Source organism: Limnohabitans sp. Hippo3 (genome assembly GCF_003063665.1).
Taxonomy (GTDB): domain Bacteria; phylum Pseudomonadota; class Gammaproteobacteria; order Burkholderiales; family Burkholderiaceae_C; genus Limnohabitans_A.
Genome location: NZ_NESF01000005.1, coordinates 53,985 through 142,938, shown reverse-complemented (window position 1 = coordinate 142,938; position 88,954 = coordinate 53,985). Strand labels below are relative to the sequence as shown.

Below are 88,954 nucleotides of genomic sequence, written 5' to 3'. Positions count from 1 at the left end.
AGCTGCCAGTCCTCATCGAGGCGAACAAATTCCGACGGCTGCACCGAGCACTCCATGGCCTTCTCCTTCCATACGCAATGGAGAAGAGCATATCTCAAATTGATATTTTAAGTTAGCGCATATGCGCATTCGCGGGTATGACAAAGTTAGGCGCGGGTATGACAAAGTTAGGGGTATGACAGAGGTGGGCGCGGGTATGACAGTTACGGCTCAGGCGAAGCCGTTTGCTGCGTAGCCAAAACTCTGTCAATGCGGCGGCCTTCGAGGTCGACGACTTGGAAGCGCCAGCCGGCCAACTCGATCACCTGGCCTTGGGCGGGCAGTTGACCGAGGGCGTACATGAGCAAACCTGCCAGGGTGTTGTAGCGGTTTTTGTCTTCGGCGGGCAGTTCTTTGATGTCCAGCCGGGCCTTGAGTTCGTTGACGGGCATGATGCCGTCGAGTAGCCAGCTGCCGTCGTCATTTTGCGTGGCCCAGGCATCGGCGTTGGTGTCGGGCTTGAGCTCTCCGGTGATGGCTTCGAGCAGGTCGAGTGGGGTGAGCAGGCCCTGCACTTCGCCGTATTCGTCCACCACAAAAAGCATGCGGCTCGATTGGTCGCGCATTTGCTCGAGCAGCTCCATGCCGGTCAGTGTTTCGGGCACGAAGTGGGCGGTTTGGGCATGATCTTCGAGTGGGCGTTCGTCGCCCTGCGGCAGCGCCAGCAAATGCGACAGGCTGATGACGCCAATGATGTGGCCCAGTCCGTCGCGACACACGGGGTACCAGGAGTGGTTGCCTTCGCCACGCATCTGGTTGATGCGGTCCATGGCCTGTTGAGGCGTGAGGCTACCCTCGAGCCACTGGATGTCGCTGCGCGGCGTCATCATCGAGGTGAGTGCGCGGTCGTCGAGGTGGAACACGTTGCGCACCATTTGGTGTTCGTGCTCCTCGATCAAGCCAGCATCCACGCCTTCGACCAGGCTGGCCGTGATTTCTTCTTCGGTCACAGCGCGGTTGCCTTTGCTGTCGATGCGCATGAGCTTGAGCACGCCTTGGGTGGACAACGAGAGCAGCTTGACAAAAGGCCCTGCCGCTTTGGCCAGCCAGGCCATGGGGCGTGCCACGAGGCGGGCCACGGCCTCGGGGTAGAGCTGACCGATGCGCTTAGGCACCAACTCGCCAAAGATGATGGTGGTGAAGGTGATGATGGTGACCACGATGGCGGTGGCGGTGATGGCAGCGACCGGCTCGGTCAGACCCCACTGCATCAACTGCAAAGCCAACCCACCACTGAACGCCGCCTCACCCACGATGCCATTGAGCACCCCGATGGAGGTGATGCCCACTTGCACGGTGGACAGGAACTGGGTGGGTTCCTCGAGCAGTTTGAGCGCAGCGTGCGCGCCTTTGTCACCCGCCTCCTCCATGGCGGCCAGCCGGGCCTTGCGGCTGGAGGCCAGCGCCAGCTCCGACATGGCGAACACCCCATTGAGCAGGGTGAGGAAAGCAATCAGTAAAAAATCCATAACCACCATTGTGCCAAGAGTGGATACCCGCATGCGCGGGTATGACATGGATTTGTCACCCCCGACGCGATTGGGGGGCCATGGCTTCTGTATTCGTCACCCTCGACGCGAACGGAGGTCCTTGGCTTCGGCTGCGATGGATACCCGCGTGCGCGGGTATGACAAATGGTGGTGGGCATGACAGTCCTCATTTGTCACCACCGATTCGATCGGAGGTCCATGGCTTTTTGGGTGCACGACGAATGATTTGGGACAATTCGGCAAAAAGGTGTTTATGTCTGTTTATTGGGTCGGTGACGTACAGGGTTGCGATGCGCCTTTGGGGCGATTGCTGGATGAGGTGGATTTCTCGCCGAGCCGGGACGCTTTGTATGTGTTGGGCGACTTGGTGAATCGGGGGCCGGACTCAGCACAGGTGCTGCGGCGCTTGATGGCCATGGGCAGCGCTGTGCAGTGCGTGTTGGGCAACCACGATTTGCATTTGCTGGCCGTGGCCGCCGGGGCTGGGCGGCTCAAGCCGATGGACACGCTGGACGGCATCTTGCACGCCGTCGACCGCCCTGCCCTGCTGGACTGGCTGCGGCACCAACGCATGGCCATTTGGGAGCACCGCGTGCTGATGGTGCATGCGGGCGTGTTGCCGTCGTGGACGGTGGCGCAGACCTTGGCGTTGGCGGGCGAGGTGGAGTCGGTTTTGCGTGGACCTGATTTGAGTGATTTTTTGCACCAGATGTATGGCAACGAGCCTGCAGCTTGGCGCGAGGATTTGACGGGTGTGGACCGTCTGCGGGTCATCGTGAATGCGCTGACACGGCTGCGCTTTTGCTCTGCTGCCGGAAAGATGGAGTTCGCAAGCAAAGAAGGCGCCGATGCCGCCCCTGCGGGTTTCATGCCCTGGTTTGACGTGCCGGGCAGGCAGACGGCCGACGTGACAGTGGCCTTTGGCCATTGGTCGGCTTTGGGTTTGCTCAAGCGCCGTGACGTGTGGGCGCTGGACACGGGTTGCGTGTGGGGCGGCTGCCTGAGCGCGATGCGGCTGGATGCTGACGGGCAGCGCGAATTGATTCAGGTGAAGTGCGAGCAGGCACAGCGGCCGGGGTGAATGTGTGGGAGGCTGCCTCTGCAGCCAAAGGTGTGAACGGGCTCAGCGCTCGCCAGACCAGCTCTTTTTGTGGCACGATCAGCGGGTGAAAATCAATGCCCTGCAAGACCTCAAGAAGGTCCAGAAACAACTCGCCGAGGCCCATGAAAAAGCCAAGGCCGAAGAGGCCGCTCGACTTGCCGCTGAACGCCAGCGCGAAGCCGAGGCCAATTTGTTTGTGCGTGCGATCGGCGTTGTCCAGCGACTGCCCTCGCACGACCAAGCCCGCATCAGCCCACCCGCCCCAGCGCCTGTAGCCTTGCAGCGCAAAAAAGACGAAGAAGCGGTGTTGCGCGATGCCTTGAGCGATGGTTTTGATGTGAGTACTTTGCTCGACACGGATGACGCCCTGAGTTTTCGGCGTCCCGGCATCGGCATCGACGTGACGCAAAAGCTGCGCAAAGGCGGCTGGTCCATTCAGCGCGAGATCGATCTGCACGGCCTGCGCAGCGACGAGGCCCGTGTGGCACTGGCCGAATTCATCCGCATCGCCCACCGACAAGGCCTGCGGTGCCTGCGCGTGGTGCATGGCAAAGGGCTGGGTTCGCCGGGCAAAACCTCGGTGCTCAAACCCAAAGTCCACAGCTGGCTGATCCAAAAAAACCAGGTCATGGCTTTCGTTCAGGCCAAACCCGCAGAGGGCGGTGCTGGGGCTTTGCTGGTGTTGCTCAAACCAGCAAGTTGAGCTGATTGCGTCTTATCGTGCTCAGTTGGAGCACGGTCTTGTCATTCCGTCTACTCATTCCTGCGAAGGCGGGAATTCATATGATTCTTGTTGACCCAGTTGCACCAGCAAATCCCCTTTTGTCATACCCGCGAAGGCGGGTATCCATGCCATCAACACCATAGATTCCCGCCTTCGCGGGAATGACAAAAAAATGATGAATTGACAAAAAGTTGCGCGGGAACGGCAGAAAAATTCGGTCACGAGATCAGCAGTGGCGAAAGATCAAACGCCGCGGTTGCGCATCCAGTCGGCGGTTTTGAAGAAGCTGGCGTTCAGGCGTTCGCGCAGCACCGGATCCACCTGGGTTTCCTGCATGGCTTGGTCCATGCAGGCGAGCCATTGGTCACGCTCCAACACACCAATTGAAAACGGCATATGGCGCATGCGCAGGCGCGGGTGGCCAAAGCGCTCGGTGTAATGCTCCGGCCCGCCCAGCCAGCCGCACAAGAACCAGAACAGTTTGTCGCGTGCGTCTTGCAAGGTGCTGCCATGGGCGGCTCGCAGTTCTTTGTAGCCGGGCTCAATGTCCATGAGGTCATAAAAGCGCTCGGCCAGGGCCTTGACGCGGGCTTCCCCTCCGATCCACTCGAACGGGGTATCAAACGGGGGTTTGTCTTCGATTTGCATGGTGGGTATTTTGCAGGAAGCGCTGATTACGATTTGTGTGGGAGAGAGAGATCTATTGCGGACGCGAGAGATCTTTTGTGGAGCGAGCCCCCGCTCGCGAATATCTGCCTGGCCACAGCACGCATTCGGCCGCAGGGGCGGCCTCCCACTTTACCCACAGCAGCATTGACGCCTTTTTTGTCATACCCGCGCAGGCGGGTATCCATCGCAGCCGAAGGCATGGACCCCCGATCAAGTCGGGGGTGACGAAAAAGGGCAGTCGGGGTGACGAGATAGGGCGTCGGGGTGACGAGATAGGGCGTCGGAGGTGACAAGACTTACTCTGCCGCTTGTCTTAAGGTTTGCATGACAGGTTGGCGCAGCACGCCGGACAGGCTGAGGCTGCCGGCTGTCCAGGCCAACAAGGCCCCCAAAGCGCCGCCCGCCAAAGGTGCCCACAGGGGCGGCTGCCACGCAAACTCGAACGCGAAGCGGGCCAGCGCCCAACCCACCACCAAAGCCATGCTGCTGGCCATGAAGCCAGCCAGCCAACCCAGGCCCAGCAACTCGGTGCGTTGCACTTGGGCCAGCAAAGTGCGCCCTGCGCCGAGCGACCGCATGATGGCGTATTCGCGCTCACGCGCCTGGCGGCTGGCGCCCACGGCGGCCAACAGCACCATCAGGCCTGCGGCCAGTGTGAAGGCGAAGAGGTACTCCACCGCACGGATCACCTGGTCCATGACGCGTTGCACCTGGGCCAGGGTGCTGCGCATGTCGACGCTGGTGATGTTGGGGAACTGGTTGACCAGCGCATTGTCAAAACCAGCCGGGCCTGGTGGCGAGCGAAAGGCCGCCATGTACGTCATGGGCAGATCGGGCATTTGCGAGACGGGGAACATCATGAAGAAGTTGGCACGCATGGAGGTCCAGTCCACTTTGCGCAGGCTGGTGATGCGGGCTTCGCGGGTCTGGCCTGCGATGTCGAAGCGCAGTTGATCGCCCAGCTTCAAACCCAATGTGTCGGCAATGCCTTGCTCCACGCTCACACCATCGGCTTCTTCGGGCACCCAGCGGCCTGCCGTGAGGGGGTTGTGTGCGGGCAAGGTGGCCGAATGGGACAGGTTGATTTCGCGGTCGATCAGGCGTTTGGCGCGATCCGCTTCAAAGTCGGAGGGGCCGACTTCGCGGCCGTTGATGGCCACCAATCGGCCCCGGATCATGGGGAACCAGTCGGGCGATGGCACCCCGGCTTTGTTCAAACTGGCCAAGAAGTCGGTGGCTTGCTCGGGCTGCACATTGATGACAAATCGGTCAGGCGCATTGGCTGGCGTGGCCTGCCGCCAGCTGGCAATCAGGTCGGTGCGCAGCAGCACCAACAGGGCCAAGGCCAACAAACCCACCGACAAGGCGCTGACCTGCACCACCGCAAACACGGGGCGCGCCGCCACTTGGCGCGTGGCCAGGCGCAACCAGCGCGGAGCTTGCTCGCCCGGCACAGCGCGGCGCAGCAACCACAACGCAGCAGCGGCCAAACCGGCAAACACCAGCAAGGCCACGGCGAACCCACCCACGGTGATCAAGCCCAGAGTCAGGTTGCGGCTGACCATGAGCAGCGTCAAAGCAAAGCCCACCAGGCCCATGGCCAGCACCAGACCCGAACGCACTTGCAGGCTGCCCAGGTCGCGCCGGATGACACGCAAAGGTGGCACCTGCGCCAACTGCAACACGGGGGGCAAGCCAAAAGCCACCAGCAAGGTCAGGCCCATGACCATGCCCATCAAAGCGGGTTGCACGGTGGCGTTGGGCAGTTGTGCATCGACCAGCCCCACCAGCAAAACCACAAAGCCCAGGTGCACGGCGTAGCCTGCCAGCACGCCCACGGCACTGGCCAAAAGGCCTGCGCCCAAAAACTCCAGGCCATAGCTCAAGGTGAGTGTGCGCTGGCTTTGACCCAAAACGCGCAGCAAGGCACAAGCATCGAGCTGCCTCTCGGCGAAACTGCGGGCGGCCAAGGCCACAGCCACGGCACAGAGCAAGGCGGCCAGCAAGGCCACCAGGTTCAGAAACTGGGAGGCGCGGTCCAGCGTCTGGCGCATTTCGGGGCGCCCGCTGTCGAGCGACTCGATCTGCACGCCGCGCACATGGGGCTTGTCCACCTCAGGCCGTGCCCACTGCACAAAGCGTTCGGCCGCCGCGGCATCGCCCGCCACCGCCATGCGCCAAGTGACGCGGCTGGCGGGCTGCACCAGACCGGTCGATGCCAAATCGGCCGCGTTCATCATGACGCGGGGGGCAAAGGTCATGAAGCCTGCGCCCCGATCGGGTTCGCGTTCGATGACGGCCGTGATACGGAAACTGCGCTCACCCAAGCCCAGCATGTGCCCGGTTTTCAGGCCCAGGTTGTCGAGCAGCGCGGGGTCCACCCACACTTCGCCCACGGGGGGGATGGCGGGTTTGAAGTCTGAAGCGCTTGGTTGGCCCACATCGGGCAAGACGAGCAACTTGCCGCGCAAGGGGTACCCGGGCTCCACCGCCTTGAGGGCGACCAGTCGACTGGCACCGCCTTGCTCGGCCAAGGCACGGGCCATGGTGGGAAAGCTCACATTGGTGTTGGTCTGCAAGCCCAGGCTTTGGGCCCGTTGCACAAAGGCAGCGGGGGTACTTTGGTCGCTGACCACCACCGCATCGCCACCGAGCAGCTGGCGCGCATCACGCCAAAGGCCTGACTGCATGCGGTCGGCCAAAAAGCCCACCGCCGTGAGCGCGGCCACCGCCAGTGCAACCGACAACATCAGCAACCGCAACTCGCCCGCACGCAAATCGCGCCACAAATTGCGCCCCCCCAGCCGCAGGCCGTGCATCCATCCTTGTTGATTCATCCCGCCACCTTACCGCACAAGCCATTCACGGCGCGGAGCAAGGCATTTTTTTGTGCCCACTCCACCATTCAGCCGCAGGGGCAACCTCCCAGCACCTGAGCCTTCGTGGGAGCGAGCCCCCGCTCGCGAATGACCGCCGAAGCCACTGCAAACATTCGGCTGCAGGGGCAGCCTCCTACAGAGACGCGGCATCAGGGTCTTTGTGGGAGCGAGCCCCTGCTCGCGAAAGGGTGGTCAAACAGCCTTGCCAGCCCTAGGCGCGGTGACTAGCATCTCCACAGGGAGCACAACATGGCACAAAAAGCCGAGTCACACCGCTTGCGCATTGGCCGTCATTCACAAGCGGGCCAAGTGTATTTGCTGACAATGGTCACGCTCAACCGCCAAGCTGTTTTTGCGGAGTTTCAAGCTGCACGCTGTCTGATCCGTACTTTGCACGCCGAAGACCGTTTGGGCAGAGCCCGCACGTGGGCTTATGTGCTGATGCCCGACCACCTGCACTGGTTGATGCAACTGGGCGAACACGTGAATTTGTCCACGTGTGTGCAGGGCGTGAAATCGCTGGTTTCGCGTCAATTAGGCCAGACGGTTTGGCAGCCTGGGTTTCATGACCGAGCCATGCGGCAAGAAGAGGACTTGCAGGCCTTGGCCAGGTACATCGTGGCCAATCCTTTGCGGGCAGGATTGGTCAAGCGCGTGGGCGATTACCCGCACTGGGATGCGATGTGGCTTTGATATGAAACCTTCGGCGGCAGGGATGGCCTCGCACTGGGACAGAGCCTCTGGCTTTTTGTGGGAGCGAGCCCCTGCTCGCGAATCTTTGCCAGTGCCAACCCACGCATTCGGCCGCAGGGGCGACCTCCCACAAGGTTTGAGCTCCTGATCAACCATTGGCTGCGAGGACAGCCTCCCACAGGGACAGGGGGCCGGGTATCTGTGGGAGCGAGCCCCTGCTCGCGAAGGGTTATCGGGCCAGCTCGGGCTGCCACACCAGGCGCTCGGGGGCGCTGAAGCACAGGAAGCGCTTGTTGGTGGCGCGGCCGATGGCGCACAGGCCCAGGCGCTTGGCGACGTCCAGGCCCATTTGCGTGATCCCGCTGCGTGACACCACCACGGGCACGCCCATTTGCGCGGACTTGATGACCATCTCGCTGGTCAAGCGGCCGGTGGTGTAGAACACTTTGTCCTGGCCACTGATATCGTTCATCCACATCCAGCCCGCGATGGTGTCCACCGCGTTGTGGCGTCCCACGTCTTCGACGAACATGAGCATTTCGTCGCCCTGAAACAAGGCGCAGCCGTGCACCGAACCGGACGATTTGTAGGTGGTTTCCTGCAAGCGGATGGCGTTCACCAAGCCATAGATCTGGCCTTGTGTGATCTGGGCGGGTGGCAACACGATCTCGTCAATGTGAGCCATCAAGTCGCCAAACACGCTGCCTTGACCACAGCCGGTGGTGACCACACGGTCGGCGCTGCGCTCGATCACCACCTGCGCGTTGGCGCGGGTTTTGACAGCGGCCACCCCGGGTTCGCCCACTTCGCCTTCGCCAATGGTCCAGTCCACCGTGATCGAGTCGATCTGGTCCACCGAATCAATGAGGCGCTGATTGCGCAAGAAGCCCAGCACCAGCCACTCAGGCTCAGCACCCAGGGTCATCAGCGTGACCAGTTCTTTTTTGTCGAGGTAAATGGTGAGCGCCCGCTCGGCCGGGATTTGCGTCTCGGACACCTCACCGAATTCGTTGCGCACGGTCACGCTGCGCGTGAGGGGCGCACGCGCTCGGGTGATGTGGGGCTTGGGCAGGGACGGTGCGGCCACGGGGGCGTTCAGTACAACAGACATGGCATGAGCCTAACGTAAAAATCCCCCGCCGTTGCCGACGGGGGATTTTGCGGTGACGCAGAAAAAAGGATCAGCCTTTTTTGGCAGGTGCTGCCGCGGGCTTGGCAGCCGCTGGCGCGGCGGCAGGGGCTGCAGCCGTGGTGTCGGCAGGCTTGTAAGCACCGGGGTCCACACAGGGGGGTGTGGTAGTGGGTGCGGCTTTGCCTTTGCCATTGGTTTTGTAATAGTGCGCTGCCACTTTTTCACGGGACTTGCACAGCTGGAAGTCAGCCACTTTGTTGCCATGCGCAGTTTTGGCAGCGGCTTCGGCCGCTTTGGCCTTGGCTTCCTCGCTGGGGGCAGGCAGTTTGGCCGCAGCGCTGAAGCTGATGGCCATGGCAGACAAAACAAGCAGGTATTTTTTCATGGTGTTCTCCTGACTCAAACCGAAGCCGTGGATGCCGTAGGGGAAGAGGCGGCAGGCGCCGAGCGCTGGGCCGGGATCTTGCCTGCCTTGATGTCGTCGTACCAGAGCTCATGGTGCTCTTTGGCCCAGGTCTCATCGACGTAGCCTTCGCGCATGGCCTTGTAGGCACCGCGCATGCCGATGGTGCCCATGTAGATGTGGCCGATGAACATGGCCATCATGAACAAGGTGGCGACACCGTGGACCATGTTAGCGATCTGCATGGTGCTGCGCTCATAAATCAGGCCGGGGATCAGCATGTCGAGCACCAGGCCCGACGCGACCACAATGAAGCCCAGGAACAGCACACCGCCCCAGAACACCACCTTCTCACCCGCATTGAAGCGGTGCGAAGGCACTTCGGTGCCCGAGAACAGGCCGCCCCCTTTGAGGATCCAGACCAGATCGTCTTTGCTGGGCATGTTGTCCTTGAGGAAGGTGACGAACACCACTACCAGCGACACCGCAAACAAGGGGCCTGCAAAGTTGTGTACGTTTTTCAGGACATAGCTCAACCAGCCAAACAGCGTGGGGCCGATGATGGGCAGCAAAAAGTATTTGCCGTAGGCCATGACGATGCCCGAAACGGCCAAGGTCACGAAGGCAATCGCATTGGCCCAGTGGGCCGAGCGCTCGAAGGGCGTGAAGCGTTCGATTTTGCGACCGGTTTCCTGACCATGCAATTCGATCGTGCCCTTGCTGAAATAAAACAGGGCCATGGCACCCACCGCGATCAGCAACAAAGCAGCACCATAAGGAATGATGATGTTGTTGCGCACCTGACGCCAGGACTCACCGGCCGAAGCCAGGCGCGAACCAGGGTACTGCACAAAGGGCTGAATCAGGTTGCCGGCTTCGGGGGCCTGGCTTTTGGGCAGACTGGTGTAACCCGTCACGCCCTGCCCCACGGCACGCCACATGGGCGCGTTGTTGCCGGGCTGGACTTGGGCACGTTCGGCGTTGGTCTGGTCTTTGTACTTCGGATCGGCGTCCGCACCGGGCGCGATCTGGAAGATGTTGGCGCTTTTCACGCCCAGGCTGTTGTCAGCCGGGGTGGCAGCGGCAGTGGGTGCGGTGGTTGCAGTCGGTGCCGTGCTGGGGGCCTGCGTCTGGGCGGCAACGCCCCACGCGGCCACAGCGAGCCCGATGGTCAATAAGAAGCGGCGCATGAACTTCTCCTTGGCGCTCACTTGGGTGCGCGCACGTGGTCGTTTTGGCCGTAAGCGGCACGGGCCTTGAGGTGGTTAGCCCACCCGTCTTTGTCACCGGCTTTCCAGCCAGGTTCGGTGAACGGGGCCACGCCCGTGCCGCTGTAGGCTGGCTTGTCGGTGCGCACGCCCTTGACCTCTTGCGGCTTTTCGCCACAAGCCACCAAGAAGGCAGCGCTGCAAAGGATGAAAGCTGCTTTCATGTTCAGGCTCCTTGTTTGGCTTGGTTGCCGTAGGCGGTGCCCCAACCCCAGACTTCGGCGCCCTTGCCGCGTTGGATGACGCGGCCGCGCAGGATGTCGGTGATGACGTCGCCGTCACCGGCCAGCAGCGCCTTGGTCGAGCACATCTCGGCGCAAGCGGGCAGCTTGCCTTCGGCCAGGCGGTTGCGACCGTATTTCTCGAACTCGGACTGGCTGCCGTGCTCTTCGGGGCCACCCGCGCAGAAGGTGCATTTGTCCATCTTGCCGCGCACACCGAAGGTGCCGCTGGATGGGAACTGGGGCGCACCAAACGGGCAAGCGTAGGAGCAGTAGCCGCAGCCAATGCAGATGTCCTTGTCGTGCAGGACCACGCCTTCTTCGGTCTTGTAGAAGCAGTTGACCGGGCAAACGGCCATGCAAGGCGCATCAGAGCAGTGCATGCAGGCGACCGAGATCGACTTTTCACCAGGAACGCCATCGTTCAAGGTGACCACGCGGCGGCGGTTGACGCCCCATGGAACTTCGTGTTCGTTTTTGCAAGCGGTGACGCAACCGTTGCATTCGATGCAGCGCTCTGCATCGCAGATGAATTTCATTCGTGCCATCGTGTTCTCCTGGGGCGCTTAGGCTTTTTCGATGTTGCAGATGGTGGTCTTTGTCTCTTGCATCATGGTGACGCTGTCATAACCGTAGGTGGTGGCGGTGTTGACCGCCTCGCCGCGCACCACGGGCGCAGCCCCCTTGGGGTAATACGCCAGCATGTCGACGCCTTGCCAGCGACCCGAGAAGTGGAAAGGCATCCAGACCGTGCCGGTGTCGACACGCTCAGTCACCAAAGCCTGCACATCGAGCTTGGCACCCGTTGGGCTCTTGAGCCAGACGCGGTCGCCGTTGCGAATGCCGCGATCGGCCGCCGTCTTGGGGTTGATCTCGACATAGGCTTCCTGCTGCAACTCGGCCAGCCAGGGGTTGGAGCGGGTTTCCTCGCCACCACCTTCGTACTCGACCAGACGGCCGGAGGTGAGGATGAGCGGGAACTTCTCGTGCACCTTGTCGGCGATGTTCTTGTCCTGCACGGTCTTGTACAGGGTGGGCAGACGCCAGAAGGCTTTCTTGTCGTCGTGCGTGGGGTACTTGGCCATGAGGTCTGGACGTGTGCCGTACAGCGGCTCGCGGTGTTGGGGGATCGGGTCGGGGAAGTTCCAGACCACGGCACGCGCCTTGGCATTGCCAAACGGGTGGCAGCCATGGTTCTTCATGAACACGCGGATCATGCCGCCCGACGAGTCGGTCTTCCAGTTCTTGCCTTCGGCCTTGGCTTTTTCAGCCTCGGTCAATTCGTCCCACCAGCCCAGCTTCTTGAGCAGGATGTGGTCCAGCTCGGGGTAGCCGGTGGTGATGTCGGCACCCAACGAGTGCGAACCGTCTTCGGCCAGCAGGCTCTTGCCTTCGCGCTCCACACCAAAGTTGGCGCGGAAGTTACCGCCGCCGTCCATGACGTGTTTGGAGGTGTCATAGAGGTTGGACGTGCCAGGGTGCTTCATCTCGGGCGTGCCGTAGCAAGGCCATGGCAGACCGAAATAGTCACCCGTGAAGTCGTAACCGGTTTCCTTGTCTTTACCGCCCTTGGCCTTCAAGGTCTTCACGTCGAACACGTTCATGTTCTTCATGTGGGCCTTCAGGCGCTCTGGGCTTTGACCGGTGTAGCCAATGGTCCAGACACACTTGTTGATTTCACGCAGGATGTCTTCGGGCATGGGCTCGTCCATGCCCTTGACCTTTTGCATCTTGTAGTTCTTGGACAGCTCTTTGGCAAAGCCGAGTTTTTCGGCCAGCTGGTGCATGATCATGTGGTCTGAGCGGCTCTCCCACAAAGGATCGATCACCTTCTCGCGCCACTGCAAAGAGCGGTTGGAAGCAGTGCAGGAACCACTGGTTTCAAACTGTGTCGCAGCGGGCAACAGGTAGACCGCGCGGTTGGGGTTCAGGTCTTCGGCCTTGCCAGGCATCGCGGCCATGGCAGCCGTGGCCGATGGGTAGGGGTCCACCACCACCAACAGGTCCAGCTTGTCCATGGCGCGCTTCATGTCCAGACCTCGGGTCTGCGAGTTGGGGGCATGGCCCCAATAGAACACGCCGCGCAGGTTGCTATCCTGGTCGATCAGCTCGTTGTTCTCCAGCACGCCGTCGATCCAGCGGGACACGGTGATGCCGTTCTTGCCCATCATGGCAGGCGTTGCAAACTGCTTTTTGATCCACTCGAAGTCCACACCCCAGGTGTTGGCGAAGTGCTTCCACGAACCTTCGGCCAGGCCGTAGTAGCCGGGCAGCGAGTCAGGGTTGGGGCCGACGTCGGTGGCGCCCTGCACGTTGTCGTGGCCACGGAAGATGTTGGTGCCGCCGCCGGACTTGCCGACGTTGCCCAAGGCCAGCTGCAAGATGCAGGAGGCACGCACCATGGCGTTGCCGATGGTGTGCTGGGTCTGGCCCATGCACCAGACGATGGTGCCGGGGTTGTTGTCGTGCAGCATCTTGGCGACCTTGAACATCTGGTCTTCCTTGACGCCGCAGGCCTCTTCCACCTTGTCGGGTGTCCATTTGGCCATGATTTCGGCTTTGACAGCCTCCATGCCATAGACGCGGTCGCTGATGTACTTTTTGTCTTCCCAGCCGTTCTTGAAGATGTGATAAACCAGACCGAACAGGAAAGGAATGTCAGTGCCCGAGCGGATGCGCACGTACTCGTCGGCCTTGGCGGCGGTACGGGTGAACCGTGGGTCGACCACGATCATCTTGCAGCCGTTTTCCTTGGCATGCAGCATGTGCAGCATGGACACGGGGTGGGCTTCGGCCGCGTTGGAGCCAATGTACAAAGCGACCTTGCTGTTTTGCATGTCGTTGTACGAGTTGGTCATGGCGCCATAACCCCAGGTGTTGGCCACACCGGCCACGGTGGTGGAGTGGCAAATACGGGCCTGGTGGTCACAGTTGTTGGTGCCCCAGAAGCTCACGAACTTGCGCAGCAAATAGGCTTGTTCGTTGTTGTGCTTGGACGAGCCGATGAAATACACGCTGTCCGGGCCACTGGCTTTTTTCAGCTCCAGCATCTTGGCGCTGATTTCGTTGAGCGCCACATCCCAGCTGATGCGCTCGTATTTGCCGTTGACCAGCTTCATGGGGTAGCGCAGGCGGTATTCGCCGTGGCCATGCTCGCGCAGCGCTGCACCTTTGGCGCAATGCGCGCCGAGGTTGATGGGCGAATCGAAGACGGCTTCCTGGCGCACCCAAACGCCGTTTTCAACGACGGCATCGACCGCGCAGCCTACCGAGCAGTGGGTGCAGACAGTACGTTTGACTTCGACCTTGCCTGCGCCCACGATGGACGCGCCCGTGGCGGCCTGGGCTTTTTGCACCAGGCTCAGCTGCGATGCAGCCAGGCCCACACCGACACCCAGACCCGAGCGGCGCAGGAAACTGCGGCGGTCCATGGTGGGCAAAGCCTGCGACAAACCACGGCGCAAGCTGTGGATGAAGGGGGACGAGACAGCACCGGAAGTGCTGGTTTGTTTTTTGGTCAGCAACATGGAGGGCTCCAGTTGGGGATGAACAGGAAAGAAAACGGAATGTGAATCAGACGCGCGTGGTCTTGTAGTACTGCTGAACGTGCTCGCTCAGTGTGTAACCACCACCGCGCGTGGGCTTGGGCAAAGCCACGGCAGCGGGTGCGGTCTGCTTGACCACACCGGGCAAAACGGCGGTGGCTGCAGCCACTGCGCCCACCGTGGCAGCGCCCGAAAACAGGCTGCGACGTGAAAGAGAGGAAGTTTTGGAAGACATCAAAGACTCCTGAAAGAAGAACAAGGCAACTGCTCACCAGAAGAATCGACTGAGGCGATGTTTGGCACAGGCGATCTTAGCGATTCAATGGCGCTTTTGTCATGTAAAAACCCTTACTTCGATTGGCTGCGCGTCAAACCGGTGACAGCGGAGGCAAGCAAAGGCACACAAAGTGCGCCAGCGCACACCAAGCTACGGCTTGGTGTGTGCGGACGACTTCATTTTTTACTTGTAAAGCACCTCAGGCAACCACATGCCGATGGCCGGGAACATGTAGAGCAGCACGATCGCAAACACCTGGATGGCCATGAAGGGCAGCATGCCTGCAAAGATCTGGTTGAGCGTAACGTGTGGAGGGCTCACACCTTTGAGGTAGAACGCCGCCATCGCCACAGGCGGGCTGAGGAACGCGGTTTGCAGATTCAAGGCCACCAACAAGCCGAAGAACAGAGGATCGATGCCAAAGTGAGGCAGCAAGGGGACGAAGATCGGCATGAAAATCACGATGATCTCGGTCCACTCCAGGGGCCAGCCCAGCAAAAAGATGACCACCTGCGCCAGAATCATGAACTGCACCGGGGTCAGGTCCATGCCCAGCACCCAGTCATTGATGATCTCCTGACCGCCCAGCAACGCGAACGCGGCCGAGAAAATGCTGGAGCCCACAAACAGCCAGCACACCATGGCACTGGTCTTGGCCGTGAGGTACACCGACTCGCGCAGCACCACATAGTTCAGGCGGCGGTATGCCGCCGCCAGCAACAAGCCACCCAGTGAACCCATCGCCGCCGCTTCGGTCGGTGTGGCCAGGCCAAACACGATGGTGCCCAGCACCGCCAAAATCATCAGGGCCAAGGGGAAGAAGGAGCCCAGCAGCATCTTGAAAATCTCAAGGCGCGTGAAGCTGAAGTAAGCGTAGAAGATGGCCAAGGCCACCACGCAGCTGGCCAGACCAATCCAGAAAGCCAAGGGCGCGGGCACACGCTCAGCCGCGGCAACTGGCGCTGCTTCTGTGGCGGCACTGGCGGCCACAGGAGCCTGTTCCTTGACAGCGTCTGCAGCAGGTGCGGCATCGGCTTTGGCCACTTCGGAAGAGCCTGGCGGTGTTTGCAAGTCATCAGATTCGGGTTCGGCCAAACCGCTGACGCTGGATGCTTCTTCAGTATCTGCCGAGTCGGCCAGTTCGCCACCCATGGCCACGACGCCCTCAACCACTTCGGAAGGCAAAGGCGCTGTGATCTTGAGGTAAATGGTGCCCATGATCAAGGCAACCGCCAAAGCGGGCAGTAAGGCAATGCCCAAGTGGTTGAGTAACTCGCGCATGGGCACAGCCGCATTGCGCTTGCCTTTGATCGCACCGATCAGACCCGGCAAAACGGTGCTGCTGACATCTGTGGACACCGCCTGCGCAAAAGCCGGCAAAGGCACGATCCGGTCTTCAGCCGACATGGGAGGCGCCATGCTGGGCTTGACTTTGGCCAGCATCACCACATACAACACGTACAAGGTCGCCAGCATCACACCCGGGAAAAACGCACCGGCATACAGTTTGACCACCGACACGCCAGCGGTCGCGCCATACACGATCAGCATGACCGAGGGCGGAATCAAAATACCCAGGCAACCGCCTGCGGTGATGGCACCCGCCGACAGCTGCACGCTGTAACCAGCACGCAACATGGCGGGCAGCGCCAGCAAGCCCATGAGGGTCACCACCGCACCCACAATGCCGGTGGCCGTGGCAAAAATGGCGCAAGTCACGATGGTCGCGACGGCCAGGGAACCTGGCAAGCGGGCCATGGCCAGGTGCATGCTTTTGAACAGTTTTTCGATCAGGTTGGCGCGTTCAATGAGGTAGCCCATGAACACGAACAAGGGGATCGAGATCAGCACATCGTTGGACATGACCGAATAGGCACGCTGAACCATCAGGTCCAATGTTTGGTTCACAGCAATATCGGGGTTCTGACTGCGGTAGGCGATCCACGCGAAGATCATGCCCATGCCCATCAGCGTGAAGGCCGTCGGGAAGCCCAACATGATCGCCACCACCACCAGCGCCAGCATCAACAAGCCCAAATGACCGTTGGTCATCTCCGAGGGCGCAGGCAACAAAACAAAGGCCGACACCACGACCAAGGCCATGATCGTCAGGCCGAACCAGACTTCTTTTTTCATTTGTGGGTTCCCTTGCCAGTCGTCACCAGCGCATCGAGTTTCGCGATGTCTTCGTCCTTGACGTTGACCATTTCCTTGAGTTTTTCAACGTCGACCTCGTCCACGTCATCGCCGCGCTTGGGCCATTCACCCTGCTTGATGCAAACGATGCAACGCACGATTTCAACCAGGCCTTGCGCCAACAAAAAGGCCCCTGCAATGGGCAAAATCGTTTTAAAGGGGTATACCGGTGGCCCATTGGCCGTGATGTTCGAGTGCTCATTGATGGCCCAGGATTCGGCGGCAAAACCGTAACCCGCCCAGGCCAGCGCAACCACGCCGGGAATGAAAAAGAGGATGTAAAGGATCAGGTCCAGCCAGGCCTGCAGGCGGGGCGGGAAAAAACCATAAAGGACATCGCCACGCACATGGCCATTTTTGGACAAGGTGTAAGCACCGGCCATCATGAACAGTGAGCCGTACATCATGCTCATGACGTCAAAAGCCCATGGGTGGGGGTCATCCAGTGCGTAACGGGAGAACACTTCCCAGGAAATCATGAAGGTCAACGCGACGATCAGCCAGGAAAAAAATTGGCCAATCCAGGTGCTGACTTTGTCAATAAAGAGCAACAGGTTTTGCATATGGGGGATCACATAAGTAAATCAGCCATCCGGTGGTGCCGGATGGCTGATGAAATGGCTCAATTCGAAGAATCAGGCCTTTTTGGCACCGAAGAAGTGGTTCACCGCCATGCGACGGCTGATGTTGGTGTCCTGATCCCACTTCACAGCACGGGCTGCGAAAGCTTTTTGTGAAGCCACGATTTCCTTGAACAGTGGGTTCTCGGCAGATTTCTTTTCCAGAATTTCGGTCCAGATCTTGAGTTGCTCTTGCAGGATCGCGTCAGGCGTCTTGTAGAACTTGACCTTGTCCTTGGTCTGCAGCTCAACATAATCCTTGGAGTAACGGTCGATGGCTTTCCAGGACATGTCGGCCGAGGCAGCTTCTGTGGCACCGGCAATCACGGCCTTCAACTTGGCTGGCAACGCGTCGTACTTGGTCTTGTTGAACATGATCTCGAAAGTCTCGGCGCTCTGGTGGTAACTTTGCAGCATGCAGACCTTGGAAACATCGGGGAAGCCCAAGATGCGGTCGGATGTGGCGTTGTTGAACTCGGCACCATCGAGCAGACCACGGTCCATCGCAGGCACGATCTCACCGCCTGGCAAGGCGTTCACGGCAGCGCCCATGGCAGTGAAGAGGTCAATGGCCAAACCGTTGGTACGGAACTTCAGGCCTTTGAAGTCTGACGACTTGGTGATGGGTTTCTTGAACCAGCCCAGTGGTTGCGTGGCCATGGGGCCGTACAGGAAGGACTGCACGTTGCCACCAATGGAGGCATACAGCTTGGCCAGCAGCTCAGCGCCGCCACCGTACTTGTGCCAGGCCAGAATCATGTTGGCGTCCATGCCGAAAGCAGGGCCGGAGTTCCACAGGGCCAGAGCGTTTTGCTTGCCGTAGTGGTAACCCAACACGCCGTGACCGCCGTCCAGGGTGCCCTTGGACACGGCTTCGAGCAAGCCGAAAGCTGGCACCACAGCGCCTGCTGGCAGCACTTCGATCTTCAGATCGCCACCGGTCATGTCGTTGACTTTTTTGGCGTAGTCGAGGGCGTACTCGTGGAAGATGTCTTTGGCAGGCCATGTGCTCTGCCAACGCATGGAGATCGGGCCGGTCTGGGCCTTGGCGATCATGGGGGCAGAAATAGCACCTGCTGCCAGGGCTGCGCCTTTGAGAAGGTTACGACGGCGTGGGGTTTTGTTGTCTGACAAAGTGGATCTCCAATCGTTGTTGAACTTACAAGCGTAAAAAATTACCGCTTGGTCAATCATTATGCGATCAGCCCCAACGATACCCCTCAGTAGAAACCCGCAGCTTTGCCGTCAATATTTTCAATTCAGAACACAAAAATTTTCAATCACGCCACCAGATCAAAACCCTGCGACTCCACGCTAACGAAGGCTTCGGTGAAAGCCGCCAACCGCGCGTAGAACACCGCACGGGGATGGGCTTGCAAGGTCTGGCACAAAGCGGGCAGCCAGGGTTGCACATGCTGCGTAAAAAAGGCTTGTTGGCGGGTCAGGTTGGACACCGCCACATCGTCGCCCGCGATCAGGAAGCGCATGACCTCCAAGACATAGGCCACATGGTCTTCGGTTTCCGGCATGGCTTCGCTGCGGACCAGGCCCAGCTCGGCCAAATCGTCGCGCAAGCGCACCAAAGGCTTTTCGTTCAGGAAACCGCTGAGGTAATGCGAGCCGAACACATACACCTCGGGTTTGCCCACACCGCCAAAGAGAGCGGTGTATTCGGCCGCGATTTGCGCCTGGCTCAAGCTGCGGGCGCAGGCCACCAGCTCGCGCCAAGGCTCTTCCAGAAAGCCACCGGCATCGGGGGCTTCGGTCACCGCGACCTGCAACTGGCCGAGCAGTTCATCGCCCGGGGCTTGGTAGTACAGCTGTGACAACAAGCCATAGACTTCAGCACGGGCGGTTTCTTCATCCAGCGCATGGCTGCTGGCGGACAGGTTCAGTTCTTGGCTCATGGCAACAGATTAATGGGGTTTGGAAGGGGTGCCGGCACCCGGAACGCGCACCTGGTTCTCGTCGGTGAACATGTCTACCACGCGGCAGTCGCCGCACATTTTGAGCCGCTCCAGGGCCGCACCCTGGAACATGCTGTGCCCGGCCAGGCGGCCCAGCATGGCTTCGATGCCTTTGAGCGTACCAAAAGGTTTGCTGCAGCGGATGCAGGCATAAGGCGGGCTGCCATGCAGCACCCGGGGCTGCGTGCGCTCGGGCACCAGCGACAGGCGTGAATGCAAGGCGATCGCATCCTCCGGGCAGGTCTTGGCACACAGGCCACATTGCACGCAGTTTTTCTCGATGAAACGGATTTCGGGCTGCAACGGGTTGTCCTGAAGGGCCGACGAGGGGCAAGCGCCCACACAGCTCATGCACAAGGTGCATTTGTTGCCATCGACCACGATCGCACCCAGGGGCGAGCCGGCAGCGGGCAAATCGAGCGCCTTGGGGCGAGTGGCTTCATCCATGGCCATGACGGGGGACTGGGCCATGAGGTGGTCGATGACCAGCTCCAGGTTGCTGCGCTTTTCGGCCTGCACCGCGTGGCGAGCGGCGGTGGCGGGGCCAGTGGGCAGGCTAGTGGCCTTGAGGCTGCGGGCGCACAGGCGCTGCAAATCGGCGTCCAGTGAGGTCGCGGTCTTGGCTTCAATGAACTGGAAATGCACGCCGGTATAACCCAGGCCATTGAGCAGGCTTTGGGCCACGGCCATTTGTTCCATGAGCGCGGTGCGGTATTGCGGCGCTTCTTCGTGGGTGAGCAGCACCATGACCTGGCGAGCACCATAGGCCACGGCCGAGAGCCACAACTCCATGCCGACACTGGCGGTGTGCCACAGGGCCACAGGCATCACGCGGGCGGGCACGCCTTGCATGACACCCAGCTGTGCACCCCGGCCCAACTCGTCGATCAGGGACTGGCCTTTTTCCTGGCTGTGCAGCAGCAGCGCAGCATCACGCCCGCCTGCGGCCTGGTAGGCCGACAGCAGTGCGCGGATCTTGGCGCCCTGCTCTGCCGGGCGCGGGTAGGCGTAGGTCAGTGCGCCCGTGGGGCAAGCCGTGGTGCACGCGCCACAACCCACGCACAGGTTGGGATTGACCACGATTTGCTGGCGGCTTTTGTCCGAACGCACGGCCTCGGCCGAGCAAATGTCGATGCAGGCGCTGCAGCCGACTTGCTCGTTGCGGCTATGGGCGCAGAGCTTTTGCTTGTAGGCAAAAAAGCGCGGCTTTTCAAACTCGCCCACCAGTTCGCGCACCTTGAGCAGCGTTTGCAGGTCTTGGCCGTCCCAGCGGAAATAGCCTTGGGGCAAGGCGTGCGAGGTGAACGTGGGCGAGGCTTGGTTACCGCGCAGGTCCAGCACCACATCGAAGCGCTCGGTTTGCGGGCGGGCGACGCGCGAGAAGTCGATGGCGCCCGCGGCTTCGCAGACCTTGACGCAGTCGCGGTGCGAAGTGCAACGCGACAGGTCCACCTGGTAATCGAGGCCAATGGCCTGCTCTGGGCAAGCGGCCACGCAGGCGTTGCATCGGGTGCACAGGTCCAGATCAATCGGGTTGCTGGCGTCCCACGACACCTCGAATGCACCCAACCAGCCCTTGAGACCTTGCAAGCGACCGGCCACCACCGGGAAACGGCGCTCCTGGCTGCCCCCGGCGTTGCCGGGACCTTGCGCAAAAATCGTGACCTGCATCGCGTCGGCCAGGAAGCTGGCCGCGCGTTCGGCGGCATCGATGGCCCCGATGATGAGCACATGGCCTTCGCTTTTGTAGGTCACGGTGGCCACTGGCTCCGGCTCGGGCAGGCGAGCAGCCGCCAGCAAGGCGGCCATTTTGGGCGTGGCGTGCGCGGCTTCCTGGCCCCAGCCACCGGTTTCACGGATGTTGACGAAACGGATCGATGAAATCGCGCCTTCGGTTTGCTCAGCCAGTTCACTGAACAGGCGTTTTTCTTGCGTGCAGGCCACCACCACCGTCTCGCCGGTTTTCACGGCTTTCTGGAAATGCCCGGCCTCGCGCCGGCACAAGGTGGTGTGCAGCGTCAGGTCTTCACCCAGTGCTTGCCCCAGAGCTTGGGCTTGCAGGGGCATGGTTTGGTTGCAGTTGCAAATCAGGGTGGTCATGTTCAGTCGGTTCGGGTGCCTGCTGCACTGGTGTGGGCTGCAGTGTCGGTGTCGTTGAGGAGGGCGACTGTGCCACAAGTGGCGAGCCTTGCTGCGCGTCGGGACTTTTCGCGAACTTGTCCTGCCCCTCGCTTTCCGCAGTCTGCGGTGTGTCGGCTGGGTCTTTTTGAGGGAACAGGTTCAGCAACTCGGCCCCAACCATTTTTTCGAGCATACCCGCTGGCAATGGGTCGGGGGTGTTGTAGTCGCCGATGTAAATGTCCAAACCGTCCATCACATTGAAGTGCGGGTCGGTGAAGAGCTTCTTCATGGCGGCATTGCGCACCTCGCCGGGCACGCCTTGGCGCATGAAGGCCTGGAAATCAGACGACGGCGTGAGGCCCTGCACATCGGCCATGGTCGGCAGTGCGGGCTCTGGCTCACCGCCTGGGGGGGTAGCGGCGCCCGGGGTAACAGGGCCTGCGGCATGGGGCTGCACCCCACCATCGACCCGGGTAGGCGAAGAAACAGCGGCCGAAGCCTCCCTGCTTGCAGTGTCGGTCTGGGTCTTCGGGGGGTCGCTCGGGTCAAGGCCTTGCTTGCGGCGCGACCAACGGCTGAAAAAGTTGTCGCTCATGGCCCCGGCCTTGCGCCTTTGCGCTTGCTGTCGGTGCTGACCGAAACGGGTTGACCAAAACGGTCGGTCAAGCGCTGAAAACTCTGAGGGCGTTGGCGCTTTTTCTCTTCGGGCACGTAATGCTGCTCGGCAAACCCTTGTATCCATGCCACCACGTCGGCAGGCGCGGGCACGGTTTCCACGGTTTCCTGTGCGTCCAGCCAGCGGCCTGCGTCGTGGTAACTCAGGCTCACGGTTTGCGGCACGGCCAGCGGCTCGCTGCCGTCTTCGGCGTCGATCAAACGCCACATCACAAAGTAGCAAGGCGTGGGCGAAGTGGCATTGAGCCAATAGCCTTCCGCGTCGTCGGTGAACAGTGCCACGGGCCAGCCGGGGTAAAGCCAGAGCGACTCGGTCTCGGTCTGGCGCAGGCTGCGGGGGGCTGTGCCAAAACCCGCTTCGTTGGGCACCACATCGGCCAACACCCAGCGCCAAGCTTGCCAACGCGCCATCGGCCCTTGCACGGCCTCTTTGCGCATCAGAACAGCCACATCAATTTGTGGACGCGTAGACATGGACACAGTTTCCCCTGGAGAGATGGAACATCAGCTGCCCAGCACGTACTCGTGCGCGGGCAAAGCCAGCAAGAATACCGTACCTTGGCCGGCCTCGCTCTCGAAGCTCAATCGCCCCCCGTGCGAAGCCACAATGGACTGGCTGAGCCACAAGCCCACCCCCATGCCTTTGAATTTGGAGGTTTTGAAAAGCGTAAACACATCGTCTTTTGCATCATCGGCGATGCCGCAGCCGTTGTCGGCGATGCGCAGCTCGACCCAGTCAGATTGGACTTGCCCGGAAATGGCAATGCGGGCGGCATGGCCTGACTTTTCGACCAGCGCATCGATCGCGTTGTTCAACAAATTGAGCACGACCTGCTGCAACTGGGTGGGATCCCCCGTCAACATCAAAGGCACTTTCAGGTCCACATCGAATTCAATGGCACTGCGCTGGGCATGGGCACCCACGATGTTGAGCACATCCCGAACCAGTTGGGCCAGATCCAGGCGGGCGTATTCACCCTTGCCGGTGGCAAACATGGTGCGCAAGGTGCGGATGATGGCTGCGGCATGGCGAGTGTCCTCCCGGATCAGATCGGCCAGCTTGTGGGCCTCGGCCAGGGCCGCTTGGGGGTCCCGATTGCGCTGCAGGTGCGACTCGATCAACTCGGTCTTGAGCACGATGGTGGTCAGTGGCTGGTTCAACTCATGGGCGATGCTGGCCACCAAGGCCCCCATACCCGCCGACTTGTTGGACAGGGTCAATTGCCGGATGATTTCCTCACGCTCACTGAGCAGCGTGGATAAATCTTGGGAGTGTTGACGAAGAAGGGTCGAACGCTCCTGCTCACGCGCCAAACCTTGCTCGGCACGAATTTGCGCTTTGTGCATCTGGTCCACAAAAATTTGCATGAAGCCCACACTGAGCATGGTGACCGCAACAAACTGCCCCGCAAACACCACCGCCTGGTCCCAGGACATGTCGTACAAATCCGCCGCACCCCAACCGCCCAGTATGGCAATGGTCTTGATGCCCAACGTGACCACCAGCAACCACCCGGCTGACTGAACAGCACGGGAGCCAAAAGGGTCGTGCGTGGTAGCAATGCGCCGACCCGACAACACATACTCTAGACAGTTCAGGGTGTAAAACCCGTAAAAAAGTAGGATCACTCCAGCCTCGGAACCGCCCGAAAAATAATAGCCATAGGTGACCAGCAGGTACACGATATTGAACGCCGCCATGCCCCACAACCAAAGGCGATCAGCAGGACCATCCAGGGAGCGCAATGCAACTTGGCGCCCGAAATTGCCCAGCGCCATGAGCAACACACCCCAAAAGACCACCGCAGCGGTGGGCAAGATGCCGCGACTGCCCAGAACCAAGACCCCTACAGCGCTGGAGAGGCCCGAAACACTCCACAAGGTGACCAGACCACTGCGGTAGCGCGCCATGCCGTACCAGATGGCCGAGTGCAGCATCAGGTACAGAAAAGCATCCATCCAGAAGATGGCTTGGACGTCGATGTTCAAGTGAAATTCCCCGACCTGAATCTGTGGAGGGCTCGGGCGCCCCACGAACTGTGCAGAACCCAAGAATGACAGCGCAGGATTATGAAGGCTGCAACGCAGAGACTTGTACAGCGCAGTATTTGAATTCCGGGATCTTGCCAAACGGGTCCAGCGCCGCATTGGTCAGCAAATTGGCCGCTGCTTCCTGGTAGGCGAAGGGGATGAACACCGCGCCTGCGGGCGTGCCATCGTCCTGGCGCAGTTGCAGCAGCACCTCGCCCCTGCGCGAAGCGATCCGCACCGTCTGCCCGGCCTGCAAACCCAGCCGCCGCAGATCGGCCCCGCACATCGACGCCGTGGCTGCAGGCTCCAGGGCGTCGAGCACGGTGGCGCGGCGCGTCATGCTGCCGGTATGCCAGTGCTCCAGCTGCCGCCCGGTGATGAGCACCAGCGGGTAATCCGCATCGGGTTGCTCATTGGCCGGGATCAGGCTGGCAGGCACCAGCCAGACACGGCCGTCCTTGGTGGGGAAGTGGTCGTGGAAGACGATGGGCTGACCCGGGTCGTCGGCGCTCACGCAAGGGTAAGTGACCGAGCCCGCGTTCAGGCGCGCCCAGTCGATGCCGCCAATGGCTGGGGCCATGGCCTGGCGCATTTCTTCGTACACGGCGGCCACGCCATCGTGTTCGCCTGTGTAGGCCCAGTTCAGACCCAGGCGCTGCGCGATCTGCTGGATGATCCACAAGTCGGGCTTGGCATCGCCCGGCGGCAACACCGCCTGGCGGCCCATTTGCACGGTGCGGTCGGTGTTGCTGACAGTGCCGGTTTTTTCGGGCCAGGCGCTCGCAGGCAACACCACATCGGCCAGCCAGGCGGTCTCGGTCAAAAAGATGTCTTGCACCACCAGGTGCTGCAAGCTGGCCAGCGCATGGCGGGCGTGGTTCAGGTCGGGGTCGCTCATGGCCGGGTTTTCGCCCATGATGTACATGCCGCGCACCTTGTGCGGGTCGCTGTCCGGGGCCAGCGCCTTGTGCATGATCTCGACCACGGTGTAGCCGGGCTGGTCGTCCAGCTTGGTGCCCCAGAATTTCTCAAACCAGTTGTGCGCGGACTTGTCGGTGACCCGCTGGTAGTTGGGGTACATCATCGGGATCAAGCCCGCGTCACTAGCGCCCTGCACGTTGTTCTGGCCGCGCAGCGGATGCAAGCCCGTACCGGGGCGGCCAATCTGGCCGGTGATGCTGGCCAGCGCGATCAGGCAGCGCACGTTGTCGGTGCCGTGCACATGCTGGCTCACGCCCATGCCCCACAAGATCATGGCGGCCTTGGCGCTGGCGTAGGCACGGGCCACTTCACGGATGGTCTCGGCCGGGATGCCGCAGATCGCACTCATGGCTTCGGGCGTGTAATCCTGCACATGGGCCTTGAGTTCGGCCACGTTGTCTGCGCGTTCTTTTAAAAATGCTTCGTTGCACAGCCCTTCGTTGACGATGACGTGCAGCATCGCGTTGAGCAGCGCCACATCGGTGTCGGCCTTGAATTGCAAGGTGCGCCAGGCGTGACGACCCATGTCGGTGATGCGCGGGTCGGCCAGCACAATGCGGGTGCCACGCTGGGCGGCGTTCTTCATCCAGGTGGCGGCCACCGGGTGGTTGGCTGTGGGGTTGGAGCCGATGACGAGGATCAGGTCGGAGTGCTCGACATCGCGCACCGGGTTGCTCACCGCGCCCGAGCCCACGCCCTCCAAAAGTGCCGCGACGCTGGACGCATGACACAGGCGGGTGCAGTGGTCCACGTTGTTGCTGCCAAAGCCGGTGCGCACCAGCTTCTGGAACAGGTAGGCTTCTTCGTTGCTGCCCTTGGCCGAGCCAAAACCGGCGAGCGATTTGGGCCCGTGTTGTTGGCGCAAAGCATTGAGCGGCTGGGTGGCCAGCGCGAGTGCTTCCTCCCAAGTGGCTTCGCGGAAGACCTCGCGCCAGTCGGTGTGGCCATCGATCAGGCTCAGGTCTTTGGCCACACCCGGCTTGCGGATCAGGGGTTTCGTGATGCGGTCCGGGCTGTGGATGTAATCCATGCCAAAGCGGCCCTTCACGCACAAACGCCCTTCATTGGCCGGGCCTTCGCGGCCCTTCACGCTGATGATTTTTTCGTCACGCACCTGGTAGGTGACCAGGCAACCCACGCCGCAAAACGGACAGACGGAGTCGACTTCGCGATCCACTTTTTGTGGCCCCATGTGGCTCTTGGGCATGAGCGCCCCCGTAGGGCAGGCCTGCACACATTCGCCACAACCCACGCAGCTGCTGCCACCCATCGGGTCGGCCAGGTCAAACACCACCTGGGTGTGCGCACCGCGAAAGGCCAGGCCGATCACATCGTTGACCTGCAGGTCGCGGCAAGCGCGTTCGCAGCGGTTGCACTGGATGCAGGCATCCAGATTCACGGCCATGGCCGGGTGCGAGAGGTCGGCGGGCACCGCCTCGCGCTGGAGTGCGGCCAGTTGCGGGCGCACCTGCACGCCATGGTGTTCGGCCCATTGGCTCAGCTCGCCATGCGGGGCCTCGGCGCGGTCATCGAGCCACTTGTGGCCCTGCTCGGGCAGGTCGGCCAGCAGCATCTCCAGCACCATCTTCTGGCTTTTGACGGCGCGTTCGCTGTTCGTCTGCACCTGCATGCCGGGCGTAGCGCTGCGGCAGCAGCTGGGGGCGAGCGTGCGCTCACCGGCCACCTCGACCACGCAAGCGCGGCAGTTGCCATCGGGCGCGAGGCCTTCCTTGTGGCACAGGTGCGGGATGGCGATGCCCAATTCCTTGGCGATGTTGAAAATGCTTTGGCCCGCAGGGGCCTCGACGCTTTGGCCGTTGAGGGTGAATTGAACGGTGCTCATGCGCAGCCCCCAAGACTGTCATGACCGACCACGTCAAAGCTGTCATGCCCGACTTGATCGGGCATCCATGGTTTGCGTGCATGGATACCCGCGTGCGCGGGTATGACAGAGACATGGATATCCGCCTTCTCGGGTACAACAGAGACATGGATACCCGCCTTCGCGGGTATGACAGAAAGATAGGCACGCCCGACCACTGCGAAACTATCATGCCCGACTTGATCGGGCATCCATGTCTTCAGAACGCTGGATCCTCGGGTCAAGCCCGAGGATGACAAATCACACGCATTCATGTTTTCACCTCCACAGCCACTTCGTGCGGAAAGTAATCGAGCACACACCGGATCGGGTTGGGTGCGGCCTGGCCCAGGCCACAAATCGACGCGTCGCCCATGACCTGCGCCAGGTCTTGCAGGGTATCGGCATCCCACACGGGGGCGGCCATGAGTTGTGCGGCCTTGTCGGTGCCCACACGGCAAGGCGTGCATTGGCCGCAGCTTTCGTGTGCAAAAAAGCGCATCACGTTCAGGGCCGCTTCGCGGGCGCTGTCGTGTTGGCTGAGCACCATCACGGCGGCCGAGCCGATGAAACAACCATGCGGCTGCAGCGTGTCAAAGTCCAGCGGCACATCGGCCAGGCGCGCGGGCAAAATGCCGCCGCTGGCCCCACCGGGCAAATAGGCGTAGAGCGTGTGCCCCTCGGCCATGCCGCCGCAGTGTTCATCCACCAGTTCGCGCAGGGTGATGCCCGCAGGCGCGAGCTTGACACCCGGCTGCTTCACGCGCCCGCTCACGCTAAAGCGCCTCAGGCCTTTGCGGCCATGACGCCCATATGATGCAAAGCTGTCCGCGCCTTGTTCGATCAGCTCGCGAATCCAGTACAGCGTCTCAAAGTTGTGCTCCAGGGTCGGGCGACCAAACAGGCCCACCTCGGCGATGTAGGGCGGGCGCAGGCGCGGCTCGCCGCGTTTTCCCTCGATGCTCTCGATCATGGCCGACTCTTCGCCGCAGATATAGGCCCCCGCGCCGCGGCGCAACTCAATGTGCGGCAGTACGCATGGCGGGTTCAATTTCAGCGCCGCGAGTTCTTCCGTGAGCAAGACACGGGCCTCGTGGTATTCGTCGCGCAGGTAGATGTAGACCGCTTCGCAGCCGACCACGCTGGCCGCGATCAGCACGCCTTCCAGAAAGCGGTGCGGATCGGCCTCCAGACAGGTGCGGTCCTTGAAGGTGCCGGGCTCGCCTTCGTCGATGTTCACCGCCATCAGGCGCGGGCCGGGCTGGCTGCGCACGATGCGCCATTTGCGCCCGGCCGGGAAACCCGCGCCGCCCAAACCGCGCAAGCCCGATGACTCCAGGCACTGGATGACCGATTCGTGATCCTTCAAGCCCGCCGCGACCTGCAGCGCCAGCTGGTAGCCGCCCGCCTGCCGGTAAGCCGCCAAGCGCGTGGCTTCGGGCAGTGGGTTCGGTGCGGTCTGCTGCGCCGCCACGCGCTCGGTCACGACCTGCAGCGTGGCCTGCGCCACGGCCTGCTGGCCCACCTGAGCGGCCGGTGCCTGCTCGCAGCGACCCAGGCACGGCACGGGCACCACTTTCACATCCAGCAGCTCGCGTTGCAACTGGCGCAGCAAACCGTCGCTGCCGGCCAAGCTGCAGCTCAGGCTGTCGCACACCCGCACGGTGATGCGCGGGGCGGTGGCGTCGTCTTTCAGGATCTCGAAGTGGTGGTAGAACGACGCCACCTCGAACACCTCGACCACGGGCAAGCGCATCTCGGCCGCCAGCGCCACGATGTGGCGCTCGAACAGACCATAGAAATGGTCGTTGAGCACATGCAGGTGCTCGATCAGCAGATCCCGGCGGTGACCGTCTGCGGGCGGTGCGCCGATCAGGGCGCGCACCTGGGCGCGCGCTTCATCGCTGGCCTGACGGCCTTTGAGCTGCGAACGCGGTTGGCGCAGTTGCTGGCGAACCTGTTCCAGGCCAATGTGGGTAGCGTTCGCCATGCGGGATCAGTAGGTTTCGAGATGCAAACGGCCTTCTATTTTGAGCGCCGCGCCCACGGTATCCCAATCGAGTCCGGCGTTCTGTGCGATGTCACGCAAGGCCATGACCACGCCCTCTTCCATGCTCTTCAAGCCACACACATAGAAACAGGTGTTCGGGTCCTTGAGCTGGGCCGCGAGGTCGGCCGCGCGTTCGCGCATGGCGTCCTGCACATAGCGCTTGGGCTTGCCGACTTCACGCGAGAAGGCGAATTCGATGTCGATGAAGTCTTTGGGCAGGTTGTTAAGCGGACCAAAGTACGGCAGCTCAGCAGGCGTGCGGGCACCAAAGAACAGCATCAGTTTGCCACCCTCGAACTTGCCGCTGGCGCGCAGGCGACGACGCCATTCGGTCATGGCGCGCATGGGGGCCGAGCCCGTGCCAGTGCAGATCATGACAATGTTGCTCTTGGGGTGGTTGGGCATCAGGAAGCTCGCGCCAAACGGCCCGATCACCTGCACCTTGTCACCGACCTTCAAGTCGCACATGTAGTTGGAGCCGACGCCGCGCACAGGTTTTCCGTCGTGGTCTTCGAGCACGCGCTTGATGGTCAGCGACAGGTTGTTGTGGCCGGGACGCTCGCCATTACGGGGGCTGGCGATCGAGTACTGGCGCGCATGGTGGGGCTTGCCTTTGGCATCCACACCGGGCGGGATGATGCCGATCGACTGGCCTTCGAGCACCGGGAAAGGCATGCTGCCAAAGTCGAGCACGATGTGGTGGGTGTCGTAGTCTTGCTGGCCGTCTTGTTGACCGACTTCGGTCACGCGCAGGTTGCCGGTGACAGTGGCGGTGATGGTTTTCTCGGCGGCCTTGGGGCCATACAGGTTGGTGTAGGCATGGGCGGCCGACCAAGGGGGGATGGTCGCGCCGAACTGGGCCGAGTTAAAACCCGTGGCTGCGGCGGTTGTGGCCGCCGATGCCGATGAGGAGGCTGCAGCTTGAACAGCGGCTTGGGCTTCTTCCTGAGCAGCACCCGCATCGCCGCCACCAGCTGCAGCGAGTTCTTCAGCGCTCAGCTCCGCAGGCAGCACGTCCCACTTGAGTTGTTCTTCAATGCTGTAGGCCTTGGCCTTAGGCATCATGCGCCAGTTGTCGATAGAGCCGGTGGGGCATGGCGAGATGCAGTCCATGCAGAGGTTGCAGATGTCGGCCTTGACCACGTAGTTGAGCGAGTCGTGGGTGATGGCGCCGACCGGGCAGATCGCTTCGCAGGTGTTGCAGCGGATGCAGATTTCCGGGTCGATGAGGTGTTGTTTGATCAAGGTCGCTTCTGTGCTCATGTCTTGGCTCTCTTGTTGTGTCTTCGGCTTTTGTTTTGGGTCTGCTGGGTCCGCGACGCTATGGCTTGGGGCCGGGCACCTCATACGGGGTACCGAAAAATCGGTGCCCGGCCCCAAGCCATACCGCCGCTCATCGCCTTTGCAGACAAGGCAGTCTAACGGCATCAGGTGTGCTTTGCGCACACCATGCAGTTGACAGAGGAAGGGGCGGGTGACGATTTTCCGGTACCCCGTATGAGGAACCCGCCCCTTTCTCTGTCAACTGCCACCCCCGCAACAAAGCAGGGGCAGCAGTCAAATCAGAACATCAGTTGAAGCGAACGTAATCAAAGTCCACGGGCTGACGGTTGATGCCCATGACAGGTGGCGCGATCCAGTTGGCGAACTTGCCGGGCTCGACGACACGGCCCATCAGGCTGGCCACATAGGCGCGGTCTTCGTTGGTCGGCAGCCACTCGCCCACTTTGGCCATCCACTCGGCATCGGTCACCACACGGCCGTCGGGCGTGATCTTGGCGCCAGACAAAGAGCCGATGTTGCGGTGGAACGCTTTGTGCGGAGCGGTCAACTTGTACTGGATACCAGCCTTCTCGATCACACGGTTCCAGCGCTCGATACCGCCTTTGGAATCGGTGATGTAGTCGTCGCGCAGCACTTCGTTCAAAGCGTTGAGCATCGGCACTTCTTTCTCGACCAGCTTGCCGTCTTCGACCGACAGGATCTTGTAGCTGTTGCCCTTCAAGACGTGGTCGTCGGTGCGCTTGCCTTCTTCGTATCGGCCTTTCAGGCCCGAGCTGTAGAAGGTGGCGGCGTTGGACGACTGGTCGGCACCGAACAGGTCGATGGTCACCGAGAAGTGGAAGTTGATGTAACGCTGGATCGTCGGCAGGTCGATCACACCAGCGGCGCGCAGCTTGGCCACGTCGTCGGTCTTGAGCTGATTCATCACGTCCACGGTGCGCTGGATGGTGCGGCTCACGCCGGACTCGCCCACGAACATGTGGTGGGCTTCTTCAGTCAGCATGAACTTGGTGGTGCGGGCCAATGGGTCGAATGCCGACTCGGCCAGGGCGCACAGCTGGAACTTGCCGTCACGGTCGGTGAAGTAAGTGAACATGAAGAAGGACAACCAGTCAGGGGTCTTCTCGTTGAAGGCCTGCAGGATGCGGGGGTTGTCTTCGTTGCCGCTGTTGCGCTGCAGCAGGGCGTCGGCTTCTTCACGGCCGTCCTTGCCGAAGTATTTGTGCAGCAGGTACACCATGGCCCACAGGTGGCGGCCTTCTTCGACGTTGATCTGGAACAGGTTGCGCAGGTCGTACATGCTGGGCGCAGTCAGGCCCAGGTGACGCTGCTGCTCGACCGATGCGGGCTCGGTGTCGCCTTGGGTCACAATGATGCGACGCAGGTTGGCGCGGTGTTCGCCAGGCACGTCTTGCCAGGCTTTCTCGCCGATGTGGTCACCGAAGTGGATCTTGCGGTCTTGCTCGCCGGGGTTGAGGAACACGCCCCAACGGTAGTCGCGCATCTTGACGTGGCCAAACTGGGCCCAGCCTTGCGGGTCCACGCTCACGGCCGTGCGCAGGTACACGTCCATGTCGGTCGAGCCCTCGGGGCCCATGTCGTCCCACCAGTTGATGAAGTTGGGCTGCCACTGCTCCAAGGCGCGTTGCAGCGTGCGGTCTTCCGACAGGTTGACGTTGTTGGGGATTTTTTCGCTGTAGTTGATACCGGACATGAGAGTCTCCAGAAAATTAAAGCAACGGTGGGGTCAAATTTCGGTTGCAGCGCGGACCACCGGGAACCACGCTGCACAACGTCAAAACATCAAACGCGGTTCAGGTCGAAGCTGACTTTTTCGCCTTTGCCGTAGACCTTCAGGGCACCTTTTTCGCCAACGGCGTTGGGGCGCTGGAAGATCCAGTTCTGCCAGGCGGTCAAGCGGCCGAAGATGCGGGTCAGCATGTTCTCTTGCTGAGCGAAACGCAGGTTGGCTTCCAGACCGGTCAAGGCGTCAGGCGACATGGACGAACGCTCTTCCAGGGCCAGACGGATCTCGTCGGCCCAGTCGATGTCGTCAGGCGCGGCAGTCACCAAGCCCAGGGCCAGTGCAGCATCAGCGTCCAAGGCCTTGCCGATGGCGCCGCGTGCGGCTTCCATGGCGGGCGCTTCTTCGTAGAAGCGGCGCTGCAGGCGGGTCTGGTCGTTGACCATGGGGAAGAAACCGAAGTTCATTTCGTTCAGCTGGATCTTGGGGGCCTTGGCGGCATCGTCGGGCAATGCCAGCATGTAGGCGCGGTCGGCGCAGAAAGCCAGCTCAGCCAGTGTGCCGACAAAACATGTCCCCTCTTCGATCAGGGCGAACAGGCTGCGGGAGGTCACGTCCATGCGGGCCAGGGTGCGGCGCAGGTGGCCGATGGTTTCACGCACAAACCAGTGGTCTTTGTTCGCCAGCATGGTGGCGTCGGAGGCCAGCACCGCGGCAGCGTCGCCTGAAGTCTTGATGACCCAGGTGCCAATGTCGAGTTCGTTGGTGCGCATGTGCAGGATGGCGTCGTCGAGTTCACGCACCATCTGCAGTGGCCACCAGTTCACGCCTGCGGCTTCGATGCCGGCGATGTCGGTAGGCTGGGCCGTGGCGGGCGCCTTGACGGTGAAGGTGGCGATGCGCTTGGCGCGGTCGATGTCCACCGACACATTGGTGTAGCTCAGGCTGTCAGCCGCGATGGTGCGGTTGATCGGTGTGAGGGTCACACCTTTGGCGCCCACGGGGCGGATGCTGCCAGCGGCCAGCTTGGTGGCGCGCTCTTTGACCACTTCCTTGAAGGCAGCGGGCTTGGCAATCGCATCGACCAAGCGCCAGTCCACGGCCTTCTGGCCGCGCACACCTTCGACACTGGTGCAGAAGATGTCGGCCAGGTCGTGGCGCACATGGCGCTTGTCGGTCACGCGGGTCAGACCGCCGGTACCGGGCAGCACGCCCAGCAGGGGCACTTCGGGCAAAGACACGGCAGACGAGCGGTCGTCCACCAACACAATGTCGTCGCAAGCCAGGGCCAGCTCGTAGCCACCACCTGCGCAAGCGCCGTTCAGGGCGGCAACGAATTTCAGGCCGTCGTGCTTGCTGGAGTCTTCGATGCCGTTGCGGGTTTCGTTGGTGAACTTGCAGAAGTTCACTTTCCAGCCGTGGGTCGAGACACCCAACATGAAGATGTTGGCGCCAGAGCAGAACACGCGGTCTTTCAGGCTGGTCACCACCACGGTGCGCACTTCAGGGTGCTCAAAGCGGATGCGCTGCAGCGCGTCGTGCAGCTCGATGTCCACACCCAGGTCGTAGCTGTTGAGCTTGAGTTTGTAGCCAGGGCGGATGCCGGCGTCTTCGTTGATGTTGATCGACAAGGTCGCGATCTCGCCCTCAAAGGCCAATTGGATGTGCTTGTACTCGGCTGGGCTGGTCTGGTAATTGACCTGAAGGGAAGTGCTCATGGCTGTCTCCGTCGGTGTAGAAGGGTTGATGGACGTCAAAAAATGCATTTCAGTGCATGTTGTATGGCAGTTTAATGCATGTTTATCCGACTGGCAACATGCACTTTAATTCATTTCATCAGTGTTTACCCTAGGAAATGAAGTTTTCTGCATCCCCTCAAGACACCAAGGTCAAATGCTGGCGAACCGAAGTACGCAAAGCCTGGAAGGCCTGGTCTTCGGTGCGCCCACTGGTGTTGATGGCCAGATCGGCTTTGGAATAGAAGGCCGAGCGCCCCTCCAGAATGCGCTTGAGGTCTTCCATCGCCTCGCGGCTGGCCGCCATCGGGCGCATGTCGCCTTGTGCGGCCACGCGCCCCATGTGGTCGGCCGCATCGGCCTGCAGCCACACGGTCGTGCAATGCGACAACAGCAGGTTGAAATTGGCCGAGTCCGACACCAAACCACCGGGCGTGGCGATCACCACTTCGGGATAGATCTGGATAGCTTCCTCGAGAGCGCGGCGCTCGTAGCGGCGGTAGGCGTTGGCGCCATACAGGTTGTGGATTTCGCTGATCTGGCAACCGGCAAACTGCTCGATCTCGCGGCTCAGTTCAATGAAGGGAAAGCCCAGGTCATCGGCCAGGCGCTGGCCCAACGAGGTCTTGCCCGCGCCGCGCAAGCCAATGAGGGCGATGCGGTTCTTGCGCTCTTGCGCGTTGCCACCCTCGCCAAACATGTCGCTCAGCTGCACACGCGCACGGCGCAAATCGGCCTCACTGCGTTTGGAGAGCAACTCGCGGATCAGCAGCCACTCGGGCGAGGTGGTGGTCACATCGCCCAGCAGCTCGGCCAGCGAGCATTGCAGGGCCTGCGCCACCTGCAGGAGCACCAGCACCGACACATTGCCCGTGCCGTATTCGAGGTTGGCCAGATGCCGCTCGGACACATCGGCCGCCACCGCCACGGCGCGGCGCGTCATGCCTTTGCGCGAGCGCAAAGTGCGCACGCGCTCGCCCAGCGCTTCCAGAAAAGGACTGCGCCGGGTTTCGGGCTCGGACGGCTCCATCAAGGTGGACTCTTGAGATGTCATGCTCAACCTTTGATCACAGACAAGGGAAAACCCTTAAATTTCAACAAACCCAAAACATGCACTTTAATGCATACTAACGGGCAAGCACAATAGTGCATCAACCGCTGTTTATACCGCCAACCGGGCTGCAAGAACAGTTTTTTTCCGATATGCCCCTGTCGGCGCATGCGAATCCACCGCCTGACCACGAATTTTTGAAAGCCACACACATGAACACATTGCTTCCCAACTTCTTCGCAGGCCGCTGGCAAACCGGCACCGGCGCAGGCACGCCCCTGTTTGACCCGGTGCTGGGCACCGAACTGGCCCGCGTGTCCAGCAGCGGCATCGACCTGGCCGAAGGCTTTGCCTTTGCCCGCGAACAAGGCGGCTCGGCACTGCGCGCCCTGAGCTACGGCCAGCGCGCCGCATTGCTCACCCAAATCGTGGAAGTGCTGCAGGCCAACCGCGACGCCTACTACGAGATTGCCACCGCCAACAGCGGCACCGTGGCCAAGGACTCGGGTGTGGACATCGACGGTGCCCTCTTCACCCTGGGCTACTTCGCCAAGCAGGGCGCAGCCCTGGGGGATGCCAAGCTGCTGCTGGACGGCCAGCGCATCCGCATGGCCAAGGACCCCGCCTTCCAGACCCAGCACATCCAGGTGCCCACACAGGGTGTGGCGCTGTTCATCAACGCCTTCAACTTCCCCAGCTGGGGCCTGTGGGAAAAAGCCGCGCCCGCCCTGCTCTCAGGCGTGCCGGTCATCATCAAGCCCGCCACGGCCACCGCCTGGCTGACCCAGCGCATGGTCAAGGACGTGGTCGACGCGGGCGTGCTGCCCGTGGGCGCGCTGTCGGTCATCTGCGGCTCGTCGGCTGGCCTCATGGACCAGCTGCAGGCCTTTGACGTGGTCAGCTTCACCGGCTCGGCCGAGACGGGCAAGATCATCCGCAGCCACCGCGCCGTGAGTGAGCTGTCGGTGCGCTGCAACATCGAAGCCGACAGCCTGAATTCCGCCCTGCTCTCGCCCGCCGCCACAGCCGAAAGCGAAGCCTTCAAGCTGCTGGTGGCCGAAGTGGCCCGCGAGATGACCGTCAAATCGGGCCAGAAGTGCACGGCGATCCGCCGCATTTTTGTGCCGCGTGCGCTGTACAAGGCGGCGGCCGAAGCGATCGGCGCACGCCTGGCCAAAACCACCGTGGGCAACCCGCGCAATGAAACCGTCCGCATGGGCGCCCTGGTCAGCCAGGAACAGAAAGCCAGCGTGCTGGCGGGTCTGGCCCAACTCAAGACCGAAGCCACCGTGCTGTACGACGGCAACAGCACCACCCTGGTCGATGCAGATGCATCGAGCGCCTGCGTGGCCCCGGTGTTGCTGGGCACCGAATCGCCCATGACGGCCAAGGTATTGCACGCGGTCGAGGTGTTCGGCCCCGTGTCCACCCTGATGCCTTACGACAGCATCGACGAGGCCTACGCCATGATCCGCCGCGGCGAAGGCTCGCTGGTGTGCTCGGTCTACAGCGAAGACCCGGCCTTCACCGCGCAAGCCTCGGTCGAGCTGGCCAGCAGCCACGGCCGAGTGCACGCGATTTCGCCCGATGTGGCGGCCCTGCATAGCGGCCACGGCAACGTGATGCCCATGAGTCTGCACGGCGGCCCCGGTCGCGCAGGCGGTGGCGAAGAGCTCGGCGGGCTGCGGGCCCTGAACTTCTACCACCGCCGCAGCGCCGTGCAAGGCAGCGCGCTGGCGCTGGACCAGCTGGCCGCACAAGGCGTGGCCCTGCCCCTATGAACCTGCAGGAGGCCGCAGGAGCGGCCTCCTACAAAACCCCTATGGCCAGAACCGAAAAACTGGACAACATCACAGACATCCCGAGGAGACAAACATGACACGCACCGTGAATGCACCATCCGCCGACTTCAACTTTGCTCAGCACCTGATCGCCACCAACGTCGGTCGTGCTGGCAAAACCGCGCTGATTGACGACGTCGGCTCATTGACTTATGGCGAGTTGACCGAGCAGATCCGCCGCTTTGCCGCAGGCCTGCAGGCCATGGGGATCAAGCGCGAAGAGCGTGTGCTCTTGCTCATGCAAGACAGCAGCGACTGGGTCGTGGCCTTTTTGGGCTCACTCTATGCGGGCGTGGTGCCGGTCGCGGTGAACACCTTGCTCACAGCCGAAGACTACGCCTTCATGCTCAGCAACAGCCGGGCCCAGGCTGCCCTGGTTTCGGGCGCCGTGCTGCCCACTTTGCAAAACGCCTTGGGCCTGGTCAAAACCGAGGTGCGCCAGGTGGTCGTCTCGCGCCCCACAGGCCCCTTGGCACAGGGTCAATTCGACATGGCCGACTTTGTCGCCCAAAACCAACCGGTGTTGCCGGCCCAGACTCTGGCCGATGAACCCGCTTTCTGGCTGTACTCGTCCGGCTCCACGGGCAAGCCCAAGGGCACAGTGCACAGCCAGGGCAACCTGTACTGGACCGCCCAGCTGTATGGCCAAGGCGTGCTGAACCTGCAGGAAAGCGACACCGTGTTCTCGGCCGCCAAGCTGTTCTTTGCCTACGGCTTGGGCAACGCGCTCACCTTCCCGCTGAGCGTGGGGGCCACGGTGGTGCTGATGGCCGAGCGCCCCACCCCACAAGCCACCTTCAAGCGCCTGGTCGACCACCAGCCCACCGTGTTTTATGGCGCACCCACCGGCTACGGCGGCATGCTCGCCAGCCCGGACCTGCCCGCCAAAAGCCAGGTCGCACTGCGCCTGTGCTCGTCGGCGGGTGAAGCGCTGCCGCGCGACATCGGCGAGCGCTGGACGCAGCACTTCGGCTGCGAAATCATCGACGGCATCGGCTCCACCGAGATGCTGCACGTCTTCCTGTCCAACCGCCCCGGCGATGTGCGCTATGGCACCACCGGCAAGCCCGTACCCGGCTACGAAGTGCAGCTGCGCAACGAAGACGGCACCGTCGTCACGGGCCACAACGAAATCGGTGACCTCTACATTCAGGGCCCCAGCAGCGCCCTCATGTACTGGAACAACCGCGAAAAATCGCGTGACACCTTCCAGGGCGTGTGGACCAAGAGCGGCGACAAGTACACCCGCGACCCCGACGGCTACTACACCTACGCGGGCCGCAACGACGACATGCTCAAAGTTAGCGGCATTTACGTCTCGCCCTTTGAGGTCGAGGCCACGTTGGTGCAACACCCCGCCATTCTGGAAGCGGCCGTGATCGGCAAGGAAGACACCGACGGCCTGACCAAGACCAAGGCCTTCATCGTGCTGAAACAGGGCCAGAGCCTGAGCGAAGCCGAAGTCAAAGCCTTTGTGAAGGAGCGCCTGGCCCCTTACAAATACCCGCGCTTCATTGACTTTGTGGCCGAGTTGCCCAAGACCGCCACGGGCAAGATCCAGCGCTTTCGCCTTCGCGAACTGGAAAAAACGGGCGCTTGAACCTGCGCGCACCCGGCCAGCCTAAAGGCAGGCAGCCGGGTGTCTGGCTCAGGGCTTGAGCACGCGCAAGATCTCTTTTTGCAAAGCCGCTTGCGACATGGGCTTGGACACGTAGCCGTCGGCCCCCGCCGCGATGAACCGCTCCTTGTCCCCGGTCATGGCATGGGCCGTGACCATCAGCACCGGGGTGCGCAAGCCGCTCACAGCCTCACGTGAACGCAAGGCTCGCAGGGCGGTCAGGCCGTCCATCACAGGCATCATCACATCCATCAAAACCACATCGAAGTGCTCTTGTGCCAGCAGGTCCAGCGCCTGCTGGCCGTCTGCGGCCACCGCGTAGCGGTAGCCCATGCGCTGCAGCATGATTTCGGCGAGCTTGCGGTTGATCTCATGGTCTTCCACGAGAAGCACCGAACATGGTACGCCCTCGGTGGCGATCGGTGGCGGCACCGGTGCTTTGGCAGGTGCGGGCACCAACGCCTGCGCACTGGCCTGCTCCACCTTCCGGGCGGGCAAGGTGGCCACAAAAGTCGCGCCTTCACCGGGCCGCCCCTCGGCCGTGATGTAGCCGCCCATCAGCTGCAGCAGGCTGCGCGTGATGGCCAGCCCCAGGCCCGTGCCACCAAAAGAACGGGTCACCGAACCATCGGCCTGGGTGAAGGGGCTGAACAAGGCCTCGGTGCGTTCGGGGTCAAAACCGATGCCCGTGTCGATGATGCTGATGCGCAGCAACACGGTTTTGGCATCGACTGCGGGCACCAGTTCGGTCTTGACGGTGACCGAGCCCTCGTCGGTGAATTTAATGGCGTTGCCAATCAGGTTGGTCAGAACCTGGCGCATGCGCACCGGGTCCATCCATAGCAATTCGGGGATGTCGGGGGCGGTCTCCAGCCGCAAATCCACACCCTTGGCGCGGGCCAGTTGCTCCAGGGAGCGGGCGGTATGGCGCACCAGCTGCACGGGGCTGACCTCCAGCAACTCCAGCTCCAGGGCTTTGGCTTCGATTTTGGAAAAGTCCAGGATTTCGTTGATGATTTGCAGCAAGTGGTTGGCCGAGTCGCGGGCCAGCACCAGGTATTCCCTTTGCCGCTCGGTGTCGGTGGTGTCCAGCGCCAGCTCGGTCATGCCCACAATGCCATTCATGGGCGTGCGGATTTCATGGCTCATGTTGGCCAGGAATTCCCCACGCATGCGGTTGGCTTGTTCGGCTTTTTCCTTGGCCTCGACCAGCAGGTCCTGGGCGCTCTGGATGGCGGTGAAGTCCTGCATGACCCCAATGAAGAAATGCCCGTTGTCGAGTCGGGTTTCACTGATCGTCAGGCGCACCGGGAACAGACTGCCATCGCGCCTGCGGCCTTGCAGGACACGCGGCTGGTTCATCAGTTTTTTCTCGCCTGTGTTCAGGTACCGGGCCATGTACTGGTCGTGCCGCGCTTGCTCGGATTCGGCCATCAGCATGTTCACGCGCTGACCCATCAGGGCCTGCATGGGGTAGTCAAAAATGGCGGCGGTGGCATCGTTGCACTGAACGATGTGACCCTGCGCATCGGCCACCACGATCGCCTCGGGCACCGATTTGAAAATGCTGTGCAGCTTGCTCTCGCTCAGGCGCAGATTGCGCTCCACCTGCTCACGCTCGGCAATCTCTTCGCTGAGCTGGCGAATCGCCAGTTGCCGCTCGTTGGACAACTGGCGTGAGGTCATCAAGGCCGTGCGGATGCGTTTGACGGAAAACCAGATCAACAAAAAGCCCAGCAACAACAACACCAGCAAAACCACGAAGGTGCGGTTAAGCACCCCGGTGCTGGCCAGCTGCCACTGCGAAACAGGCAGCACCACTTCCAATGCACCCCGCACATCCCCCACCTGCCAATCGGTTCGGGGCGAGCCTGGATAGCTGTTATGGCAGGCCACGCAACTGGACAGCATGCGGTCGGCTTGCGCAAAACGCAGCACCCGGGTGCCGTTCATGATCTCTTCACGCACGAAAGGCTGGTTGGGTTTTTCCTTGAGGTGTTGCAGGGCCTGTTTCTGGAAATCGTCCAGCGAACGCTCGGCCACACGCCAGGGAAAAGGCTGGTCGCTGTACAGGCGCACCCGGGTGCCGCCATCGACCTTGGACAGGTAATGCCCCAAATCGATCGTGAGCGTGGCGGGCAGCGGCAAGGCGTTGTCACGCGACTGGTAATCGTGGGTGACGGCCATGCCCCCCTTCACAGCCCGGGGCACCAGCTCCTGGGTGTAGAAATTGCGAAATTGCGTGACCGAAGCGGCATGGGTCTGGGCGCTCTCGGCAGCGTATTGCTGCACCATCGCCTCGCTCGACTGGTAGGTGTAGACCACCACCCAAATCCCCATGACCATCAACACGCCGCCCAGCCACTCCATGGGCCAGCGCAGCAAAGCCTGGTGAATCCAGTAGATCAAACGTTTGGGAGCATTCACTTTGTATCCTGATGACAAAGCGAATGATAGCAACGAATACCTAAGTTTTATTCAAGGGTAAAGGCAGGTATCCACGCGCTCACCCAGACCGACAGGTCACCCTATCGGCCTGCATTCAAGTGTCCTTGCTGACCTTGATGGTCGGGAACTTGGACGAGAAGTCCTTGGCTTTGGCCGCGATCTTGACCGCCACCTGGCGGGCCACGACCTTGTAGATCTGGGCCACTTCGCCATCGGGGTCATAGACCACGGTGGGCTTGCCGCTGTCGGCCTGCAGGCGAATTTGCATGTCCAGCGGCAGTGCGCCCAGGTAGTCCATGCCGTATTCGGCAGACATTTTTTTGCCGCCATCTGCGCCAAAAATGTGTTCCACATGGCCGCAGTGGGTGCACACGTGCACCGCCATGTTTTCTACCAAGCCCAAAATCGGCACGCCGACTTTCTCGAACATCTTCACGCCTTTTTTGGCGTCCAAGAGGGCAATGTCCTGCGGGGTGGTGACGATCACCGCGCCGGTCATGGGCACGCGCTGGCTGAGCGTCAGCTGGATGTCACCCGTGCCGGGGGGCATGTCGACGATCAAATAGTCGAGTTCTTTCCAGTTGGTCTGGCGCAGCAGCTGCTCCAGCGCCTGGGTGGCCATGGGGCCGCGCCAGATCATGGCTTCGTCGGGGTTGACCAGGAAACCGATCGACATGACCTGCACGCCGTAGTTCTCCAGCGGCTCCATGGTCTGGCCGTCTTCGCTCTCGGGGCGGCCTTCGATGCCCATCATCATGGGCTGGCTGGGGCCGTAGATGTCGGCGTCGAGCAGGCCCACTTTGGCCCCCTCGGCGGCCAAGGCCAGCGCCAGGTTGACGGCGGTGGTGCTTTTGCCCACGCCACCCTTGCCCGAGGCCACGGCCACGATGTTTTTCACTTGCGGCAGCAGGGCCACACCGCGCTGGGCGGCATGGGCCACAATTTTGCTGCTCACGTTGGCCGACACGTTAGCCACGCCAGGCACGCCTTTGGCAGCGGTAATCAAGGCCTGGCGCAACGCCGGGACCTGGCTCTTGGCCGGGTAGCCCAGCTCGACGTCAAAGGACACATCTGAACCCTCGACTTGCAGGTTTTTGAGGGTTTTGGTGGAAACGAAATCTTTGCCCGTGTTGGGGTCAATGACGGCTTGAAGGGCCTGCAGGAGTTGTTCGGTGGTCGCCATGGTCACTTTCTAGAATGGGCCGGAGTTTACCGACAAGCCAGCCCGTACACCCTAAAATCACCGATTCCCCTACAAACTGCCCCACCATGTTAGCCCACAACGGTCTTCAAGAAGCGCCCCGCCAACTCTTCGTCACCACCGCCTTGCCGTATGCCAACGGCAATTTCCACATCGGCCACATCATGGAATACATCCAGGCCGACATTTGGGTGCGGTTCCAACGCATGCAGGGCAGCCAGGTCAACTTTGTGGGCGCAGACGACACCCACGGTGCACCCATCATGATCGCTGCCGAAAAAGCGGGCAAAACGCCCCAGCAGTTCGTGGCCGACATCGCCGCGGGCCGCAAGCCCTATCTGGACGGTTTTCACATCCAGTTCGACAACTGGCACAGCACCGACGCCCCTGAAAACCACGAGCTGGCCCGCCAGATCTACCGTGACCTGCGCGACATTTCGGCTGCCGATGGTGGCTCACTGATCGAGGTGCGTGCGGTCGAGCAGTTCTTTGACCCGCAAAAGAACATGTTCTTGCCCGACCGCTTCATCAAAGGCGAGTGCCCCAAGTGCCACGCCAAGGACCAGTACGGCGACAACTGCGAGAACTGCGGCGCGGTTTACGCCCCCACCGACCTGATCAACCCGTTTTCTGCCCTGTCGGGTGCCAAGCCCGAGCTCAAAACCTCGGAACATTTTTTCTTCAAGTTGTCGGACCCGCGCTGTGTGGAATTCCTCAGCCAGTGGACGCAAGACGGCAAGCTGCAGCCCGAAGTGGCCAACAAGGTCAAAGAGTGGTTCAGCGTGCGCACCAACCCCGACGGCAGCACCAGCGAAGGCCTGGGCGACTGGGACATCTCGCGCGACGCGCCTTACTTCGGCATCGAGATCCCCGACGCGCCAGGCAAGTACTTTTATGTCTGGCTGGACGCGCCTGTGGGCTATCTGGCGTCGCTGAAAAACCTGCTCGACAAACGCGGCGAGGACTACAACGCCTACATGGCCAACCCCGCGCTGGAGCAGTACCACTTCATCGGCAAGGACATCGTCACCTTCCACACCCTGTTCTGGCCCGCCATGCTGCATTTTTCGGGCCGCAAAACGCCCAACAGCGTGTTCGTGCACGGCTTCCTCACGGTGAACAACGGCGAGAAGATGAGCAAGAGCCGGGGCACGGGTCTGGACCCGCTCAAGTACCTGAGCCTGGGCATGAACCCCGAATGGCTGCGCTACTACCTGGCGGCCAAACTCTCGGCCCGCAACGAAGACATCGACTTCAACGCCGAAGACTTCATGGCGCGCGTGAACAGCGATTTGATCGGCAAGTTCGTCAACATCGCTTCGCGCTCGGCCGGCTTCATCGCCAAGCGCTTTGACGGCCAACTGGGCCCCGTGAGCGCCGACGGCCAGACCCTGCTGGCCGCGCTGCAAAGCGCCACGCCCGGCATCGCCGCCTTGTACGAAGAGCGCGAATACGCCAAGGCCCTGCGCGAGGTCATGCTGCTGGCCGACAAGGTCAACGCCTACGTGGACCAGAACAAACCCTGGGAATTGGCCAAACAAGAAGGCCAGGAAGCGCGCCTGCACGACGCCTGCACCGCCTGCATCGAAGCCTTCCGCCTGCTCACGCTGCAACTCAAGCCCGTGCTGCCCGCACTGGCCGCGCAGGTCGAGGCCTTCCTGAATGTCGCGCCCTTCAGCTTTGCCCAGGCGCAAAGCCTGCTGGGTGCAGGCCACCGCATCAACGCCTACCAGCACCTGATGCAGCGCGTCACCCCCGAGCAACTCGACGCCCTGTTCGAGCCGCCCGCCGTGGTCGAAGAGAAAGTCATCCCCGGCGGTGAAGAAATCGCACCGACGATTGGCATCGACGACTTTGCCAAAGTGGACCTGCGCATCGCCCAGATCGTGAACTGCGAACCCGTGGAAGGCTCGGTCAAGCTGCTGCGCCTGACGCTCGATGTCGGCGAAGGCCGCATGCGCAACGTCTTCAGTGGCATCGCCAGCATGTACAAGCCCGAAGACCTGATCGGCAAGCTGACTGTGATGGTGGCCAACCTGGCCCCGCGCAAGATGAAGTTTGGTGTGAGTGAGGGCATGGTGTTGGCCGCCAGCCACGCCGACGACAAAACCGATGCCGGCATTTACGTGCTGCAGCCATGGCCTGGCGCCCAACCCGGCATGCGGATCCACTGACACGCAGGTCACAGCCCCCGGCAAGGTCCGCTCGGATGACGTTCAATTCCCACTTGTTTCGCCCCAAGCTGCTGGACTGCTTGCAGGGCTACAACCGCCAGCGGCTGGGACAGGACATCGGCGCAGGCCTCACGGTCGGGGTGGTGGCTTTGCCCTTGGCCATGGCCTTTGCCATCGCCTCCGGACTCAAACCCGAAGCGGGCCTGTTCACCGCCATCATCGCGGGCTTTTTGATCTCGGCGCTGGGCGGCAGCCGCGTGCAAATCGGTGGGCCGGCCGGGGCCTTCATCGTCATCGTTTACGGCATCGTCGAGCGCTATGGCCTGGCGAATTTGATCCTGGCCACCGCGATGTCGGGGGTGCTGCTGTTCCTGATGGGGCTGTTCCGGCTGGGCTCCTTGATCCGCTTCATCCCGGTGGCGGTGGTGATCGGTTTCACCAACGGCATCGCGGTGCTGATCATGCTGTCGCAAATCAAGGATTTGCTGGGTCTCCAAATCGTGAGTATGCCTGCTGATTTTTTTGGCATCCTGAACGCCCTCGGACACCACCTGCACAGCGCCAATCTGGCCGCACTGCTGCTCGCTTTGGCCTCCTTGTCCTTGGTGGTCGGCTGGTTGCGCATGAGCCGCCGTTTGGCCGAGACACCCTACCGGGCACTCAGCATGATCCCCGGCTCCATCATCGCGCTCGTTTTCGCCACCCTGGTCACCTGGCTGCTGAATCTGCCGGTAGACACCATTGGCAGCAAGTTTGGGGGCATTCCAGCGGCCTTGCCAAGCTTCCAGTGGCCCGCATTCAGCTGGGACAGCGCCCGCTTTTTGCTCATGCCCACGCTGACCCTGGCGCTGCTGGGTGCGATTGAATCGCTGCTGTGCGCCCGCATCGCCGACGGCATGATCGGTGACCGCCACAACCCCAACCAGGAGCTGATGGCGCAGGGCGTGGCCAACTTTGTGACGCCCTTCTTTGGCGGCATGCCCGCGACCGGCACCATTGCCCGCACCGTGACCAACATCAAAAGCGGTGGCACCACGCCGATTTCGGGCATGGTGCATGCCCTGACCTTGCTGGCCGTGGTGCTCGTGGCGGCGCCCCTGGCCGGACACGTGCCTTTGGCGGCGCTGGCGGCCATCTTGATGTTTGTGGCCTGGAACATGGGCGAGTGGCGCGAATTTTTGCACCTGCGCCAATACCGCATGCCTTACCGGATCACCCTGCTGGCGGTGTTTTTCCTCACTGTGGTGTTTGACCTGACGGTGGCTGTCGAGGTGGGCTTGGTCGCAGCCTGCCTCACTTTCATTTACCGTATCTCCAGCTTGAGCCGCTGCGAGGCCGTCAGTCGCCTGGACCACCCTAGCCTGGCCGGACACGACCACGCCATCCAGGCTTGGCGTCTTTATGGTGCCCTGTTTTTCGGTGCGGTCAAACTGGTCGAAGACATCGAAGACAAGATCAGCACCCCGGTCCTGGTGGTGGACCTCAAGAATGTGATTTACATCGACTCGTCGGGTGCCGACGCCTTGATGAACCTGATCGACACCTGCCGCAAAAAAGAAGTGCAGCTGATCGTTTGCGGTTTGTTGCACCAACCGCTGGACATTGCCCGGCGCAGCGGCTTGCTGGAACACCTGGAAGGCCGTTTGGCGCCGGACCTGCCTGCAGGCATCCAGCGGGCTGTCAGCCTGGCCGCAGGGCCGGACCAGTAAAATCCACCGCAACACACCCTTTTCTCGCCTGAAAGCCCGTCATGTCCATTTTTCGCCGCCCTGACTACACGTCCGACACCACCCAGTTCATCGAGCAACTCAAGGCCCAGCGCCCCGAGCTGGAAGCTGAGCAACGCCAGGGCCGCGCGCTGCTGTGGGACAAGCAGCTGAGCCGTGACGAACAACAGGCGTTCAAGAGTGCCCGGGTGGCCCAAAAGCCCTACGTCTACCAAACCCAGGCGTCCTGAATCTGGCGCTGAACGCGCACCGGGCGAAATCTGCCCGCTGCACCGTTTGGCTGCGGCCCATCCATGACCCATCCCAGCTCACCCACTGAATTGCCTGCATCGGCACAGGACACACCCGCGTCCATGCCGCTGGTGGTCGACCATGTGGCCGTGGCAAGGTTGTATGGCGAGCCGCTGTTTTCCATGCCCACCGACCTGTACATCCCGCCGGATGCGCTGGAGGTGTTTCTGGAGGCCTTTGAGGGGCCGCTGGACTTGCTGCTTTATTTGATCCGCAAGCAGAACTTCAACATCCTCGACATCCCGATGGCGGGTGTCACGCGCCAGTATTTGGCCTATGTCGACGAGATCCGCCAACGCAACCTGGAGCTGGCCGCCGAATACCTGCTGATGGCGGCCATGCTGATCGAGATCAAATCGCGCATGCTGCTGCCACCCAAAAAGGTGGCCGAAGGCGAAGAAGCCGAAGACCCACGGGCCGAACTGGTGCGCCGCCTGCTCGAATACGAGCAGATGAAATTGGCCTCGATGCAGCTGAACGAAATTCCGCAATATGGCCGCGATTTTCTGCAGGCCCAGGTCTACATCGAGCAAAGCCTGCAACCGCGCTTTCCGGACGTCAGCATGGACGAGCTGCAATCGGCCTGGCGCGACATCCTCAAACGCGCCAACCTGGTGCAGCACCACAAAATCAGCCGCGAAGAACTCAGCGTGCGCGAGCACATGAGCATCGTGCTCAAGCACCTGCAAGGCCGCAAATTTGTCGAGTTTGAACACCTGTTCGACCCGACCCTGGGCGTGCCCGTGCTGGTGGTGACCTTCATCGCCCTGCTGGAGCTGGCCAAGGAAACCCTGATCGAAATCACCCAGGCCGAAGCCTTTGCACCGATTTACGTGCGGCTGGCTTACACGCCAAACTGAAGGCCTCAGACCTTGCGCGTCAAAGCGCCTCGCCCCGAGGCCCGCGCCCCATCAGCACCTGAACCGCCTCGCGGGCTTGCAGACGGTCATCGAGCAAAGCCACCACCGCTTCGGTGATGGGCATGTCCACCCCCAGAGTTTGGGCGCGCTGCCAAACGGTGCGGGCGCTGTAAACACCTTCGGCAACATGGCCCAGCGAGGTCACGGCCTGCTGCAGGCTCATGCCCTGGGCCAGCAGCAGACCCACTTTGCGGTTGCGGCTGAGGTCACCCGTGGCCGTCAACACCAGATCGCCCAGACCCGACAAACCCATGAAGGTCTCGGGCTTGGCGCCCAGCGCGACGCCCAGGCGGGTCATTTCGGCCAAGCCTCGGGTGATGAGGGCTGCACGGGCGTTCAGCCCCAGGTCCAGGCCATCGCACAGGCCCGTGGCAATGGCCAGCACGTTTTTAACGGCCCCCCCCACTTCCACGCCGACGATGTCTTCGTTGGCGTACACACGCAGCGCACCGCCATGAAAGGCCTTGACCAGCGCCTCCCGCACAGAGGCATGGGGGCTGGCCGCCACCAAAGCGGTGGGTTGGGTGCGAGCCACTTCTTGGGCAAAACTGGGGCCGTTCAGCGCTCCGGCCCGCAATTGGGGAGCCACTTGGGCTTGCACTTCGTGGGGCATGAGGCCCGTGCCCGCTTCAAAACCCTTGCACAGCCAGGCCACCGAGGCGGGCACGCCCTGCAGCGCCAGCAAGGTGCTGCGCAGGCCCGCCATGGGGGTGGCAATGATGAAGAGGTCTTCGGCACGGGCAGACTGCAGCAGTGCATCGAGCGAGCCTGACGTGATGGCCAGTGCTACAGGCAGTTCAATGCCGGGGAGGTAACGCTCGTTGCGGCGCTGCTGCTGAAGAGCCTGGGCCTGGGCTGCGTCACGTGCATGCAACACCACCCGGTGCGCAGACTGGCGGCTGGCCGCAATGGCCAGCGCGGTGCCCCAGGCCCCTGCACCGATGACGGTGATCTGCATGCCGAGTGCGTGCGGTTTTACTGCTGTGTGGCGGCAGCTTGGGCTTGCTGCTGCTCGTACATGGCCTGGAAGTTGATCTCGGCCAAGTGCACGGGCGGGAAGCCTGCACGGGTGATCACGTCGGCCACGTTGCCGCGCAGGTAGGGGTACACGATTTGCGGGCAAGCGATGCCCATGATCGCGCCCATCTGGTCTTCGGGTACGTTGCGGATTTCAAAGATGCCGCCTTGCTTGCACTCGACCAGGAACACGGTCTTGTCGGCGATCTTGGTGTGCACGGTGGCGGTGACACAAACTTCAAACACGCCTTCGGCCACCGGGGTGGCTTCCACGCCCAGCTGGATGTCCACGCTGGGTTGCTGCTGCTCCAGCAAGATGGCGGGCGAATTGGGCTGCTCCAGCGAAGCCTCTTTCAGGTAAACGCGCTGGATCTGGAAAACAGGGGATTGGGGTTCGGTGTTGACAGCGGTATCGGTCATGAAATTCTCTTGAAGAAAAAATACGGGCAGTCCACAGGGGACCGCCCAAGGATGAAACAGGTCAATTATCAGCGATCAGAAACAGGCCTGGTGCGCTGCCCAGCCTGTGAAAACCCCAAGGGTTTTCAGGCCGCCTGCAGCAAAGGCACCAAGCCGCCCTTGGCGTCGAGCGCCATCAGGTCGTCACAGCCGCCCACGTGGGTGTCACCCACATAAATTTGCGGCACAGTGCGGCGGCCCGTGATCTGCATCATGTGGTCGCGCTGGGCGGGGTCCAGGTCGATGCGGATTTCTTCGATCTGCGCCACGCCTTTGGCTTTGAGCAACTGCTTGGCACGCACGCAGTATGGGCAGACGGCGGTGGTGTACATCTTGACGTTTTGCATGGGGAGTTCCTTGGGTATCAGGCTTTTTCGACGGGCATGCTGGCCGCTTGCCAGGCTTTGAGGCCACCGGCCAGAGACTGCACATTCTCAAAACCGAGTTTGCGGGCCGTGGCTGCCGCACGGGCCGAACGGGCCCCCACCTGGCAAACCATGACAACTTGGGCCGACTTGCTCTTGACAACTTGGGCCAATTTTTCTTCCAGCTGCCCCAAAGGCAGGTTTTTGGCACCGATCACATGGCCACGCGCGAATTCGTCGGGCTCGCACACATCGATGACGATGGCTTTTTCGCGGTTCATCAGCTGCACCATGTCCTGGGGGCTGAGGCCTTGGCCTTTGTTCAAAGCAGGGAAAAGCAATGCCAGACCCGAGGCCAGGGCCACGGTGATGAGCATCCAGTTGTCGAGGAGAAATTTCACGAATCAGACCTTTGTAAACCACAAAATACCGGCCCGTCAGCGAGCCGCCAAGTCCAGATTCTAAAATGCGGGCCTTTTCCCCTGTTTTTCGCAGCCCGTGCTGCTTTCCCCAACATGTACAAAATCGTCCTCATCCGCCACGGCGAATCCACCTGGAACCTTGAAAACCGCTTCACCGGCTGGACCGATGTGGACCTGACCCCCACAGGCGTGAGCCAGGCCATGTCGGCCGGCAAGCTGCTCAAAGCCGAAGGCTGGGACTTTGACCTGTGCTACACCTCGGTGCTCAAGCGCGCCATCCACACCCTCTGGTACACCCTGGACGAGATGGACCGCACCTGGCTGCCCGTGGTCAAGGACTACCGCCTCAACGAGCGCCACTATGGCGGCCTGCAGGGCCTGAACAAGGCCGACATGGCCAAGCAGTACGGCGACGAGCAGGTGCTGATCTGGCGTCGCAGCTACGACACCCCGCCACCGGCCCTGGAAGCGACCGACCCCCGTTGCGAGCGCAGCGACCGCCGCTACCCCGATCCAGCCGTGGTGCCCCTGACCGAATGCCTGAAAGACACCGTGGCCCGCGTGCTGCCTGCCTGGAATGACAGCATCGCCCCCAGCATCAAGGCGGGCAAACGTGTGCTGATCGCCGCACACGGCAACTCGATCCGCGCCCTGATCAAGTACCTGGACGGCATCTCGGACCAGGACATCGTGGGTGTGAACATCCCCAACGGCATCCCCCTGGTGTACGAGCTGGACGAGAACCTCAAGCCCATTCGCCACTACTACCTGGGCGACGCCGAAGCCGCAGCCCAGGCCGCTGCAGCGGTGGCCAGCCAAGGCAAAGCCTGATTTTGGATCTGTACAGGCGTCACAGGGAATTGACACCGGTTCACCCAGCACCCCCTGCTGGCGGGTGTATATTGATCAGCTTCTGACTGGGAACACTCAAGCACATGGGACAAAAACTCAAGATCGCGGGCTGGATCAGCGTCGGGGCACTGGCCGGTGCGCTGACCACGGTGTCACTGCAAACCGTGGCACGCGGCAATATGGCCCCTTTGCCACTGGAAGAGTTGCAGCAATTGGCCGCTGTGTTCGGCATGGTCAAGAGTGACTACGTCGAGCCTGTGGACGAGAAGAAACTGATCTCGGAAGCCATCTCCGGCATGGTGGCCAGCCTGGACCCCCACTCCCAGTATTTCGACAAGAAAAGCTTCAAAGAATTTTCCGAAGGCACCTCGGGCAAATTTGTGGGTGTGGGCATCGAAATCAGCCAGGAAGATGGCCTGGTCAAGATCGTCTCGCCCATTGAAGGCTCACCCGCCGACCGGGCCGGCCTCAAGCCCAATGACCTGATCACCAAGATCGACGACACCGCCGTCAAGGGCCTGTCGCTGAACGAGGCGGTCAAACGCATGCGCGGCGAGCCCAAGACCAAAGTGCTGCTGACGATCTGGCGCAAGTCCGAGAACCGCACCTTCCCGGTGACCATCGTGCGCGAAGAGATCAAGACCCAATCGGTCAAGTCCAAAATCGTCGAGCCGGGTTACGGCTGGATTCGCGTGTCCCAGTTCCAGGAACGCACGGTGGACGACTTTGCCCGCAAGATCGAAGAGATGTACAAACAAGAGCCGCAGCTCAAAGGCTTGGTGCTCGACCTGCGCAACGACCCCGGGGGGCTGCTGGACGCGGCCGTGGCCTTGTCTGCCGCCTTCCTGCCTGAAAACGTCACGGTGGTCACCACCAACGGCCAGCTCGAGGAAAGCAAATTCACCTACAAAGCCACACCCCAGTTCTGGCGTCGCAACAGCAGCAACGACCCCATCACCCGCATGACAGCGGCCACAGGTGGTGCGCTGAAAAAAGTGCCTTTGGTGGTGTTGGTCAACGAAGGCTCTGCTTCAGCCAGTGAAATCGTGGCCGGTGCCTTGCAAGACTACAAACGCGCCACCCTGATGGGCAGCCAGACCTTTGGCAAGGGCTCGGTGCAAACCGTGCGCCAACTGGGGCCGGACACCGCGCTCAAGATCACCACCGCCCGCTACTACACGCCCAATGGCCGCGCCATTCAGGCCAAAGGCATCGTGCCTGAGGTGATGCTGGACGAAACCGAAAACGGCAACGTCTTTTCGGCCTTGCGCACGCGCGAAGCCGATCTGGAAAAACACCTCTCCAACGGCAAGGAAGCCGAGGAGAAGAAAGACCCGGCCCGCGAGAAAGCCCGCGAAGAAGCCATCAAGAAGCTGGAAGAGGAATCCAAAAAGCCTGCGGCCGAACGGCGCCTGCCCGAGTTCGGCTCGGACAAGGACTTCCAGTTGATCCAGGCCTTGAACCAACTCAAAGGCCTGCCCGTCAAGGCCAGCACCACCTTGGCCGAGCGGAAGGTCGAGAAGAAAGAAGACTGAGCGCCATGGAAACAACCATGGACAAAGCGCATGGATGACGCGCAGCTGCTGCGCTACTCGCGGCACATCCTGCTCAATGAATTGGGCATCGACGGCCAGGAAAAATTGCTGGCCTCGCATGCCCTGATCATTGGGGCTGGCGGCTTGGGCTCTCCGGTCAGTCTGTACCTGGGCAGTGCGGGCGTGGGCCACATCACCGTGGTCGACCACGACGAGGTGGACGCCACCAACTTGCAGCGCCAGATTGCCCACACACTGGACCGGGTGGGCCAATCCAAAGCCGCCTCGGTGCGCACGGCCATCGCCCAGATCAACCCCGACGTTCAGGTCACCCCCATCACGCAACGGGCCGATGCGGCCCTGCTGAACACCCTGGTAGCCCAGGCCAATGTGGTGGTCGACTGCTGCGACAACTTCGAAACCCGCCAGGCCGTGAACCTGGCCTGCGTGGTGCACCGCAAACCGCTGGTCTCGGGCGCGGCCATCCGCATGGACGGACAAGTCTCGGTGTTTGACAGCACGCAGGCCGAAGCGCCCTGCTACGCCTGCATCTTCCCGCCAGAACACCAGCCCGAAGAAACCCGCTGCGCCACCATGGGCGTGTTCGCACCGCTGGTGGGCATCATCGGCACGGTGCAAGCGGCCGAAGCCCTCAAGATTTTGAGCGGCATGGGCAGCCACATGGCCGGGCGTTTGCTGATGCTCGACGGCCGCGAGCTGTCTTGGACCGACATCCGCATGCAACGCAACCCGGCCTGCCCGGTGTGCGCAGCGCACCGCCAAGACTGAACAGACGCGCGCAATCCAGCATTCGGCCGCAGGGGCGGCCTCCCACAGAGACCGAGACCAAGATGGATGTGGGAGCGAGCGCCTGCTCGGGAATGCCAGCCCCTTCAAAGGCCATGGCAAGTGCCATGGAATTTCCTGAACACAGGTGGCGACATGGCGGCATCAGCTGCTGAAAACAAGCCGATTTTTTGAGTCTGTGCCTGGCGTTGCAAACGGGCATAAGGCCCTTTTCCGGTCCGAAAGCGGTAAGCCCAGGCCATGCCGGTGCGCACCATTTCGGCCCCCAGATCCACTCCGTCCACCGACAAACGGCCCAGCTGCCGACCGTAATTGTCCTGACCCAGATCAAGCACCTGAACAGGCTTGCGCAAAGCCAATCGAATCATCGCCTCGCGGGCTTCAGCGCCGCCGGGCTGACAAGTCTCAGGCGCATCAATGCCGTCCACCCGCAGCTTGATGGGCTCGTGCTGCCCGTTGCGTACCAGCAAAACGGTGTCACCATCCATCACCCAGCTGACCCAGCCTGTCCAGGTTTCGGCCGCAAGAATGGCACAGGGTGCCAGACCCATCGCCAACGTCAGCGCCCACCGAAGCCAAAGGCTCATGCCGCATCCTTGCGGCGCTGCCCCTGCCTGCGGTTGGCTTTGGGCAGGTCCGGGCTGCGCTCGGCCAGCAAGGCTTGGGCGCGCACTTGCAAACGCGCCAGCGCTTCGTCCAATTGGACCGCTTCTTCAGGCTGCAACACCGACAGGATCTGGCTGTTGATGGCCTGAACCTGGGGCATCAGGGCTTCGTACAGTTGCCGACCCGCCGGGGTCAGCCCGACCAGGGCGCTGCGGCGGTCATGGGCCGGGATGGTACGCAAGACCAGGCGTTTGGCCACCAAAGCAGTCAGGGTCCGCGAGGTGCGGGCGCGGTCGCGGTGCATGCGTTCGGCCAGCACCGAAGGGGGCAGGCTGCCGCCCTCATACAGCTGGCCAATCACACCCCACTCGCGCCGCGTGATGCCATAACCGCCTTCGCACAGGCGCACCACCATCGCCCCCCCTACGCTCGACAGACGACCCAGCCTGTACAAAAGCAGGTCCTCAATCGAAGCCAGACGTTGAGATGGGGACAAAGGCATCAGGGTTTTCCGGGGGGTTGATTGATTAGATCAATTGTCGGTCAGGGCACTACATTCTGTCTTGCGTTTTCAACAGGGGACAGCCGAGCCCCGCCTATTCGGAGACTTTCATGCCATCAACCCACCGCCCAATCACCCGCCGCCTTCTGGGGCTGGCCGCCCTGTCTTTGGCCATGCTTTCGCCCGGATTGCAGGCACAAGACAAACCACCACTCAAGATCGTGGTGGGTTTTCCACCGGGTGGCTCTGCCGATATCCTGGCCCGCATGGTGGCCGACGCCCTGCGCGAGGACTTTGGCACCATCGTCGTGGACAACAAGCCCGGCGCAGGCGGGCGCATCGCGCTCAACGCCGTCAAGGCGGCCAAGCCCGATGGCCAGACCGTGATCGTTTTGCCCAGCGGTCCCATGGTGCTGTTTCCGCACGTCTACAAAAAACTCGACTACGACCCGGTGAAAGACTTCACCCCCGTCTCGCAGATCGCCCGCTTCCAGTTTGGCGTGGTCTCCGGCCCCGCCAGCAACGCGAAGAATGTGGCCGAGATGGTGGCCAAGGCCAAGAGCGACCCGGGCAATGCCAGCTATGGCACGCCCGGCGCGGGCACCTTGCCCCACTTCATGGGGGTGCTGATGGAGCAATCGGCCGGCATCAGCCTGAACCATGTGCCTTTCCAGGGCGGTGCACCCGCCAACAACGCCTTGCTGGGCGGCCACATCGGCTACAAATTTGACGTGGTGTCCGAAACCGCCGAAATGCACCGGGCGGGCAAGGTCCGCATCATCGCAGTGACCGGCAGCCAGCGCGACCCGCAAGTGCCTGAAGTGCCGACCCTCAAGGAGTCGGGTGTGAACATGGAGGCCACGGCCTGGTTTGCCATGTACGGCCCCGCAGGCCTGACAGGCGATGCCCTTGCACGCCTGGAAAAAGCCATGATGAAGATCACCCGCAGCGCGGCCATGAAAGACAAAATGGTCAAGCTGGGCTACGAGCCGATTGGCTCCACATCGGCCGAGCTGGCTGCAGCGCAAAAAACCGATCTGGCCCGCTGGGAAAAACCCATCAAGGCCACGGGCGTGCAACTGGACTGATGCATCGGCTGTTTCCCCCCGCCCCAGCTGCTGCGGCAGCTGGGCATCCACTTCCTTCAATTCCCATGAACATCTCCAATCCCATTTGGCGCACCGCGCTGTGTTTAGCTTTGGCCGCTTGCGCCTGGACAACTCCTGCATCGGCCCAAAGCTACCCCAACAAACCCATCAAATTCGTCACCAACTTCCCGGCAGGTGGCCCGGCTGATTTTCTGGCCCGCAGTGTGGGGGAGTTCATCACCAGCCAGACCAAGCAACCCGTGGTGGTGGAAAACAAGCCCGGCGCAGGCGGCAACATCGGCGCTGACTTTGTGGCCAAAAGCCCGGCCGATGGCTACACCGTGCTGTTCGGCATCGACACCACCTTCACGGTCAACCCCTACATCTACAAGGGCATGGCCTTCAAGCCCGCTGACCTGCGGCCCATCATGATCATGGTCTCTTCGGGCTTGCTGGTGGGGGCGCACCCCAGCACCGGCTTCAAAACGCTCAAAGACCTGATCGCCCAGGGCAAAGGCAAGGGCCTGAACTTCAGCAGCGCAGGCAGCGGCAGCCCCGGTCACCTGGCCGCTGAAATCTTCATGGACGCCGCGAACATCAAGATCCAGCATGTGCCCTACAAAGGCAACACCCCGGCCGTCACGGCAGTGCTGGCGGGCGAGGTGGATGCAGGCGTGCTGGCCACACCGGGCATGCTGCCCCATGTGAAGACCGGCAAGATCACCGCGCTGGCGGTGACCAGCCGCCAGCGTTCCCGCTCGGCCGCCGATGTCCCCACCGTGGCCGAACTGGGCCTGAAAGACCTGGAGCTCGAAGTGCTCTACGTGGCCATGGTGCCTGCCGCCACCCCAGAGCCGGTGGTGCAGCTGTTGCAAAAAGCCTTCACCGACGCCTTGAAGCGCCCTGACACACAAGGCCAGCTGGCAGGCATGGACCTGTTCTACGAAGGCCTGATCGGTCCGGACGCCGTCAAACGCCTGAGCGACCAGTCGCAGCGTTATGGCCGCATGGTCAAGTCCACAGGCATGAAAGTCGATTGATTATCCACATGACGACCCCGATGCCCCAACGCCCCAACATCATCTTCATCGTGGCCGACGACCTCGGCTTTGCAGATCTGGGCTGCTACGGCGGCCGGGACGCGAAGTTTGGCAAGGTCTCGCCCGTGCTCGATCAACTGGCCGCCAACGGCCTCAAGTTCACGCAAGGCTATTCCAACTCGCCCGTGTGCTCGCCCACCCGCTTTGCACTCATGACCGCCCGTTACCAGTACCGCCTGCGTGGCGGGGCCGACGAGCCCATCAACAGCAAGAGCAAAGGCAGTGCCGTGCTGGGCCTACCGCCCGCGCACCCCACGCTGCCCTCGCTGCTGAAAGCCAGCGGCTACCGCACCGCCCTGATCGGCAAATGGCACCTGGGCTACCCGCCCCACTTCAGCCCCATCAAGTCGGGCTACGAAGAATTCTTTGGCCCCATGTCGGGTGGCGTGGACTACTTCACCCATGCCAGCAACAACGGCACGCACGACCTCTACAGCAACGAAGAAGAAAAGCACGAAGACGGTTACCTGACCGACCTGCTCTCGCAGCGTGCGGTCGATTACGTGAACCGCATGGCACCCGGCGCTGCGCAGGGCACGCCCTTCTTCTTGAGCTTGCACTACACCGCGCCGCACTGGCCTTGGGAAACACGCGAGGACTACGCGCTGGCGCAAGAGGTCAAGGACAACCTGTTCCACCTGCACGGCGGCAACATCCACACCTACCACCGCATGATCCACCACATGGACGAAGGCATTGGCTGGGTGGTGGACGCGCTGAAGAAAAACGGACAGCTCGACAACACCCTGATCGTCTTCACCAGCGACAACGGCGGCGAGCGCTTCAGCGACAACTGGCCACTGGTGGGCGGCAAGATGGACCTGACCGAAGGCGGCATCCGCGTGCCGTGGATCGCGCACTGGCCTGCCGTCATCGCGCCCGGCGGCACATCCACCCAGCACTGCATGACCATGGACTGGTCGGCCACCATGGTGGAGCTGGCAGGCGCAAAAGCCGATGCCGAGCACCCGTTTGATGGCGTGTCACTGGCCCCCGTGCTGCGCAACGCCAAGCACCAGTTCGAGCGGCCTTTGTACTGGCGCATGAACCACCGCGGCCAGCGCGCCCTGCGCATGGGCGACTACAAATACCTGCGGGTCGACGGCAACGACTACCTGTTCAACATCCCGGCCGACGAGCGCGAGCGTGCCAACCTGGCCAAGCACCAACCCGAGAAGCTGCAAAACCTGCGCGCCGCATGGGAAGCCTGGGACAGCACCGTGCCCGCCATCCCCGAAGACGCCACCATCAGCCTGGGTTATTCCTACAAGGACATGCCCCAGCGCTGAAAAAAAGGGCGGCTAAGATCGGGCATGGCTTATATAAAAAAATTCCTCACCTTCCGAGACTGGCCCCGTCTAACCGCATCACTGGCCCGCACCGAGGTGCTGGCCGGCCTGACGGTGGCCTTGGTGATGGTGCCGCAAGCCGTGGCCTATGCCGGTTTGGCCGGTATGCCCCTGGTCACGGGGCTTTATGCCTGTCTGATCCCGGCCCTGCTGGCCGTGCTGTTTGGCAGCGCCAACCGCTTGTCGGTGGGTCCCGCAGCGCTCACCTGTGTGTTGATCGGTGCCTCCCTTACGGGCATGGCCGAGCCGGGCTCAGCCGAATGGGTTTCGCTGGCCGTGTGGCTGTCGCTGCTGTCGGGAGGCATCCAGCTGCTGCTGGGTCTGGGCCATTACGGCTGGCTCATCAACCTGGTCAGCGCCCCGGTGATGATGGGCTTCACACAAGCCGCGTCCTTGTTGATCATGGCCTCGCAGGTGCCTGCCTTGCTGGGCGTCAAAGCCTGGCGCTGGGATGTCTCCACCTGGTCCGACTGGCTCACAGGCTGGCCTGCCCTGTTTGGGCTGGGCAGCCTGGCCGTGCTGCTCTTGCTGCGCAAATTCAAGCCCCGCTGGCCGGGCATCATGCTGGTGATGGGCGCTGCCTCGGCGCTGGGTTATGTCACGGGCTATGCCGAACACGGCGCCATTGTGGGGCTGTTGCCCTCGGGATTGCCTGACTTTTACTGGCCGCATTGGCCAGGCCTGGAGATGCTCAACCAGCTGTGGGTGCCCGCCATGGTGATTGCGCTGGTGAGCTTTCTGGAGACCGCCTCCAGCGCCCGCATCGAGTTCCAGCGCGACGGCAAACGCTGGGACGACAGCACCGAACTTTTCAGCCAGGGCCTGGCCAAGCTCGCTTCGGCGTTCTCGGGCAGCTTCCCGACCAGCACCTCGTTTTCGCGCTCGGCGCTCATGCTGTATGCGGGTGCGCGCTCAGGCTGGGCGGTGGTGGCCTCCGTCGGCTTCGTGCTGCTGGCCTTGCTGATCCTCATGCCTGCGCTACAGTTCGTGCCGCGCTCGGTGATGGCGGCCGCCGTCATCGTGGCCGTGCTCAACCTGTTCCAGCCCCGGCAGTTTCTGAAACTCTGGCGCATTGACCGGGTGGAGACCCTCACGGCAGGCGTGACCTTTGCCATCACCCTGGCCACCGCCCCGCGCATTTACTGGGGGGTGATGACCGGTGTGCTGGTGGGGCTGAGCCACTTCCTGCACACCCGCTTGCACCCGCGTATCATCGAAGTGGGCCTGCACCCCGATGGCAGCCTGCGCGACCGGCACCTGTGGCAGCTGCCGCCTCTGGCGCAAAACCTCTATGCCTTGCGCATGGATGCCGAGTTGGACTTTGCGGCCTCGAGTGATTTTGAGCGGGCCATCACCGACCACCTGGCCCAGCACCCTCAGGTGCGCCATGTTGGCCTGTTTGCCCAGCCCATCAACCGGGTCGATGCCACGGGTGTGGAAACCTTTGGTCAGTTGCACCGCCAACTGAGCAGTCGGGGCATCACCTTGCACATCAGCGGCATCAAGCTGCCCGTGGAGACCGCCTTGCGCCGGGCCGGGGAGCTGCACGACGGCCCCCAACTCAGGCTCTACCGCACCGATGCAGAGGCCTTGCTGGCCCTGCGAGCGCTGGACCCGCTGCCGCCCGACATCGCCGCTGCGGCGATCTGAGCCCCGTCAGGTCGGGATCTCGGCCTCGACCAGAAGCGCCAGGAGTTGCAAGGATTCCTGCCAACCCAGACAGCAGGCCTCTGGCGGGATCATGTCGGGAATGCCGGCTTGCTCAATGTTCACCTCGGTGCCCACCGAGACGGCCTTGAAAGTGATGCTGGTCACCATCTGGCCGGGCAAATTGGCATCGTCAAAACTGTCGGTGTGGCTCAAACGCTCACCCGGCATCAGCTCCAGAAACGTACCCCCGAAGCTGTGTGACTGCCCGCTTCCGAAATGGGTGAACGACATGCGATAACGCCCGCCGATGCGGGCATCCATCTCATGCACACGGCCCGTGAAACCATGCGGAGGCAGCCACTTGCACATCGCGTCCGGATCGACAAAGGCGCGGAAGACACGTTCAGCAGGCGCACGGAAAACACGCTGGAATTTGACGGTGTGTGGCATGGTTGTTATCTCCAAAAAATCATTGTGCGCCTGCAGCAAGGCTTTCTTCAAACTCGGTCAGTCGCTTGTAAATCGAGCGCAGCTCGGTGATGTCGGTCCAGCGCTCGATCAGGTAGGAAAACGCCTCGTTCACCTTGCCAAACGCGTTGCTGACCTGCTGGATCACGCCCAGTGTGATCAGCCCGGTGAACAGCGACGGCCCCATCAGCAGATACGGAAAAATCACCATGGTCTGGCTGTAGAAATTGCTCCACAGATGGAAGTAAGCGTAGTGGTTGAACAAGCGAAAGTTATTCAACCGCACACCCATAAAGAGGCTCATCACCGTGGGCAAGTCCATGCGGCTGCGGTCGTCTTCGGCATACACCAGGTCTTTGCGCAGCGCGGCCTCGGTCCGCTGGTTGTTGTACTCCAGCCCCGGCAGGCGAATGCCCACAAACCAAGACAGCACCGTGCCGCCCACCGCCGTGACCAAGGCCACCCAAAACAGCGAGCCCTCGAACTGCAGCCACGCAATGGCCATTCCGCTGGACAGTGCCCACAAAATCGGAATGAACGAAGCCAATGTGAGCAGCGCCCGCACCAGGCCCAGCCCCAGGTTTTCGGTCTGGCGGGCAAAACGCATGCAGTCTTCCTGAATGCGCTGCGAAGCGCCCTCCACCGTCTCGTTTGTCTTTTGCCAGCGTGGCAAGTACAGCTCGGTCATGGCCTGACGCCAGCGAAAGGCGTAGTGCGAAGCCAGATACGTCTCCAGGCTGCGCAGCAGCATGTAGGGAAAAGCAATCCACGCAAACTGCAGCATGAAGGCCCAGAACTTGTCCAATCCGCCCGCCTGCTCGGGCTTTTGCAGCAGATCGTAAAACTCACCGTACCAAGTGTTGAGCTTCACGGTCTGTTGCACCGTGATGAACACCAGCGCCACCAACACCAGCAAACCGCCCCAAGCCCACAAGGCCCAGCGGCGCGAGAGAAAGAAACTGCGAAACATCGGCTCAGACCTCTTTCGGGTTCACGTCATCCACCGTCACGGTCTCGAAGTCAGCAGGCAACACCACCTCCAGCAACTCCACATCGTGGCTGTGCCCCAGTTCGCGGTGGCGAATTTCAGGCGGCTGGTGCACGCACGAACCTGCCTCCAGCCTCACCACGCCCTGACCTTCGTACTCGAACTCGATCCAGCCCTTGAGCACATAAACCAACTGAAACTGCGTCTTGTGAAAATGGGGCTGGCTTGAAAAAGCACCTCCTTCGGCAGCCCGGATCACGCTGGCCGTGACGCGCCCGCCCGTCGCTTCACGCATGCCCAAATCGCGGTATTCAAAAAACGAGCGCAGCCCTTTGTCGAACTGCGCGTCCTTGGCGTGGGTGACGACGAAACCTTGTGTGGTCATCTGCAACTCCTGAATCGATGTCGGCTATCGTAACGGCTTGCGACATGGCGACGTGTCAGGCCTGCAGCCTCAGGCCATGGGCCGAACCCCATAGGTGCGCATGGCCGCTTCGATTTGTGAAGCCTCGCTGGTTTCATCCGGGAAAAACCGATAGCTGGGCGCCACGATGGCGGCCACAGAAGTGACACGGATAACCAACACACTGCGAATGACAAAGCGATGCCCCACCATGGCCAACAGGGGCGCGGCCCACGTGGCAAAAGCAGGATCATCGGCACAGACCGCATGCGCGGTGCCCAACAGCTTGAAGCCCTTTTGCACAAACACATCCACAAAGCTCAGGCACACCTGCAACTGCTGCGCGATGTTGCGCGCACTGACGGGGGAAGCGATGTGGGCGACCACCACATGCTGCTCGTCCACGATGGCCCAGACCTCTTTCGGTGACACATTGGGCTGGCCATCGGCATCGACTGTGGCGAGCCAGCACAAGACGCTGCGGCGGGCAGTTTCACAAATGGGTTCAGTCAAAAAGGACATGGGCTCTCGCTGTTGTGGCTAAAAACTCATCGTATCTTCGAATGTCGCAAATCAACAACAAAGTAAACACCCTGCTTACCCAAAAGACTCTCCTCATCGCTTGGAAGCATCTGAGGACGTCAAAAGCATTTCACCTCATATACTGTTTTTATTTACAGTATATTGAGACCCATGCTCCGCTCTCTCTTCATCGACTTCAACAGCTACTTCGCTTCGGTCGAGCAGCAGCTCGATCCCGCCTTGCGTGGGCGGCCGGTGGGGGTGGTGCCGGTCATGGCCGATTCGTCGTGCTGCATTGCGGCCAGTGTCGAGGCCAAAACCTTTGGCGTGAAGACCGGTACGCGGGTGGCCGATGCCAAGCGGCTTTGCCCGGGCATTGCGCTGGTGCTGGCCGACCACGCCAAATACGTGCAGGTGCATCAGCAGGCCGTGGCCGTGGTGGACCGGCTGGCGCAAGTGCGGCAGGTGGTCAGCATTGACGAGATGGAATGCGAGTTAACGGGCCGCTGGCGCGAGCGCGAACGCGCGCTGGCACTGGCCCAGCAGATCAAAAAGGCGCTGCTGGCCGAGGTGGGCGAATGCATGCGCACCTCCATTGGCATCGCACCCAACACGCTCTTGGGCAAGCTGGCGAGCGACATGCACAAGCCCGATGGCCTGACGGTGATCGAGCTGCACGAGTTGCCCGAGCGGCTGTTTCCCTTCAAGCTCTCGGCCCTGCAAGGCATTGGCCCGCGCATGCGCGAGCGCCTGTCGCGCTGCGGCATCGAAACGATGGAACAGCTGTATGCCGCGCCGCGTGATTTGTTGCACACAGCCTGGGGCGGCGTGGCGGGCTCCGAGATGTACGACAAACTGCGCGGCCAGTGGTATGGCCCACGGGCCACGGTGGCGCGATCGCTTGGCCATTCGCATGTGCTCCCCCCCGATTTACGCCACCCCGCAGGTGCCCGCGAGGTGCTGCACCGCCTGACACAAAAAGCCGCGATGCGGCTGCGCAAGCAGGGCTTTTATGCCACGGCCATGCAGGTGTTTGTGCGCTGTGACCACCGCTGGCAGCGTGAGGCGGGAGGTGAACGGTATGCCCATGTCGGCGAGACGCAAGACACGGGTTTTTTGCTGAACACGCTGGACGCGCTATGGTTCAGCGGCCTGCACCAGCTGCAGCGTCCCAAGGCCGTGGGCGTGCAACTGTGCGGGCTGGTGCTGGCGAGTCAGCACACGCCCGATTTGTTTGACATGCTCGAACAAGCACCTATCGCCAGCGCTGCGCAGACGAGACAAAACCACGAAGTCCACCGCGACCGGGCTCGGCTGATGTCGGCCATGGACGCGCTCAACCGTGCGCATGGCAAAAACGCGGTCTACTTTGCCAGCGCCCACCACGCGCTGGATGCCGCCCCCATGCGCATCGCGTTCAACCGAATTCCTGATCTCGAGACGGAGCGCTGAGGCTGCGGTGGGAGCGGTGCCCTCGCCGCGATAGAGCGCTCGCAGACCTCAGACCTTCGCCGCGGGGGCGCGGCTCCCACACGGTCAGGGATCAGAGGGTCAAGCGGTGACGATCCAGCCTTCGAGCGGATCACACGGTGGCAGGCCGTATTGCGGGTGCCCCGCCTCGTGCTGCTGCTGCGCCCAGGCCGCTTGCATCAGGCACAGGGTGGCGTCCAGGGCGTCGCCGCTGGCGTCATCGGCCAGGCGGCCCAACAGCGCGTTGCTGGCCACCAGGCGCAGGCCCAGGCGGGTCTGACCGCGCTCCAACGCGCCCAGCAGTTCGCGGCGGGCCAGCAGGCGCTCGGGGGTTTGCTTGGCTTTGTCGTCGCTTTTGTAGCTGCGGCTGCCCAGCACCTCGCGTGCCAAGAGGCCAGGATAAGCCTCCAGCGCCACGCGGCGGGCGTCTCCTGCATGCAAACCGGGCAGGTGCACGCCTGCTTGGCGCAACAAGGGCACACCCGCGTGCAGCATGTAGGCCACAGGCGGGTTGACCCACTTCATGGACGGGCTGGAGCCTGCAGGTTTGTCTGCAGCACGGTGGGCAAATTTGCCGCCCACCGGGCGGGCATTGCAAAACGCCGCAAACTGCGCCCGAATGTCGCTGCGCTCCAAGGCGCAGTAATGGTCCATGCAGGCGGCCCAGTCGTTGGGCCAGCCCAGGGTCTCGACCAGTTCACGCGGCAGGCCAAAAGGCAGGTCAAAACCGCCCACCCAGTCGGCAGGCTGCGCCAGCCAGTCGGCAAAAGCGTTCAGCGTGTCAAAGGTCTGCAGGGCTTGCAGCTGCACCCGGCCCTGCCGGGCCAGGCCCTGCGCCAGCACGATGGGTTTGCGTTTGCTGGGACTGCTGGAAAAATCACAACCGATCAAGGACACCGTGTTCATCTCACCACCCCAGCGCCATCACACCTGCGGCGATCAGCACCGCCCCGGCGATGCGCGGCCCCCGGTCTTTTTCACCCAACAGGTGACCACCCAACAAAGCCGCAAACAGCATGGACACCTCACGCGCCGGGGCCACATGCGACAGCGGCGCCACCTGCAGCGCATAAAGCACGAGCACATACGACACAGGGCTGAAAATGCCGACCACCAGCGCATAGCGCCGCTGCTGCAACCACAGCGCCCACACGGCCGGGCGGTCGCGCAGCATGGTGGGCAACAAGAACACCAGACGCACCAGATTGCCAAAATAATCCACCAGGATGGGCGACATCAGCGCGACCTTGACGGCGTAGCCATCGACCACGGTGTAGCTCGCAATGAACAGGCCCGTGAAGCCGCCATAAAAAATGCCTGTGCGCACACGCGCTTGTCGCTGCGGGTCGTGCGCGGCTTGCCAGAGCCCCGGGCCACCCGCGATCAGGAACACACCACACACCACCCCCAGGATGCCCATCAGGCCCAGGGATGAAATTTGCTCACCGAGAAAAACAATCGCCACCATGGACGACAAGAGCGGCCCCGAACCTCGGGCCAAGGGGTACACCACCGTCAGGTCTGCCTTCCGGTAGCCGCGCAACAGCACAATGAAATAACCCACATGCAAAAGCGCACTGGCCAGCACCAGTGCCCACTCCAAAGCCCCCCACAGCGGCACCTGCTGCCAACCCGCCCACAGACCCACCGGAGCCCAAAACACCATCAGCACCACCGATGTGAAGCCGACAAAGCGCACATCGCCCCCGGCTTTTTTGGCGGCAATATTCCAGCAGGCATGGATCAGCCCGGCCAGGACAACCAGGGCAAGTGCACTCAGGGGCATGGGCGTGAAAAAGCCCCTTGCGGGGCTGGGGGGTGAATGGCGTTTAAGCCCGGCCGATGATGGAGGCCGTGGCCATCAGCTCTTCGAGCAGCGCCAGCGACACTTTGCCGGACACGTTGTACGGGTCCAGCTCGGCCCGCTCGGAATACTTGAGCAGGATGTTGGTGTTCACGCGGGACGCATCGACCTGGCCCATGGTCCAGCCGCCAAAGCGCCGCTCCGAGATTTCTTCGTAATGGAGCAGCACCACATCCTTGTGGCGCACATCTTTCTGGATGTGGCCATACAGATCGCTGACGGCGTTGCGACCGCCTTCGATGGCCTGCAAAAAGATACCCCCGCCATAACAAAGAATACCGGTGATGCCACTGCTGGGGTTGAACTGGCGCGATTGCGCCAGGATGGATTCGATGGTCTCGGGGCGCGGATCCACCGTGCGGCTGGCGTAAAGCAGGCGTACCAACATGGTCAGTCCTTTTTAGGAATCAAAGACAAAAATTCACGACGCAAGTTCGGGTCTTTCAGGAAGGCACCGCGCATGACCGAATTGATCATCTTGCTGTCCATGTCCTTCACGCCGCGCCAGCCCATGCAGTAGTGGCTCGCTTCCATCACGATGGCCAAACCATCGGGCTGGGTTTTGCGCTGAATCAGGTCGGCCAGCTGCACCACGGCTTCTTCCTGGATCTGGGGGCGGCCCATGATCCATTCGGCCAAGCGGGCGTATTTGGACAGGCCAATCACGTTGGTGTGCTCGTTGGGCAACACACCGATCCAGATCTTGCCGATGACAGGGCAAAAGTGGTGGCTGCAGGCACTGCGCACGGTGATGGGGCCGACGATCATCAGCTCATTGAGGTGCTCGGCGTTGGGGAACTCGGTGATCTCGGGGCCTTCGACATAGCGGCCCTTGAACACTTCCTTCAAATACATTTTGGCCACACGGCGGGCGGTGTCACCCGTGTTGTGGTCGTTCACCGTGTCGATGACCAGACTGTCGAGCACACCCGCCATCTTGTCGGTGACCTCGTCAAGGAGCTTGTCCAACTCGCCGGGCTGGATGAACTCGGCGATGTTGTCGTTGGCGTGGAAGCGTTTGCGGGCAGCATGGATGCGCTCGCGGATCTTGACGGAGACAGGTACGCCTTCGTCTTCGGGCGTGGCGGCAGAAGCAGTCATGGCGTCTGGGGCTTTCATTAACATGACAATGATCGTAACAGCGATTGGGAAGCGCCCCTCCACGGCCAGAAAACGCCCATGACAGGCGGGGGGGATCACCCGCTCAATAGCGGTTGCCAGTCAGGAACAAGGCCAAGCGCATCAAACCGAAGGCGATGCGGTCGCGCAGCCTTTGGTGCCAGGGCCTTTGGGTGTAATGGGCGGCCACCACCGAGGTGCTTTGCTGCTCGATGGCCAGGTGCAAGCGCTGGTGCAGCTGCTTGGCAAAGGCTTTGTCGGCCACCACCACATTCGCCTCACGCGCCAGCAGCAAGCTCAGCGGATCCAGGTTGGAGGAACCCACGGTGGCCCAGGGTCTGTCGTTGTCCGGATCGACCACGGCCACTTTGGCATGCAAAAAACTGGCGGTGTACTCGTGGATTTCGACACCTGCATCCAGCAAGACCCCATAGACCGGGCGGGCGGCATGGTACTGCATGAAGTATTCGTAACGCCCTTGCAGCAGCAAACGCACACGCACCCCCCTTTGCGCCGCATGGATCAGGGCCTTGCGCAAACGCCTGCCGGGCAGGAAATAAGCGTTGGCGATGACGATTTCGTGCCGGGCCGCGCCGATGGCCTTCAGATAGGCACGCTCGATCTGGGTGCGGTTGAGCACGTTGTCACGCAGCAACAGCCCGGCCTTGGCCACCAGGTGACCCTCGGGTGCTTCGCTGTGCTGCAACCAAGGCGCATGCAGCCCGGCTGCTCGAAAGGAACTGAAAGCTTCCGGAAACTGCTGCTGCCGCACATGCCGCACCCCCTCGATGCGCCACCACAGCTGCGCCATGGTTTCCTGCATCTGTTGCACCAAAGCCCCCCTGGCGCAAACGGCAAAGTCAAGTCGGGGCTGAGGCAAGGCGCCGTGGTGCGGGTCGTACCAATCGTCCAGGATGTTGATGCCACCACAAAAAGCCAGGTGGCCATCGATCACGCACAACTTGCGGTGCAGCCGCCGCCAACGGCTGGGGATCAACAAGCCCAAAGTGCCCAAGGGCGAGTAAATCCGCCAATCGACCCCGGCCCGCGCAAAGCGCTCACGCCATGCGGGGGGCAGCGCCAATGTCCCCACGCCATCGACCACCACCCAGACACGGACCCCCCGCAAAGCCGCGCGCTCCAGTGCCTCGGCCACCCGCACGGCTGCACCGTGAAAGTCAAAAATATAGGTCTCGATGTGCACTTGAGAGCGGGCCTGCTCCAGGGCGGCCACCAGCGCTTCAAAATAGGCCTGTCCCCCCTCGATCAGGCGAATCTGATGGCCATCTCGCAAAGACACGCTGTGGCGCATAGTCAGTCCATCCAGGCGAATTCGGCCACCAGCGGCAGATGGTCCGACATACGCTGCCAAATGCGCCCCGTTGGCGCCATGGCATGAACCGGCGTCAAGCCACGGGCATACACATGGTCGAGCTGGTTCAAGGGCAGTCTCGACGGGTAGGTGGGCGTGGGTTGCTCGCGCCATTCGCGAAAACCTGCCCCGGCCATGCGCCGCCCCAGCCCGGTCCCCCAATCGTTGAAGTCGCCTGCCACCAGCACAGGTGCATCGGGCGGAATGGTCTGGTCGATGAACGCCAGCAACTGATGGACCTGACGCACCCGGCTGGCAGGCACCAGGCCCAGATGCACCACGATCACATGCACCACGCGGTCCACCACCTGAACTTCGGTGTGCAACAAACCCCGCTGCTCAAAACGGTGGTCCGAGATGTCCTGGTGCTGGTGTGAGAGGACAGGCCAGCGCGACAACAAGGCATTGCCGTGCTCGCCGTGGCGGGTGATGGCGTTGGTGCGGTACACCGACGCATAGCCTTCGGGGGCCAGGTAGTCGGCTTGCGGGACGCTCGGCCAATGCGAAAAATAGCGCTCCTCGCGGCGGTGCATGCGGCGCACCTCTTGCAGGCACACGATATCGGCGTCGAGTTGCTCCACCGCATGGCCCAGGTTGTGGATCTCCAGCCGCCGCGCTGGCCCCAAGCCTTGGACACCCTTGTGGATGTTGTAAGTGGCCACCCGCAAGACCGGGTGTTCGTGGCGCTGGGGCATCATCGGCCCACCTGCTGGTCAAAGCGTGGCAGCATGAGGATGGCCTCGGCGTTGGAGGCTGAAAAGCAATGGTCTGCCGCCGCCTGCCAATGAAGCCACTGCCACTCGGTGTGTTCGGTCGGGCTCAAGGTGATGGGGGTGGGATCGGGCACACGCAAGCCAAACACCCGCTCGGTGTTGCGGCTCACTTCGGGGTGGTAGCGCCAGCGCCAGGCCGGGTAAATCTCGTACACATTCTCCAGCTGCCAATCCTGCAGTTGGCAAGCCGGGTGCAGCGCATCGATGCCGGTTTCTTCCTGCACCTCGCGCACGGCCGTGTCGGCCCAGCTCTCGTGGGGGTAGTCTTTGCTGCCCGTGACCGACTGCCAGGTGCCTGCATCGGCACGTCGAATGAGCAAGACCTGACCGCCCGGGGTGTAGATCACCACCAGCACGGATTCGGGGATTTTGTAAATCATGGAGGTCACGGTGGCATTCTAGGCAGCTCGGGTCTTGCTAGGATTGCGCCATGTCGTCTTCACCCACACCCTCTGCACCTTTTTTGCTGCAAACCCACGCCCTCAGCGGCGGGCCAGCGGACCACGCGGTCATCCAACGGCTGAGTTTCACATGGTCTGCTGGCCTGCACTGGGTGTGCGGGGACGAAGGCTGTGGCAAAACCAGCCTGTTGCGTCTGTTGTCCGGAGATTTGCAAGCGCTCGGCGGAAGCGTGCACATGCCGCCAGGCGGGGTGTTTTGGGCCGACCTGAAAGGCCCAGAACACGACCAGACCACAGTGCAAGCCTGCTGGGAACAATGGCGCACCCGTTACCCCCAATGGAACAGCGCACTGCTGCAAGAGCTGGCCGAAGCGCTCGACATGGAAAGGCATCGGCACAAACCGCTGTACACGCTCTCCACTGGCAGCCGCCGCAAGGTCATGCTGATCGCTGGTCTGGCCTCGGGCGCCACGGTGACCCTGCTGGACCAGCCCTTTGTCTCGCTCGACCAGCACTCGGTCAAGACCATCAAGGCGTTTTTGCGAGAAGCCGCTGAAGTGGCTGACCGCGCCTGGATCGTGGCCGATTACGAAGCGCCGGACGATTTGCCGCTGACCAGCGTGCTGAACCTGAGCGCGCCGACATGACCTGAAGGCCTTGCGGCCTTCGAGTCAAAGCCACTTCAGAAGCAGTCGGCGTTCATCACCTGGGTCCAGGCGGTCACGAAGTCCCGCGCCAACTTCTCGCGGTTGTCGTCTTGCGCGTAGACCTCGGCATAAGCCCGCAAGACCGAGTTGGAGCCAAACACCAAATCCACGCGTGATGCCGTCCACTTGGCCTGGCCAGTTTTGCGGTCGCAAATGTCGTACGAATTGCGGCCCGTGGGCTTCCACTGGTAGGCCATGTCGGTCAAGGCCACAAAGAAGTCGTTGCTCAAGACCCCCACCCGGTCGGTGAACACCCCGTGCTGGCTGCCGCCGTGGTTGGTGCCCAGCACGCGCATGCCGCCGATCAGGGCCGTCATCTGGTGCGCGGTCAGACCCATGAGTTGGGCCCTATCGAGCAGCAGCTCTTCGGGGCTGACAGCGAAGTGTTGCTTGAGCCAGTTGCGGAAACCGTCGTGGATCGGTTCGAGCACCGCAAACGATTCGGCATCGGTCATGGCCTCGCTGGCGTCGCCACGTCCGGGCTGGAAGGGCACGGGAATGTCAAAGCCCGCCGCTTGGATGGCCTGCTCGACACCCACGTTGCCGGCCAGCACGATCACATCGGCCACGCTGGCACCACTGTCCTTGGCAATGCCTTCGAGGATGCCCAACACTTTGGCCAGACGGGCTGGCTCGTTGCCTTCCCAGTCTTTTTGCGGAGCCAGACGAATGCGTGCACCGTTGGCACCGCCACGCTTGTCGGAGTGGCGGAAGGTGCGGGCACTGTCCCAAGCGGTGGTCACCATCTCGCTCACGCTCAGGCCGCTGGCTGCAATTTTGGCTTTGACTGCGGCCACGTCGTAATCGGCCCTGCCCGCAGGCACCGGGTCTTGCCAGATCAGGTCTTCTTGCGGTACTTCAGGGCCGATGTAACGGGCTTTGGGGCCCAGATCACGGTGGGTCAGCTTGAACCAGGCACGGGCGAACACACGGGTGAAATATTCGGGATCTTTGTGAAAACGCTCCGAGATCACACGGTAGGCCGGGTCCATCTTCATGGCCATGTCGGCATCGGTCATCATGGGTTGCACGCGAATCGTCGGGTCTTCCACATCGACCGGCATGTCTTCAGCTTGGATGTTGATCGGCCTCCACTGGTTCGCACCCGCAGGGCTCTTGGTCAGTTCCCACTCGTAGTTGAGCAGCAAATGGAAGTAGCCGTTGTCCCACTGCGTGGGATGGGTGGTCCAGGCACCTTCGATGCCGCTGCTGACGGTGTCTCGGCCCACGCTGCGGGTGCTGTGGTTCATCCAGCCCAGCCCCTGTTCGTTCACGTCAGCGGCTTCAGGGACTGGACCGAGGTTTTGCGCCTTGCCGTTGCCATGGGCTTTGCCCACGGTGTGACCACCGGCTGTCAGGGCCACGGTTTCTTCGTCGTTCATGGCCATGCGGGCAAACGTCAAGCGCACGTCTTGCGCCGTGCGCAGCGGATCGGGTTGGCCATTGACGCCTTCAGGGTTCACATAAATCAGACCCATTTGTACGGCAGCCAAAGGATTTTCCAAGGTCTCACGCTGGTCGCCAGCGTAACGGGTCGAGGCCAGCCATTCTTTTTCAGAACCCCAATAAATGTCTTGCTCGGGATGCCAGATGTCTTCGCGCCCGAAAGAGAAACCGTAGGTCTTGAGACCCATCGATTCATAAGCCACGTTGCCCGCCAGCACCATCAAGTCGGCCCAGCTGATGCGGTTGCCGTATTTCTTTTTGATTGGCCACAACAAGCGGCGCGCTTTGTCGAGGTTGACGTTGTCGGGCCATGAATTGAGGGGTGCAAAACGCTGGTTGCCCGTTCCCGCACCGCCTCGGCCATCGGCGATGCGGTAAGTGCCTGCGGCATGCCAGGCCATGCGGACCATCAAACCGCCGTAGTGCCCCCAGTCAGCAGGCCACCAGTCCTGGCTGTCGGTCATGAGCGCGGTCAGGTCTTTTTTGAGCGCGGGTACATCCAGCTTTTTGACTTCTTCGCGGTAATTGAAGTCGGCCCCCATGGGGTTGGTCTTGGTGTCGTGCTGGTGCAGGATGTCCAGGTTCAGCGCCTTGGGCCACCACGCCTTGGCAGCATTGGCTGTGTCGGTGTGAGTGTTAGCGCCGTGCATGACGGGGCATTGGCCTGCGGTAGAGGGGGTTGGGGTCATGGTGAGCTTCCTTCGTGTTGGGTATATCGAGGTTCGGTGTTGGCAAACACGGTCTTGTGGAAACCGCTGCCGAAAGAAAAAATATCTTTCACATCCGACACTCAGTTTACGCATGCCTGTGCGACAAAACACAAGTATTTGTTGATGCCCGTCATAGTCAAAGCTCATCCATGTTCGCCAGACCACACAACACCCGGCTTGCGTGGCGACCTCTTAGGCATGCATGCACAAAGTGTTCTGAGACACCTTGGAAAAATGAGGGCATCGGCCCAGCGATGTGATCTGTTCACCCCTTTTCTGCGCTATGCCCCATAATGCGTGCGTGTACGTCATGAAAAGCGGCACAAGTCAGGTGATCGGTCAGTTTCGCGCGCTACGGCGGCAGTTTTCAGTTTGTTGTGCTTTCGGGACCCCATCGCTTTGTTTTTTTGTATTTCTGAGGAGTCCCCATGGGCAATAAACTTTACGTCGGCAACTTGCCGTACAGTGTTCGCGACGAAGACCTGCAACAGGCCTTCGGTGAATTCGGCGCCATCACCAGCGCCAAGGTCATGATGGAGCGCGACACCGGTCGTTCCAAAGGTTTCGGTTTTGTGGAAATGGGCAGCGATGCCGAAGCCCAAGCCGCCATTGCTGGCATGAATGGCCAGTCTTTGGGTGGCCGCAGCATCACCGTGAATGAAGCCCGTCCGATGGAGGCACGTCCTCCACGCACTGGCGGCTTCGGTGGTGGTGGCGGTTACGGCGGTGGCGGCCGTTCGGGTGGCGGCGGCTACGGCGGCGGTGACCGCTCCGGTGGCGGCGGCTACGGTGGCGGTGATCGCTCCGGCGGTGGCGGCTACGGCGGTGGCCGCGGCGGCTACTGAGCCCTGCGCATCCCTTTCACGGCAGCGATGCCGTGACAAAAATTTCTGGCTCGGCCTTGCGCTGAATCAAGAGAGACTAGGCTTCAAGACTTCGGTTTTGAGGCCTTTTTTGTGGGCGCGTGCTTTGCGTCTCGGATCGAAGACTGTGCCTTCGAGGGTGTCGCCTGGCTGATGAATGGAACAACCCGCCGCTGAAACACCAACGCCACCCGAGGGTGGCGTTGGAAGGGTGAATGCCAGCGTTGCTTAAGCGGCTTTGGCAGCGTCCACGTTGCGCAAGCGGATGTGCAATTCGCGCAATTGCTTCTCGTCTACAGGGCTTGGCGCTTGCGTGAGCAAACACTGGGCGCGTTGTGTCTTGGGGAAGGCAATCACGTCACGGATCGATTCAGCGCCGGTCATGAGCGTGACGATGCGGTCCAGACCGAAGGCCAGGCCGCCGTGCGGCGGCGCGCCGTATTGCAGGGCGTCGAGCAGGAAACCGAACTTGAGCTGGGCTTCTTCGGGCGTGATTTTGAGCGCGTCAAACACTTTTTGCTGCACGTCGGCGCGGTGGATACGGACTGAGCCGCCGCCCATCTCCCAGCCGTTCAAGACCATGTCGTAGCCCTTGGAGATGCACTTCTCGGGCGCGGTGACCATCCAGTCTTCATGACCGTCTTTGGGCGCGGTGAAGGGATGGTGCACGGCGGTGTAGCGCTGGCTTTCATCGTCGAACTCGAACATCGGGAAGTCGACCACCCACATCGGGGCCCAACGGTCTTCGAACAAACCGTTTTTCTTGCCGAACTCACTGTGGCCGATCTTGATGCGCAGGGCACCGATGGCGTCGTTGACGATCTTGGCCTTGTCGGCACCGAAGAAAATCAGGTCGCCGTTTTGTGCACCCGAGCGCTCCAGCACGGCCTTAAGGGCCGCGTCGTGGATGTTCTTGACGATGGGCGACTGCAAGCCGTCACGGCCTTTGGACAGGTCGTTGACGCGGATGTAGGCCAGGCCCTTGGCACCGTAGATCTTGACGAACTCGGTGTAGGCGTCGATCTCGCCGCGGCTGATGCCGCCGCCTTCGACCGAACCGCCCGGCACGCGCAGGGCCACCACGCGGCCACCCTTCATGTTGGCCGCGCCCGAGAAGACCTTGAAGTCCACATCGCCCATGACGTCGGTCACTTCGGTGAACTGCAGCTTCACGCGCAGATCGGGCTTGTCGGAGCCGTACAGGTGCATCGCGTCCTGGTAGGTCATGACCGGGAACTCGCCCAAGTCCACACCGATGGTGTTCTTGAACACGCGCTTGATCATGCCCTGGAACATGTCGCGGATTTCTTCTTCGGTGAGGAAGGAGGTTTCGATATCGATCTGGGTGAATTCGGGCTGGCGGTCCGCACGCAGGTCTTCGTCGCGGAAGCACTTGGTGATCTGGTAGTAACGGTCATAACCGGCCACCATCAAGAGCTGCTTGAACAGCTGGGGCGACTGGGGCAGCGCAAAGAACTGGCCATCGTGCACGCGGCTGGGCACCAGATAATCACGCGCGCCTTCGGGCGTACTCTTGGTGAGCATGGGAGTCTCGATGTCCACAAAGCCGTTTTCATCGAGGTACTTGCGCACTTCCATGGCCACTTTGTAGCGCAGCATCAGGTTGTTTTGCATGTAGGGACGACGCAGGTCCAGCACGCGGTGTGTCAGGCGGGTGGTTTCGGACAGGTTGTCTTCGTCGATCTGGAAAGGCGGCGTGACCGACGCGTTGAGGACGATCAGCTCATGGCACAGCACTTCGATCTTGCCGCTTTTGAGGTTGTCGTTGGTCGTGCCTTCGGGGCGGGCACGCACCACGCCTTTGATCTGCACACAAAACTCGTTGCGCACGTCTTCGGCCACCTTGAACATGTCGGGGCGGTCCGGGTCGCACACCACCTGCACATAGCCTTCGCGGTCACGCAGATCAATGAAGATCACGCCGCCGTGGTCACGGCGACGGTTGACCCAGCCGCACAGGCTCACGGTTTGACCGGTCAGGGCTTCGGTCACCAGACCGCAATAGTGGGAACGCATGGACATGTTGTGGGACTTTCAGGATTCGCAAAAATAGAGACAAAAGGGCCGTATCAAACCGGATTGGATGAGACCGGTGCGGCTGCGGCAGGCTTCGGAGCAGCAGTGGCGGGAGGTGCCACGACGCCCATGGAAATGATGTACTTGAGGGCGTCGTCAACACTCATCTCAAGTTCGATCACATCGGCCTTGGGCATCATCAGGAAAAAGCCCGAGGTCGGATTGGGCGTGGTGGGCACATAGACACTCACCATGGGCTGGCCCAGGTGTTTGGCCACCTCCCCCCCGGGGCTGCCGGTCAAGAAGGCGATGGTCCACGAGCCCTGGCGCGGGTACTGCACCAACAAGGCCTTGGAAAACGCGTTGCCACTGCCCGAAAACAAGGTGTCGGCCACCTGCTTGACGCTGGTGTAGATGCTGCGCACCACCGGGATGCGGTTCATCAGGCCGTGCCATTTGCGCAGCCACCACTGGCCAAACATATTGGCCACAAACACACCCGTGGCAAAAATGACCACCGCCACAATCGCCACGCCCAAGCCGGGGATCCCCCGCAGGTACTCGGCGCTGGCATGAACGCCGGGGATCAAAGTGTCGGCCGCATGCAGCACCGCCAAAAAGATGGCGTCGAGCATGCCGACCAACCACATGAGCACCCAGACGGTGATACCCATGGGCAGCCACACCAGCAGACCGGTGATGAAGTACTGTTTGAAGCTGCGTTGTTTCATGGGTGGGCCAAGGTTGGGCATGTCAATGGCAGGCGCAGGATGCGCCACAACCGCCAGCGGTATCGGCGGCGCCCGATGACTCGGAGGATGCCGAAGCAGAAGGCTCTGATGCGGCGGCGGGTGAAGCGGCTGCAGCGCCTGTGGCACCTCCGCCGCCTTTGAAATCGGTCACATACCAGCCAGAACCCTTGAGCTGAAATCCGGGCGCTGTCAGTTGCTTGCTGAATTTGGAAGCACCGCAGGCCGGGCAATCGGTCAGGGGTGCATCACTGATTTTTTGCAGAACATCCTTGGCATGGCCGCAGGCGTCGCATTTGTAGGCATAAATGGGCATGTGAGGAGCCTTTGAAGGTGATACAACAAAACCTTCAATTATAGGCTTGGCAGCCAGCTTCAAGGCCTGAGGCCCCACACAGCCCCCTCTTGCCGGAGGGGGCCCGGTTCAGGGCGTCAGCGACCAGAAGCGTCCTGCGCGGCGTGGTCCAGGGCGCTGGCCATCGATTGGCCCTGATTGCCGATCACGGTGGGCATCAAGGAACCGAGCAGCATGCCCACGATGGACGCCATCAAGCCCAGCAAGTTGGCCGGAACCAGGGTCTCCGGTGCCAGGAAGTTGAAGACCAGCCAGGTGCCCACACCCAACACCACCGAGAACAGGGCCCCTTGCGTGTTGGCACGCCGCCAGAAGGCCCCGGCCACCAAAGGCACAAAAGCCCCCGTCAGGGTCACGTTGTAGGCGTTTTGCACCATCTCGTACATGGTGCTGGTGCTGTTGAGGGCAAACAGCAAGGCGAACGAGGTGAAGGTCACCAGGATGACGCGCAGTAGCAGCAAGAATTGGCGGTCGCTCATGTGGGGCACAAAAGGCTTGAGGACGTTCTCGGTGAAGGTCGCCGTGGGGGCCAACAAAGCGCCGCTGGCGGTGGACAAAATGGCCGAGAGCAAGGCACCAAAAAACAAAATCTGCGCCCACATGGGCATCTTGCCCAGCACCAGATCAGGCAGGATGCGCTGGATGGTGCGGGCGTCTTCCGACTCGAACAAGGCCTTGAGCTCGGGGTGGGCGATCAGTGCCGCATAAGCGATGTACAGGGGAATGAAAGCGATCACAAAGTACATCAGGCCACCAATGATCGTGCCGCGCACGGCGGTTTTTTCATCCTTGGCACTGGTCATGCGCTGAAAGACGTCCTGCTGCGGGATGGAGCCAAAGGCAAATGCAAAGAAAGCACCGGCCATGGCCCACCACGCGGCAGCATCCATGTCGGCCGGGAACATGTCGAACTTCCCGTCTGCGGCCGCTTGCGCCACCACCTTCTCAAAGCCGCCTGCATTGCCGCCCACCAGGGTGGCCACCAGGATCAGACCCACCACAATGACCACGGTCTGGAACAAATCGGTGAAGGCCACTGACCACATGCCGCCAAACACGGTGTAGACCAACACCACGGCTGCGCCCATCATGATGGCGTGGTTCAGATCAATGGCTCCTGATGAGAGCACATGGATGACCAAGCCCAGCGCCGTCAATTGCGCCGAAGTCCAGCCTAGGTAAGACAACACGATCGCCACGCTGGTGAGCACCTCCACCGACTTGCCGTAACGCACCTTGTAGAAGTCGCCAATGGTCAGCAGATTCAGACGGTAAAACAGCTTGGCGAAAAGCAATGCGGCCAACACCAGGCAGACGGTGGCACCAAAGGGATCGCCGGGGATGCCGTTCAGGCCATCTTTGGCAAAGGTGGCCGACACCGACAGGACCGTCTCGGCTCCGAACCAGGTGGCAAAGACGGTGGCCACGTTCATGTAGAGCGGCAAGCTGCGGCCTGCCACCAGGTAATCTTTGGCGCCATGGACCCGGCGTGCAGCCAACAAACCGATGCCGATGGTCACAGCCAAGTAAGCGATCACAAAAGTCAGCAGCACCTGCAGCTCCTCCAGATATCAGGTTCAGATGAAAAGTTGCAGGTGCATGCCCACCTGCAAAACGACCAAGGAAACCACAAAGCCCAGCCCGGCGTAAATCAGGGTTTGCAGCAGTTTATTGGTACGCCGCTGCTCGGCCAGCAGCAGCTCGATCTGCTTGGCATCGCTGGTGCCCGGCTTTTGCAGGTAGTCGTGCAGCAAGCGCGGCAACTGCGGCAGCAGCTTGGCGTAGTGCGGGGCTTGGGCCTTGAGTTCTTCCCAGAGCTTTTTGGGGCCGATTTGCTCCAGCATCCACTTTTCAAGGAAAGGCTTGGCCGTGCTCCACAGGTCCAGCTCCGGGTCCAGGTCGCGGCCCAGGCCTTCGATGTTGAGCAGGGTTTTTTGCAACAACACCAGCTGGGGCTGGATCTCGACCTGAAAGCGGCGCGAGGTCTGGAACAAACGCATCAACACCATGCCCAGCGAAATTTCCTTGAGTGGGCGGTCAAAGTAAGGCTCGCACACCGCGCGAATGGCCGACTCCAGTTCGTCCACCCGTGTCTCGGGCGGCACCCAACCGGACTCGATGTGCAGCTCGGCCACGCGCTTGTAGTCGCGACGAAAGAACGCCGTGAAGTTTTGCGCCAGGTATTCCTTGTCGTACTCGGTGAGCGTGCCCACGATGCCGAAGTCCAGCGAGATGTAGCGGCCAAAGGTCTCTGGGGCGAGACTCACCTGGATGTTGCCCGGGTGCATGTCGGCATGGAAAAAGCCGTCGCGGAACACCTGCGTGAAAAACAGCGTCACGCCATCGCGGGCCAGCTTGGGGATGTCCACGCCCGCTTCGCGCAAACGGTCGACCTGGCTGATGGGCACGCCGTGCATGCGCTCCATGACGATGACCTCGGGGTGGCAAAAGTCCCAGATCATCTCGGGGATCAACACCAGATCCAGACCTTGCATGTTGCGGCGCAGTTGCGCGGCGTTGGCCGCTTCGCGCACCAGGTCCAGCTCGTCGTGCAGGTATTTGTCGAACTCGGCCACCACCTCACGGGGCTTGAGTCGTTTGCCATCGGCGCTCAGGTTCTCCACCCAGCCCGCCATCATGCGCATAAGGCTCAGGTCTTTGTCGATCACGGGCAGCATGCCCGGGCGCAGCACCTTCACGGCCACTTCGCGCAGCTCACCCGTTTTGCTGCGCAAGGTGGCAAAGTGCACTTGCGCAATGGAGGCGCTGGCCACGGGTTCGCGCTCAAAGGTTTCAAAAATGTCGTCCACCGAGCGGTTGAAGGCCCGCTCGATGGAGGCGACGGCAATGGCCGAACTGAAAGGCGGCACGCGGTCTTGCAGCTTGGCCAGTTCTTCGGCAATGTCGGGGGCCAGCAAATCACGCCGGGTCGACAGCACCTGGCCAAACTTCACAAAGATCGGCCCCAATCGCTCGAGCGCCTCGCGCAGGCGCACCGCCCGGGGCGAACGCAAGTCACGCCCCACCGACAGCACGCGGGCCAGCAGGCGAATCCAGGGTTTCTGAAAGCTGGAGAGCACCAACTCGTCCAGGCCGTAGCGCAGGACGATGAAGACGATGAAGGCACCGCGCCCGAAACGGCCCCAGCGCATCATGCTGCGCTGCCGGTGCGCAGCCCAGTGCCTGGACGCTGGGCGACAAAACTGCGCAAGGCCGTCATGGCCTGACGGGCAGCTTGTGCCAGGGTGTGCGCGGGGGCATCCCCGATCAAGCGAGCCAGGTCCTCTTCGGCATCCCAGCGCACATGGTCGATCAGCCAGTTGACCTCGGCGGCCAGCTGCACATCGCCTTCGATGCGCACCTTGGGTTTGTCACCCCGGGCCAAAGCCGAAGCGAGCGAAACCGGCGATTCTTCGGTCACCGTCAAACGCAGGTCAAAACCCTCAAAACGGCCACGCTCCAACAAGCCAGCGGGGGTGGGGCTCAGTTGCAGTTGCATGCGGTCCCAGACCAGCTCGATGCGCTGGCCTTTTTGGCGGGCGAGGCGGGCCATGGCCTCGTGTTCGCTCATCAGCACATGGTTGAGAAACAAGACCAGGCGGTTGACCGTCTCATCGACCACCCAAGCGGGGGGCTGAAACGAAGAGCCGAACTGCTGGGCCAGTTGAGCGGCCCATGAAAAAGGGGACTGTGTTGCCATAGTCCCCGATTATTCCCGAAAGTGCAGGTCCCCCGAGAGACCTGGGCTTTATTGCAGCGCTTGCACGCCAGCGACCAACCAACCGCCGCCTTGCTTGGATTTGGACATGTTCCAGACTTCGCGGAAAGGGCTGGGGCCGGAAGAGGCGTCTTCGCGGATCATGCCGTTGAACTCGACGCTGGCCAGGTAGGCATCGGTCTGCTCTTCAATGCCCAGCAGCTGGGCGTCGAGCATGACCACTTCGGTCTTGTTGGGCTGACCGGGGAACTGCGCTTCGCGCTCAGACAGCTGATTGCGGATTTCCACCACCATGGCGTCGGTCATCATCGAGCGCAAGGCGCTGATGTCCGAGCGGTCCCAGGCGTCCTGCAGGGTCACAAAGTTGCGCTTGGCAGCAGTCACAAAACCGTCCACGTCAAAACCGGCCGGGATGCCCCAGCTTTGCGAACCACCCAATGCCGCACCAATCATGGAGCCACTGGTTTGCGCTGCAGCCGAGCTGTCGAAACGGGTGTTTTGGCCTTCCCAGGGACGGGCCGAGGCGTCGTTGCCGACATTTTGCGGGCTGTATTGTTTGAACGTGGCTGGGTTTTCGGCCGATGCACCGGCACCTTGATAAGCCAGGCCGCTGTTGCCGCCCATCTGCGCAGCACCACCGCGGCGGGCCCGCATGATCATGCCGATGACGGCCATCACGGCCACACCGATCAGCAAGGCCATCAAAATATTGCCAAAGGCTTCACCCAAGCCCAACGAGCTGGCCAGCCAGGCCAACCCCAAACCAGCAGCCAAGCCACCCAACATGGCACCCCAAGGCTTCTTGGGCGCAGCCGCTGCGGGCGCGGCAGCAGGCTTGGCGGCGTTGGTGGGTGCGGCGTTTTGAGCGGGAGCCGCGGGCGTTTGCGGCGCAGCATCGCGCTTGGTGACCTGATTCGATTGCTGACCGATGGACTTGCCACCGCCCATGCGGCGAGCAGCCTCGGCGTTCAAGCTGCCCAGGGCCAACACGCCCGCGAGCATCAGTGTCATCAACTTGTTCATGGTGTCTCCAACTCAAATCAAAATGCGGTTTGTGGGCTTCAGCACTTGATGCCCATGTGCAAGGCTACCACCCCGGCCGACAAATTGTGAAAATCCACATGGCCAAATCCGGCATTTTTCATAAGGGTTTTCAAGTCTTCCTGCCCGGGGTGCATGCGGATGGATTCGGCCAGGTAACGGTAGCTGTCGGCGTCACCCGCCACCAGCTGGCCCAGCCGGGGCAGGATCTTGAAGCTGTACCAGTCGTAGGCTTTTTCCAGCGGCTTGGCCACTTTGGAAAACTCCAGCACCAGCAACTTGCCGCCTGGCTTGAGCACCCGGCACATTTCCTTGAGCGCCACATCCTTGTGCGTCATGTTGCGCAGGCCAAAAGCCACGCTGACCACGTTGAAATGGTTGTCGGGGAAAGGCAGCTTTTCGGCATCGCACACCAGGGTGGGCAGGGCCAGGCCGTGGTCGACCAGGCGGTCGCGCCCGGTGGTGAGCATGGCTTCGTTGATGTCGGTGTGCACCACGCGCCCGGTGGCCCCGACTTTTTTGGCAAAGGCCATCGACAAATCGCCCGTGCCGCCCGCAATGTCCAGCACCTGATCGCCCTCTTTCAGGTTGGCCACCTGCACGGTGTAAGCCTTCCACACCCGGTGCAAGCCCATGGACATCAGGTCGTTCATCACGTCGTATTTGGACGCGACCGAGTCGAACACGCCGCGCACATGCTTGGCTTTTTCTTTTTCGTCGACGGTTTTGAAACCGAAATGGGTGGTGCTCATACCGATGCCCTCAATGCTTGTGGCCGCAACTGCCACCGGCTGCGGCTTCGACCATGGGTGCGTCGCGGCTCATGCCCGCCGCTTGCAGACGGTCTTCATACTGCTTCCACAAAGCCTCTTGCTGGTCGCCCAAAAAGTACAGGTACTCCCAAGTGAACAGGCCCGACTCATGACCGTCTGAAAACGTGGGCTTGACCGCGTAGTTGCCCACGGGTTCAATCTCGACGATACCGACTTCGCGTTTGCCGGTTTGCAACACTTCCTGGCCCGGGCCGTGGCCCTGCACCTCGGCCGAAGGCGAGTACACGCGCATCAGCTCGAAGGGGATGCGGAACTGCGCCCCGTCAGAAAAACCGATTTCCAGCACCTTGGTCTGACCGTGCACGGTCAACGACTCGGGCGTGGGCATGTCTTTTTTCAATCCGGCCATCTTTTGCTTTCGAAATCTTGCTGTCGGGATGTGCAGGCTTAGACCAGCACGCGCTCAATGCCGCCCGCATTGGCGGCGCTCACGTACTCGGGCATCCAGGCTTCACCCAGGATGTGTTTGGCCATTTCGACCACGATGTAGTCGGCTTCGAGCAGGCCGTTTTTCATGTCGTCGCCATACCGAGACAGGCCCTGCAGGCAGCTGGGGCAACTGGTCAGCACTTTGACATTGGCTTGCGGGGCCAAAGCGCCGCTGGCACGCAAGGCGGCCTCGCCCTTGAGCAGCTCTTCTTCCTTGCGGAAACGCACCTGCGTCGAAATGTCCGGACGGGTGACCCCCAAAGTGCCCGATTCGCCGCAGCAACGGTCAGACTTGAGCACCTGGTCGCCCAGCAAACCCTTGACCGTTTTCATCGGGTCTTGCTGCTTCATGGGACTGTGGCAAGGGTCGTGGTACAGATAGGCCCCGCCGGCGTCGAGCTTCATGCCTTTTTCCAGCAGGAACTCGTGGATGTCGATGATGCGGCAGCCGGGGAAGATCTTGTCGAACTGGTAGCCCTGCAGCTGGTCGTAGCAGGTGCCGCAGCTGACCACCACGGTCTTGATGTCCAGGTAGTTGAGCGTGTTGGCCACGCGGTGGAACAGCACCCGGTTGTCGGTGATGATCTTCTCGGCCTTGTCGAACTGACCCGAACCCTTTTGCGGGTAGCCGCAGCACAGGTAGCCCGGTGGCAACACGGTCTGCACGCCCACATGCCAGAGCATGGCCTGCGTGGCCAGGCCCACCTGGCTGAAGAGGCGCTCGGAGCCGCAACCGGGGAAATAAAACACCGCTTCCGACTCCGAAGTGGTGGCTTTCGGGTTGCGGATGATGGGCACGTAATCGTTGTCTTCGATGTCCAGCAGCGCGCGTGCCGTCCTCTTGGGCAGGTTGCCCGGCATCTTCTTGTTGATGAAGTGGATCACCTGCTCTTTGATCGGCGCTGCACCCACGGTGGCGGGTGGCGCACTGGTTTGCTTGCGGGCCACGCCCTTGAGCAAACCGGCCACAAAGCGCTGCGCCTTCATGCCCACACCCACCATGGCCATGCGGGCCAGCTTGATGGTCTCGGGATTGGTGGCATTCAACATGAACATGGCCGCAGCATTGCCGGGGCGGAAGCTTTTCTGCCCCATCTTGCGCAGCAGGTTGCGCATGTTCATCGACACATCGCCAAAGTCGATGTTCACCGGGCAAGGCGTCAGGCACTTGTGGCAGACGGTGCAATGGTCGGCCACGTCTTCAAACTCCTGCCAGTGCTTGACCGAGATGCCCCGGCGGGTCTGCTCTTCGTACAGGAAGGCCTCAACCAGCAAGGAGGTCGCCAAAATCTTGTTGCGTGGGCTGTAGAGCAAATTGGCACGCGGCACGTGGGTGGAGCACACCGGCTTGCACTTGCCGCAGCGCAGGCAGTCTTTCACGCTGGCGGCGATCTCGCCAATGTCCGACTGCTGCATGATCAGCGATTCATGGCCCATCAAGCCAAAGCTGGGGGTGTAGGCATGCGTCAGATCGGCGGCATGCACATCGTCGCCCAGACCCGCCAGCGCCGCGCCGCGCAGCAGCTTGCCTTTGTTGAAGCGGCCTTGCGGGTCCACCTTGGCCTTGTAGGCGGTGAAATTGGCTAACTCGGCGTCGGTCAAAAACTCCAGCTTGGTGATGCCGATGCCGTGCTCCCCCGAGATCACACCATGAAGGCTGCGCGCCAGCACCATGATGCGGGCCACCGCCTCGTGCGCGGTTTGCAGCATCTCGTAGTTGTCGGAGTTGACCGGGATGTTGGTGTGCACATTGCCGTCACCGGCGTGCATGTGCAGCGCCACCCACACGCGGCCTTTGAGCACGCGCTGGTGAATGGCGTTGACCTCGTTCAGGATCGGCAAAAAGGCTGATCCCGAAAAAATGTTCTGGAATGCCGGACGGATTTGCGTCTTCCAGCTGGCGCGCAGGGTGTGGTCTTGCAGCTGGGGGAACAAGGCATCGACATCGGTCAACCAGCCTTGCCACTGCGCCTGCACCTCGCGCACCACCGCCAGGGCTTGCGCCACGCGGTCTTCGAGCAATTCGACCGAAGCAATCTCGTTGGCGTCGTCTTGCTTGCCCAGCGGCAAGTTGCCCCGCTCCAGAAAATCTTCCAGTTCGCGGCACAGTTTGAGCTTGTTGCGCAGGGAGAGCTCGATGTTGATGCGCTCGATGCCATCGGTGTATTCGGCCATGCGCGGCAAGGGGATCACCACGTCTTCGTTGACCTTGAAGGCGTTGGTGTGGCGCGAGATGGCCGCGGTCTTTTTGCGGTCAAGCCAGAATTTTTTGCGCGCTTCGGGGCTGATGGCGATGAAACCTTCGCCGCTGCGCGAGTTGGCGATGCGCACAATCTCGCTGGTCGCTTTGGCCACGTCGTCGGCGTTGTCACCCGCGATGTCACCGATCAGCACCATTTTGGGGAAGCCGCCACGCTTGGATTTGGTGGAATAACCCACCGCGCGCAGATACCGGTCGTCCAGGTGCTCCAGACCCGCCATCACGGTGCCGGTGCGCTTTTGCTCGGCGAACATGAAGTCCTTGATCTCGACGATGCTCGGCACGGCGTTGCGGGCATGGCCAAAGAACTCCAGGCACACGGTGCGGGTGTGGGTAGGCATGCGGTGCACCACCCAGCGGGCGCTCGTGATGAGGCCATCGCAGCCTTCTTTTTGCACGCCGGGCAGGCCGCTCAAGAACTTGTCGGTCACGTCCTTGCCCAACCCTTCCTTGCGGAAAGTCTTGCCCGGGATCACCAGGGTTTCGGTGCGGATCGGGGTTTTGCCGTCGGCCTTGAAGTAACGCAGCTCAAAAGTGGCCACTTCGGCGTCATGGATCTTGCCCATGTTGTGGTCCATGCGCACCACATCCAGCCATTCGGCGTCGGGCGTGACCATGCGCCAGCTGGCCAAGTTGTCGAGCGCCGTGCCCCACAGCACCGCTTTTTTGCCGCCCGCGTTCATGGCGATGTTGCCGCCAATGCAAGAGGCTTCGGCAGACGTCGGGTCCACCGCAAAAACAAAACCGCCACGCTCGGCCGCATCGGCCACGCGCTGGGTCACCACACCGGCTTCGGTCCAGATGGTCGGGATCTTGTGCGCGATACCGGGCAGGTCGACCATTTCGACCTCGGTCATGGCTTCGAGCTTTTCGGTGTTGATGACCGCACTCTTCCAGGTCAGCGGGATCGCGCCACCGGTGTAACCCGTGCCGCCGCCACGGGGCACGATGGTCAGGCCCAAATCAATGCAGCCTTTGACCAGACCCGCCAGTTCGGTCTCGGTATCGGGCGTCAGCACCACAAAGGGGTATTCCACGCGCCAGTCGGTCGCGTCGGTCACATGGCTCACACGCGAGAGGCCATCGAACTTGATGTTGTCCTTGGCCGTCAGGCGCCCCAGGGTCTTTTGCACCTGGCTGCGCAGTTTGGCCATGCGGGTGAAGCGTTCGCTGAACTGAGTCACGGCCTGGGTGGCCATGGCCAGCAACTGGCCCACCAGGGCGTCGCGGGCAGCGTCCACACCCGGGGTGCGGCGCTTTTGCACCTCCCCCAAGCGGTGGTGCAAGGCCTCCACCAGCAGTTTGCGGCGAGCGGGGTTGTCCAGCAGGTCGTCCTGCAAATAGGGGTTGCGCTCGACCACCCAGATGTCGCCCAGCACTTCGTAAAGCATGCGGGCCGATCGGCCTGTGCCGCGCTCCTGGCGCAGCTGGTTCAACAGATCCCAGGCGGGCTCCCCCAGCAAGCGCACCACGATTTCACGGTCAGAAAAGCTGGTGTAGTTGTAAGGGATCTCGCGCAGACGCGGCGCATCGGCGTCGGCCTGCATCAAATGTTGGAGCGTGGTGGGTGCATTCATGGGGTGGCGCGGTCAAATGCGTTGATCAAAACGCGTTCAGCCAGACCAGGACAAAGGCGTCAACCCGGCTGAGGCTGAATGTTACCGCAGTGCAACAAACACGCGCAGGGGATGGGGGCACCTGTCACCCAGGGGTCTGGACTCATGGAAAGTCCGGGTTGTCACCCCTTATTCACCCCGTTTTAATACTTCTGTCATCTTCAAAGGGCACAGTGTGCGCACGTACATGACCCTTTCGAAGGGTCGTTTTCCGCGTTCAAAGCCAATTTTTCAGGAACTGCCATGAAACTCAAACTTACCCTGTCCGCCCTGACTCTGGGCCTGGCCAGCTTGTCGGCCCAGGCCCAAACCGAAATCCAGTGGTGGCACTCCATGGGGGGTGCCCTGGGCGAATGGGTCAACGACCTCGCCAAGGACTTCAACGCCAGCCAGAAAGACTACAAAATCGTGCCGACCTTCAAGGGCAGCTACGACGAATCCATGACTGCCGCCATCGCCGCCTACCGGGCGGGCAATGCGCCCCACATCCTGCAGGTGTTCGAAGTCGGCACCGCCACCATGATGGCCAGCAAGGGCGCCATCGTGCCCGTGGGCAAGGTCATGACCGATGCGGGCCTCAAATTCGACCAAAACGCCTATGTGCCTGCCGTTGCCGGTTATTACACCGCCCCCAACGGCCAGATGTTGAGCTTCCCTTTCAACAGCTCCACCCCTGTCTTCCACTACAACAAGGACGCCTTCAAGGCCGCAGGCCTTGACCCCAACACACCACCCACCACCTGGCCTGAAGTGGCTTTGGCGGCGGCCAAGCTGAAAGCCAGCGGCCACAAGTGTCCCTTCACCACCAGCTGGATCAGCTGGACGCAGCTGGAAAGCTTCTCGGCGTGGCACAACACCGAGTTCGCCACCAAAGGCAATGGCATGCGCGGCATGGACGCCCGCCTGTCGTTCAACACCCCGCTGCACGTGCGCCACATTGAAAACCTGGCCAACATGGCCAAACAAGGCCTCTTTGTCTACAAAGGCCGTGGTAACGCGGCCGACGCCACCTTTGTGTCGGGCGAATGCGCCATGGCTACCGGTTCCTCGGCACTCTACGGCAGCGTGGTGCGCAACGGCAAATTCGGCTACGGCATCGGCACCCTGCCCTACTACCCCGATGTGAACGGTGCCCCACAAAACACCGTGATCGGTGGCGCGAGCTTGTGGGTCATGAGCGGCAAGAAAGCCCCTGAGTACAAAGGCGTGGCGCAATTCTTCGCCCACCTGTCCAAAGACAACGTGGCCGCCGCCAGCCACCAGCGCACCGGCTACCTGCCCGTGACCAAGTCTTCGTTTGAAGTGACCGAGAAGTCGGGCTTCTACAAAAAGAACCCAGGCACCGATGTGTCGGTGACACAAATGATCCGCAAGACCACCGACAAGTCACGTGGCGTGCGCCTGGGCAACTTTGTGCAGATCCGCACCATCATTGACGAGGAACTCGAAGGCGTGTGGAGCGGCAAAAAGCAGGCCAAAGAAGCCCTGGACATGGCCATCAAGCGGGGCAACGAACAGCTCGAACGCTTCGAAAAAGCCAACAAGTGATGTGCCTGGCCGCCCTCTGAAGCGGCGGGCCTTTGAAAAAGCAGAGGCAGCGCCTCTGCTTTTGCGCATTTTGGCGTGACACTTCACACCCCGGCTTTGCAAAGAACCTATGGAAAAACGCGTCCGTTTCAAATCCCGCTGGCTGCCCTGGCTGCTGATCGCGCCGCAGCTGAGCATCGTGCTGGTCTTCTTTTTCTGGCCCGCCGGGCAAGCGCTGTACCAAAGCGTGCTGCAGGAAGATGCCTTTGGCGCCTCGCGTGAATTCGTCGGGCTGGCCAATTTTGACCGGCTGTGGAACGACAGTGGCTACCTGGACTCGTTCAAGACCACCGCCGTGTTTTCCCTTCTGGTGGCGGTCACTGGCCTGTCGGTGTCGCTGCTGCTGGCCGTGATGGCCGACCGGGTTGGGCGCGGCGCGGGCCTGTACAAAACCCTGCTGATCTGGCCCTATGCGGTGGCCCCGGTGGTGGCAGGCGTGTTGTGGCTGTTCATGTTCGCCTCGCCCATGGGCGTGGTGGGTTATGCCCTGCGGGCCGTGGGCGTCGACTGGAACCACCTGCTCAACCCCAACCATGCCATGGCGCTGATCGTGATGGCGGCGGTCTGGAAGCAGATTTCCTACAACTTCCTCTTCTTTCTGGCTGGGTTGCAGTCCATTCCCAAATCGCTCATCGAGGCGGCGGCCATCGACGGGGCCAGCCCCTGGAAGCGCTTTTGGACCATCGTGTTCCCGCTCCTGTCGCCCACCACCTTCTTTTTGCTGGTGATCAACATCGTCTACGCTTTCTTTGACACCTTCGCCATCGTGGACGCCACCACGCACGGCGGCCCCGGCAAGGACACGGCGATTCTGGTCTACAAGGTGTACTACGACGGTTTCAAGGCGCTGGACATGGGCAGCTCGGCCGCGCAGTCGGTGGTGCTGATGGTGATCGTGGTCTCGCTCACGGTCTTGCAGTTCAAATTTGTCGAGAAGAAAGTGCAGTACTGATGTTGCACCCACACATTCCCTTCGGAGGGCTGTCATGATCGAACGACGCCCCGGCCTGCAAATTTTGCGGCATGTCATCTTGCTCATCGGTGTGGCCATCGTGGCCTTTCCGCTGTACCTGACTTTCATCGGCTCTACCCAAACCGCCCAGCAGATCAACCAGAGTGTGCCCATGTCGCTGGTGCCGGGCAGCCACTTTTGGGAAACCTACCGCCTGACCCTGTTTGGCGGCCCCAATTCACAAGGCAGCCCCCTGCCCGCCATGTGGCCCATGATGCAGATCAGCCTGATCAGCGCCTTGGGCATTGCCATTGGCAAGATCGCGATCTCGCTGCTGTCGGCCTTTGCCATCGTGTATTTCCGCTTCCCGCTGCGCAATCTGGTGTTCTGGATGATTTTTGTCACCCTGATGCTGCCGGTCGAAGTGCGGATCAGCCCCACTTACGAAGTGGTGGCCGGTTTGGGCCTGCTCAACAGTTTTGCGGGCCTGACGGTGCCGCTGATCGCCTCGGCCACGGCCACCTTTTTGTTCCGGCAGTTTTTCCTGACCATCCCCGATGAACTGGTCGAGGCCGCCCGCATGGACGGTGCCGGCCCGATGCGCTTTTTCAAGGACGTGTTGCTGCCCCTGTCGGCCACCAACATCGCGGCACTGTTTGTCATCCAGTTCATCTATGGCTGGAACCAGTACCTGTGGCCGCTGCTGGTGACCACCAGCGAAGACATGTACCCGGTGGTGCTGGGCATCAAGCGCCTGATTTCGGGCGAGTCCTGGACCGAGTGGAACGTGGTCATGGCCGCCGCCATCCTGGCCATGCTGCCCCCAGCGCTGGTCGTGATCCTGATGCAAAAATGGTTCGTCAAGGGCCTGGTTGACACGGAAAAGTAATAACCCCGGGGACAGACCCATGCGAAGCGTTGCTCTGTCCCCGTCAAATTAGGAACCAGGGGACAGACCGCTGCGAAGCGGCGCTCTGTCCTCGTCTGATCAAAGAATTTATGGCTGCCATTACCCTCTCTCACATCCTCAAAACCTATGGCGCGGGCGCCAAGGCCAACACCGTCATCCACGACCTGAACGCCAGCATTGCCGATGGCGAATTTGTGGTCATCGTCGGGCCTTCGGGCTGCGGCAAGTCCACCCTGCTGCGCATGGTGGCGGGTCTCGAAGACATCTCGGGCGGCACCATCTCGATCGGCGAACGGGTGGTGAACGACCTGGAGCCCGCCGAGCGCGACATCGCCATGGTGTTCCAGAACTATGCGCTGTACCCCCACATGAGCGTGTTCGACAACATGGCCTATGGCCTGAAGATCGCCAAACGCCCCATGGAGGAAATCAAGGCACGCGTGGACAAGGCGGCGGGTATTCTGGAACTGTCCCACCTGCTGCAACGCAAACCCCGCGAACTGTCCGGTGGCCAGCGCCAGCGCGTGGCCATGGGCCGGGCCATCGTGCGCCAGCCGCAGGTGTTTTTGTTTGACGAGCCGCTGTCCAACCTCGACGCCAAGCTGCGCGCCCAGACCCGGCTGGAGATTC

General features: G+C 61.7%; 77 protein-coding genes (1 of these 77 running past the window's edge). 23 read left to right on the top strand and 54 right to left on the bottom strand.

All coding sequences use genetic code 11. From position 1 onward, the window contains the following. Window positions 1-203: 203 nt before the first annotated feature. Window positions 204-1,508, bottom strand: coding sequence for a hemolysin family protein (locus tag B9Z34_RS08255; RefSeq protein WP_108427632.1), 1,305 nt, complete (start codon window positions 1,506-1,508; stop codon window positions 204-206). A 274-nt stretch (window positions 1,509-1,782) separates the two neighbouring features. On the opposite strand from B9Z34_RS08255, the gene B9Z34_RS08250 reads away from it, so the two are divergent. Then, window positions 1,783-2,610, top strand: coding sequence for a symmetrical bis(5'-nucleosyl)-tetraphosphatase (locus B9Z34_RS08250; RefSeq protein WP_108427647.1), 828 nt, complete (start codon window positions 1,783-1,785; stop codon window positions 2,608-2,610). Window positions 2,611-2,695: 85 nt separating this feature from the next. After that, window positions 2,696-3,334, top strand: coding sequence for a Smr/MutS family protein (locus B9Z34_RS08245; protein WP_108427631.1), 639 nt, complete (start codon window positions 2,696-2,698; stop codon window positions 3,332-3,334). 264 nt (window positions 3,335-3,598) lie between these two features. On the opposite strand, the gene B9Z34_RS08240 is transcribed toward B9Z34_RS08245, so the two are convergent. Beyond that, window positions 3,599-4,003 (bottom strand): group II truncated hemoglobin, encoded by a 405-nt coding sequence (locus B9Z34_RS08240; protein WP_108427630.1) that lies wholly within the window; start codon window positions 4,001-4,003, stop codon window positions 3,599-3,601. Window positions 4,004-4,320: 317 nt separating this feature from the next. Then, on the bottom strand, window positions 4,321-6,861 hold the full coding sequence (locus tag B9Z34_RS08235; RefSeq protein WP_108427629.1) for an ABC transporter permease: 2,541 nt from the start codon (window positions 6,859-6,861) through the stop codon (window positions 4,321-4,323). 291 nt (window positions 6,862-7,152) lie between these two features. Here B9Z34_RS08235 and B9Z34_RS08230 point away from each other — a divergent pair, with 291 nt between their 5' ends. Further along, window positions 7,153-7,596, top strand: coding sequence for a transposase (locus B9Z34_RS08230; RefSeq protein ID WP_108427628.1), 444 nt, complete (start codon window positions 7,153-7,155; stop codon window positions 7,594-7,596). A 229-nt stretch (window positions 7,597-7,825) separates the two neighbouring features. On the opposite strand, the gene B9Z34_RS08225 is transcribed toward B9Z34_RS08230, so the two are convergent. From B9Z34_RS08225 to B9Z34_RS08120, 21 genes are all read right to left on the bottom strand, one after another. Next, window positions 7,826-8,707 (bottom strand): formate dehydrogenase accessory sulfurtransferase FdhD, encoded by an 882-nt coding sequence (locus B9Z34_RS08225; RefSeq protein ID WP_108427627.1) that lies wholly within the window; start codon window positions 8,705-8,707, stop codon window positions 7,826-7,828. Window positions 8,708-8,777: 70 nt separating this feature from the next. Next, on the bottom strand, window positions 8,778-9,113 hold the full coding sequence (locus B9Z34_RS08220) for a hypothetical protein (RefSeq protein WP_108427626.1): 336 nt from the start codon (window positions 9,111-9,113) through the stop codon (window positions 8,778-8,780). A 14-nt stretch (window positions 9,114-9,127) separates the two neighbouring features. After that, complete coding sequence (locus B9Z34_RS08215; RefSeq protein ID WP_108427646.1) at window positions 9,128-10,321, bottom strand: formate dehydrogenase subunit gamma; 1,194 nt, start codon at window positions 10,319-10,321, stop codon at window positions 9,128-9,130. A 17-nt stretch (window positions 10,322-10,338) separates the two neighbouring features. Beyond that, the gene (locus B9Z34_RS08210; protein ID WP_108427625.1) at window positions 10,339-10,563 is read right to left on the bottom strand and encodes a hypothetical protein; all 225 of its coding nucleotides are present in this window, start codon (window positions 10,561-10,563) and stop codon (window positions 10,339-10,341) included. 2 nt (window positions 10,564-10,565) lie between these two features. Next, window positions 10,566-11,168 (bottom strand): formate dehydrogenase FDH3 subunit beta, encoded by a 603-nt coding sequence (fdh3B, locus tag B9Z34_RS08205; protein ID WP_108427624.1) that lies wholly within the window; start codon window positions 11,166-11,168, stop codon window positions 10,566-10,568. A gap of 18 nt (window positions 11,169-11,186) precedes the next feature. After that, window positions 11,187-14,147, bottom strand: coding sequence for a formate dehydrogenase subunit alpha (locus tag B9Z34_RS08200; RefSeq protein ID WP_108427623.1), 2,961 nt, complete (start codon window positions 14,145-14,147; stop codon window positions 11,187-11,189). 46 nt (window positions 14,148-14,193) lie between these two features. After that, window positions 14,194-14,400 carry a formate dehydrogenase gene (locus B9Z34_RS08195; protein WP_108427645.1) on the bottom strand — a complete coding sequence of 69 codons (207 nt, stop codon included), beginning with the start codon at window positions 14,398-14,400 and terminating at the stop codon, window positions 14,194-14,196. 225 nt (window positions 14,401-14,625) lie between these two features. Continuing rightward, complete coding sequence (locus B9Z34_RS08190) at window positions 14,626-16,578, bottom strand: TRAP transporter large permease subunit (RefSeq protein ID WP_108427622.1); 1,953 nt, start codon at window positions 16,576-16,578, stop codon at window positions 14,626-14,628. Continuing rightward, entirely contained in the window at window positions 16,575-17,201 is a 627-nt protein-coding gene (locus B9Z34_RS08185) for a TRAP transporter small permease subunit (protein ID WP_108427621.1), read from the bottom strand. Before B9Z34_RS08185 ends, B9Z34_RS08190 begins: the two co-directional genes overlap by 4 nt. A 72-nt stretch (window positions 17,202-17,273) precedes the next feature. After that, window positions 17,274-18,392, bottom strand: a complete 1,119-nt coding sequence (locus tag B9Z34_RS08180) for a TRAP transporter substrate-binding protein (protein ID WP_233249495.1) — start codon at window positions 18,390-18,392, stop codon at window positions 17,274-17,276. A gap of 146 nt (window positions 18,393-18,538) precedes the next feature. Then, window positions 18,539-19,165 (bottom strand): molecular chaperone, encoded by a 627-nt coding sequence (locus B9Z34_RS08175; RefSeq protein WP_108427619.1) that lies wholly within the window; start codon window positions 19,163-19,165, stop codon window positions 18,539-18,541. A 9-nt stretch (window positions 19,166-19,174) separates the two neighbouring features. Then, window positions 19,175-21,292 carry a 4Fe-4S binding protein gene (locus B9Z34_RS08170; RefSeq protein ID WP_108427618.1) on the bottom strand — a complete coding sequence of 706 codons (2,118 nt, stop codon included), beginning with the start codon at window positions 21,290-21,292 and terminating at the stop codon, window positions 19,175-19,177. Next, complete coding sequence (locus tag B9Z34_RS08165) at window positions 21,252-21,941, bottom strand: DUF3306 domain-containing protein (RefSeq protein ID WP_108427617.1); 690 nt, start codon at window positions 21,939-21,941, stop codon at window positions 21,252-21,254. The genes B9Z34_RS08170 and B9Z34_RS08165 overlap by 41 nt, the downstream gene beginning before the upstream one ends. Then, on the bottom strand, window positions 21,938-22,501 hold the full coding sequence (locus B9Z34_RS08160) for a DUF3305 domain-containing protein (protein ID WP_369907625.1): 564 nt from the start codon (window positions 22,499-22,501) through the stop codon (window positions 21,938-21,940). The genes B9Z34_RS08165 and B9Z34_RS08160 overlap by 4 nt, the downstream gene beginning before the upstream one ends. Before the next feature lie 24 nt (window positions 22,502-22,525). Next, on the bottom strand, window positions 22,526-24,010 hold the full coding sequence (locus B9Z34_RS08155; RefSeq protein ID WP_158268707.1) for a sensor histidine kinase: 1,485 nt from the start codon (window positions 24,008-24,010) through the stop codon (window positions 22,526-22,528). A gap of 79 nt (window positions 24,011-24,089) precedes the next feature. Further along, the gene (gene fdhF, locus B9Z34_RS08150) at window positions 24,090-26,876 is read right to left on the bottom strand and encodes a formate dehydrogenase subunit alpha (protein WP_108427614.1); all 2,787 of its coding nucleotides are present in this window, start codon (window positions 26,874-26,876) and stop codon (window positions 24,090-24,092) included. A 289-nt stretch (window positions 26,877-27,165) separates the two neighbouring features. Continuing rightward, window positions 27,166-28,884 (bottom strand): NADH-ubiquinone oxidoreductase-F iron-sulfur binding region domain-containing protein, encoded by a 1,719-nt coding sequence (locus B9Z34_RS08140; protein WP_108427612.1) that lies wholly within the window; start codon window positions 28,882-28,884, stop codon window positions 27,166-27,168. A gap of 6 nt (window positions 28,885-28,890) precedes the next feature. Further along, window positions 28,891-30,207 (bottom strand): benzoyl-CoA 2,3-epoxidase subunit BoxA, encoded by a 1,317-nt coding sequence (boxA, locus tag B9Z34_RS08135; protein ID WP_108427611.1) that lies wholly within the window; start codon window positions 30,205-30,207, stop codon window positions 28,891-28,893. A 307-nt stretch (window positions 30,208-30,514) separates the two neighbouring features. Continuing rightward, complete coding sequence (gene boxB / locus B9Z34_RS08130) at window positions 30,515-31,942, bottom strand: benzoyl-CoA 2,3-epoxidase subunit BoxB (protein WP_108427610.1); 1,428 nt, start codon at window positions 31,940-31,942, stop codon at window positions 30,515-30,517. An 89-nt stretch (window positions 31,943-32,031) separates the two neighbouring features. Continuing rightward, complete coding sequence (gene boxC / locus B9Z34_RS08125) at window positions 32,032-33,690, bottom strand: 2,3-epoxybenzoyl-CoA dihydrolase (RefSeq protein WP_108427609.1); 1,659 nt, start codon at window positions 33,688-33,690, stop codon at window positions 32,032-32,034. A 157-nt stretch (window positions 33,691-33,847) separates the two neighbouring features. Beyond that, on the bottom strand, window positions 33,848-34,762 hold the full coding sequence (locus B9Z34_RS08120) for a helix-turn-helix transcriptional regulator (protein ID WP_108427608.1): 915 nt from the start codon (window positions 34,760-34,762) through the stop codon (window positions 33,848-33,850). Between the two features lie 209 nt (window positions 34,763-34,971). Here B9Z34_RS08120 and B9Z34_RS08115 point away from each other — a divergent pair, with 209 nt between their 5' ends. Beyond that, window positions 34,972-36,540, top strand: a complete 1,569-nt coding sequence (locus B9Z34_RS08115; RefSeq protein ID WP_108427644.1) for a 3,4-dehydroadipyl-CoA semialdehyde dehydrogenase — start codon at window positions 34,972-34,974, stop codon at window positions 36,538-36,540. A 94-nt stretch (window positions 36,541-36,634) separates the two neighbouring features. Beyond that, window positions 36,635-38,200, top strand: coding sequence for a benzoate-CoA ligase family protein (locus tag B9Z34_RS08110; protein ID WP_108427607.1), 1,566 nt, complete (start codon window positions 36,635-36,637; stop codon window positions 38,198-38,200). Between the two features lie 48 nt (window positions 38,201-38,248). Here B9Z34_RS08110 and B9Z34_RS08105 read toward each other — a convergent pair whose 3' ends face one another. Further along, window positions 38,249-40,645: a response regulator gene (locus tag B9Z34_RS08105; protein WP_146179627.1), complete on the bottom strand. Its 2,397-nt coding sequence runs from the start codon at window positions 40,643-40,645 to the stop codon at window positions 38,249-38,251. A 115-nt stretch (window positions 40,646-40,760) separates the two neighbouring features. Further along, window positions 40,761-41,849 carry an iron-sulfur cluster carrier protein ApbC gene (apbC, locus tag B9Z34_RS08100; RefSeq protein WP_108427605.1) on the bottom strand — a complete coding sequence of 363 codons (1,089 nt, stop codon included), beginning with the start codon at window positions 41,847-41,849 and terminating at the stop codon, window positions 40,761-40,763. An 86-nt stretch (window positions 41,850-41,935) separates the two neighbouring features. On the opposite strand from apbC, the gene metG reads away from it, so the two are divergent. The 4 genes from metG (at window position 41,936) to B9Z34_RS08080 (ending at window position 46,919) form a co-directional block, all read left to right on the top strand. Beyond that, window positions 41,936-44,041, top strand: coding sequence for a methionine--tRNA ligase (gene metG, locus B9Z34_RS08095; protein WP_108427604.1), 2,106 nt, complete (start codon window positions 41,936-41,938; stop codon window positions 44,039-44,041). A gap of 35 nt (window positions 44,042-44,076) precedes the next feature. Then, window positions 44,077-45,750 carry a SulP family inorganic anion transporter gene (locus B9Z34_RS08090; RefSeq protein ID WP_108427603.1) on the top strand — a complete coding sequence of 558 codons (1,674 nt, stop codon included), beginning with the start codon at window positions 44,077-44,079 and terminating at the stop codon, window positions 45,748-45,750. 41 nt (window positions 45,751-45,791) lie between these two features. Beyond that, window positions 45,792-45,998, top strand: coding sequence for a DUF3460 family protein (locus tag B9Z34_RS08085; protein ID WP_108427602.1), 207 nt, complete (start codon window positions 45,792-45,794; stop codon window positions 45,996-45,998). Window positions 45,999-46,061: 63 nt separating this feature from the next. Then, window positions 46,062-46,919, top strand: a complete 858-nt coding sequence (locus B9Z34_RS08080; protein WP_108427601.1) for a ScpA family protein — start codon at window positions 46,062-46,064, stop codon at window positions 46,917-46,919. A 19-nt stretch (window positions 46,920-46,938) separates the two neighbouring features. Here B9Z34_RS08080 and B9Z34_RS08075 read toward each other — a convergent pair whose 3' ends face one another. The 4 genes from B9Z34_RS08075 to B9Z34_RS08060 form a co-directional block, all read right to left on the bottom strand. Then, window positions 46,939-47,937, bottom strand: a complete 999-nt coding sequence (locus B9Z34_RS08075) for an NAD(P)H-dependent glycerol-3-phosphate dehydrogenase (RefSeq protein ID WP_108427600.1) — start codon at window positions 47,935-47,937, stop codon at window positions 46,939-46,941. 17 nt (window positions 47,938-47,954) lie between these two features. Continuing rightward, on the bottom strand, window positions 47,955-48,416 hold the full coding sequence (gene secB, locus B9Z34_RS08070; RefSeq protein WP_108427599.1) for a protein-export chaperone SecB: 462 nt from the start codon (window positions 48,414-48,416) through the stop codon (window positions 47,955-47,957). 125 nt (window positions 48,417-48,541) lie between these two features. Beyond that, window positions 48,542-48,802 (bottom strand): glutaredoxin 3, encoded by a 261-nt coding sequence (gene grxC, locus B9Z34_RS08065; protein ID WP_108427598.1) that lies wholly within the window; start codon window positions 48,800-48,802, stop codon window positions 48,542-48,544. A gap of 17 nt (window positions 48,803-48,819) precedes the next feature. After that, the gene (locus tag B9Z34_RS08060; RefSeq protein WP_108427597.1) at window positions 48,820-49,221 is read right to left on the bottom strand and encodes a rhodanese-like domain-containing protein; all 402 of its coding nucleotides are present in this window, start codon (window positions 49,219-49,221) and stop codon (window positions 48,820-48,822) included. A gap of 114 nt (window positions 49,222-49,335) precedes the next feature. On the opposite strand from B9Z34_RS08060, the gene gpmA reads away from it, so the two are divergent. The 3 genes from gpmA (at window position 49,336) to B9Z34_RS08045 (ending at window position 52,418) form a co-directional block, all read left to right on the top strand. Next, window positions 49,336-50,073 carry a 2,3-diphosphoglycerate-dependent phosphoglycerate mutase gene (gene gpmA / locus B9Z34_RS08055; protein WP_108427596.1) on the top strand — a complete coding sequence of 246 codons (738 nt, stop codon included), beginning with the start codon at window positions 49,336-49,338 and terminating at the stop codon, window positions 50,071-50,073. A 104-nt stretch (window positions 50,074-50,177) separates the two neighbouring features. Beyond that, window positions 50,178-51,629, top strand: coding sequence for a S41 family peptidase (locus tag B9Z34_RS08050; RefSeq protein WP_108427595.1), 1,452 nt, complete (start codon window positions 50,178-50,180; stop codon window positions 51,627-51,629). A gap of 30 nt (window positions 51,630-51,659) precedes the next feature. Next, entirely contained in the window at window positions 51,660-52,418 is a 759-nt protein-coding gene (locus tag B9Z34_RS08045) for a molybdopterin-synthase adenylyltransferase MoeB (RefSeq protein WP_108427594.1), read from the top strand. Window positions 52,419-52,522: 104 nt separating this feature from the next. Here the strand turns inward: B9Z34_RS08045 and B9Z34_RS08040 are convergent, their stop codons facing one another. Together B9Z34_RS08040 and B9Z34_RS08035 are read right to left on the bottom strand one after the other, a co-directional pair. Beyond that, on the bottom strand, window positions 52,523-53,023 hold the full coding sequence (locus B9Z34_RS08040) for a thermonuclease family protein (protein ID WP_233249493.1): 501 nt from the start codon (window positions 53,021-53,023) through the stop codon (window positions 52,523-52,525). Further along, window positions 53,020-53,544, bottom strand: a complete 525-nt coding sequence (locus B9Z34_RS08035) for a MarR family winged helix-turn-helix transcriptional regulator (RefSeq protein ID WP_108427593.1) — start codon at window positions 53,542-53,544, stop codon at window positions 53,020-53,022. The genes B9Z34_RS08040 and B9Z34_RS08035 overlap by 4 nt, the downstream gene beginning before the upstream one ends. A 110-nt stretch (window positions 53,545-53,654) precedes the next feature. On the opposite strand from B9Z34_RS08035, the gene B9Z34_RS08030 reads away from it, so the two are divergent. From B9Z34_RS08030 to B9Z34_RS08015, 4 genes are all read left to right on the top strand, one after another. Continuing rightward, complete coding sequence (locus B9Z34_RS08030) at window positions 53,655-54,632, top strand: tripartite tricarboxylate transporter substrate binding protein (protein ID WP_233249492.1); 978 nt, start codon at window positions 53,655-53,657, stop codon at window positions 54,630-54,632. 65 nt (window positions 54,633-54,697) lie between these two features. After that, complete coding sequence (locus B9Z34_RS08025; protein ID WP_108427592.1) at window positions 54,698-55,672, top strand: tripartite tricarboxylate transporter substrate binding protein; 975 nt, start codon at window positions 54,698-54,700, stop codon at window positions 55,670-55,672. An 8-nt stretch (window positions 55,673-55,680) separates the two neighbouring features. Then, the gene (locus B9Z34_RS08020; RefSeq protein ID WP_233249491.1) at window positions 55,681-57,021 is read left to right on the top strand and encodes a sulfatase; all 1,341 of its coding nucleotides are present in this window, start codon (window positions 55,681-55,683) and stop codon (window positions 57,019-57,021) included. A gap of 24 nt (window positions 57,022-57,045) precedes the next feature. Beyond that, complete coding sequence (locus tag B9Z34_RS08015) at window positions 57,046-58,731, top strand: SulP family inorganic anion transporter (RefSeq protein WP_108427590.1); 1,686 nt, start codon at window positions 57,046-57,048, stop codon at window positions 58,729-58,731. A 6-nt stretch (window positions 58,732-58,737) separates the two neighbouring features. On the opposite strand, the gene B9Z34_RS08010 is transcribed toward B9Z34_RS08015, so the two are convergent. The 4 genes from B9Z34_RS08010 to B9Z34_RS07995 form a co-directional block, all read right to left on the bottom strand. Further along, the gene (locus tag B9Z34_RS08010) at window positions 58,738-59,181 is read right to left on the bottom strand and encodes an SRPBCC family protein (protein WP_108427589.1); all 444 of its coding nucleotides are present in this window, start codon (window positions 59,179-59,181) and stop codon (window positions 58,738-58,740) included. A 19-nt stretch (window positions 59,182-59,200) separates the two neighbouring features. Next, the gene (locus B9Z34_RS08005) at window positions 59,201-60,169 is read right to left on the bottom strand and encodes a putative transporter (RefSeq protein ID WP_108427588.1); all 969 of its coding nucleotides are present in this window, start codon (window positions 60,167-60,169) and stop codon (window positions 59,201-59,203) included. A 4-nt stretch (window positions 60,170-60,173) separates the two neighbouring features. Further along, the gene (locus B9Z34_RS08000) at window positions 60,174-60,572 is read right to left on the bottom strand and encodes a cupin domain-containing protein (protein WP_108427587.1); all 399 of its coding nucleotides are present in this window, start codon (window positions 60,570-60,572) and stop codon (window positions 60,174-60,176) included. A gap of 69 nt (window positions 60,573-60,641) precedes the next feature. Next, window positions 60,642-61,112 (bottom strand): pyridoxamine 5'-phosphate oxidase family protein, encoded by a 471-nt coding sequence (locus B9Z34_RS07995; RefSeq protein ID WP_108427586.1) that lies wholly within the window; start codon window positions 61,110-61,112, stop codon window positions 60,642-60,644. Between the two features lie 171 nt (window positions 61,113-61,283). Here B9Z34_RS07995 and B9Z34_RS07990 point away from each other — a divergent pair, with 171 nt between their 5' ends. Next, on the top strand, window positions 61,284-62,564 hold the full coding sequence (locus tag B9Z34_RS07990; RefSeq protein ID WP_108427585.1) for a DUF4113 domain-containing protein: 1,281 nt from the start codon (window positions 61,284-61,286) through the stop codon (window positions 62,562-62,564). Window positions 62,565-62,663: 99 nt separating this feature from the next. On the opposite strand, the gene B9Z34_RS07985 is transcribed toward B9Z34_RS07990, so the two are convergent. The 7 genes from B9Z34_RS07985 to nudB all read right to left on the bottom strand — a co-directional run bounded on the left by B9Z34_RS07985 (window position 62,664) and on the right by nudB (window position 68,090). Beyond that, complete coding sequence (locus tag B9Z34_RS07985; RefSeq protein ID WP_199220097.1) at window positions 62,664-63,488, bottom strand: DUF429 domain-containing protein; 825 nt, start codon at window positions 63,486-63,488, stop codon at window positions 62,664-62,666. Between the two features lies 1 nt (window position 63,489). Further along, window positions 63,490-64,368 (bottom strand): DMT family transporter, encoded by an 879-nt coding sequence (locus tag B9Z34_RS07980; RefSeq protein ID WP_108427584.1) that lies wholly within the window; start codon window positions 64,366-64,368, stop codon window positions 63,490-63,492. Between the two features lie 43 nt (window positions 64,369-64,411). Beyond that, window positions 64,412-64,834 carry a BLUF domain-containing protein gene (locus tag B9Z34_RS07975; protein ID WP_108427583.1) on the bottom strand — a complete coding sequence of 141 codons (423 nt, stop codon included), beginning with the start codon at window positions 64,832-64,834 and terminating at the stop codon, window positions 64,412-64,414. A 2-nt stretch (window positions 64,835-64,836) separates the two neighbouring features. Then, window positions 64,837-65,565 (bottom strand): GTP cyclohydrolase I, encoded by a 729-nt coding sequence (gene folE, locus B9Z34_RS07970; protein ID WP_108427582.1) that lies wholly within the window; start codon window positions 65,563-65,565, stop codon window positions 64,837-64,839. Between the two features lie 85 nt (window positions 65,566-65,650). Then, a complete protein-coding gene (gene clsB / locus B9Z34_RS07965; RefSeq protein WP_108427581.1) occupies window positions 65,651-66,877 on the bottom strand; it encodes a cardiolipin synthase ClsB in 1,227 nt (408 codons plus the stop codon). Window positions 66,878-66,879: 2 nt separating this feature from the next. Beyond that, window positions 66,880-67,635 carry an endonuclease/exonuclease/phosphatase family protein gene (locus B9Z34_RS07960; protein ID WP_108427580.1) on the bottom strand — a complete coding sequence of 252 codons (756 nt, stop codon included), beginning with the start codon at window positions 67,633-67,635 and terminating at the stop codon, window positions 66,880-66,882. After that, the gene (gene nudB / locus B9Z34_RS07955; RefSeq protein WP_108427579.1) at window positions 67,632-68,090 is read right to left on the bottom strand and encodes a dihydroneopterin triphosphate diphosphatase; all 459 of its coding nucleotides are present in this window, start codon (window positions 68,088-68,090) and stop codon (window positions 67,632-67,634) included. Before nudB ends, B9Z34_RS07960 begins: the two co-directional genes overlap by 4 nt. 50 nt (window positions 68,091-68,140) lie before the next feature. On the opposite strand from nudB, the gene B9Z34_RS07950 reads away from it, so the two are divergent. Then, complete coding sequence (locus B9Z34_RS07950) at window positions 68,141-68,758, top strand: ATP-binding cassette domain-containing protein (RefSeq protein WP_108427578.1); 618 nt, start codon at window positions 68,141-68,143, stop codon at window positions 68,756-68,758. A gap of 35 nt (window positions 68,759-68,793) precedes the next feature. On the opposite strand, the gene katG is transcribed toward B9Z34_RS07950, so the two are convergent. Continuing rightward, on the bottom strand, window positions 68,794-70,953 hold the full coding sequence (katG, locus tag B9Z34_RS07945; RefSeq protein ID WP_108427577.1) for a catalase/peroxidase HPI: 2,160 nt from the start codon (window positions 70,951-70,953) through the stop codon (window positions 68,794-68,796). A gap of 449 nt (window positions 70,954-71,402) precedes the next feature. Between katG and B9Z34_RS07940 the strand changes: the two genes are divergently transcribed. Then, the gene (locus tag B9Z34_RS07940; protein WP_108427576.1) at window positions 71,403-71,819 is read left to right on the top strand and encodes an RNA-binding protein; all 417 of its coding nucleotides are present in this window, start codon (window positions 71,403-71,405) and stop codon (window positions 71,817-71,819) included. A gap of 246 nt (window positions 71,820-72,065) precedes the next feature. Here the strand turns inward: B9Z34_RS07940 and aspS are convergent, their stop codons facing one another. The 10 genes from aspS to B9Z34_RS07890 form a co-directional block, all read right to left on the bottom strand. After that, a complete protein-coding gene (aspS, locus tag B9Z34_RS07935; RefSeq protein WP_108427575.1) occupies window positions 72,066-73,880 on the bottom strand; it encodes an aspartate--tRNA ligase in 1,815 nt (604 codons plus the stop codon). A gap of 47 nt (window positions 73,881-73,927) precedes the next feature. Further along, complete coding sequence (locus B9Z34_RS07930; RefSeq protein WP_108427640.1) at window positions 73,928-74,605, bottom strand: DUF502 domain-containing protein; 678 nt, start codon at window positions 74,603-74,605, stop codon at window positions 73,928-73,930. A gap of 22 nt (window positions 74,606-74,627) precedes the next feature. After that, entirely contained in the window at window positions 74,628-74,939 is a 312-nt protein-coding gene (locus tag B9Z34_RS07925) for an FmdB family zinc ribbon protein (protein WP_108427574.1), read from the bottom strand. A 116-nt stretch (window positions 74,940-75,055) separates the two neighbouring features. Next, complete coding sequence (locus B9Z34_RS07920) at window positions 75,056-76,531, bottom strand: sodium:solute symporter family protein (RefSeq protein ID WP_108427573.1); 1,476 nt, start codon at window positions 76,529-76,531, stop codon at window positions 75,056-75,058. A gap of 24 nt (window positions 76,532-76,555) precedes the next feature. Then, on the bottom strand, window positions 76,556-78,133 hold the full coding sequence (gene ubiB, locus B9Z34_RS07915; RefSeq protein ID WP_369907624.1) for a ubiquinone biosynthesis regulatory protein kinase UbiB: 1,578 nt from the start codon (window positions 78,131-78,133) through the stop codon (window positions 76,556-76,558). Next, a complete protein-coding gene (locus B9Z34_RS07910) occupies window positions 78,130-78,678 on the bottom strand; it encodes a hypothetical protein (protein WP_108427572.1) in 549 nt (182 codons plus the stop codon). The genes ubiB and B9Z34_RS07910 overlap by 4 nt, the downstream gene beginning before the upstream one ends. A gap of 48 nt (window positions 78,679-78,726) precedes the next feature. Beyond that, window positions 78,727-79,719 (bottom strand): Tim44 domain-containing protein, encoded by a 993-nt coding sequence (locus B9Z34_RS07905; RefSeq protein ID WP_108427571.1) that lies wholly within the window; start codon window positions 79,717-79,719, stop codon window positions 78,727-78,729. Between the two features lie 38 nt (window positions 79,720-79,757). Then, a complete protein-coding gene (ubiE, locus tag B9Z34_RS07900; protein ID WP_108427570.1) occupies window positions 79,758-80,489 on the bottom strand; it encodes a bifunctional demethylmenaquinone methyltransferase/2-methoxy-6-polyprenyl-1,4-benzoquinol methylase UbiE in 732 nt (243 codons plus the stop codon). Between the two features lie 10 nt (window positions 80,490-80,499). Further along, entirely contained in the window at window positions 80,500-80,919 is a 420-nt protein-coding gene (locus B9Z34_RS07895) for a gamma-butyrobetaine hydroxylase-like domain-containing protein (protein WP_108427569.1), read from the bottom strand. Between the two features lie 38 nt (window positions 80,920-80,957). After that, complete coding sequence (locus B9Z34_RS07890) at window positions 80,958-84,836, bottom strand: DUF3683 domain-containing protein (protein WP_108427568.1); 3,879 nt, start codon at window positions 84,834-84,836, stop codon at window positions 80,958-80,960. A 282-nt stretch (window positions 84,837-85,118) separates the two neighbouring features. Here B9Z34_RS07890 and ugpB point away from each other — a divergent pair, with 282 nt between their 5' ends. The 4 genes from ugpB to ugpC all read left to right on the top strand — a co-directional run. Next, window positions 85,119-86,423, top strand: a complete 1,305-nt coding sequence (gene ugpB / locus B9Z34_RS07885; RefSeq protein WP_108427567.1) for a sn-glycerol-3-phosphate ABC transporter substrate-binding protein UgpB — start codon at window positions 85,119-85,121, stop codon at window positions 86,421-86,423. 109 nt (window positions 86,424-86,532) lie between these two features. Continuing rightward, complete coding sequence (gene ugpA / locus B9Z34_RS07880; RefSeq protein ID WP_108427566.1) at window positions 86,533-87,414, top strand: sn-glycerol-3-phosphate ABC transporter permease UgpA; 882 nt, start codon at window positions 86,533-86,535, stop codon at window positions 87,412-87,414. A gap of 34 nt (window positions 87,415-87,448) precedes the next feature. Then, complete coding sequence (gene ugpE, locus B9Z34_RS07875) at window positions 87,449-88,303, top strand: sn-glycerol-3-phosphate ABC transporter permease UgpE (RefSeq protein ID WP_108332447.1); 855 nt, start codon at window positions 87,449-87,451, stop codon at window positions 88,301-88,303. A 110-nt stretch (window positions 88,304-88,413) separates the two neighbouring features. Next, window positions 88,414-88,954, top strand: the 5' portion of a protein-coding gene (ugpC, locus tag B9Z34_RS07870) for a sn-glycerol-3-phosphate ABC transporter ATP-binding protein UgpC (protein WP_108427565.1). 479 nt of this gene lie beyond the right edge of the window; 541 of the gene's 1,020 nt are visible here — the first part of the coding sequence; its start codon is at window positions 88,414-88,416; its stop codon lies beyond the right edge, outside the window.

What these genes read in the sequence shown, in the direction of transcription:
- B9Z34_RS07940 (WP_108427576.1), top strand. Translation starts at nt 71,403, where the DNA reads ATGGGCAATAAACTTTACGTCGGCAACTTGCCGTACAGTGTTCGCGAC.
- ugpB (WP_108427567.1), top strand. Translation starts at nt 85,119, where the DNA reads ATGAAACTCAAACTTACCCTGTCCGCCCTGACTCTGGGCCTGGCCAGC.
- B9Z34_RS08175 (WP_108427619.1), bottom strand. Translation starts at nt 19,165, where the DNA reads ATGAGCCAAGAACTGAACCTGTCCGCCAGCAGCCATGCGCTGGATGAA.
- ubiB (WP_369907624.1), bottom strand. Translation starts at nt 78,133, where the DNA reads ATGATGCGCTGGGGCCGTTTCGGGCGCGGTGCCTTCATCGTCTTCATC.
- B9Z34_RS07895 (WP_108427569.1), bottom strand. Translation starts at nt 80,919, where the DNA reads ATGGCCGGATTGAAAAAAGACATGCCCACGCCCGAGTCGTTGACCGTG.
- B9Z34_RS07890 (WP_108427568.1), bottom strand. Translation starts at nt 84,836, where the DNA reads ATGAATGCACCCACCACGCTCCAACATTTGATGCAGGCCGACGCCGAT.
- B9Z34_RS08080 (WP_108427601.1), top strand. Translation starts at nt 46,062, where the DNA reads ATGACCCATCCCAGCTCACCCACTGAATTGCCTGCATCGGCACAGGAC.
- B9Z34_RS08220 (WP_108427626.1), bottom strand. Translation starts at nt 9,113, where the DNA reads ATGAAAAAATACCTGCTTGTTTTGTCTGCCATGGCCATCAGCTTCAGC.
- B9Z34_RS08075 (WP_108427600.1), bottom strand. Translation starts at nt 47,937, where the DNA reads ATGCAGATCACCGTCATCGGTGCAGGGGCCTGGGGCACCGCGCTGGCC.
- B9Z34_RS08170 (WP_108427618.1), bottom strand. Translation starts at nt 21,292, where the DNA reads ATGCCCCTGCAAGCCCAAGCTCTGGGGCAAGCACTGGGTGAAGACCTG.
- B9Z34_RS08210 (WP_108427625.1), bottom strand. Translation starts at nt 10,563, where the DNA reads ATGAAAGCAGCTTTCATCCTTTGCAGCGCTGCCTTCTTGGTGGCTTGT.
- boxA (WP_108427611.1), bottom strand. Translation starts at nt 30,207, where the DNA reads ATGAGCACAGAAGCGACCTTGATCAAACAACACCTCATCGACCCGGAA.
- B9Z34_RS08225 (WP_108427627.1), bottom strand. Translation starts at nt 8,707, where the DNA reads ATGTCTGTTGTACTGAACGCCCCCGTGGCCGCACCGTCCCTGCCCAAG.
- B9Z34_RS07905 (WP_108427571.1), bottom strand. Translation starts at nt 79,719, where the DNA reads ATGAACAAGTTGATGACACTGATGCTCGCGGGCGTGTTGGCCCTGGGC.
- B9Z34_RS08050 (WP_108427595.1), top strand. Translation starts at nt 50,178, where the DNA reads ATGGGACAAAAACTCAAGATCGCGGGCTGGATCAGCGTCGGGGCACTG.
- B9Z34_RS07930 (WP_108427640.1), bottom strand. Translation starts at nt 74,605, where the DNA reads ATGAAACAACGCAGCTTCAAACAGTACTTCATCACCGGTCTGCTGGTG.
- B9Z34_RS08110 (WP_108427607.1), top strand. Translation starts at nt 36,635, where the DNA reads ATGACACGCACCGTGAATGCACCATCCGCCGACTTCAACTTTGCTCAG.
- B9Z34_RS08255 (WP_108427632.1), bottom strand. Translation starts at nt 1,508, where the DNA reads ATGGATTTTTTACTGATTGCTTTCCTCACCCTGCTCAATGGGGTGTTC.
- B9Z34_RS08115 (WP_108427644.1), top strand. Translation starts at nt 34,972, where the DNA reads ATGAACACATTGCTTCCCAACTTCTTCGCAGGCCGCTGGCAAACCGGC.
- B9Z34_RS08240 (WP_108427630.1), bottom strand. Translation starts at nt 4,003, where the DNA reads ATGCAAATCGAAGACAAACCCCCGTTTGATACCCCGTTCGAGTGGATC.
- B9Z34_RS07975 (WP_108427583.1), bottom strand. Translation starts at nt 64,834, where the DNA reads ATGTTGGTACGCCTGCTTTACGCCAGCCGCACGGTGGATCCGCGCCCC.
- ugpE (WP_108332447.1), top strand. Translation starts at nt 87,449, where the DNA reads ATGATCGAACGACGCCCCGGCCTGCAAATTTTGCGGCATGTCATCTTG.
- B9Z34_RS08140 (WP_108427612.1), bottom strand. Translation starts at nt 28,884, where the DNA reads ATGGCGAACGCTACCCACATTGGCCTGGAACAGGTTCGCCAGCAACTG.
- aspS (WP_108427575.1), bottom strand. Translation starts at nt 73,880, where the DNA reads ATGTCCATGCGTTCCCACTATTGCGGTCTGGTGACCGAAGCCCTGACC.
- fdhF (WP_108427614.1), bottom strand. Translation starts at nt 26,876, where the DNA reads ATGAGCACCGTTCAATTCACCCTCAACGGCCAAAGCGTCGAGGCCCCT.
- apbC (WP_108427605.1), bottom strand. Translation starts at nt 41,849, where the DNA reads ATGGCGACCACCGAACAACTCCTGCAGGCCCTTCAAGCCGTCATTGAC.
- clsB (WP_108427581.1), bottom strand. Translation starts at nt 66,877, where the DNA reads ATGCGCCACAGCGTGTCTTTGCGAGATGGCCATCAGATTCGCCTGATC.
- katG (WP_108427577.1), bottom strand. Translation starts at nt 70,953, where the DNA reads ATGACCCCAACCCCCTCTACCGCAGGCCAATGCCCCGTCATGCACGGC.
- B9Z34_RS08085 (WP_108427602.1), top strand. Translation starts at nt 45,792, where the DNA reads ATGTCCATTTTTCGCCGCCCTGACTACACGTCCGACACCACCCAGTTC.
- B9Z34_RS08090 (WP_108427603.1), top strand. Translation starts at nt 44,077, where the DNA reads ATGACGTTCAATTCCCACTTGTTTCGCCCCAAGCTGCTGGACTGCTTG.
- B9Z34_RS07980 (WP_108427584.1), bottom strand. Translation starts at nt 64,368, where the DNA reads ATGCCCCTGAGTGCACTTGCCCTGGTTGTCCTGGCCGGGCTGATCCAT.
- gpmA (WP_108427596.1), top strand. Translation starts at nt 49,336, where the DNA reads ATGTACAAAATCGTCCTCATCCGCCACGGCGAATCCACCTGGAACCTT.
- B9Z34_RS08190 (WP_108427622.1), bottom strand. Translation starts at nt 16,578, where the DNA reads ATGAAAAAAGAAGTCTGGTTCGGCCTGACGATCATGGCCTTGGTCGTG.
- B9Z34_RS08035 (WP_108427593.1), bottom strand. Translation starts at nt 53,544, where the DNA reads ATGCCTTTGTCCCCATCTCAACGTCTGGCTTCGATTGAGGACCTGCTT.
- B9Z34_RS08030 (WP_233249492.1), top strand. Translation starts at nt 53,655, where the DNA reads ATGCCATCAACCCACCGCCCAATCACCCGCCGCCTTCTGGGGCTGGCC.
- B9Z34_RS08025 (WP_108427592.1), top strand. Translation starts at nt 54,698, where the DNA reads ATGAACATCTCCAATCCCATTTGGCGCACCGCGCTGTGTTTAGCTTTG.
- B9Z34_RS08040 (WP_233249493.1), bottom strand. Translation starts at nt 53,023, where the DNA reads ATGAGCCTTTGGCTTCGGTGGGCGCTGACGTTGGCGATGGGTCTGGCA.
- B9Z34_RS08250 (WP_108427647.1), top strand. Translation starts at nt 1,783, where the DNA reads ATGTCTGTTTATTGGGTCGGTGACGTACAGGGTTGCGATGCGCCTTTG.
- B9Z34_RS08045 (WP_108427594.1), top strand. Translation starts at nt 51,660, where the DNA reads ATGGATGACGCGCAGCTGCTGCGCTACTCGCGGCACATCCTGCTCAAT.
- B9Z34_RS07995 (WP_108427586.1), bottom strand. Translation starts at nt 61,112, where the DNA reads ATGTCCTTTTTGACTGAACCCATTTGTGAAACTGCCCGCCGCAGCGTC.
- B9Z34_RS07985 (WP_199220097.1), bottom strand. Translation starts at nt 63,488, where the DNA reads ATGAACACGGTGTCCTTGATCGGTTGTGATTTTTCCAGCAGTCCCAGC.
- B9Z34_RS07960 (WP_108427580.1), bottom strand. Translation starts at nt 67,635, where the DNA reads ATGATGCCCCAGCGCCACGAACACCCGGTCTTGCGGGTGGCCACTTAC.
- B9Z34_RS08185 (WP_108427621.1), bottom strand. Translation starts at nt 17,201, where the DNA reads ATGCAAAACCTGTTGCTCTTTATTGACAAAGTCAGCACCTGGATTGGC.
- B9Z34_RS08165 (WP_108427617.1), bottom strand. Translation starts at nt 21,941, where the DNA reads ATGAGCGACAACTTTTTCAGCCGTTGGTCGCGCCGCAAGCAAGGCCTT.
- B9Z34_RS07950 (WP_108427578.1), top strand. Translation starts at nt 68,141, where the DNA reads ATGTCGTCTTCACCCACACCCTCTGCACCTTTTTTGCTGCAAACCCAC.
- metG (WP_108427604.1), top strand. Translation starts at nt 41,936, where the DNA reads ATGTTAGCCCACAACGGTCTTCAAGAAGCGCCCCGCCAACTCTTCGTC.
- B9Z34_RS08120 (WP_108427608.1), bottom strand. Translation starts at nt 34,762, where the DNA reads ATGACATCTCAAGAGTCCACCTTGATGGAGCCGTCCGAGCCCGAAACC.
- boxC (WP_108427609.1), bottom strand. Translation starts at nt 33,690, where the DNA reads ATGAGCACTTCCCTTCAGGTCAATTACCAGACCAGCCCAGCCGAGTAC.
- B9Z34_RS08235 (WP_108427629.1), bottom strand. Translation starts at nt 6,861, where the DNA reads ATGAATCAACAAGGATGGATGCACGGCCTGCGGCTGGGGGGGCGCAAT.
- B9Z34_RS07990 (WP_108427585.1), top strand. Translation starts at nt 61,284, where the DNA reads ATGCTCCGCTCTCTCTTCATCGACTTCAACAGCTACTTCGCTTCGGTC.
- folE (WP_108427582.1), bottom strand. Translation starts at nt 65,565, where the DNA reads ATGAAAGCCCCAGACGCCATGACTGCTTCTGCCGCCACGCCCGAAGAC.
- boxB (WP_108427610.1), bottom strand. Translation starts at nt 31,942, where the DNA reads ATGTCCGGTATCAACTACAGCGAAAAAATCCCCAACAACGTCAACCTG.
- B9Z34_RS08215 (WP_108427646.1), bottom strand. Translation starts at nt 10,321, where the DNA reads ATGCGCCGCTTCTTATTGACCATCGGGCTCGCTGTGGCCGCGTGGGGC.
- B9Z34_RS08200 (WP_108427623.1), bottom strand. Translation starts at nt 14,147, where the DNA reads ATGTTGCTGACCAAAAAACAAACCAGCACTTCCGGTGCTGTCTCGTCC.
- B9Z34_RS07925 (WP_108427574.1), bottom strand. Translation starts at nt 74,939, where the DNA reads ATGCCCATTTATGCCTACAAATGCGACGCCTGCGGCCATGCCAAGGAT.
- B9Z34_RS08000 (WP_108427587.1), bottom strand. Translation starts at nt 60,572, where the DNA reads ATGACCACACAAGGTTTCGTCGTCACCCACGCCAAGGACGCGCAGTTC.
- nudB (WP_108427579.1), bottom strand. Translation starts at nt 68,090, where the DNA reads ATGATTTACAAAATCCCCGAATCCGTGCTGGTGGTGATCTACACCCCG.
- B9Z34_RS08010 (WP_108427589.1), bottom strand. Translation starts at nt 59,181, where the DNA reads ATGCCACACACCGTCAAATTCCAGCGTGTTTTCCGTGCGCCTGCTGAA.
- secB (WP_108427599.1), bottom strand. Translation starts at nt 48,416, where the DNA reads ATGACCGATACCGCTGTCAACACCGAACCCCAATCCCCTGTTTTCCAG.
- B9Z34_RS08230 (WP_108427628.1), top strand. Translation starts at nt 7,153, where the DNA reads ATGGCACAAAAAGCCGAGTCACACCGCTTGCGCATTGGCCGTCATTCA.
- B9Z34_RS07910 (WP_108427572.1), bottom strand. Translation starts at nt 78,678, where the DNA reads ATGGCAACACAGTCCCCTTTTTCATGGGCCGCTCAACTGGCCCAGCAG.
- fdh3B (WP_108427624.1), bottom strand. Translation starts at nt 11,168, where the DNA reads ATGGCACGAATGAAATTCATCTGCGATGCAGAGCGCTGCATCGAATGC.
- B9Z34_RS08005 (WP_108427588.1), bottom strand. Translation starts at nt 60,169, where the DNA reads ATGTTTCGCAGTTTCTTTCTCTCGCGCCGCTGGGCCTTGTGGGCTTGG.
- ubiE (WP_108427570.1), bottom strand. Translation starts at nt 80,489, where the DNA reads ATGAGCACCACCCATTTCGGTTTCAAAACCGTCGACGAAAAAGAAAAA.
- ugpA (WP_108427566.1), top strand. Translation starts at nt 86,533, where the DNA reads ATGGAAAAACGCGTCCGTTTCAAATCCCGCTGGCTGCCCTGGCTGCTG.
- B9Z34_RS08195 (WP_108427645.1), bottom strand. Translation starts at nt 14,400, where the DNA reads ATGTCTTCCAAAACTTCCTCTCTTTCACGTCGCAGCCTGTTTTCGGGC.
- grxC (WP_108427598.1), bottom strand. Translation starts at nt 48,802, where the DNA reads ATGCAAAACGTCAAGATGTACACCACCGCCGTCTGCCCATACTGCGTG.
- B9Z34_RS08020 (WP_233249491.1), top strand. Translation starts at nt 55,681, where the DNA reads ATGACGACCCCGATGCCCCAACGCCCCAACATCATCTTCATCGTGGCC.
- B9Z34_RS08015 (WP_108427590.1), top strand. Translation starts at nt 57,046, where the DNA reads ATGGCTTATATAAAAAAATTCCTCACCTTCCGAGACTGGCCCCGTCTA.